This is a genomic window from Sphingopyxis sp., from assembly GCF_035686825.1.
Lineage (GTDB): Bacteria > Pseudomonadota > Alphaproteobacteria > Sphingomonadales > Sphingomonadaceae > Sphingopyxis.
Map to the genome: position 1 here is coordinate 566,183 of NZ_DASRYZ010000007.1, position 113,412 is coordinate 679,594.

Annotated in this window: 105 protein-coding genes, 4 tRNA genes and 1 pseudogene (2 of these 110 only partly in view); 47 read left to right on the forward strand and 63 right to left on the reverse strand. The window is 64.7% G+C overall.

Annotation, left to right across the window (positions count from 1 at the left end):
- From rpsA to aroA, 4 genes are all read right to left on the reverse strand, one after another.
- Positions 1-780, reverse strand: partial view of a 30S ribosomal protein S1 gene (gene rpsA / locus VFG17_RS20610; protein WP_325031239.1) — the start only. 933 nt of this gene lie to the left of the window's left edge; only the first 780 of its 1,713 coding nucleotides appear in the window; it begins with the start codon at positions 778-780; its stop codon lies beyond the left edge, outside the window.
- Between the two features lie 276 nt (positions 781-1,056).
- Positions 1,057-1,686, reverse strand: coding sequence for a d(CMP) kinase (locus VFG17_RS20615; RefSeq protein ID WP_325031240.1), 630 nt, complete (start codon positions 1,684-1,686; stop codon positions 1,057-1,059).
- Positions 1,686-2,216, reverse strand: coding sequence for a hypothetical protein (locus VFG17_RS20620; RefSeq protein ID WP_325031241.1), 531 nt, complete (start codon positions 2,214-2,216; stop codon positions 1,686-1,688). The genes VFG17_RS20615 and VFG17_RS20620 overlap by 1 nt, the downstream gene beginning before the upstream one ends.
- 77 nt (positions 2,217-2,293) lie before the next feature.
- Positions 2,294-3,628, reverse strand: a complete 1,335-nt coding sequence (aroA, locus tag VFG17_RS20625) for a 3-phosphoshikimate 1-carboxyvinyltransferase (protein ID WP_325031242.1) — start codon at positions 3,626-3,628, stop codon at positions 2,294-2,296.
- A 125-nt stretch (positions 3,629-3,753) separates the two neighbouring features.
- Here aroA and VFG17_RS20630 point away from each other — a divergent pair, with 125 nt between their 5' ends.
- A complete protein-coding gene (locus VFG17_RS20630) occupies positions 3,754-4,077 on the forward strand; it encodes a TIGR02300 family protein (RefSeq protein WP_325031243.1) in 324 nt (107 codons plus the stop codon).
- A 131-nt stretch (positions 4,078-4,208) separates the two neighbouring features.
- Positions 4,209-4,284, forward strand: a tRNA-Ala gene (locus VFG17_RS20635).
- A 54-nt stretch (positions 4,285-4,338) separates the two neighbouring features.
- Here the strand turns inward: VFG17_RS20635 and VFG17_RS20640 are convergent.
- Positions 4,339-4,785: an Rrf2 family transcriptional regulator gene (locus VFG17_RS20640; protein WP_325031244.1), complete on the reverse strand. Its 447-nt coding sequence runs from the start codon at positions 4,783-4,785 to the stop codon at positions 4,339-4,341.
- Between the two features lie 153 nt (positions 4,786-4,938).
- On the opposite strand from VFG17_RS20640, the gene VFG17_RS20645 reads away from it, so the two are divergent.
- Together VFG17_RS20645 and VFG17_RS20650 are read left to right on the forward strand one after the other, a co-directional pair.
- Positions 4,939-5,496: a hypothetical protein gene (locus VFG17_RS20645; RefSeq protein WP_325031245.1), complete on the forward strand. Its 558-nt coding sequence runs from the start codon at positions 4,939-4,941 to the stop codon at positions 5,494-5,496.
- Complete coding sequence (locus VFG17_RS20650; protein ID WP_325031246.1) at positions 5,493-6,200, forward strand: hypothetical protein; 708 nt, start codon at positions 5,493-5,495, stop codon at positions 6,198-6,200. Before VFG17_RS20645 ends, VFG17_RS20650 begins: the two co-directional genes overlap by 4 nt.
- 2 nt (positions 6,201-6,202) lie before the next feature.
- On the opposite strand, the gene VFG17_RS20655 is transcribed toward VFG17_RS20650, so the two are convergent.
- Entirely contained in the window at positions 6,203-6,523 is a 321-nt protein-coding gene (locus tag VFG17_RS20655) for a hypothetical protein (protein WP_325031247.1), read from the reverse strand.
- A 204-nt stretch (positions 6,524-6,727) separates the two neighbouring features.
- Here VFG17_RS20655 and VFG17_RS20660 point away from each other — a divergent pair, with 204 nt between their 5' ends.
- Positions 6,728-7,330, forward strand: coding sequence for an HD domain-containing protein (locus VFG17_RS20660; RefSeq protein WP_325031248.1), 603 nt, complete (start codon positions 6,728-6,730; stop codon positions 7,328-7,330).
- A gap of 89 nt (positions 7,331-7,419) precedes the next feature.
- Here VFG17_RS20660 and VFG17_RS20665 read toward each other — a convergent pair whose 3' ends face one another.
- Positions 7,420-8,223: an enoyl-CoA hydratase-related protein gene (locus VFG17_RS20665; protein ID WP_325031249.1), complete on the reverse strand. Its 804-nt coding sequence runs from the start codon at positions 8,221-8,223 to the stop codon at positions 7,420-7,422.
- Between the two features lie 258 nt (positions 8,224-8,481).
- On the reverse strand, positions 8,482-8,976 hold the full coding sequence (locus VFG17_RS20670) for a hypothetical protein (protein WP_325031250.1): 495 nt from the start codon (positions 8,974-8,976) through the stop codon (positions 8,482-8,484).
- Between the two features lie 220 nt (positions 8,977-9,196).
- Between VFG17_RS20670 and VFG17_RS20675 the strand changes: the two genes are divergently transcribed.
- The gene (locus tag VFG17_RS20675) at positions 9,197-10,789 is read left to right on the forward strand and encodes a peptide chain release factor 3 (protein WP_325031251.1); all 1,593 of its coding nucleotides are present in this window, start codon (positions 9,197-9,199) and stop codon (positions 10,787-10,789) included.
- On the opposite strand, the gene dinB is transcribed toward VFG17_RS20675, so the two are convergent.
- The 4 genes from dinB to VFG17_RS20695 form a co-directional block, all read right to left on the reverse strand.
- Positions 10,790-11,896, reverse strand: coding sequence for a DNA polymerase IV (gene dinB, locus VFG17_RS20680; RefSeq protein ID WP_325031252.1), 1,107 nt, complete (start codon positions 11,894-11,896; stop codon positions 10,790-10,792).
- 144 nt (positions 11,897-12,040) lie between these two features.
- On the reverse strand, positions 12,041-14,371 hold the full coding sequence (locus VFG17_RS20685) for a glycosyltransferase family 4 protein (RefSeq protein WP_325031253.1): 2,331 nt from the start codon (positions 14,369-14,371) through the stop codon (positions 12,041-12,043).
- Positions 14,372-14,562: 191 nt separating this feature from the next.
- The gene (locus VFG17_RS20690; RefSeq protein WP_325031254.1) at positions 14,563-15,633 is read right to left on the reverse strand and encodes a sensor histidine kinase; all 1,071 of its coding nucleotides are present in this window, start codon (positions 15,631-15,633) and stop codon (positions 14,563-14,565) included.
- 53 nt (positions 15,634-15,686) lie between these two features.
- Complete coding sequence (locus VFG17_RS20695) at positions 15,687-16,451, reverse strand: Crp/Fnr family transcriptional regulator (RefSeq protein WP_325031255.1); 765 nt, start codon at positions 16,449-16,451, stop codon at positions 15,687-15,689.
- Between the two features lie 315 nt (positions 16,452-16,766).
- Between VFG17_RS20695 and VFG17_RS20700 the strand changes: the two genes are divergently transcribed.
- Positions 16,767-17,003: a KTSC domain-containing protein gene (locus VFG17_RS20700; RefSeq protein ID WP_325031431.1), complete on the forward strand. Its 237-nt coding sequence runs from the start codon at positions 16,767-16,769 to the stop codon at positions 17,001-17,003.
- Here VFG17_RS20700 and VFG17_RS20705 read toward each other — a convergent pair.
- Entirely contained in the window at positions 17,000-17,881 is an 882-nt protein-coding gene (locus tag VFG17_RS20705) for an NAD(P)H-hydrate dehydratase (protein WP_325031256.1), read from the reverse strand. The genes VFG17_RS20700 and VFG17_RS20705 overlap by 4 nt on opposite strands.
- Complete coding sequence (locus tag VFG17_RS20710; protein ID WP_325031257.1) at positions 17,874-18,635, reverse strand: histidine phosphatase family protein; 762 nt, start codon at positions 18,633-18,635, stop codon at positions 17,874-17,876. Before VFG17_RS20710 ends, VFG17_RS20705 begins: the two co-directional genes overlap by 8 nt.
- A gap of 311 nt (positions 18,636-18,946) precedes the next feature.
- Here VFG17_RS20710 and VFG17_RS20715 point away from each other — a divergent pair, with 311 nt between their 5' ends.
- The 3 genes from VFG17_RS20715 to VFG17_RS20725 all read left to right on the forward strand — a co-directional run bounded on the left by VFG17_RS20715 (position 18,947) and on the right by VFG17_RS20725 (position 21,483).
- The gene (locus VFG17_RS20715; RefSeq protein WP_325031258.1) at positions 18,947-19,210 is read left to right on the forward strand and encodes a hypothetical protein; all 264 of its coding nucleotides are present in this window, start codon (positions 18,947-18,949) and stop codon (positions 19,208-19,210) included.
- Positions 19,211-19,446: 236 nt separating this feature from the next.
- Positions 19,447-20,031 carry a DUF4142 domain-containing protein gene (locus VFG17_RS20720; RefSeq protein WP_325031259.1) on the forward strand — a complete coding sequence of 195 codons (585 nt, stop codon included), beginning with the start codon at positions 19,447-19,449 and terminating at the stop codon, positions 20,029-20,031.
- Positions 20,032-20,175: 144 nt separating this feature from the next.
- Complete coding sequence (locus tag VFG17_RS20725) at positions 20,176-21,483, forward strand: glycoside hydrolase family 130 protein (protein WP_325031260.1); 1,308 nt, start codon at positions 20,176-20,178, stop codon at positions 21,481-21,483.
- Positions 21,484-21,683: 200 nt separating this feature from the next.
- On the opposite strand, the gene VFG17_RS20730 is transcribed toward VFG17_RS20725, so the two are convergent.
- Positions 21,684-22,385, reverse strand: a complete 702-nt coding sequence (locus VFG17_RS20730; RefSeq protein WP_325031261.1) for a BON domain-containing protein — start codon at positions 22,383-22,385, stop codon at positions 21,684-21,686.
- A 197-nt stretch (positions 22,386-22,582) separates the two neighbouring features.
- Here VFG17_RS20730 and VFG17_RS20735 point away from each other — a divergent pair.
- Positions 22,583-22,656: transfer RNA gene (locus VFG17_RS20735), tRNA-Gly, on the forward strand.
- Between the two features lie 16 nt (positions 22,657-22,672).
- Here VFG17_RS20735 and VFG17_RS20740 read toward each other — a convergent pair.
- On the reverse strand, positions 22,673-23,176 hold the full coding sequence (locus tag VFG17_RS20740; RefSeq protein WP_325031262.1) for an FKBP-type peptidyl-prolyl cis-trans isomerase: 504 nt from the start codon (positions 23,174-23,176) through the stop codon (positions 22,673-22,675).
- A 209-nt stretch (positions 23,177-23,385) separates the two neighbouring features.
- Between VFG17_RS20740 and VFG17_RS20745 the strand changes: the two genes are divergently transcribed.
- Complete coding sequence (locus VFG17_RS20745) at positions 23,386-23,559, forward strand: DUF1328 domain-containing protein (RefSeq protein ID WP_037557099.1); 174 nt, start codon at positions 23,386-23,388, stop codon at positions 23,557-23,559.
- 142 nt (positions 23,560-23,701) lie between these two features.
- On the opposite strand, the gene VFG17_RS20750 is transcribed toward VFG17_RS20745, so the two are convergent.
- A complete protein-coding gene (locus VFG17_RS20750) occupies positions 23,702-25,519 on the reverse strand; it encodes a DUF885 domain-containing protein (protein ID WP_325031263.1) in 1,818 nt (605 codons plus the stop codon).
- Positions 25,520-25,732: 213 nt separating this feature from the next.
- Here VFG17_RS20750 and VFG17_RS20755 point away from each other — a divergent pair, with 213 nt between their 5' ends.
- From VFG17_RS20755 to VFG17_RS20770, 4 genes are all read left to right on the forward strand, one after another.
- Positions 25,733-25,963, forward strand: a complete 231-nt coding sequence (locus tag VFG17_RS20755; protein ID WP_325031264.1) for a hypothetical protein — start codon at positions 25,733-25,735, stop codon at positions 25,961-25,963.
- A gap of 209 nt (positions 25,964-26,172) precedes the next feature.
- Positions 26,173-26,766 carry a hypothetical protein gene (locus tag VFG17_RS20760; RefSeq protein ID WP_325031265.1) on the forward strand — a complete coding sequence of 198 codons (594 nt, stop codon included), beginning with the start codon at positions 26,173-26,175 and terminating at the stop codon, positions 26,764-26,766.
- Positions 26,767-26,901: 135 nt separating this feature from the next.
- Positions 26,902-27,636, forward strand: a complete 735-nt coding sequence (locus VFG17_RS20765; RefSeq protein WP_325031266.1) for a response regulator — start codon at positions 26,902-26,904, stop codon at positions 27,634-27,636.
- On the forward strand, positions 27,633-28,997 hold the full coding sequence (locus VFG17_RS20770) for an ATP-binding protein (protein WP_325031267.1): 1,365 nt from the start codon (positions 27,633-27,635) through the stop codon (positions 28,995-28,997). The genes VFG17_RS20765 and VFG17_RS20770 overlap by 4 nt, the downstream gene beginning before the upstream one ends.
- On the opposite strand, the gene VFG17_RS20775 is transcribed toward VFG17_RS20770, so the two are convergent.
- The 8 genes from VFG17_RS20775 to VFG17_RS20810 all read right to left on the reverse strand — a co-directional run bounded on the left by VFG17_RS20775 (position 28,988) and on the right by VFG17_RS20810 (position 35,728).
- Entirely contained in the window at positions 28,988-29,788 is an 801-nt protein-coding gene (locus tag VFG17_RS20775; protein WP_325031268.1) for a thioesterase family protein, read from the reverse strand. The two genes, VFG17_RS20770 and VFG17_RS20775, sit on opposite strands and share 10 nt — an antisense overlap.
- A gap of 7 nt (positions 29,789-29,795) precedes the next feature.
- A complete protein-coding gene (locus tag VFG17_RS20780) occupies positions 29,796-30,965 on the reverse strand; it encodes a saccharopine dehydrogenase family protein (RefSeq protein ID WP_325031269.1) in 1,170 nt (389 codons plus the stop codon).
- Between the two features lie 72 nt (positions 30,966-31,037).
- Positions 31,038-31,553 (reverse strand): DoxX family protein, encoded by a 516-nt coding sequence (locus tag VFG17_RS20785; RefSeq protein WP_325031270.1) that lies wholly within the window; start codon positions 31,551-31,553, stop codon positions 31,038-31,040.
- Positions 31,554-31,621: 68 nt separating this feature from the next.
- Complete coding sequence (locus tag VFG17_RS20790; protein WP_325031271.1) at positions 31,622-33,343, reverse strand: cellulase family glycosylhydrolase; 1,722 nt, start codon at positions 33,341-33,343, stop codon at positions 31,622-31,624.
- 77 nt (positions 33,344-33,420) lie between these two features.
- Positions 33,421-33,975 (reverse strand): dCTP deaminase, encoded by a 555-nt coding sequence (dcd, locus tag VFG17_RS20795; RefSeq protein WP_137894259.1) that lies wholly within the window; start codon positions 33,973-33,975, stop codon positions 33,421-33,423.
- A gap of 39 nt (positions 33,976-34,014) precedes the next feature.
- Positions 34,015-34,476 carry a cytidine deaminase gene (locus VFG17_RS20800; RefSeq protein WP_325031272.1) on the reverse strand — a complete coding sequence of 154 codons (462 nt, stop codon included), beginning with the start codon at positions 34,474-34,476 and terminating at the stop codon, positions 34,015-34,017.
- Positions 34,473-35,228 (reverse strand): glycoside hydrolase family 25 protein, encoded by a 756-nt coding sequence (locus tag VFG17_RS20805; protein ID WP_325031273.1) that lies wholly within the window; start codon positions 35,226-35,228, stop codon positions 34,473-34,475. The genes VFG17_RS20800 and VFG17_RS20805 overlap by 4 nt, the downstream gene beginning before the upstream one ends.
- A 2-nt stretch (positions 35,229-35,230) precedes the next feature.
- Positions 35,231-35,728, reverse strand: a complete 498-nt coding sequence (locus VFG17_RS20810; RefSeq protein ID WP_313910932.1) for a UPF0262 family protein — start codon at positions 35,726-35,728, stop codon at positions 35,231-35,233.
- A 131-nt stretch (positions 35,729-35,859) separates the two neighbouring features.
- Here VFG17_RS20810 and VFG17_RS20815 point away from each other — a divergent pair, with 131 nt between their 5' ends.
- Complete coding sequence (locus VFG17_RS20815) at positions 35,860-37,371, forward strand: replicative DNA helicase (protein ID WP_325031274.1); 1,512 nt, start codon at positions 35,860-35,862, stop codon at positions 37,369-37,371.
- A 42-nt stretch (positions 37,372-37,413) separates the two neighbouring features.
- Here the strand turns inward: VFG17_RS20815 and VFG17_RS20820 are convergent, their stop codons facing one another.
- From VFG17_RS20820 to astD, 6 genes are all read right to left on the reverse strand, one after another.
- Positions 37,414-38,199, reverse strand: coding sequence for a phosphoadenylyl-sulfate reductase (locus tag VFG17_RS20820; RefSeq protein WP_325031275.1), 786 nt, complete (start codon positions 38,197-38,199; stop codon positions 37,414-37,416).
- Entirely contained in the window at positions 38,192-38,614 is a 423-nt protein-coding gene (locus VFG17_RS20825; protein WP_325031276.1) for a DUF934 domain-containing protein, read from the reverse strand. The genes VFG17_RS20820 and VFG17_RS20825 overlap by 8 nt, the downstream gene beginning before the upstream one ends.
- Entirely contained in the window at positions 38,607-40,241 is a 1,635-nt protein-coding gene (locus VFG17_RS20830; RefSeq protein ID WP_325031277.1) for a nitrite/sulfite reductase, read from the reverse strand. The genes VFG17_RS20825 and VFG17_RS20830 overlap by 8 nt, the downstream gene beginning before the upstream one ends.
- A 1-nt stretch (position 40,242) precedes the next feature.
- On the reverse strand, positions 40,243-40,539 hold the full coding sequence (locus VFG17_RS20835) for a DUF2849 domain-containing protein (protein WP_325031278.1): 297 nt from the start codon (positions 40,537-40,539) through the stop codon (positions 40,243-40,245).
- On the reverse strand, positions 40,527-41,324 hold the full coding sequence (gene cobA / locus VFG17_RS20840) for a uroporphyrinogen-III C-methyltransferase (RefSeq protein ID WP_325031279.1): 798 nt from the start codon (positions 41,322-41,324) through the stop codon (positions 40,527-40,529). The genes VFG17_RS20835 and cobA overlap by 13 nt, the downstream gene beginning before the upstream one ends.
- A 168-nt stretch (positions 41,325-41,492) precedes the next feature.
- Positions 41,493-42,938, reverse strand: coding sequence for a succinylglutamate-semialdehyde dehydrogenase (gene astD, locus VFG17_RS20845; RefSeq protein WP_325031280.1), 1,446 nt, complete (start codon positions 42,936-42,938; stop codon positions 41,493-41,495).
- A gap of 124 nt (positions 42,939-43,062) precedes the next feature.
- On the opposite strand from astD, the gene VFG17_RS20850 reads away from it, so the two are divergent.
- The 4 genes from VFG17_RS20850 (at position 43,063) to VFG17_RS20865 (ending at position 47,017) form a co-directional block, all read left to right on the forward strand.
- Positions 43,063-43,998, forward strand: coding sequence for an alpha/beta hydrolase (locus VFG17_RS20850; RefSeq protein ID WP_325031281.1), 936 nt, complete (start codon positions 43,063-43,065; stop codon positions 43,996-43,998).
- Positions 43,995-45,173, forward strand: a complete 1,179-nt coding sequence (locus VFG17_RS20855) for a glycosyltransferase family 4 protein (protein ID WP_325031282.1) — start codon at positions 43,995-43,997, stop codon at positions 45,171-45,173. The genes VFG17_RS20850 and VFG17_RS20855 overlap by 4 nt, the downstream gene beginning before the upstream one ends.
- A gap of 84 nt (positions 45,174-45,257) precedes the next feature.
- Positions 45,258-46,661 carry an NAD(P)H-dependent flavin oxidoreductase gene (locus tag VFG17_RS20860; protein ID WP_325031283.1) on the forward strand — a complete coding sequence of 468 codons (1,404 nt, stop codon included), beginning with the start codon at positions 45,258-45,260 and terminating at the stop codon, positions 46,659-46,661.
- Positions 46,662-46,702: 41 nt separating this feature from the next.
- Complete coding sequence (locus VFG17_RS20865) at positions 46,703-47,017, forward strand: hypothetical protein (RefSeq protein ID WP_325031284.1); 315 nt, start codon at positions 46,703-46,705, stop codon at positions 47,015-47,017.
- Between the two features lie 7 nt (positions 47,018-47,024).
- On the opposite strand, the gene VFG17_RS20870 is transcribed toward VFG17_RS20865, so the two are convergent.
- On the reverse strand, positions 47,025-48,023 hold the full coding sequence (locus VFG17_RS20870) for a D-glycerate dehydrogenase (protein ID WP_325031285.1): 999 nt from the start codon (positions 48,021-48,023) through the stop codon (positions 47,025-47,027).
- Positions 48,024-48,171: 148 nt separating this feature from the next.
- On the opposite strand from VFG17_RS20870, the gene VFG17_RS20875 reads away from it, so the two are divergent.
- On the forward strand, positions 48,172-48,636 hold the full coding sequence (locus VFG17_RS20875; protein ID WP_325031286.1) for an SH3 domain-containing protein: 465 nt from the start codon (positions 48,172-48,174) through the stop codon (positions 48,634-48,636).
- Positions 48,637-48,874: 238 nt separating this feature from the next.
- Here the strand turns inward: VFG17_RS20875 and VFG17_RS20880 are convergent, their stop codons facing one another.
- Together VFG17_RS20880 and VFG17_RS20885 are read right to left on the reverse strand one after the other, a co-directional pair.
- On the reverse strand, positions 48,875-49,342 hold the full coding sequence (locus VFG17_RS20880; protein ID WP_325031287.1) for a hypothetical protein: 468 nt from the start codon (positions 49,340-49,342) through the stop codon (positions 48,875-48,877).
- A gap of 195 nt (positions 49,343-49,537) precedes the next feature.
- Positions 49,538-50,725 (reverse strand): acetyl-CoA C-acyltransferase, encoded by a 1,188-nt coding sequence (locus VFG17_RS20885; protein ID WP_325031288.1) that lies wholly within the window; start codon positions 50,723-50,725, stop codon positions 49,538-49,540.
- A gap of 500 nt (positions 50,726-51,225) precedes the next feature.
- On the opposite strand from VFG17_RS20885, the gene VFG17_RS20890 reads away from it, so the two are divergent.
- The gene (locus tag VFG17_RS20890) at positions 51,226-52,668 is read left to right on the forward strand and encodes a coniferyl aldehyde dehydrogenase (RefSeq protein WP_325031289.1); all 1,443 of its coding nucleotides are present in this window, start codon (positions 51,226-51,228) and stop codon (positions 52,666-52,668) included.
- A 52-nt stretch (positions 52,669-52,720) separates the two neighbouring features.
- Positions 52,721-52,805 (forward strand) — tRNA-Leu (locus tag VFG17_RS20895).
- Positions 52,806-52,835: 30 nt separating this feature from the next.
- On the opposite strand, the gene copD is transcribed toward VFG17_RS20895, so the two are convergent.
- Together copD and copC are read right to left on the reverse strand one after the other, a co-directional pair.
- Positions 52,836-53,765 (reverse strand): copper homeostasis membrane protein CopD, encoded by a 930-nt coding sequence (gene copD, locus VFG17_RS20900; RefSeq protein WP_325031290.1) that lies wholly within the window; start codon positions 53,763-53,765, stop codon positions 52,836-52,838.
- A gap of 4 nt (positions 53,766-53,769) precedes the next feature.
- Entirely contained in the window at positions 53,770-54,153 is a 384-nt protein-coding gene (copC, locus tag VFG17_RS20905) for a copper homeostasis periplasmic binding protein CopC (RefSeq protein ID WP_325031291.1), read from the reverse strand.
- A 142-nt stretch (positions 54,154-54,295) separates the two neighbouring features.
- On the opposite strand from copC, the gene VFG17_RS20910 reads away from it, so the two are divergent.
- From VFG17_RS20910 to VFG17_RS20930, 5 genes are read left to right on the forward strand one after another with little or no spacing between them, the layout of a single operon-like run.
- A complete protein-coding gene (locus tag VFG17_RS20910; RefSeq protein WP_325031292.1) occupies positions 54,296-54,562 on the forward strand; it encodes a hypothetical protein in 267 nt (88 codons plus the stop codon).
- Positions 54,562-55,002 carry a periplasmic heavy metal sensor gene (locus VFG17_RS20915; RefSeq protein WP_325031293.1) on the forward strand — a complete coding sequence of 147 codons (441 nt, stop codon included), beginning with the start codon at positions 54,562-54,564 and terminating at the stop codon, positions 55,000-55,002. The genes VFG17_RS20910 and VFG17_RS20915 overlap by 1 nt, the downstream gene beginning before the upstream one ends.
- Positions 54,999-55,565: an RNA polymerase sigma factor gene (locus tag VFG17_RS20920; RefSeq protein WP_325031294.1), complete on the forward strand. Its 567-nt coding sequence runs from the start codon at positions 54,999-55,001 to the stop codon at positions 55,563-55,565. Before VFG17_RS20915 ends, VFG17_RS20920 begins: the two co-directional genes overlap by 4 nt.
- A gap of 57 nt (positions 55,566-55,622) precedes the next feature.
- Positions 55,623-57,431 carry a copper resistance system multicopper oxidase gene (locus tag VFG17_RS20925; RefSeq protein WP_325031432.1) on the forward strand — a complete coding sequence of 603 codons (1,809 nt, stop codon included), beginning with the start codon at positions 55,623-55,625 and terminating at the stop codon, positions 57,429-57,431.
- A complete protein-coding gene (locus VFG17_RS20930; protein WP_325031295.1) occupies positions 57,428-58,507 on the forward strand; it encodes a copper resistance protein B in 1,080 nt (359 codons plus the stop codon). The genes VFG17_RS20925 and VFG17_RS20930 overlap by 4 nt, the downstream gene beginning before the upstream one ends.
- A 31-nt stretch (positions 58,508-58,538) precedes the next feature.
- On the opposite strand, the gene VFG17_RS20935 is transcribed toward VFG17_RS20930, so the two are convergent.
- Positions 58,539-59,174 carry a DUF4198 domain-containing protein gene (locus VFG17_RS20935; protein ID WP_325031296.1) on the reverse strand — a complete coding sequence of 212 codons (636 nt, stop codon included), beginning with the start codon at positions 59,172-59,174 and terminating at the stop codon, positions 58,539-58,541.
- Between the two features lie 159 nt (positions 59,175-59,333).
- Between VFG17_RS20935 and VFG17_RS20940 the strand changes: the two genes are divergently transcribed.
- From VFG17_RS20940 to VFG17_RS20965, 6 genes are all read left to right on the forward strand, one after another.
- Positions 59,334-61,433 (forward strand): TonB-dependent siderophore receptor, encoded by a 2,100-nt coding sequence (locus VFG17_RS20940; RefSeq protein ID WP_325031297.1) that lies wholly within the window; start codon positions 59,334-59,336, stop codon positions 61,431-61,433.
- A gap of 43 nt (positions 61,434-61,476) precedes the next feature.
- Positions 61,477-63,648 (forward strand): TonB-dependent siderophore receptor, encoded by a 2,172-nt coding sequence (locus VFG17_RS20945; protein ID WP_325031298.1) that lies wholly within the window; start codon positions 61,477-61,479, stop codon positions 63,646-63,648.
- A 50-nt stretch (positions 63,649-63,698) separates the two neighbouring features.
- Positions 63,699-64,007, forward strand: a complete 309-nt coding sequence (locus VFG17_RS20950) for a hypothetical protein (protein WP_325031299.1) — start codon at positions 63,699-63,701, stop codon at positions 64,005-64,007.
- Positions 64,004-65,578, forward strand: coding sequence for a PepSY-associated TM helix domain-containing protein (locus tag VFG17_RS20955; RefSeq protein ID WP_325031300.1), 1,575 nt, complete (start codon positions 64,004-64,006; stop codon positions 65,576-65,578). The genes VFG17_RS20950 and VFG17_RS20955 overlap by 4 nt, the downstream gene beginning before the upstream one ends.
- The gene (locus VFG17_RS20960) at positions 65,575-65,862 is read left to right on the forward strand and encodes a DUF3325 domain-containing protein (RefSeq protein WP_325031301.1); all 288 of its coding nucleotides are present in this window, start codon (positions 65,575-65,577) and stop codon (positions 65,860-65,862) included. The genes VFG17_RS20955 and VFG17_RS20960 overlap by 4 nt, the downstream gene beginning before the upstream one ends.
- A 98-nt stretch (positions 65,863-65,960) precedes the next feature.
- Complete coding sequence (locus VFG17_RS20965; RefSeq protein ID WP_325031302.1) at positions 65,961-66,746, forward strand: AraC family transcriptional regulator; 786 nt, start codon at positions 65,961-65,963, stop codon at positions 66,744-66,746.
- A 527-nt stretch (positions 66,747-67,273) separates the two neighbouring features.
- On the opposite strand, the gene VFG17_RS20970 is transcribed toward VFG17_RS20965, so the two are convergent.
- The 5 genes from VFG17_RS20970 to VFG17_RS20990 all read right to left on the reverse strand — a co-directional run bounded on the left by VFG17_RS20970 (position 67,274) and on the right by VFG17_RS20990 (position 73,504).
- The gene (locus tag VFG17_RS20970) at positions 67,274-67,423 is read right to left on the reverse strand and encodes a hypothetical protein (RefSeq protein ID WP_325031303.1); all 150 of its coding nucleotides are present in this window, start codon (positions 67,421-67,423) and stop codon (positions 67,274-67,276) included.
- Between the two features lie 16 nt (positions 67,424-67,439).
- Positions 67,440-70,604 (reverse strand): CusA/CzcA family heavy metal efflux RND transporter, encoded by a 3,165-nt coding sequence (locus tag VFG17_RS20975; protein WP_325031304.1) that lies wholly within the window; start codon positions 70,602-70,604, stop codon positions 67,440-67,442.
- 17 nt (positions 70,605-70,621) lie between these two features.
- Positions 70,622-71,878 (reverse strand): efflux RND transporter periplasmic adaptor subunit, encoded by a 1,257-nt coding sequence (locus tag VFG17_RS20980; RefSeq protein WP_325031305.1) that lies wholly within the window; start codon positions 71,876-71,878, stop codon positions 70,622-70,624.
- Positions 71,875-73,101, reverse strand: a complete 1,227-nt coding sequence (locus VFG17_RS20985; RefSeq protein WP_325031306.1) for a TolC family protein — start codon at positions 73,099-73,101, stop codon at positions 71,875-71,877. The genes VFG17_RS20980 and VFG17_RS20985 overlap by 4 nt, the downstream gene beginning before the upstream one ends.
- 82 nt (positions 73,102-73,183) lie before the next feature.
- Complete coding sequence (locus VFG17_RS20990; protein WP_325031307.1) at positions 73,184-73,504, reverse strand: hypothetical protein; 321 nt, start codon at positions 73,502-73,504, stop codon at positions 73,184-73,186.
- Between the two features lie 305 nt (positions 73,505-73,809).
- Here VFG17_RS20990 and VFG17_RS20995 point away from each other — a divergent pair, with 305 nt between their 5' ends.
- Entirely contained in the window at positions 73,810-74,040 is a 231-nt protein-coding gene (locus VFG17_RS20995) for a hypothetical protein (protein ID WP_325031308.1), read from the forward strand.
- On the opposite strand, the gene VFG17_RS21000 is transcribed toward VFG17_RS20995, so the two are convergent.
- A complete protein-coding gene (locus tag VFG17_RS21000) occupies positions 74,037-75,197 on the reverse strand; it encodes a hypothetical protein (RefSeq protein WP_325031309.1) in 1,161 nt (386 codons plus the stop codon). The genes VFG17_RS20995 and VFG17_RS21000 overlap by 4 nt on opposite strands.
- Positions 75,198-75,442: 245 nt before the next feature.
- On the opposite strand from VFG17_RS21000, the gene VFG17_RS21005 reads away from it, so the two are divergent.
- Positions 75,443-78,109, forward strand: a complete 2,667-nt coding sequence (locus VFG17_RS21005; protein WP_325031310.1) for a TonB-dependent receptor — start codon at positions 75,443-75,445, stop codon at positions 78,107-78,109.
- A gap of 80 nt (positions 78,110-78,189) precedes the next feature.
- Here the strand turns inward: VFG17_RS21005 and VFG17_RS21010 are convergent, their stop codons facing one another.
- The 3 genes from VFG17_RS21010 to VFG17_RS21020 form a co-directional block, all read right to left on the reverse strand.
- Positions 78,190-79,377: an SGNH/GDSL hydrolase family protein gene (locus tag VFG17_RS21010; RefSeq protein ID WP_325031311.1), complete on the reverse strand. Its 1,188-nt coding sequence runs from the start codon at positions 79,375-79,377 to the stop codon at positions 78,190-78,192.
- Positions 79,378-80,133 (reverse strand): FadR/GntR family transcriptional regulator, encoded by a 756-nt coding sequence (locus tag VFG17_RS21015; RefSeq protein WP_325031312.1) that lies wholly within the window; start codon positions 80,131-80,133, stop codon positions 79,378-79,380. It lies immediately after the preceding gene.
- A 68-nt stretch (positions 80,134-80,201) separates the two neighbouring features.
- Positions 80,202-81,305 (reverse strand): family 43 glycosylhydrolase, encoded by a 1,104-nt coding sequence (locus VFG17_RS21020; protein WP_325031313.1) that lies wholly within the window; start codon positions 81,303-81,305, stop codon positions 80,202-80,204.
- 109 nt (positions 81,306-81,414) lie between these two features.
- Here VFG17_RS21020 and VFG17_RS21025 point away from each other — a divergent pair, with 109 nt between their 5' ends.
- Both VFG17_RS21025 and VFG17_RS21030 read left to right on the forward strand, forming a co-directional pair.
- Entirely contained in the window at positions 81,415-82,482 is a 1,068-nt protein-coding gene (locus VFG17_RS21025; RefSeq protein ID WP_325031314.1) for a family 43 glycosylhydrolase, read from the forward strand.
- 39 nt (positions 82,483-82,521) lie between these two features.
- Positions 82,522-85,428 (forward strand): glycosyl hydrolase 115 family protein, encoded by a 2,907-nt coding sequence (locus VFG17_RS21030; protein ID WP_325031315.1) that lies wholly within the window; start codon positions 82,522-82,524, stop codon positions 85,426-85,428.
- Positions 85,429-85,461: 33 nt separating this feature from the next.
- Here VFG17_RS21030 and VFG17_RS21035 read toward each other — a convergent pair whose 3' ends face one another.
- The 3 genes from VFG17_RS21035 to manD all read right to left on the reverse strand — a co-directional run bounded on the left by VFG17_RS21035 (position 85,462) and on the right by manD (position 88,555).
- Positions 85,462-86,211, reverse strand: coding sequence for a FadR/GntR family transcriptional regulator (locus VFG17_RS21035; RefSeq protein ID WP_325031316.1), 750 nt, complete (start codon positions 86,209-86,211; stop codon positions 85,462-85,464).
- 170 nt (positions 86,212-86,381) lie between these two features.
- Positions 86,382-87,341, reverse strand: coding sequence for an alpha/beta hydrolase (locus tag VFG17_RS21040; protein WP_325031433.1), 960 nt, complete (start codon positions 87,339-87,341; stop codon positions 86,382-86,384).
- Between the two features lie 5 nt (positions 87,342-87,346).
- Positions 87,347-88,555 carry a D-mannonate dehydratase ManD gene (manD, locus tag VFG17_RS21045; protein ID WP_325031317.1) on the reverse strand — a complete coding sequence of 403 codons (1,209 nt, stop codon included), beginning with the start codon at positions 88,553-88,555 and terminating at the stop codon, positions 87,347-87,349.
- Positions 88,556-88,688: 133 nt separating this feature from the next.
- Here manD and VFG17_RS21050 point away from each other — a divergent pair.
- The 4 genes and pseudogenes from VFG17_RS21050 to VFG17_RS21065 form a co-directional block, all read left to right on the forward strand.
- Positions 88,689-89,084 (forward strand): annotated as a pseudogene (locus tag VFG17_RS21050) (amino acid ABC transporter ATP-binding protein); the annotation flags it as partial.
- Between the two features lie 284 nt (positions 89,085-89,368).
- Entirely contained in the window at positions 89,369-92,074 is a 2,706-nt protein-coding gene (locus VFG17_RS21055) for a TonB-dependent receptor domain-containing protein (protein ID WP_325031319.1), read from the forward strand.
- A gap of 11 nt (positions 92,075-92,085) precedes the next feature.
- Complete coding sequence (locus VFG17_RS21060; protein WP_325031320.1) at positions 92,086-92,790, forward strand: hypothetical protein; 705 nt, start codon at positions 92,086-92,088, stop codon at positions 92,788-92,790.
- Positions 92,787-93,521, forward strand: coding sequence for a hypothetical protein (locus tag VFG17_RS21065; RefSeq protein ID WP_325031321.1), 735 nt, complete (start codon positions 92,787-92,789; stop codon positions 93,519-93,521). The genes VFG17_RS21060 and VFG17_RS21065 overlap by 4 nt, the downstream gene beginning before the upstream one ends.
- Before the next feature lie 4 nt (positions 93,522-93,525).
- Here the strand turns inward: VFG17_RS21065 and hutC are convergent, their stop codons facing one another.
- The 3 genes from hutC to VFG17_RS21080 all read right to left on the reverse strand — a co-directional run bounded on the left by hutC (position 93,526) and on the right by VFG17_RS21080 (position 97,079).
- On the reverse strand, positions 93,526-94,296 hold the full coding sequence (gene hutC, locus VFG17_RS21070) for a histidine utilization repressor (protein WP_325031322.1): 771 nt from the start codon (positions 94,294-94,296) through the stop codon (positions 93,526-93,528).
- Between the two features lie 313 nt (positions 94,297-94,609).
- The gene (locus tag VFG17_RS21075) at positions 94,610-94,816 is read right to left on the reverse strand and encodes a TOBE domain-containing protein (RefSeq protein WP_325031323.1); all 207 of its coding nucleotides are present in this window, start codon (positions 94,814-94,816) and stop codon (positions 94,610-94,612) included.
- 124 nt (positions 94,817-94,940) lie between these two features.
- The gene (locus VFG17_RS21080) at positions 94,941-97,079 is read right to left on the reverse strand and encodes a TonB-dependent receptor (RefSeq protein ID WP_325031324.1); all 2,139 of its coding nucleotides are present in this window, start codon (positions 97,077-97,079) and stop codon (positions 94,941-94,943) included.
- 107 nt (positions 97,080-97,186) lie between these two features.
- On the opposite strand from VFG17_RS21080, the gene VFG17_RS21085 reads away from it, so the two are divergent.
- Both VFG17_RS21085 and VFG17_RS21090 read left to right on the forward strand, forming a co-directional pair.
- Positions 97,187-97,678, forward strand: coding sequence for a hypothetical protein (locus VFG17_RS21085; RefSeq protein ID WP_325031325.1), 492 nt, complete (start codon positions 97,187-97,189; stop codon positions 97,676-97,678).
- A 110-nt stretch (positions 97,679-97,788) separates the two neighbouring features.
- Positions 97,789-98,655: a cytochrome-c peroxidase gene (locus VFG17_RS21090; protein ID WP_325031326.1), complete on the forward strand. Its 867-nt coding sequence runs from the start codon at positions 97,789-97,791 to the stop codon at positions 98,653-98,655.
- On the opposite strand, the gene VFG17_RS21095 is transcribed toward VFG17_RS21090, so the two are convergent.
- The 6 genes from VFG17_RS21095 to VFG17_RS21120 all read right to left on the reverse strand — a co-directional run bounded on the left by VFG17_RS21095 (position 98,650) and on the right by VFG17_RS21120 (position 106,565).
- Positions 98,650-99,039: a ModE family transcriptional regulator gene (locus tag VFG17_RS21095; protein ID WP_325031434.1), complete on the reverse strand. Its 390-nt coding sequence runs from the start codon at positions 99,037-99,039 to the stop codon at positions 98,650-98,652. The two genes, VFG17_RS21090 and VFG17_RS21095, sit on opposite strands and share 6 nt — an antisense overlap.
- A gap of 151 nt (positions 99,040-99,190) precedes the next feature.
- On the reverse strand, positions 99,191-100,765 hold the full coding sequence (locus tag VFG17_RS21100; RefSeq protein WP_325031327.1) for an alkaline phosphatase D family protein: 1,575 nt from the start codon (positions 100,763-100,765) through the stop codon (positions 99,191-99,193).
- A gap of 71 nt (positions 100,766-100,836) precedes the next feature.
- Positions 100,837-101,736 (reverse strand): glycerophosphodiester phosphodiesterase family protein, encoded by a 900-nt coding sequence (locus tag VFG17_RS21105; protein WP_325031328.1) that lies wholly within the window; start codon positions 101,734-101,736, stop codon positions 100,837-100,839.
- Between the two features lie 29 nt (positions 101,737-101,765).
- Positions 101,766-104,876, reverse strand: a complete 3,111-nt coding sequence (locus VFG17_RS21110; protein ID WP_325031329.1) for a TonB-dependent receptor — start codon at positions 104,874-104,876, stop codon at positions 101,766-101,768.
- A 95-nt stretch (positions 104,877-104,971) separates the two neighbouring features.
- Positions 104,972-105,997 (reverse strand): FecR family protein, encoded by a 1,026-nt coding sequence (locus VFG17_RS21115; RefSeq protein ID WP_325031330.1) that lies wholly within the window; start codon positions 105,995-105,997, stop codon positions 104,972-104,974.
- Entirely contained in the window at positions 105,975-106,565 is a 591-nt protein-coding gene (locus VFG17_RS21120; protein WP_325031331.1) for a sigma-70 family RNA polymerase sigma factor, read from the reverse strand. The genes VFG17_RS21115 and VFG17_RS21120 overlap by 23 nt, the downstream gene beginning before the upstream one ends.
- Positions 106,566-107,252: 687 nt before the next feature.
- Here VFG17_RS21120 and VFG17_RS21125 point away from each other — a divergent pair.
- Both VFG17_RS21125 and VFG17_RS21130 read left to right on the forward strand, forming a co-directional pair.
- The gene (locus tag VFG17_RS21125; protein ID WP_325031332.1) at positions 107,253-107,657 is read left to right on the forward strand and encodes a DUF1206 domain-containing protein; all 405 of its coding nucleotides are present in this window, start codon (positions 107,253-107,255) and stop codon (positions 107,655-107,657) included.
- Between the two features lie 77 nt (positions 107,658-107,734).
- Positions 107,735-108,376 (forward strand): glutathione S-transferase, encoded by a 642-nt coding sequence (locus tag VFG17_RS21130; RefSeq protein ID WP_325031333.1) that lies wholly within the window; start codon positions 107,735-107,737, stop codon positions 108,374-108,376.
- Here VFG17_RS21130 and VFG17_RS21135 read toward each other — a convergent pair.
- The 5 genes from VFG17_RS21135 to mrdA form a co-directional block, all read right to left on the reverse strand.
- Positions 108,357-109,043: an MgtC/SapB family protein gene (locus VFG17_RS21135; protein ID WP_325031334.1), complete on the reverse strand. Its 687-nt coding sequence runs from the start codon at positions 109,041-109,043 to the stop codon at positions 108,357-108,359. The genes VFG17_RS21130 and VFG17_RS21135 overlap by 20 nt on opposite strands.
- Before the next feature lie 363 nt (positions 109,044-109,406).
- Positions 109,407-110,342, reverse strand: coding sequence for an endonuclease NucS domain-containing protein (locus VFG17_RS21140; protein WP_325031335.1), 936 nt, complete (start codon positions 110,340-110,342; stop codon positions 109,407-109,409).
- Between the two features lie 230 nt (positions 110,343-110,572).
- A tRNA-Lys gene (locus VFG17_RS21145) sits at positions 110,573-110,648 on the reverse strand.
- A gap of 112 nt (positions 110,649-110,760) precedes the next feature.
- On the reverse strand, positions 110,761-111,867 hold the full coding sequence (gene rodA, locus VFG17_RS21150) for a rod shape-determining protein RodA (protein ID WP_325031336.1): 1,107 nt from the start codon (positions 111,865-111,867) through the stop codon (positions 110,761-110,763).
- A protein-coding gene (gene mrdA, locus VFG17_RS21155) for a penicillin-binding protein 2 (RefSeq protein ID WP_325031337.1) crosses the window boundary here: on the reverse strand, positions 111,864-113,412 show its 3' portion. It continues 359 nt past the right edge of the window; 1,549 of the gene's 1,908 nt are visible here — the last part of the coding sequence; its start codon lies beyond the right edge, outside the window; its stop codon occupies positions 111,864-111,866. Before mrdA ends, rodA begins: the two co-directional genes overlap by 4 nt.

Genomic DNA, 113,412 nt, shown 5'->3' on the forward strand with positions numbered 1-113,412 from the left:
CGTGTCGCGGTTGATGCGGATGATCTGGACGCGGACGGTGTCACCGATGTTGATGACTTCGCTCGGGTGGTTGACGCGCTTGTAGCTCATGTCGGTGACATGGAGCAGGCCATCGATGCCGCCGAGGTCGACGAACGCACCATAGTCGGTGATGTTCTTGACCGCGCCTTCGATGATCTGGCCTTCTTCGAGGTTCTGGATCAGGCCCGAACGCTGTTCGGCGCGCGTTTCCTCGAGGATGGCGCGGCGCGACACGACGATGTTGCCGCGGCGGCGATCCATCTTGAGGATCTGGAAGGGCTGCGGCAGGTCCATGAGCGGGCCGACGTCGCGCACGGGGCGGATATCGACCTGCGAACCCGGAAGGAACGCCACGGCGCCGCCGAGGTCGACGGTGAAGCCGCCCTTGACGCGGCCGAAGATGACGCCTTCGACGCGGGCTTCCTTGTTGAATTCTTCTTCGAGGCGGTCCCAGGCGGCTTCGCGGCGAGCACGGTCGCGCGACAGCATGGTTTCGCCATTGGCGTTTTCGACGCGGTCGACATAAACTTCGACTTCGTCGCCGACGTTGAGGTCGGCCTTCTGGCCCGGCATCGCGAATTCGCGAAGCGGTACGCGGCCTTCGCTCTTCAGGCCGATGTCGATCACTGCCAGGTCGTTTTCGATCGCAGTCACGGTGCCCTTGACGACGCGGCCTTCAAAGCCGCCATCAGCACCACCCAGCGATTCGTCGAGCATCGCGGCGAAATCGTCGCGCGACGGAAAAGCCGTAGAGGCCATAGAGTGTTTTCCTTACTTCATTGTTCCGGCCAAGCGGTTGGTTCCGCTGGTCTTAGTGGCCGATCCGTCCCGTCCGCCGAATGCGAGGCGGGACATCCTTCGAACCTTTCGCAGGACAAGGCAGGGCAAAGCAAAAGGGGCGCGATGGGTGAACCCCGTCGCGCCCGACGCTCGGATATGGAGCGGCGGTTTGTCCATGCCTCGACCGGCAAATAGCCCGTCGGACGGCGCGCATATAGTCCGCAGCCCTTGCAAAAGCAAGGCGGAAAGCCGGTTCTAGCCCCGCGCCCTGCGGCGCTCCTCGACGAAGGTGATCGCCGCCGCAATCGCGGCATCGCGGTCCATGTCGCTATTGTCGAGCAACATCGCGTCCTCGGCGCGGAGCAGCGGCGCGTCGGCGCGGCCGGTGTCGCGCGCGTCGCGCGCGTGAACGTCGGCGAGCACCGCGTCGAAGCTGACCTCGACGCCGCGCGCGACCATCTCGGCATGGCGGCGGCGCGCGCGTTCCTCGGGCGAGGCGGTGACGAACAATTTGGCGTCGGCGTGGGGGGCGATCACCGTGCCGATGTCGCGTCCATCGAGCACCGCGCCGCCGGGCTGGTTGGCGAAATCGACCTGGCGCTGGAGCAGCGCGGCGCGCACCGCGGGATGGACCGACGCGCGGCTCGCGAGGCTGCCCGTGCTTTCGAATCGCAGCGCCGGATCGTCCAGTAGGCGGTCCGGAAAATCGCAAGCGGCGAGCGCGTCGGCGGCATTGTCAGGGTCGCCGTGGTTGAGCTGGGTCTGATAACCGACCGCGCGATAGAGGAGCCCGGTATCGAGCACGGGCAGATCAAAATGCGCGGCGAGCGCCCGGGCGATCGTGCCCTTGCCCGAAGCGGTGGGACCGTCGACCGCGATGATCATCAGTTGATCTGGAACGCGTCGACGCGCGCGCTGGTCAGGCGGCCGGTGGGACCGAACAGCAATTTGATCCAGCCGCCATTGTCGAAGCTTCCGCCGCACGAGGCGACGCCCTTGCCTTCGCCCGCCTTGCCGGGTTCGAGGCAGTCGATCGCGATTTCGGGAAGGAAGGCGCGGACCTTCGCCAGCACGTCGGCGCGCTGGCGCGCCGTTCCGATGTTCAGCGCGGCGATATGGCGGTTGCCGAGCATCGCCACATCGACCGCCTTGATCGCCAGAACGTCATTGCCGACGACGACATGCCTCACGCCTGTTTCGTCTTCCCACTCGCAGTCGATGCCTTCCTCCTCGCCGCACACGTCGCCGTTGATGAGCCGCCCGATCGCCTGCGGCGTCGTCGGCAAATTGAGCGGATAGCGCGAGAAGCTCGCGTCGGCGCGGGCGAACGGGTCGGCGATGCGCTCGCCGGCATTCGCGGTTCCCCCCGAAAAGGCCAAGAGCAGGGCGGCGATGGCGGCGGTCTGGATCTTCATCGTGCGCAAATCCCTTAATATCCTGAAATCGAGCCGCAATCCTGCCACGAACCCGCGGCGGTGGTCGATGACGGCGATCACAGGTCCTGCTGCAATTGCCCCAGCAGCGTTTCGAAATTGGGGAAGCTGGTCGCCACGGGCGCGATGTCGTCGACCGCCACCGGGGCGCGGCTGACGAGACCCGCGACCGCGAAGCTCATGCAGATGCGGTGGTCGAGATGGCCGGCGATCGTCGCGCCGCCGGGCAGCGGGTCGCCGCCGGTGCCGTCGATGACGAGGCCGTCCTCGCTTTCTTGGGCGCGCGCGCCGATGGCTTTCAGGCCGGCGGCCATCACGGCGAGGCGGTCGCTTTCCTTGACGCGCAGCTCGTCGAGCCCGGTCGTCACCGTGCGGCCCTCGGCGAGCGCGGCGGCGACGAACAGGATCGGGAATTCGTCGATCATGCTCGGCGCGACGGCGGGATCGACCGCGATGCCCTTGAGGTTGCTGTGACGGACGCGAAGGTCGGCCACGGGCTCGCCGCCGACTTCGCGCGCATCGAGGAGGGCGATGTCGCCGCCCATCTGCTGCAGCACCTCGACGAGGCCGGCGCGCGTCGGGTTGAGGCCGACATTGGCGATGGTGACGTCCGATCCGGGCACGACCAGCGCCGCGACGATGAAGAAGGCCGCCGACGAGGGGTCGCCGGGGACGATGATCGTCTGCGGCCTCAATTCGGCTTCGCCGCGAATGCGGATATGGCGCGCGCCTTCGCCGTTGGTTTCAACGGTCAGCTCGGCGCCGAAGCCGCGGAGCATGCGCTCGCTATGGTCGCGGGTCGGGACGGGCTCGATCACCTCGGTGATGCCCGGCGTGTTGAGCCCCGCGAGCAGCACCGCGCTCTTCACCTGCGCCGACGCCATCGGCAGGCGGTAGGAAAGGGGGATGGCGGGGGCGAGGCCGCGGACCATCAGGGGGAGCCGGCCGCCCGGCGAGGCATTGATGTCCGCGCCCATCTGCGACAGCGGATCGATGACGCGGCCCATCGGGCGCCCCGAAAGGCTCGCGTCGCCGACGAAGGTGGCGGTGATCGGGTGGCTCGCGACGAGGCCCATCAGCAGGCGCGTCGAGGTGCCGCTGTTGCCCATGTCGAGCGCCTCGCGCGGCTGGAGCAGCCCGCCGACCCCGACGCCGTGGATGCGCCATTCGCCATCGTCCCGCCGCTCGATCGTCGCGCCCATCGCGCGCATCGCCGCTGCCGTCGCGAGCACGTCATGCCCTTCGAGCAGGCCCGTGACGCGGCTTTCGCCGACCGCAAGCGCCGACAGCATCAGCGAGCGATGCGAGATGCTCTTGTCCCCCGGGATCGCGATCCCGCCTTTGAGCGGAACGGAAGCGGAAAAGCTGCGTGGGCTAGCGGTTTGATCGGTCATGGCGTGCGGCTTTTGACAGCGGCCTTGCAATCTGGCAAGGCGCACGCCGATCTGACGGATAGCTATTCAAGTGCCGTCGTTTTTCCGATATTTCTATACTGTTTTCAAAACATTATGAGGCGTTTATGATCAAGGCTGAATGGGGCACGAAGCGCAGCTGCCCGAAATGCGCCACCCGATTCTATGATTTGACCAAGGATGATCCGATCAGCTGCATCAATTGCGGCTATAGCTGGATCCCGGAATCGGTGCTGAAATCGAAGCAGCCGATGCCGTTCGAGGAAGTCGAGAAGCCCGGCAAGGTCGCGAAGGAAGAAAGCACCGACGAGGATCTGGATCTGGACGTCGATGTCGACGAGGACAGCGATTCGCCGGACAATGACGTCGATCTGGGCGGCGACGACGATCTCGGCGTGGCCACGGGCGACGACGAGGACGACGAAAGCTGATAATAACCGCGAGGGGTCAAAAAAGCATCGAAAGATGATTTGGCCCCTTGCATCGCGTGGCGGCGCTGCTAAAGGCGGCGTCCCGGTCGCAGCAGCCAGATTGTTGGCGAAGGCGACACGCGAAATGGCACGGGGCCTTAGCTCAGCTGGGAGAGCGCCTGCATGGCATGCAGGAGGTCAGCGGTTCGATCCCGCTAGGCTCCACCATTACAAAAAGGCCCGCGAAAGCGGGCCTTTTTTGTTGCGCTGACGACGATGGCGCTATTCGGCGGCTTCTTCCTTGTCGAACAGCGGCGCGAGTTCGATCGGGTCGGCGAGGGTGATGCGGTCGAGGATCGAGGCGGTGTCGTCGCGGACGCGGAGCATCAAGCTGCGCAGGCGGCATTCGGATTCGGGCAGGCAATTCTTGCAATGTTCGTGCGCGTTGCGCGCCGCGCAGGGAACGAGCGCGAGCGAACCGCGCGTCAGGCGGACGAGGTCGCCATAGCTGATATCGATCGGGGGGAGGGCGAGCTGATAGCCGCCGTCGCGCCCGCGCTGCGAAATGAGCAGGCCCTCGCGCGCCATTTCGGACAGGATCACGGTCAGGAATTTGGGCGGGATATTCTGCGCATCCGCAATGTCCGCGAGCTGCACCTGCCCCTTGCCCCAATGGTCGGCAAGATGCTGGAACGCACGGATCGTGTAGCGGGTCTTCTGCGAGAGCATGGCGGCGTTACTGTGATATATTCGACCTTAATTCAACCTGTCTGGATGACAAATGTTGCACGGTTGATGAAAATCACAGCGGGTGGCATGAACCGTCCTTATAAAAGGTCGCATGGTGGCCCGGAACCGGGCGCGACAAGGGTGGATTCGATGATGCGTAAAATATTCGCGACTCCCGCAGTGCTGGCGGCCTGCCTGCTCGCGGTGGCGCCCGCGCAGGCGCAGTTCGGCAGCCTGCTTCGCAAGGTGACGACCCCGGCGCCCAAGCCGAGCGAAGAGGACAATGGCGGCTGTCCCAAGGGCAAGAAGGGCAGCAGCATCGGCCGCAACATATTGGGCAATGTCATCAACGACGCGGTCGGCGACGTGGCGAGTAAGGCCGGCGTCTATTCCTATGTGCCGATCGCGGAAGTGAGCGGGACGCTGACCGACGTGATCGCCTGCCGCCTCGACCCCGCCGAACAGGTGCAGGCGGCGGCAGCGACAGAGGAGGTCACGCGCGGCGAAGAGGTCGGCGCGACCGCCAACTGGACGAGCGAAACACGCCAGAATGTCAGCGGGTCGTCGACCGTCGCTTCGATCAACGAAGAAGGCGGCGGGCGGCGCTGTATGAATGTCACCGACTTCATCATCGTCGAGGGCGAGGAAACGCGCGTGACGAAGCGGATGTGCAAGGAGCCGGGGCAGGCGCGCTATGTGGTGGCGGCATGAGGCGGCTGGCCCGCCTTTCGATTGCCACCGCCGCGCTCCTCGCGCTTGGCGCCAAGCCGGCCATGGATCCGATCAATCCGACCTGCCCGCTCAATCCGGGCTGGTCGACTAACCCGCAGATGCAATTCACCTATTTCGAAAAGGACGGGTGGAAGATCATCAAGGGCGAGGGCCGCATCGACAAGGATGTCGTGCCGCGGCTGAAGGTCGCGCTCGCCAAGCATCCGGGTCTCGATGAAATCTGGCTCAGTTCTCCCGGCGGCGATGCGCGGGCTGGCAACGAGGCGGGCCGCTTGATCCGCGACACGCTAGACGTGATCACGCGCATCCCTTCGGGCTGGGCCTGTTACAGCGCGTGCAACTTCATGTTCATGGGCGGGCGATCGCGCACCATCGATCCAGGCGGACAATTCATCGTCCATATGTTTACGCGAACCGGCGATCGCAGCACGATCGATTATAGCGTCGCCATGGGAACCGACGCGACCACCGAACTGATCGGCGAGATCGAGCAAGATGCGGCGCAGCTCGCCAGCGAAGACAATGATTTCATGATCCGCATGTTCCTGTCGCGCGAACTGCTCACCGACATCATGTATAAGCAGAAAGCGGTGAAAGGCAGCGGCCCGGACAAGTCGACGCGCCGCTGCCTTACGATGGATGAGGCCGTCAAATATGGGGTCGTAAACGCCCAGTTTGAGTAGCCTTAATTGTTTTCAGCGGCTTCCGGCGGTGGATTGCCGCTTCCCATATCGAAACTTAGGCCTCCAACCCTGCTTTCCACATACCCCTCAAGCGACGATCCATCGGTTAGATAGCATCCCGAGAAAATCGTAATCTGCCGGTCATTGATCCAGCCAAATTGACCGCGAGTGTCGGGGCCGATGGTGCCGATTTTCTTGTGCCTGCCCAAGTTTCCATTCTCATCCTTTGATTTTCCTAGGATGTCATATGATCGATATTCGTCCCCCTGGATGATCTGGACGAACCCCGAAAAGATGATGGTTTCCTTTTCTATGCCTTGCATGATTTGCTCTCCTCTTATTGATTAACCTATTTTCGAGAGACGGCTATCAGGGGCAAAATCCCCGTGGATCGCACTTTCACTGTAGAACATATATGGAACATATGGAGTGATTTGTCAATCATTTTATCCAAATAGGTTCATAATATAGGGTCTTGAAGCTAAGGCATTGAGGTATAAACTGACAGAAAACGAGGAGAGGCTGCCATGAACGAGATGACGCACGATCACGCCAAATTCCGCTCGATGATCGACGGAACGCAGGAAGATTGGGACATCATCGCGCGCGAGCAGAAGGAGTTCGCGCCGAACAATGGCAAGCGCATCCTCGACCATCTGAAGCTGCTCGGCGGCGATTATGGCGGCTTTCCGGTCGACCGGCTCGAACATTGCCTGCAGACCGCGACGCGGGCGCACAGGGATGGCCGCGACGAGGAATATGTCGTGATGGCGCTACTCCACGACATCGGCGACACGCTCGGCGCGTTCAACCATCCCGATGTCGCGGCGGCGATCCTGAAGCCTTTCCTGTCAGAGGAAAATCTCTGGATCGTGCAGCATCATGGCGTGTTCCAGGGCCATTATTTCTTCCACTATCTCGGGCTCGACCGCGACATGCGCGACCAGTTCAAGGATAGCCCGCATTATGCGGCGTGCGCCGAATTCTGCGAGAAATATGACGCGCCGGCGTTCGATCCCGATTATGATAGCGAGCCGCTGGAATTCTTCGAGCCGATGGTGATGCGGCTCTGCTCCTATCCGCGCACGAGCATCTACAAGAAGGTAATGGTCGAGGAAGCGGCGGAGTAGGATAGCCCGTCGCCCCCGCGAAGGCGGGGGCCGCTGGCGACCTTACGCTATGCCGATAGCGGCCCCCGGCTCCGCGGGGGCGACGCTGTTTACTTCCCCTTGAATTCGGTCTTGCGCTTCTGCTGGAAGGCCATGATCCCTTCCATCGCGTCGGCGGTGCCGCCGGCGATGAACTGGCCCTTGGCTTCGGCGTCGAGCGTGGTCGAGAAATCTTGCGACAGTCCCTCGCGCAAGACCTTGCGCATCGTGCCGAGCGCGATTGTCGGCCCGTTGGCGAGCCGCGCCGCGAGCGCCTGTGCTTCGGTCATCAGCTCGGCATCGTCGACGCATTTATAGATCATGCCCCAGTCGGCGGCCTGTTCGCCGCCGATCTTTTCGCCGAGCATCATCATCTGCAGCGCGCGCGGCACGCCGACGAGGCGTGGCAGCAGCCACGACGAGCCGCCGTCGGGGACGAGGCCGATGTTGACGAAGGCCTGGAGGAAATAGGCGCTCTTGCCCGCGATGGTGAAATCGCCGGACAATGCAAAACTGCATCCGACGCCCGCCGCGGGGCCGTTGACCGCGACGACGACCGGGATGTCGAGGTTGGCGAGCGCGAGCAGCATCGGGTTGTAATGCCCGCGCAGCGCGTTGCGGCTCCGCGCCCCGCCGCTCACCGCACCGCCGCCCGACCGGTCGCCCGCGAGATCGGCGCCCGAGCAGAAGCCGCGCCCTTCGCCGGTGATCAGCAGCGCGCGCGCGCCGAGGCCGGGCAGATGGTCGAGCGCCTCGCGGATGTCGTCGGCCATCGCGGGCGGCATCGAATTGAGCCGGTCGGGGCGGTTGAGCGTGATCGTCGCGACATGGTCGGTGATGTCGAGCTTGATCGTGTCGAAAGTCGGAAGGGTCATGGGGAAGAATCCTCTCGCGGGTGCTTTACCTTTACGTTCACGTAAAGATGTGACGCATTTGCGAGAGGAGTGCAAGGGGGGAAGGGGAGCGGTGGGTTTTGATAGGGAGCGGAACCATCAATCCTCGTCACCCCGGACTTGATCCGGGGTCCCGCTTGCAGTCGAAGCCCGTGAGTGCATCAAAAGCGGGATCCCGGATCAAGTCCGGGATGACGAAGGAAATTTGGAGAACGGCCGCTCTCCAACCCAAGACCGCCGCTACTCCCCGCCCAACCGCACGAACCGCATATCGCCCTCGGCGCGGTGCAGCGTCAGCCCGCGCTCGGTCTTTTCGGCGCACGCGCCGTCGAAATCGACCACGCCGATGTCGTTGGGGACGATGATCACGCGGAGCTTGCCACCGTCGGCTTCGGTGAGATCATAGCGCGGCGCGGTGATGCCATAGATCGGCTCGCGCAGTTCGACCCAGCGCGGCACGCGCGCGTCGTCCTCGGGCATCGTCCAGCCATAATATTGGGTGTAATCCTCGGCCGGATCGCCGCTGTCGAAGCCGATGGTGAAATCGACGCCCGGAACGCCTTCACCGTTCGGCCAGGTGACGAGCAGCGTGGGGACGGTGCCCTCGACCTCGATCAGCGGGCCCTTTTCCATCGCTGGCGGCACCGGCTTGGGATCGGTGGTGAGGCAGATGCGCTCGCCGCGCATTTCCCAGCGGCCCTCGGCGCGCTCGTCGAGCGCACCCGCGGCGAGCATATATTGAAAGCGGCCGTCGTCCCGATCAGCAGCCCGCCGCCCACGTCGGGCCCTTCGGCGAGGCTATATTCGCCGACGAAGGGTGAATCCTGCGCCGCCGCGGGCGCGGCGAGCAAGACGGCGACGAGGAGCATGGTTCGCATAGGTCGATCATGCGTCCGCCGCCGCCCCGGCGCCAGCCCCTTTCCACTTGCCCTGCCACCTGCTAGGCGCCCGCGCCATGTCCAAGCACCCCGACCGCCGCACCTTCGCCATCATCTCGCACCCCGACGCGGGCAAGACGACGCTGACCGAGAAATTGCTCGTCGCGGGCGGCGCGATCCATATCGCGGGCGAGGTCAAGGCGCGCGGCGCCGCGCGGCGTGCGCGTTCGGACTGGATGAAGATCGAGCAACAGCGCGGGATTTCGGTGACCTCGTCGGTGATGACCTTCGAGCATGCGGGACTGATCTTCAACCTGCTCGACACCCCGGGACACGAGGATTTCAGCGAGGATACCTATCGCACGCTCACCGCCGTCGACAGCGCGGTGATGGTGATCGATGCCGCCAAAGGCATCGAGCCGCAGACGCTCAAGCTGTTCGAAGTGTGCCGCTTGCGTTCGGTGCCGATCATCACCTTCATCAACAAGGTCGACCGCGAAGGGCAGACGCCGTTCGAGCTGCTCGACGAGGTCGCCGACCGGCTCGCGCTCGACGTCTGCCCGATGAACTGGCCCGCGGGCATGGGCGGGCAGTTCGAGGGCATCTACGACCTCGTCGACCCCGCGCTGATGGTGCCCGGCGGCGACGCGTCGCGCATGTATGAGGGCGACCGGATCGCGGTCGAGGGGCTCGAAGACCCGCGGCTTGCCGCGAAGCTCAGCGCGCCGGCGCTCGCGCTGCTCAAGGAAGAGACCGAGCTGGCGTCGGCCTGCTATGCGCCCTTCGATGCCGCCGCCTACCGCAATGGCGATCTGACGCCGGTCTTCTTCGGTTCGGCGCTCAAGGAATTCGGCGTCGTCGACCTGCTCGCGGGGCTCGCGAGCCACGCGCCGGGGCCGCAGCCGCAGCCCGCCGAACCCGCGCCGGTCCGGCCCGATGACGATGCCGTCACCGGCTTCGTCTTCAAGGTGCAGGCAAACATGAACCCCGCGCACCGCGACCGCATCGCCTTCATGCGCCTTTGCTCGGGCAAGTTCGAGCGCGGCATGCGGCTGATGCAGGGCGGGACGGGCAAGGCGATCGCGATCAGCCGCCCGATGCTGTTCCTCGCACAGGATCGCGAGATGGCCGAAGAGGCTTTCCCGGGCGACATCATCGGCATTCCGAACCACGGCACGCTGCGCGTCGGCGACACGCTCTCCGAACGCAGCGACATCATGATCACCGGGCTGCCGAACTTCGCGCCCGAAATCCTGCGCCGCGTCGCGCTCGTCGACCCGACCAAGACCAAGCAGCTGAGGAAAGCGCTCGACGACATGGCCGAGGAGGGGATCATCCAAGTCTTCTACCCCGAAATCGGTGCGAACATGATCGTCGGCGTCGTCGGCCAGCTCCAGCTCGACGTGCTGATCAGCCGATTGGAGGCCGAATATAAGGTCGAGGCGAAGCTCGAGCAGTCGCCGTGGGACACTGCGCGCTGGATCGCGAGCGACGATGCCGCGGCCTTGAAGGCGTTCCAGGCCGACAACCGCGGTGCCGCGGCGACCGACCGCGACGGCGCGCCGGTGTTCATGGCGAAGGATGCGTGGGAGGTCGGCTATGTAACCCAGCGCAACCCGTCGATCCGCTTTACGGCGACCAAGGAGCGCGTGTTCGCCGACGCGGGGTGATCAGATCAGGCTCAGCAGATCGCTCGGCTCCGCCGCTTCCTCCTGATCCTCCTCGCCGTCGAACTTGCTCAGCGTCACGCCGAGCAGGCGGATGCCCTGTTCGGTGGGGAGCAGGGGCGCAAGGATCGCCTCGCCCGCGGCGAGCAGCGAATTGCCGTCGAGGATCGGGTGGGTAACCGATTTCGCGCGGGTGATCGTGCGGAAATCGGCGTAACGCAGCTTCAGTGTCACCGTCCGTCCGCGCGCGCCCTTTTTCGCCGCGCGGTCCCAGACGACGGTGCAGACATGCGCGAGCGCCTCGCGGATTTCGGTGTCGGTGACGAGGTCGTTGAAGAAGGTGCGCTCGCCGCCCAAGGACTTCAGCGGCCGGTTCGACTTGACGCGGCGATGGTCGATCCCGCGCGCCAGATTATAGAGCCATTCGGCGCTGTTGCCGAAATTCTCGGCCAACCACATCGGGTCTTTGGCGGCGAGGTCGGCGCCCGAAAATATGCCGAGCCCCTCCATCTTCGCCGCGGTCACCGGGCCGATGCCGTGGAAGCGTCGGATCGACAGCGTCTGGACGAAGGCGGCGCCCTTGCCCGGAGGGATCACGGTCAGGCCGTCGGGCTTGTTCTGGTCCGACGCGAGCTTGGCGATGAACTTGTTGTAGGAAACGCCGGCCGACGCGGTGAGGCCGGTTTCGGCGCGGATACGCTGGCGGATCAGCCTCGCCGCCGCCGTCGCGCTGCCCAGCCCGGCCTTGTCGGCGCTGACGTCGAGATAGGCCTCGTCGAGCGACAGCGGCTCGACCTCGTCGGCATAGTCGCGGAAAATCGCGCGAATCTGGTGCGAGATGTCGCGATAGACCTCGAAGCGCGGCGGCACGAAGATGATGCCGGGGCATTGGCGCTTCGCGGTGATGCTCGGCATCGCCGAGCGGACGCCGAACTTGCGCGCTTCATAAGAGGCGGCGGCGACGACGCCGCGCCGCGACGAGCCGCCGACCGCCACGGGTTTTCCGCGCAGGGCCGGATCGTCGCGCTGCTCGACCGAGGCATAGAAGGCATCCATGTCGACATGGATGATCTTGCGGCCCGCCGGCGTCGTGTCAGGATCGGCAAACACTCACATACCCCTTGGTCGACCCGGCACGAAGATGGGCGGTGCGCAGGAGGACGGCGTGGGGAGAACAAACCACGAATCCGCGCCACAATCAACCGGGGGCGTGCGTTCGGGACAGCCTTTCGAACGCGGGCACTCTCGCTTGTATCAGGCGGCGAAGGCCGGCGCTCCCGGCGCGTGCGTTTGAAGCGGCGCGGGCGCGGGCTCGATCGTCCAGAAGCTGTCGGCCATCGCGTGATGGGCCAGATGGAAGGCGAGGATCGATTCGGCGCCGCAATTATAGTTGACGCCGCGCGGCGTCATGCCGTCGCGGCAGCGTCCGCTCCGGATGTCGCCAATCGGAACGCCGCGGTCGTTGTCGCCGAGGAACCAGCGCCAAGCCGCCTCGGCGTGCGCGCGCCAGACCGGTTGACCGCTGACAGCAAAGGCGGTGGCGCAGGCCGCGATTGTCGCCCAAGCCTCGATTGGTTGCTGGTCGAAGGGGAACAGCTCGTCCGCACGTCCAAAACCTTCCGAACCCATCGGCCGGAAATGCCCTGCCGTCGCGGTCTGCTTGGCGCACAGCCAGTCGAGCGCCGAGAGGCCTGCCTCCTCGTAGGGCAGCGGCGGGAGGCGGCGGCCGGCGCGGATCAACGCTTCGGCGAGGCGGGCATTGTCATAGGCGAGCCCGGTTTCGAACCAGTCCCAGTCCGGCCGTCGCGCGCTTTTCCGGAGCGCGGAAAGAAATGCGCCGCCGCGATCGACGATCGCGCGCGCCGGTGCGTTGCCGGGATCGCTTTCGAGCAGATGGTCGGCGCCGAGCAGCGCGAAGGCGATCGCGCGCGGGCTCTGGAAATCCCCGACCATCGGCGCGGCGCGTTCGAACCATTCGGCGGCCCAGCGGCGAAAATCGGTGCTGGACGCCTTCGCCGCGCTATGCCCGAGCGCCCAAAGCGTGCGCCCGTTGCTGTCCTCCGAGCCGGCCTCTTCGAGCCAGCGGCGGTCATAGCCCATGAAATTGCGAAAGCAGCCGCGTTCGGGGTTCCACGCATGTTGGATGAAGCTCGCGAAGGTCAACATGCGCTGCCCGGCCTCGCCGCCGGCCGGGCGCAAACCATGCACGAACATCAGCGCGCGTGCATTGTCGTCGATGCAATAGCCGTGATTGCGATCGGGCACGATGTTCACGCCATGCTGGAGAATGCCGACGTCGTCGCACATCGCCCACAGCCCGGCGAGCGCCGGCGAACTGCGTGTTATGGGCGCGGCCGAGGCCGGGGTCGTCACCTTGGAAATGAGCGCGGCGAACCGGTCCGCGATGACGCTCCACGCGGTCTGCCGACCGCGCGCATAGGCCCGTTGTTGCAGCGCCCGCCGTTCTTCGGGAATGGCGAGCAGGGGCAGCGCCGCCTCCGCGATCGCGTCGCTGTCGCAGCCGGGCAAGATGATGCCGACGTTGCCGCGCAAAAGCTCGCGGGCATGGACGAACGGCGTCGAAACGACCGCGCGGCCAAGCGCCACCGCATAGGCGAGCGTGCCCGATGTGATCTGTTGAAGATTGGGGTAGGGGGCGAGGTAGATGTCGCAAAGCTCGATCTGGTCGAGCAGGTCGCGGCTGCCGAGGAAGCGGTTGTCCCATGCGATGTTTCCGGCGACGCCGAGCTCCTCGGCGAGCGCCTTCAGGCTTTCGCGATAGGCTTCGCCCTCCGCTGCGAGCAGGTTGGGATGCGTCGCGCCGACGATGCGATAGAGGATGTCGGGATATTGCGCCGCGATCGCGGGCAGCGCGCGGATCGCGGTTTCCAGACCCTTGCCCGGGCCGATCAGCCCGAACGTCGACAATATGGGGCGATCGCCGATGCCCAGCGTCTCGCGCAGCGGTGAGCGCGCCGCGAACGGGCGCTCGGGCGTCCCATGCTCGATGACTTCGATCTGGGCGGGATCGGCGCCGTAGACGTCGATCAGCGCGGCGCGGCCGAATTCGCTCATCACGACGAGCTTCGATGCGCGTGCGACCAGACGCGCCATGACGACTTGTTGGTCGGCGCTCGGTTTCGCCAGCACGGTGTGAAGCGTGACGATCAGCGGCGCCGCGACCCGGTCGACCAGTTCGAGGACCATCTTGCCCGCCGGACCGCCGAAAATGCCGAACTCATGCTGCAACCAGACCGCTTCCGCGCCGCTTGTGTTGATGGCCTCGGCCGCCGCGCGGTAGCTGGCGGCGTCGCGCTCGTCGATCGCCAGCCGCACCTCGGGGTCGTCGGCGTCGCCGGGGCGACCGCGCATCGCATAGATATTGATGTCGAGAGCGGGCGCCGCGACGCGAAGATGGTCGAAGCTGTCGGCGGTGAAGGTCGCGATACCGCATTGGCGGGGGCGAAAGCATCCGATCAGCGCCAGTCGCGGCCTTTCGCACCAGCTGAGGGGTTCGACCTGAGGGACAGGGATATCTTCGTCGGAAAGCGGGAAGAAAAGCCGGTCTTCGCCATCATATTTCATCGCCGATCCTCACGTCCATGACGCAATGTGCCCGCTCGCGCGTGGATATCGCGCAAGCCGCTTCGTCTCCGGTCGTCGTCTATCCACTGCCAACGCGGCTTGGCGGTGCGAGTTGCACGACGCGAGCGGCTGAAGGCGCAAAATCCGGCAAGGGATTAACCTGCGTTGCGAAAGTCGCGTTTTGCGCCTGCTTACGCCGCTGAAGCCGCTCCACCCTGCTCCGATAGCGGCAGGGAAATCGAGCAATGCACCCCGCCGCCCAGAAACTCGATATGGGTCTCGGCTCCCAGTCGATGCGGCAGCGCGTCCGTGATCAAGTCCATTCCGAACCCCCGATAGGCGGGGCGTACGGGAATGGCGGGAACGCCGTGCTCGGTCCATTTGAAGTCGAGCAGGGTATCTTCACGACCATCGGCATCGGCGTTCATGCTCCAGACGATCTCCAGACGCCCGCCCGGAGCGCGAAGCGCCCCATATTTGAGGGCGTTCGTGGTCAATTCGTGAAAGGCCAATGCCAGCAATTCGGTCTGTACCGGCGTGAGGCCGACGTCGGGGCCCCCGATCGAGAGCAGCGGGCCGTCCTGCACGCCCGCGCCGAGCAATTCGTCGCGGATCAGATTTTCAAGGTCGACGGGACCCTCCTGATGCTGCGCCAGCATCACCTGGGTGCGTGCGAGCGAGTCGAGCCGCCCCCTGAAATGTTCGGCAATATCCTCGATCGGGCGTTCGTCCCGGATGGTTCGGGAAAAAACCGACCGCACGACCATCGCCATGTTGCGTACGCGATGTTGAAGGTCGCTCACGAGCACCCGCAGACGCGCCTCGCTTTGACGCAATATCTGCTCGGCCTCCTTGCGCGCCATGATATCGATGCTCATGCCGACCCACTTGCCGATGCCGTCGTCCCCGGCCCGGAGCGGCACGATATACAAGCGGCTCCATCGATAGCCGCCTCCCTCCGTCTGCAGCCGCGCCTCGATGTCGAGCTTTCTTCCGCGCGCCACCGCAGTGCGCCACCGCCGCCGGACACCGCGGCGCTCGTCGGGGTGGAGGGCGGCGATCCACCCATGATCGAGAAGCTCGGCAAGCGATTGGCCCGTGTGGCGGCGCCACGCGGGACAGTCCGATACGACGATGCCGCGCGCGTCGGTCTCCCAAACCGCTTGCGCGAGCCCATCGACCAGCGCCTTCGCGCAGACCTCCGCCTTGCAAGGCATGCCTTGATCGGGAACATCTTTGGTTATGATCGCATCACGCATCATCGAAGATCAATATTTGCCAATACGGCTTTGGTGAGGCGCCCTCCGGACTTCGGCTAGCCACCCCTCCTGACGCTGCGGTCATCTGCCGCCTCATGGGCATGGAGATAGAGATCGCTGAAGTCCGCAAGATCGCAGAGACGATCGAGATCGCCGATACGAATGCGCCGCCCGTTGCGCACGATCGCTCCCGCGCGTTCCAGCTCTTTCAGCGTGCGATTGATATGCACCGGGGTGAGCCCGAGCAGATCGGCGAGTTGCTCCTGCGTTATCGGCAGGTCGCTCTCGACGAGGCTCGTGGCGCTGATCGCCAGGCGGTGATGAATTTCGCAGATCAGATGGGCGAGCCGCGCAAGCGCATTGCGCCGCCCGATGTTGAGCAGCCATTCGCGGCCGATCGACGCTTCGATCACGATGTCGACGACCACCGCGCGGGCAAGCGACGGGCGCGCCATGACCAGCCGCTCGAGTTCGCGGTTGGGAACGATCGCCAGTTCGACCGAAGTCAGCGTCTGAACCGTATGGTCGGCGCGGCCGAGATAGAGCGACTGGAAATCGAGCGGGTCGCCCGGAAGCTTGAGCGCGACGATCTGCCGCCCGCCATCGCCGGTCATTTTGTGCCGATAGGCAAAACCTGAAAGCAGGATCGGGCAAATGTCGCAGCGTTCGCCTTCGCGAATGATGATGCTGCCCGGGTCAAGACGGCGCCGCGTGAAGGGGAGGGCGGCGATCGCATCCTGGTCGTCGGTCGAGAGCAGGCTGTGGTACAAAAGCTTTCGTAGCAGAAGGTCGACGCCGCGGGGGGCAAGTTCAGGGGGCATGGCGATTTCTGCCGCTGTGCGGATCGCGGCTGGCAGGGCCGCTTTCGCGCCGCATCAAACTGGGTTCGGGCGGCTTGCGGCCGTCCATGGCCTTGCCTCCTGATCGATTGCTCCGCATCATCTGTCCTTTGCGTGTTGCAGATAGGACGCACGCGCTGCGCAAGGGTTGCTGCAAGTGGCGATGCGGCGCGGGCTTTTTACCGCCGCGCTTATCACAGATCATGTTCGGGAAGGCGAGATTCGGCCCGCCACATCCTCTTTGGCTCTCCCCGACGATGAGCCGGAACCTCCCGAAGTGCCGCGCGCTTGTCGGATATGCAGGTCTGCCGTTTCGACACCTCTTCGATCATCGACCGTGCGGGCTATGACGACGATGCGCAGCTTTTGTGCCTGCGTTTCCTCGATACCGGCTGCTATTTCTATTTCGGCGTCCCGCGCGACTTGTTCGACGCGATGTGCGTCGCGGATTCGGCAGGGCGGTTTTTCAACGAACATATCAAGGGGCATTTCCGCTTCGAGCGCGACCTGGACCAGCGGCGCTTCGGTCCCTAGACGCCGCGCATGAGGCCGGGCACCAGCGGCGGCAACTCATGCGCGAGAAAGCCGATCGGGCCCATCGTTTCGGACAGGCGGCGTCCCGCTTCGCCATGCAGCCAGATGCCCCAGGCGGCCGCCTGAAGCGGGGGGAGGCCCTGCGCCCCGAACGAGGCGATCAGCCCCGCGAGAATATCGCCCGAACCGCTGACCGCGAGCCCGAGCCCGCCGCCCGCATAGCTGAGATGCACGTCGCCCGCCATCAGGTGGCTGGTCGCGCCCTTGACCATCACCGTGCAGCCGAAGCGTTCCGCAGCAACGGCGAGGGCGCCCGAAGGGTCGCGTGCTATCGCGCCGCGGTCGAGGCCGAGCAGCCCCGCCAGTTCGCCTTCGTGCGGCGTGAGCACGATATGGTCGCCGCGCGCACGGATCGCCTCGGCATGATCGGCGATGGTGCGAAGCGCGAAGGCGTCGAGCAGCAGGAACATCTCAGGAGGCAGCGCGGGCAGCATCGCTGTGAGCAGCTTCCCGACGCCTTGCTCGTCGATCATCGCCGGACCGAAGACGATCGCGTCGTGGCCCGCCATTTCGGCGAGAAGCAGCTCGGCGCTTTCGGGCGAAATCTCGCCGTCCGGGGTTTCGGGAAGCGCGACGACCGCGCAGGCCGGAAAGGCGATGCCGATCGGGATCGCGGCGGACTCGATCGTCGCGATCGTCACCTTGCCCGCGCCGGCGCGGAACGCGGCCTCGGCGGTCAGCAGCATGCCGCCGGGAACGCGGCGGCACCCGCCGATCACCAGCACGCGGCCGCGGCCGTTCTTGTCGACATTGTCGTGATGATCGGGAAGCGGGTTCGCCTTGAGCCAGCCGCTGTCGAGCGGAACCGCGTCAACCACGCGCGGCGACCATTGCATCGGGTTCGCGCGTCACCGGAACCTCGTCCTTCATCGGCGCAGTGACATTATAGCGCGAGAGCACGAGATTGCCGTCGCGGCCGATGGCGGGATCGAAGCGATATTCGGTGATCGCGCAATTGGCGACGTCGCCTTTGCGGTCGATCGCCAATATCTCGGCTTCGCCCAGATTCTCGATGATCGTGCGCAGGCACAGCACGACGACCTGATGCGCGACGATCATCACGCGCCGCCCGCCATAGTGAAGCGACACGGTGTCGAGCAGCGAACGCAGACGCAGGATCACGTCGCACCAGCTCTCTCCGCCGGGCGGGCGGTGATAGAATTTTCCGAGCAGCTTGCGGAACTCGGCCTGCTCGGGATGCGCCGCCTCGATGCCGAAGCGGGTCAGCCCGTCGAGGATGCCGAACTCCTTTTCGCGCAGCCGCTCGTCGACGCAGATGCGCTCGTCGGCGTCGCAGCCGCCGGCGGCGCGAAAGATTTCGGCGGTCTGCACCGCGCGGACATAGGGCGATGCGAGCATAATCTCGGGCCGGCCATGCTCTTGTCCTTCGGCGAACCATTCGCCGAGCGCGCGGGCCTGCTCCCGCCCGAGCGGCGAGAGCGGGACGTCGACATCGCGGTGGTCGAGCAAGATACGCGGCGCGCGCGCGGCGTCGGCCGCGTCGCGCGCGACGTTGCCGGCGCTTTGTCCGTGACGGACGATCCAGAGTGTCGAGGGCCAGCGCGGGGTCATGATCGGCTAACGCAACGGGCGCACGGCGGGTTGCTTCGACAGCGCGATCGCCGGGATCGCCCATGTGAAAATATATATGGCGAAATAATCAGGCGCTTGAGCGCGGGTGCAGCCCTTCTTCGCCGATTCATGACTTAGGTTAGGGCTTATCGGCAGGGAGCCTGTATGATGGACGCCGATAGCTGCGGCCCCACCCAGATCGGCTTTTCGTGGTTTCGGCAATATCCGCAGTTTCCCGTCGTTGCGGCCAGTCGATCGATGCCATGCCGAGAGCCAGCTAGCACCTGCTCCCGATGGCGAGGAGAGGTGCCATGCGTCCTTTTCACATGATATTGCAGGATGCGCCCGGCGCGGAGCTGCGGCGCGTTGATTTCAACGCCGAAGGGCCCGATCACGCCTTCCAGATCGCGCGCAATGAGGGGGACGGCGTCCATGTCGAACTCTGGCAGGAGACCACGCTGCTCGCGCGCATGACCAAATCGGGCGCAAACATCTGGAAGCTTCTGCCGACCGCGGACCTGCTGGTCGGAGCCGACCGGCGCGCGTTGCCGCAGGACGCACGTATCGGCGTGTGAGGCCGGCGCCTTCGGTTCTGCCTCATAACATCTTCATCGGATCTATGTCGGTGGTGTCGCTGATTCGCGTCGAAACGCGGCTCGACCATTGCTGACCGCGGCGGCAAATCCGTACCCCGAAACCTGATCTATGTTGGTGCCGCCGCTATTTCGGCCTCGCGGCGGCGCAACCGCCGGAACTTTGGCAAAGACGCCTCGTTGCTGGACGAGCGGGCGGGGCCAATGGGAGACGTTCGTTGAAAAGATTCACACTGCTGGCGGCCACCGCCATGCTTTCCGCTTGCGGCACCGGCGACACTGACACGACGCCCGCCGCGGACACCACGACCGAGACCACCATGGAAACCCCCGCGCCAGCCGCCATGCCCGGCGCGCCGACCGACGCGGCCGGTTATATCGCCAAGGCGGGCGCCGGCGACATGTGGGAGATCGAATCCTCGAAGGCCTTGCGCGCCAAATCGCAGCGCGACGATGTGAAGGCCTTCGCGCAGATGATGATCGACAATCATGGCGAGTCGACGGCGAAGGTGAAGGCGGCGGCGGGCGCCGCCTCGCTCACCGTGCCGCAGCCCGCGCTCGATCCCGATCAGCAGAGGATGCTCGACGAGATCAAGGCGGCCGACGCCGCGAGCATCGATGCCGTCTACCTTCGCCACCAGCAGACCGCCCATGATGCCGCACTCGCACTGCACCGCGGCTATGCCACGGGCGGCGACACGCCGAGCCTGAAGGTGGCGGCGGGCGAGATCGTGCCGGTCGTCGAAAAACATATCGCCGAGCTTCGCAAGCTGACGCAGGCGGCGCCGGCCGACGCCGGATAAGGCGACGTTGCGCGGCGGTGTGCCAGGCGAAGTAGGAGGCTTCGGTTTCCGTGACGGCAATGAGTCGGGACGGTTTGGGCTTGCTTATCCGGTCGGGGCAAAACATTCTGGGTCGGGGGGCGCCAGAGAGGATTTTGCTCGCCCATGCTCGATTGCCGACCCGACCAGACGCCGCTTCGCATCCTGGGCGAGAAGCTGACAGCGGATCCGTCGCGCGTCGTGCTGCGGCCCTTTCACCTGGCGTGGCAGTCGAGCGTGTCGGAGCCGTCGCGCGCGGCGCAACTGATCGACGATATATTGCGGCTCGATGAGGAGCAGGCCGAGCTCGAACTCGGGCTGATCTGGAAGGATTTTTCGGAGCGGCACTGGCAGATCGGCCGTATCTTCGACGAACGGTTCGCCGAGATCGCCGAAGACCTGAAGCTCGATGCGGGCGCGATTTCGCCGGTCAAGCGCCGGCTGATCGGCGCCTATTTCTGCCACGAATATAGCTATGCCGCCGCTGCGCTGATGAACCCCAGCATCGTCCTGCATCCCGACCAGAGCGGGCTCGGTCGGGACGAGCTGCGCTTCGTCATGTCGATGCGCGCGGTGGGTGAGGGGCATATCAGCTCGATCGCGTTTCGCGAAGGCATCGTCGGCCCCGGTGGCGACTTCCGGCTGTGGCCGCAGTCAGGACCGGCGATGGCGGCGGTTGCCGACGACCGGCATCATCTCGAATCCGAACATGCGGTGGCCGTCCACCGGCAGCCCGACAGCCCGATCTCGAACAGCGTGCTGTTTCCGGTGACCGAGGAACAGCGCAACGGGCTCGAGGATTTGCGGCTCGTGCGGTTCGCGCATGAGGACGGGAGCACCGAATATCTCGGCACCTATACCGCCTATTCGGGCCATTCCATCCGCTCCGAACTGCTCCGCACCAATGATTTCGCAAGCTTCTGCCTCGAACCGCTTTCGGGCCGCGCCGCGCGCAACAAAGGCATGGCGCTGTTTCCGCGGAAGGTCGGCGGCCGCTATCTGATGATCGGGCGGCAGGACGGCAAGAATATCACCTTGCTCGCCTCCGACAGCCTGACCGAATGGGACGATGAGGGACAGCCGCTGTTGAGCCCGGCCTTTCCGTGGGAATTCGTCCAGATGGGCAATTGCGGCAGCCCGATCGAGTGCGACGAGGGGTGGATATTGCTGACCCACGGCGTCGGCGCGATGCGCAAATACAGCCTCGGCGCGGCACTGCTCGACAAGGAAGATCCTTCGAAAATCCTCGGGCGCACGGCCTGTCCGATTCTCTCGGCCGCCGAAAGCGATCGCGAAGGCTATGTGCCCAATGTAGTCTATACCTGCGGCGCGCTCGCGGTCGGAAGCGAGCTCTTCATTCCCTATGGCATATCGGACAGCGCGATCGGCTTCGCGACGACGACCGTCCCCGATCTGCTCCGGTCGATGGTTTAGGATCGCCGCGCACGGCTCCCGCGACCACCCCTCGCGGAGGGAGAAACAGTTATGAGTTTTCCGGTCGACCGTCCGCGGGCGAGGCCGATCTTGCCTGCCGTATCACCCATATCCCCAAGTCGCATTTCGGTCTTTGAGGCAATTTTGCGGCGCTTATCGAAGGTTTAGAGAATGGCGCCGCCCGAGGGCGGCGCCGCTCCTCAATCCAGTTTCGGGCTGACGACACCCGACGTATAGCGCAGATTATTCTGGACATGCTGCACGCCCGAGATCGCGTCGACGCAGTCTTCGGCGCGGCGCTTGGCGCGGCGATCCTCGACCGTTCCCGACAGCGTGACCTCGCCCTGCGCTACGACGACCCCGATTTCGGAGGCGTCGAGCCAAACGTCTTCGGTGAGCCGGTCGTTCACATCCTCGCGGATGCGCTCGTCCGACCGGACATAATTTTTGGGGCCGCGCCCACGATGATCCTGCTCGCGCCGCCGCCGCGCATCGCGGTCGCCGAACCACGACATGATTTCGTCGCCGGCGCGTTCGACAAAGCCGCGATCCCCGTCGCCATAGTCGGGCCGTTGCGACCCACGACCCTCGCCATAGGGCGAATAACCGCGCGCCGCCGGATAGCCGAACTCGCTCGGCCACCGCGACCCCGGGCGCCCGCCGCGCGCTTCACCGACCGCCTTGTAATAGCGCGAACGGCTATCGTCGCTTTCATAGGCGGGCCAGGCGCTCTCGTGGCCGTCATAGGAGCGGCGTTGCTCGCCGGCGTGCCGGTCGTCCCAATCGTCGCGTCGATATGCCTGCTCGCGGCTGCGCCCCCGACCCGCCGCGCCGCTCCGGTCGTCAGGAATGCCGTTGTCGCGATAATCCCAGAGGGGCGTGCAGTCGTCGAACCTGTCCATCTTCCATCTCCATTGTCGTTCGGGCAGGCTGCCGCAAAGGTCGACAACCCCCCGGCAATAGAGTGACGTCTCGAAGCGTGGGAAGTTCCGGCGAGGGTGCGGCCAAAGGGCGCGCGAGCGCGCTGTGCAGGTCGAACCGACAATGGTGCGCTTGACGGCGGCGGATCAAACTGGCAATCGCCGCCGACCTTGGAGATGCGGGTATAGCATAGTGGTAATGCTCTAGCCTTCCAAGCTAGCTAGGCGGGTTCGATTCCCGCTACCCGCTCCAAGTCTTTCCTCTACAATCACCCCGCAGGTTCGATGCCGAGCAGCTCGACCGTGAACAGCAGGGTCGCGCCGCCCGGGATCGGGCCTTTGCCGACCGGGCCATAGGCGAGTTTCCACGGGATGGCGAATTCGACCTTGTCGCCGACGCCCATCAGCTGGACGCCTTCCTGCCAGCCATCGATCACGCGGTTCAGCGGGAAGGTGGCGGGTTCGCCGCGCGCGACCGAGCTGTCGAACTCGCGGCCGTCGGCGAAGGTGCCGACATAATGGACGGTGACATTGTCGGTGGGGCCGGGATGGACACCGCTGCCGTCGCCGGCGATGCGGCGCCAGCGCAGCCCGCTCGGCGTCACGCGCCAGCCGTCGGCGCCGTGGCGCTCGGCAAGCGCCGTCATTTGTCGGTTGAGATAGGCGGTGCCTTGCGTGGCGGCCCCTTCGGCCGGCTGGGCGTGCGCCGCGGCGGAAAGGCACAGGCTGGCTGCTGCGACTGCGAACAGCCGGTCTAGCGATAGCATGGACATGAAAACTCCCTCGAACGATGCCAAGGATAAACCCATCGCGGACAGGATAGACAAGGGCCTATCTGCCTGAAGGCAGGAACTTTCGTGCGCCGCCGTCGTTGTGCCTTCGTATCGATTATCAAGAATTTGACGCGCTGTTCCCGGCCGCTTTTCCCTTGAAAGCTGTGCTTTCGAAGCCGATGACGCGCGCAGAAACAAGGAGACGTAAGATGTTCAAATGGGCTTTGATCTTCGCCGTGATCGCACTGATCGCCGCGGTGCTCGGCTTCGGCGGCGTCGCGGGTGCGGCGGCGGGTGTCGCCAAGATCCTGTTCTTCGTCGGCCTCGCGCTCGTCGTGCTGTTCCTGATCCTCGGGTCGGCGGCGGCGCGCAAGATAAGCTAAAAAATTCGCGCGGCGGGAACCATCCGCAATCCGCCGCGTTTCACTTACCTGCTTGATCGAAAGAGAGAGTAGAATTTGACTTCTGTCTTCGGACGAAGTCTAGGGAGCCCCGCCGCAGAAATGCGACGGGGCTTACTCTTTTCTAGGCCGGAAATGCCGCGAGAACGCGGCGCTCGAGCACCGCGAGCGGGATGCGCCCGGCGCCGAGCACGACGTCGTGGAACCTCTTGATGTCATAGCCGGGGCGCTTCGACACTGCATCGCGCGCGTTGCTGATCGCGATCTGTCCAACCTTGTACGAACAGGCTTGCCCCGGATAGACGATATACCGATCGATCTCGGTGCGCGATGCGCTCGGCGAATTCGACGAATTTTCGACCATATATTCGATCGCCTGCTCGCGGCTCCATCCCATCGAATGAAGGCCGGTGTCGACGACGAGGCGCGACGCACGAAAGGCATAGGAGGCGAGATAGCCGATCTTGCCGAGCGGATCGTCGTCATACATGCCAAGCTCGTCGGCGACCTGTTCGGCATAGAGGCCCCAGCCTTCGCCATAGGCGGTGACCGACGCCGCCTGGCGATAGAGCGGCAGTTCGCTGTCCTCGAATTTCAGCGCCCCTTCGAACAAATGCCCCGGCGCGCCTTCATGATAGGCGAGGGTGGGGAGGGTGTAGCGCGGCCATTCGGCGGTATCGCGCAGGTTGATGAAGAAAATGCCGGGGCGCGAGCCGTCGGGGGTTCCCGCCTGCGCCGATCCGCCAGGCGCGCCGATCTCGATCTCGGGCGGGACGCGGCGGATTTCATAAGGCGCCTTGGGCATGTGGGTGAAGACCTGCGGCAGACGATGGCGAACCTTGACGAGCAAGCCGTTGAGATAGGCGAGCATTTCGGCGCGGCCGACATCGTCGTTGGCGAACAGCTGCCCGTCGGCCTTGCCAAGCGCGTTCAGCCGGTCGCGAATGCTGCCCTTCGTGTAGCCCTGCGCCTTCAGCAGCCCATCGATCCGCGCGGTCAGGTCGGCGACCTGCTCGCGGCCGATGCGGTGAATTTCGGCGGCGCCGAGGCTGGTCGTCGTATGCTGCGCGAGCGTCGCGGCATAATAGGCCGCGCCATCGGGCAGGCGCGCGACGCCGGCGTCGGTGCCGGCACGGGGGAGCAGCGCGGTCAGCGCGTCGATCTGGCGGGTGAGCGCGGCGCGGATCGGCCCCGCGAAGACCGCTGCGGCGCGCTCGCCATAGCCCGACAGGCCGATCGCGGTGCTGCGCTTGGCGATCGAGGCGACGAGCGTCTTGCCCGCGACGTCGCCGTCGCGGAGGCGGGCGAGTTGCTGGAGTGCCTGATCGAGGATGAAGCGCGGCGCGACGACGCCCATCGCGGCGTTCGTCTCGACGATCGCGGTGTCGGCGTCGAACAGCGCCGGGATCGCCTGCAGCCGCACCATATAGGCGTCGGCGTCGGCCTTGGTCGCGACGGGGTGCTGGCTGTCGAGGAAGGTGCTGACCCCGGTGTAGAAGCCGCCGAGCTGGGTTACGCCATAGGGGCCGGGGCGATGTCCGAAACCGCCGGTGTGATAGGTGAAGCGCGCAAGCCGCTGGCGCGCCACGAGGTCGAATTCGGCGCTGTCGTGCGCGATCCGCGCCGCGTCGCCGAGCGTGTCGGGCTTGATCGCGCGAACCGCGGCGAGATCGCGGTCGATCTGGTGCGCGCGCTCTGCGCGTGCGGCGGCCGACCAGTCGGGGAATTGCGCCCGGAGTGCGGCGCGCGCGCCGGTGTCGATGCCGAGTGAAGTGGCGCGCGTCGGCTCGTCGCGCAGCCCCTGTTCGAACTGGGCCGAGAGCAGCGCGTCGAGGCGCGCGTCGGCGCTCGCTTCGGCCGCCGCGGGGCGGGCGATGCCAGCGACGGCAAGGCCGCCCATCGCGGCAAGGATGGTGCGTCGATCGGGCGCGGTGTCGGTCATGCGATTCTCCCTCCTGTCAGTTGGTCGGAGCGTAGAGATGCGATGTTGCCGCCGCAACATGCTGACGCGGTTGTGAAACTTTCCGCTGTTGTGAGCGGGCCGCGGCCGGTCGACCCGTCCGACTTCTGCGACGAATGGCCTCTGGAAGGGGATCAATGACGGGCGCCCGTTCGTTACTCGGGGGTAGGGACATGTCCAGCGACGGAGAATGAAATGAATATATTGAAGAAAACGGCGATATCTTTTGCGGCCCTGTCGGTCGTCGCAGCGCCGGTAGCGGCGTCGGCCGCATCGAGCGCCCCGCGCGCGGCTTCGGCTGTCGACGGTGCGAGCGAGCTCGAGGGCAATTCGAGCTGGATCATCGGCTTGGTCGGCTTGCTGGTCGGCGTCGGGGCGATCATCCTCGTCGCCGATAATGACGAGGATTCGCCCGTCAGTCCCTGACAAACTGTGAATTGAGCGATAGATAGGGGCCGGCCGCGCTTGGCGCGGCCGGCCCCTTCTGCTTGCACCTCCATGAACGGCGCGGTCTTTCTGCGACATTTTGCGACAATTTTTCGATCATCCGGCACCGGGCTGGGACAAATCGCGCCTAAAACGCCTTCATCGGGACGCGGCTCTCCCCGCAAAGGTCCCTCGAAGGAGTTCATTACATGAACAGGAAAATCACGCTTTTGACGCTGGGTGCGGCCTTGATCGCCGTGCCCGTCCTTGCCGCCCCCGGCGGCGGCGACCGGAACGCAACGCAGACCCGCGCCGAGGTGCAGACCAGGGCCGCGGAAATGTTCGCCAAGCTCGATGCCAACAAGGACGGCAAGCTCGACACCGCCGACCGCGCAGCCAAGCGTGCCGAGCGGCAGGCGAAGATGTTCGCCAAACTCGACGCCGACGGCAATGGCAGCATCAGCAAGGCCGAATGGGACCAGCATGGTGCCGACCGTGCGGCGAAGCGCGCCGAACGCGGCGAAAAGCGCGCCGTCACGGGTGAAGCCGGCCACGGCAAGCGTCACGCCATGCGCGGCCATCATGGTAAGCGCGGCGGCTATCATGGCATGATGATGGGTAAGGCCGACACCGACGGTGACAAGGCGATCAGCCAGGCCGAATTCCAGACCGCGGCGCTCGCCCGCTTCGATGCGGCCGACGCGAACAAGGACGGTCAGGTAACGCCTGAGGAACGCAAGGCGCAGCGCGGCGCATGGCGCGCCAAGCGCGGTGCGGCGCCGGCGGCCCCCACCGGCGAATAGGTGATTTGGCAGGGGCCTTTTTGGTAACGACAGGCCATCCCCCCTCCCGGCATTGCCTTTGCCGCCGGTCCCTGCCAGCTATCGCCCACCGGTCCTCGCGGACCGGTGGGCGAACTAGCATTTGACGGAAAAGAGATGACCGATAGCGATACGCCGCGCATCCTGCTGATCGACGACGAACCGTCGATCCGCGAGCCGCTCGCCGAATATCTGGCCGCGCAGGGCTTTACCGTCGTTGACGCGGCCAGCGCCGCCGAGGCGCGCTCGGTGCTACGCGCGCAGACCGTCGATCTCGTGGTGAGCGACATCATGATGCCCGGCGAGGACGGATTGTCGCTGACCCGCCATCTGCGCGAGACGAGCAGCATTCCCGTCATCCTGTTGACCGCACGCGCCGAGGACACCGAACGCATCATCGGGCTCGAGATCGGCGCCGACGATTATGTCGTCAAACCCTTCAACCCGCGCGAACTGGTCGCGCGCATCCGCACCGTGCTGCGCCGCACGCAAGCGGGCGGGCGGGCGCTCGACAGCAACGGCACCAGCTATGCCTTCGGGCCCTGGGTGCTGCGCGAGGTCGAACGCGTGCTCGTCGACGAAGCGGGTGAGGAAGTCGCGCTGTCGTCGGGCGAATATCACCTGCTGCACGCGCTGGTCCGGCATCCGCGGCAGGTCATGAGCCGCGACCGGCTGCTCGACCTCGTCCGGGGGCGCGAGGCCGACATCTTCGACCGCGCGATCGACAATTTGGTCAGCCGGCTGCGCAAGAAGATCGAAATCGACGCCGCGCATCCGCAGATCGTCAAGACCGTGTGGGGCGGCGGCTATACGCTCGCCTGCGAAGTCAAGCGCATGGGTCCCGCCACATGAAATTCCGCCTGTGGCCGAGAAGTCTTGTCGGCCAGCTCGTCTTTGCCGTCGCGGTGATGCTGTTCGTCGCGCAGGCGATCAACTTCGCGCTGCTCGTACGCGGACAGAAACAGCAATTTCTGGCGCATGGCGGCGGGATGGCGGTCGCGCGGATCATCGACGCTGTCGAGCGCGACCGGCGCGGCGATTTTCGGGCGGGCCGCGACGATGAGCGGCGCAGGCGCGGCGATCGCGGTGCCAAGCAGGTGATTTCCGACACGCCGATCCCGATGCCCGCCGGCGCGAAGCGGCTGCCCGACCTCGCCGACTATGTCTCGAGCCTGCTGCACGAGGCCGATGTCCGGGTCGAGGGGGTCGACGCCTGGGCCTTGCCCGTCCGGCCGCGCCCACAGCGCGCCAATTTCGGCGGCCGGCCCGGTTTTCCGAGTAGAATCGTCGTCGTGTCGGCAAAGATCGATGGCCGCTATGTCGCGGCCCGCAGCCGGATCCAGATCGGCGGCGACCGGTTGCAGGGCTTTCTCCTGTGGCAGACGCTGTCGCTTTACCTTCTCCTCCTCGTCCCGATCATGCTGATCGCGTGGCGCGCCGCGCGGCCCTTGCGCGACCTGACGCGCGCGGCGCGCGCCAATCCGGCGCTGCGCGACGCCCCCCCGCTTAAAGAGGAGGGGCCGTCGGACATGCGCGACCTCATCGCCGCCTTCAACGCCTATCGCGCGCGGATCGCGACGATGCTGTCCGACAAGGACCGGATGCTCGGCGCCGTCGGACACGACCTGCGCACCCCGCTCGCCAGCCTGCGCGTGCGTGTCGAGCAGATCGAGGACGAGGCGCTGAAGGGCAAGATGATCGCGAGCATCGAGGAAATGACCGCGATGCTGAGCGACATATTGGCGCTGGCGCGCTCGGGTGCGGGGACCGAGGCGCAGGAGCGCATTCCGCTTCGCGAAATGATCGGCGAACTGGCGGCGGACTATCAGGAGCGTGGTCAGGACGTCGCGATCGCCGACGTCGCCGATGTCGCCGTGCTGGCGCGGCCGATGCTGCTCAAGCGCGCCTTGCGCAATCTGGCCGACAATGCCGTGGCTTATGGCGTGCGGGCGCGCCTGTCGGTGCGCGTCGAAGGGGAGACGGCGCGGATCGCGGTATCCGATGACGGCCCCGGCCTGACCGACGAGCAGATCCGGACGCTGATCGAGCCCTTTGCCCGCGGCGAACAGTCGCGCAATCGCGCCACCGGCGGCGCGGGGCTGGGCCTGTCGATCGCGCGCGACATCGCGGAGGGCGAGGGCGGCTCGCTGACCCTGTCCAACCGCCCCGGCGGCGGGCTCGACGCGGTGATCGCGCTGCCCGTTCAGGCGTAGATCGCGATCGCCTGGCTGCCGCTGAGCACCGGTTCGCCGGCGCGATTCCATAGCATCATGTCCTGCACCGACAGGCCGTGGCGGGCATAACCGGTCTTGGCGGAGATCAGCCACCAGCCGTCGTCGGTTTTCGGCGCGCCGGTGAGCATGTTGACCGTCCAGTTCATCGAGCTGATCGGGCCGAACTGGCTGAACAGCGCCATCGCGGCGGGCGGCAGCGCATCGCCCATCGCGAGCAGCGCGACCGCGGGATGGCACGCGGGTTCCTCGACGAAGCGCACCCAGGTCAGATATTCGCCAACCTCGCTTTTCCAGGCAAAGCGCGGGCCGGTCGTGGGGCGCATGTCGAAATGGCGCGTGAAGGCCGGGCGCGCATGATGTTCGGGCACCGGCGCCAGCGTTTCGGGATCGGGCGCACCCGGCATCGCCAGCCGGTTGTGGTCGAGATGGCTTTGGCGATCGCCCGAAAAGGCGAAGACCGCCGCGGTGCCGAACCCCTGATCGCTCGACACGCCGGCGTCGATGAACAGCGAGGATTTCGACTGGCGCAGCACGCGCGTCTCGACGGTGCAGTCGCCGCCGACGGGGCCGACGAAGCTGATCTGCGCATAGCGCAGCGGCGTCCGGGTCGGATGCAGCGCCATCGTGCCGGCGAGCGCGACCGCCGAGCTGATCCCGCCATAGGCGGTGCGCCCCTGCATCCATCCTTCGTCGATATGCGCCTTCGCCACCCCGTCTTCGGTGCGCAGCGTTGCGAGCAGCGCGTCGAGCGCGCTGGGAGAGGTCGTCATCAGTCTTTTAGTCCTCTAGTCGAAAGGTCAGCCCGGCGTTCGCGGTCAGCCGCGCGATCAGCGAATCGCCAAGCAGCGCACCCGGCGTCCACACGCCGCCCGCACCCTTGTTTTCGAGCAGCGCCATGCCCGTTTCCGCGAGCATCTTCGATGTCGAGCCATAGCCGGGGTCGCGGTCGCCCTGAACGCTCGCGCGTACGGTCGTGCCGTCCGGATATTCGCCGATGAAGAGAATGTCATAGAAGCCCTTCTCGCGCTCTTCCTTGCTCGGGCCCTCGCCGGGCTGGAGCGTCGACTCGCCGAACGGATTCGCCTTCGCCATCGCTTCGGCCATCGCCTTTCCGGCGTCGCCGATCGTCGTCATCACCATCTCGTCGTAAACCAGATCCGCGCCCCATTTGTGGCCGAGCAGGAAATTGGTGCGGTGGACATTCTTGGTGTTGATCGGCGCCATCACGAAGGGCGCGGTCCAGGTGCCGGTTGCCGCGTCATATTCGGGGATCAGCCCGGTCGGCTGCGAGGGGCCCTCGAAGCCGGGCGTCAGCGCGAAGGAGGATTTGAGCAACAGCGCGAGCGACGGCTTTTTGGCGATCGCTTTCAACGTTTCGGTCAGGCTCGCGATCGTTCCGCCCGAGGCGCCGCCCGCCATCTTGCGGACGCGGCCTTTCACCCGAGGCGCGGGCTTGCCGTGGCGCTTCACGGCTTCGGCCTGCAGGAAGGATACGCCGAGGTCGAAGGGGATCGAGTCGAACCCGCAGCTGAAGGTGATGCGCGCGCCCGACGCCTTGGCCGCGGCTTCATGTTGGTCGATCATCTCGCGCATCCAGCCGGGTTCGCCGCAAAGATCGGCATAGGCGGTGCCCGCGCGGACGCAGGCGGCGACGAGTTCGCTGCCGTAAAGCTGGTAGGGACCGACGGTCGTGAGCACGACCTTCGTGCTCTGCGCCAACTTGTCGAGGCTCGCGGGATCGCTCGCGTCGGCGACGATCAGCGGCGTTTCGGGGCTCGCGCCGATAAGGCCGCGAACCTCGGCCAGCTTGTCGAGGCTGCGGCCCGCCATCGCCCATTTGGGCGCGTCCTTGCGGCCTTTGTACTGGTGCGCGAGATATTCGGCGACGAGGCGGCCGGTAAAGCCGGTCGCGCCGTAAACGACGATGTCGAAATCGCGGGACGCCATGGCAAACCCTCCCTTTACGTAAACGTTAAGTGGAGGCTAGCGCAGACGGCCCGCGATGCCAAGCGCGAAGGTCTAGCGGCGCCAGAAGGGGCGGCGCTTCTCGACCACCACCGGCGCCCCGGCCGCCTCGGCGCGGCCCTCGGCGCGCGCGGCGCGCAGTTCGGCGTCGGTCGCGTGCTGCTCCGCGCGCCGCGTCGCCAGCTCGTCGCGGCGGCGCTGGCGCAGCGCATCATAGCTCCAGCGCGTGTTGCCATAGCCGAAGAGGCAGAGCAGGCCGCCCGCGATCGCGAGATTCTTCATTGCTGCCGTCGCCTGCATCGGGTCGGTGAACTCGCGGTGGAAGAAGAGGATCGTCAGTAGCACGAACGCCGTGAGCAGGATCGACCACAGCCGCGTCGCGATGCCGAGCGCGAGGCATACGCCCGCCACAAGTTCGAAAAGGCCGGTCGGAATCGCGAGCCCGCCGGGCAGGCCTGCGGCGGATATCATCGCATTGGTATCGTTGACATGGATCAGCTTGTTGATCCCCGACACGATGAAAATCACCGCGATGAACAGGCGGCCGAAAAAGACGGCGATCATGGACATAAGACATCCTCCACTGCACGCCCCTCCGCTTGTGCAAAGAGGACGCACACAGGAGCATTGGGTTCCGGCTATCGCGGCGTGAAGACGATCTCGGCGACCTCGCAGTCGCTGCAATCAAACGCGCGCAGCGTTGCGGTGCCGGGCCCGGCGGGGAGCTCGACGTCGGCGAGCTTGACGATCTGCCACGCGGTACCGGCGGGAACGGCGACGCCGCGTTCGTCGATGCCGATGCGCCCGCCCTTGCCCGAGCGCACGCGTGCGCTGACGGTCCAGCGGCCCGCGCGGGCGATGTCAGCGCTGTAGCGCATATATTCGCCGGTGACGAAATCGGTGACAGAGGCCGTCCCATCGGGTTCACGCGCGATGTCGACGCCGTCGTTGCGATATGTCGTGCCATTGTTCCACGGCGTCCGCTCGCCGCCGGTCGCGACGTGATAATTGGCGTCGACCGTGTCGTGATAGGCGGTGCCTGGCGGGCCGAGGTCGTAATCGGCGGCGGCGATGGTGAGGGGGCTTGTGCCGAGCGTGCGCGCCTTGAAAGCGCGATAGGCCGGGTCGTGCGGCTGGCGAAACATCGCGTCGATGACGTCGGGCTTGGGGATGTTCTTGTCGAAGCGGGTGTTTTCGGCGAGCTGCATCATCGCCGCGAAGGCCTCGTCGGTGCCCGGCTTCGGGCCCTTGGCCGTCATCCATTGGACGATCTTCATCCAGCCCTCGCCGGGCGTGATCTCGAGCGGCTGGTTGAAGCCGATCTTTTTGAGCGGCCAGAAATTCCAGCCGATGCCGGCGCCTTCCACCAGCCCGATCGCGCCCTGATACCAGCCATTACTGTTCTCGCCCGACTCGCCGAGCCAGATCGGGCGGTTATAGCTGGTACGCAGCGCCTTGATTTCCGCGATGCTCGCCGCGTCGTTGCGGTTCCAATATTTGTGGAAGCTCAGCACCATATTGGCGTCCCACGCGGGCGGCAGGCCCTTGTAATTATTGCCCCAGCAATTGCCCTCGATGATCACGATATGCTTTGGGTCGACGTCGCGGATCGCCTTGGTGATGCGCTGTTGCAGCGCCCACACCGCCTCACTCTCGGTCTCGTCGCAGCCATTTCCCTTGCCGGGGGTCGCAAAGCTCCAGTTTGGCTCGTTGATCAGGTCGTAAGCGCCGATCCACGGTTCGTCCTTGTAGCGCGCCGCGAGCTTGGCCCACAGCGCGACGGTCTTGCGCTGATTCTCCGCGCTCTGCCACAGCGACGGTTTCGCCGGATCGCGGTCGGAAATCGCGAGATCATTGCCTTGGCCGCCCGGCGCGGCATGGAGGTCTAGGATCAGCCAGATGCGGTTCGCCTTGCTCCATTCGAGCAGGCGGTCGATCCGCCGGAAACCTTCCTCGTGCCACGTATCCTGACCGGCTTTGGGTTCCTTGTCGGCGGGCAGGGTGAGCTGGTCGAAATGGATCGGCAGGCGCACCGAGTTGAAACCCCACTTCGCCATCTGGTCGATGTCGGCTTTGGTCGTGTGATTGTCGAGCCACGCGCGATAGAAAGTCGCCGTTCGCTCCTCGCCGACGAGTTCGACGAGCTTGGCGCGAATCCTGTGCTGCTGTCCTATCTCGCCGAGCTTCAGCATATAGCCTTCCTGCAGCATCCAGCCGCCGAGTCCCATGCCGCGCAGGATCACCGGATTGCCCGATCCGTCGACGATCTCGGTCCCCGCGACCTTCAGAAAGCCCTCGGCGTGCGCGGCCGTGGACGAAAGCAGCGCGGCGAGAGCGAGCGTGCCCGTTCGGAGTTTCATGACCTCATCCCCATTTTATTTATGGGAACGTTATCAATTTTCGCCGCGAGAACAAGCGCGATAGCGAAATAGCTGTATCAAAGCTTGGGCAGCGTCACGCCCTTCTGCCCCATATATTTGCCCGCGCGGTCGGCATAGCTCGTCTCGCACGGCTCGTTGCCCTGCAGGAACAGGAACTGGCACGCGCCCTCGTTCGCGTAGATTTTGGCGGGCAGGGGGGTGGTGTTCGAAAATTCTAGCGTCACATGCCCTTCCCAGCCGGGTTCGAGCGGGGTGACGTTCACGATGATGCCGCAGCGCGCGTAGGTCGACTTGCCCAGACAGATGACGAGTATGTCGCGCGGGATGCGGAAATATTCGACCGTGCGGGCGAGCGCAAAACTGTTCGGCGGGATGATGCAGACGTCGGTTTCGCGGTCGACGAAATTCTTGGGGTCGAATTCCTTGGGGTCGACCGTGGTCGAATCGATGTTGGTGAAAATCTTGAATTCGGGCGCGACGCGCGCGTCATAGCCGTAGGAGGAGAGGCCGTAGCTGATGCAGCCGTCGCGGCGCTGCGCCTCGACGAACGGTTCGATCATGCCCTGCGTTCGGGCGGCTTCGCGAATCCAGCGATCGGAAAGAATGGCCATGCGTGTCTCTTGTAGGGGCTGCGCGCGTTGCGCAAGCGGTCAGTCGATGAGGCCGAGGTCCTTCGGCCCGAAAGCCGCGGGCAGCAGTTCGCTAAGCCTGTAGCTCTTCACCGCCTTGCCGTCGCCCGAGGCGCAATGGACGAGAATGTCGGTCTTCGACCGTTCGGCCGCCTCGTTGAGAATCTGGCGGCAGCGGCCGCACGGATTGACCGGATCGCTGCCACTCAGCGCATCGCCGTCGGGGCGTCCGCCGACGATCGCGACTTCGGCAAGCTCGCCGATCCAGCCTTCGTTAGCGATCTTTGCGACCGCCGCGGTTTCGGCACAGAGGGTGAGGCCGTAGCTGGCATTCTCGACATTGGCGCCCGTCACCACATCGCCATTCTTGAGCAGCAGCGCCGCACCGACGTGAAAACCCGAATAGGGGGCGTAGGCGCGGCTCGCGGCGTCGCGCGCGGCATCGATCAGCGCGTCGCGAGTGTCGGGGCGGGTCTCGGTCATCGCATCTCTCCTCGCGGGCGCAGCACGTTCCAGCCGACAGTGCCCTTGGCGCCCGACAGCCGGACATAGTCGTTCGCCTGCCACATCGCCCAGGGATGCGCGCCATAATCTGGTTCGAAGAAATCGCGGCGCAGCCAGGTCGTGCGCGCGATCCCCTGCGTCACCCTGTAATCGCTTTCGAACGCCGGGCCGGGCGCGATCAGGCTCTGCTTGCCCATATGCGCCTCGATCTGGGCGAGAAATGTCGCGAGTTCGGACAGCAGCAGCGCGCGTGTCGGCCGGTCGGGGCAGCGGTCGTCGTAATCGAGCCACACCACGGCGGGCAGCATATCGGCGCGGCGCGGCACATGGCGGATGAAATTTGCGGCCTGGTCGGTCGCGAGCTGGCAGAGGCTGTAGCGGTGGATCGCGCCCGCCTGCACCCCCGCCTCGCGCGCTTCGGCCATGTTGCGGGCGAATTTCGCGTCGATCCCGCCCAACCCGTCGGTCGCCATGATATAGGCGAACTCGGCGCCCGCGGCCTTGATCGAGCCCCAATGGACGTCGCCGTTGCCGGCGTCGATCGTCACGCCCTGCGTCGGATAGATGGCGCGATCGGGCGTCCAGCGCGCCGCCCACCAGAGCGCGAGGCCCGCGGCGAGGAGCAGCAGCACGATGGCGGCACCGATCCGGCGCAGCAGACGCGCGATCCTCGCGCGCCACGCCGCCGCGGCCTGCGCCGCCTTTCCGCCCCTGATTACCCCCGCCTTCATCGTCAGCCCTTGATGTGCAACACGCAGATCAGTGTGAATAATCGCCGTGCGGTGTCGAAATCGACCGCGATCTTGCCGTCGAGCCGGTCCATCAGCATCTCGGCCGCTTCATTGTGCAGCGCGCGGCGCGCCATGTCGACGGTCTCGATCTGCTGCGCGGTCGAGGTCTTGATCGCCTGATAATAGCTGTCGCAGATCGCGAAATAGTCGCGGATCGGGCGGCGAAAGCGCCCGAGGCCGAGGATGATCGCTTCCAATGGCGAGCCATCTTCGCGCGCGATTTCAAAGATCAACCGGCCATCTTCGACACGCAGCATCAAGCGGTAGGGGCCGGCATAGCCGTCGGGGTGGCCGCGCTGCGGTACGAACTTGTTATCCTCGATCAGGTCGAAGATCGCGACGCGGCGTTCCTGCTCGACGTCGGGATTGCGCCAGACGATCGACCCTTCGTCGAGCTCGACCGAAATGATCCGCTGTCGGGAGGGGTCTGCGTGGCTCATGCTGTCCGTGCTTCTACTTGGGCTGCGGCGAAGGGCAAGGGGGTGGACTTATTCACAGCAACCCACAGTTATGATAACCTGTGCGGCATCGCCTGTTGCGCCGCCTGAAGCGGCATCGCATGAAGGTCGCCATGCCTGAACTAGCCCTGATTCCGACCCCGGCCAACCCCGGGGATGAACGCCAATTACCCCGCAATATCGAGGCCGAGGCCGCATTTCTCGGCGCGATCCTGATCGACAACCGAGTCGTCGAGGATCTGCCGGTGGCGCTGACCCCCGACCACTTCTTCGAGCCGCTCCACGGCCGCATCTTTCAGCAGACGATGGCGCTGATCGAGCGCAACAGCATCGCGACGCCGGTGACGCTGAAGCCCTATTTCGAGGCCGACGAGGCGATGAAGGCGGTCGGCGGCGTCGGCTATCTTGCGCAATTGACCGGCAGCGGCGCGGGGCTGATCGGCGCGCGCGACTTCGCGCGGCAGATTTTCGACCTCGCATTGCTCCGCGAACTCGCCGGCGTCGGGCGCACGCTCGTCGACAATGCGCTCGACACCAGCGAGCGCGTCGACCCGCAGGCGCAGATCGAGGAGGCCGAAACCGCGCTTTACCGCGTCGCGGGCGGCGAGGCCGAGATGGGGTCGGTCAAGAATTTCAGCCAGGCGAGCCTCGTGGCACTTCAGGCGGCCGAGCGCGCGCTCAATTCGGGCGGCCATCTGTCGGGGATCACGACCGGGATCGCGAGCATGAACGCCAAGATCGGCGGCATGCACAATAGCGACTTGATGATCCTCGCAGGTCGTCCGGGCATGGGCAAGACCTCGCTCGCGACCAACATCGCCTATAATGCGGCCGAGCGCTTCCGCCGCGACGAGGATGACGGCATCCCGCCCGAAAAGAATATGGGCGCGAAGGTCGCCTTCTTCAGCCTCGAAATGTCGGCCGACCAGCTCGCGACGCGCGTGCTCGCCGAACAGTCGGGGGTGTCGGGCGAAGCGCTGCGCATGGGCAAGATCAGCAAGGAGCAGTTTCAGCAGCTCTCGCGCGCCGCGCAGGCGCTCCAGACGCTGCCTTTGTTCATCGACGATACGCCGGGGCTGACGATCGCGGGCCTGCGCACCCGCGCGCGGCGGCTGCAGCGGCGCCACGGCATCGGCTTCATCGTCGTCGACTATCTCCAACTATTGCAGGGCTCGTCGAAAAGCGGTGACAACCGCGTGCAGGAAATTTCGGAAATTTCGCGTGGATTAAAGACCTTGGCGAAGGAACTTAACGTCCCCGTGATGGCGCTGTCGCAGCTCAGCCGTCAGGTCGAAAGCCGTGAGGACAAGCGCCCGCAGCTCTCCGACCTTCGCGAATCGGGCTCGATCGAACAGGACGCCGACATGGTGCTCTTCGTGTTCCGCGAGGATTATTATGTCGCGGCGCGCGAGCCCAAGCGCCCGGTCGAGGGCGACGATGTGAAAATCCACGCGCAGCACGAGGAATGGGCCGCCGAAATGGAGCGCGTCTTCGGCCTTGCCGAAGTCATCGTCGCCAAATCGCGTCACGGCTCGACCGGCAAGGTTCGCCTGCACTTCGAGGCGAAGACGACCAAGTTCAGCGACCTCGCCGACGACAGCATGGCGTATGAGGATTATGAGTAATCAGCTGTGCCCCTGCGAAGGCAGGGGCACAGCCTCTGAATGTCAGAACGCCGGGTCGTTCGCCGGGTCGTCGTCCAACGGCGTCACTTCGCTGTGGATGCCGCATTCGGTCTTGTCCCAGCCGCGCCAGCGGCCCGAGCGCGGGTCTTCGCCCGGCTTGACCTTCGACGTGCAGGGCGAGCAGCCGATCGACGGATAGCCCTCGGCTTCGAGGGGGTGGCGTGGCAGCTCATGCGTCGCGAAATAATCGTCGAGCATCTCGCGCGTCCAGTTGGCGAGCGGATTGAATTTCAGCCGGCCGGTGGTGCCGTCGAGCTCGAAGCGCGCGAGGCCCTGCCGCGTCGCCGACTGGAAACCCTTGCGCCCGGTGATCGAGGTGTCGAAATCGGTCAGCGTCTTTTCGAGCGGCTTGACCTTGCGGATCTCGCAGCAGCCGTCGGGGTCGTAGGACCAGCGCAGTTCGGTCGCATCTTTCGCCGCCAGTTCCTCGGCGTCGGGGGTCAGGTTGACGATGTTGAGCTTCAGCTTCGCCGCGAGGGTGTCGCGATACGCCAAGGTTTCGGGGAAATGCTTGCCGGTGTCGAGGAACAGCACGGGCATGTCGGGCGCGGCTTGGGCCACGAGGTGCAGCAGCACCGCGCTCTCGGCGCCGAAGCTCGATACGATCGCACTTTCGCCGAGCAGCCCGGCGCCGATCACGCTCGCGACGACTTCGGCGGCGTCCTGACCGCGGAACAGGTTGTTGAGGCGGATGACGTCTGCCTGCGTGAAGCGCGGCGCCACGTCGATCCGGTCGCGGGTGCGGGGTTCGGCCTTCACGTCAGCCATGCCTCAGCTTCCAGATCGGCACCGCCTCGTCGGTCGCATCCTGATAGACATGCGAATAGCGGTTTAGCGCCGCCTCGACGTCGGCGGGGTTGAGCGAATGCTGCGACGAGAAACTGTCGAAGCCGCAGCGCCGCATGAAGAAGAGGAGGTCGATGAGCACATCGCCCTCGGCGCGCAATTCCCCCTCATATCCAGCCTCGCGCAGGATGCGCGCGCTCGAAAAGCCGCGCCCGTCGCGAAAGCGCGGGAAGGAGATTTCGATGAGCTGCAGCCGGCCCAGAAAGGGAATCAGCCGCCGCGCATCCTCGCCCGCCTCGAGCCGCACCGCGGTCGCGTCGGTCTGTTCGAGGAAAGCGTCAAGCGTGACCGCCGGCTCTTCGTGCGGCTGGTCGTCGCGGTAACGGAAATTAGCCATAGATGGCCTCCTTGAAAGGGTCGAGGCCGACGCGGCGATAGGTGTCGAGGAAACGTTCGCCGGGCTCGCGCAGTTCGCGATAGCGTTCGACGGTGCGCTCGACCGCATCGACGATCCCGGCTTCGTCGAAGCCGGGGCCGGTGATCTTGGCCTGCGACGTGTCTTCGGCACCCGAACCGCCGAGCAGCAGCTGATAATTTTCGGTGCCTTTGCGGTCGACGCCGAGGATGCCGATCTGGCCGGCGTGATGATGACCGCAAGCGTTGATGCAGCCCGAGATTTTGATCTTGAGCTCGCCGATGTCGAGCTGGCGTTCCATGTTGGCGAAACGCTCCGAAATCTTCTGCGCCAGCGGGATCGAGCGCGCGTTGGCGAGGGTGCAATAATCGAGCCCGGGGCAGGCGATGATGTCGGTGACGAGGTCGAGATTGACGTTCGCAAGGCCCGCGGCGTCGAGCGCCTGCCAAACCGCATAGAGATCGGCCTTGCGGACGTGCGGCAGCACGAGGTTCTGCGCGTGCGTCGCGCGAATCTCGTCGAAGCTGTAGCGTTCGGCGAGGTCGGCGACGAGGTCCATCTGCTCGGCCGAAATGTCGCCGGGGATGCCGCCGATGGGTTTCAGGCTGATATTGGCGATCGCATAGCCGGGCGCCTTGTGTTCGACGACCTGGCGGTCGACCCACAAGGCGAAGTCGGGGTCGCTGCGGTCGATTTCGTCCGAGAGACCGGTCTCGAACGGCGGCGGCGTGAAATATTCCGCGATGCGGTCATATTCCGCCTGCGGGAAATCGGTGCCGAGCGCGAGAAAGGTCTGAAACTCCTCCTCGACCTGGCGGCGGAATTCCTCTTCGCCGAGTTCGTGGACGAGGATCTTCATCCGCTGCTTGTGGATATTGTCGCGCCGCGCGTGGAGGTTCCACACGCGCAGGATCGCCTGCAAATAGGAGAAGATTTGCTGCGCCGGCAGGAAGTCGCGGATCTTGTACGCGATGAACGGTGTGCGCCCCATGCCGCCGCCGGCATAGACTTCAAAGCCTTCCTCGCCCGCCGCGTTGCGGACGATACGGAGCGCGCAGTCATGCCAGCGCAGCGCGGCGCGATCCTCGGCAGCCGAAATCACCGCGATCTTGAACTTGCGCGGCAAATAGCTGAATTCGGGGTGGAAGGTCGTCGCCTGGCGGATCAGCTCGGCCCAAGGGCGCGCGTCGCAGATCTCGTCGGCGGCGGCGCCGGCATATTGGTCGGCCGAAATGTTGCGGATGCTTTCGCCGCTGGTCTGGATCGCGTGCATTTCGACCGTCGCCAGCTCGGCGAGGATGTCGGGCGCTTCTTCCAGCTTGATCCAGTTATACTGGATATTCTGACGCGTGGTGAAATGGCCGTAACCGCGGTCATATTTGCGCGCGATGTCGGCGAGCTTGCGCATCTGTAGCGAATTGAACGTGCCATAGGGGATGGCGACGCGCAGCATATAGGCGTGAAGTTGGAGATAGAGGCCGTTCTTCAGCCGCAGCGGCTTGAACTGGTCGTCGTTGATGTCGCCCGCGATGCGGCGGCGCACCTGGTCGCGGAATTCCTCGACGCGCGCATCGACCATGCCCTGGTCGTACTTGTCATATTGGTACATGTCAGATCACCCAGTCGCCGGCCGTCGGATCGGCGGGTTTCAATGTGAGGTCGGGGCGCACGGTGGGGCCGAGCGCGCGGATGCGGTCCTTGATATGCGCGGGACGCGGACCGTCGGGGGTCGCCTCGGCATCGACGATATAGCCGCCGTTGACCCGCCGCGCGCCGTCCTCGGCGGCCAGCACCGCCTCGCCATGTTCGCCGACGTCGACGGCATCCTCGACATGGAGCGACCACTCGCGCCCGGCCCACCAGATGACAGCTCCCGATTTCAGGTCGTTGCCGGTCAAGATTCGCATGCAATATCCTTCAGATTATTGGCGACGCCGGGCGCGCCGAGGCAGTCGAGCGCGTCGGCGCGCGCCGCGACCTTGCCGACGATGATCAGCGCCGGGCTCGCGACCTTTTCGCGCGCGACGAGGTCGCCGAGATCGGTGAGCAGCGTGCGGAGGACGCGGGCATCCTTGGTCGTGCCGCGCTCGACGACCGCGACGGGCAGGCCCGGCGACACCCCATCCGCGATCAGCTTGTCGGTGATCGCGTGCGCGGTCGCGAGGCCCATATAGATGACGAGCGTGCGGCCATGGCCCGCGAGCCCCGACCAGTCCTGATCGGTCAGATCCTTGCACTGGCCGGCGACGAAGCTGACCGCGCTCGCATCCTCGCGGTGGGTGAGGGGAAGGCCGGCCTGCGCGGCACAGCCCGCGGCGGCGGTGATGCCGGGAACGACCTCGCAGGCGATGCCGGCTTCGCGCGCCGCATCGAGTTCCTCGCCGCCACGCCCGAAGATAAAGGGGTCGCCGCCTTTCAGCCGCACGACTTGCTTGCCGGCGAGCGTCTCGCGCACCAGCAGTTCGTTGATCAGTTCCTGCTTCATCGTGTGGCGGCTGCGCTGCTTCGCAACGCTGATCCGCTCGATATGCGCAGGGATCAGCGCGAGCACGCCTTCGCCGACGAGCCCGTCATGCACGACGAGGTCGGCGCTTTCGAGCAGCCGCGCGGCGCGCAGCGTCAAGAGGTCGGGATCGCCGGGACCGGCGCCGACGAGCCAGAGCTTGCCCGACGGAGAGGGAGACTTTTCCATGCTTGCGAACATGGTTCGCGCGCCCGGAAAGCGCAAAGCAGGCTTTATTGACGGTGGTGAAGGTAAAATTGCCGCTCCACCACCCTCGTCACCCCGGACTTGATCCGGGGTCCATGACTTCGTCGCCGGAATGGATGCCGGATCAAGTCCGGCATGACGAAAATGGGGTTACAGATATTTCTTCGTCACCAACTGCGATCCCTCGGGATCGCGCAAGCCCACGCCGATCGAGGCGCGCATCGCATCGCTTTCCGAGCTGGCGACCGGATAGGCGCAATAGTCGGCGGCATAAAAGGCGCTTGGCCGGTGATTGCCCGACAGGCCGATGCCGCCGAAGGGCGCCGCCGACGAGGCGCCGTTGGTCGGGCGATTCCAGTTGATCACCCCGGCGCGGGCGTTGGCCCAGAACTGGTCGTAAAGTTGCGGCGTGCCGCCGATCAGCGACGCCGACAGGCCGAATGCGGTGTTGTTCGCCTCGGCGATCGCGGCCTCGAAGCTGTCGACGCGGACGACCTGGAGCAGCGGACCGAACAGTTCGATATCGGGGCGCTCGGGCATCGCGGTCACGTCGATAATCCCGGGGGTCAGGAACGGGCGGCCCGCGACCGGGCGCGTCATGTGGCGGATCACCTGCCCGCCGTTCGACATCAGGACCAGAAAGCTTTCGGTGAGGCCGTCGGCCGCCTCATTGTCGATCACGGGTCCCATATAGGGGGCGGGGTCGGCGTGCGGGTGATCGACGATCAGCCGGTTCGCGAGGCTACACACTTCGTCGATCAGCGCGTCGGCGAGACCGTCCTTCACGATCAGCCGCCGCGCGTTGCTGCACCGCTGCCCGGCGCTCAGGAAAGCCGACTGGACGACAAGGATCGCCGCGGTGCGGATGTCGGCGGTGTCCCACACGACGATCGGGTTGTTGCCGCCCATTTCGAGCGCGAGCATCTTGCCCGGCTGGCCCGCGAACTGGCGGTTGAGGGCGAGCCCGGTGCGCGCCGAGCCGGTGAAGAGCAGCCCGTCGATGCTCTCATGGCCCGCGAGCGCCCTGCCTGTATCGGGGCCGCCGATGACGAGGCGTAGCACTTCCTGCGGCACACCCGCGCTGTGAAAGAGCTCGACGAGCTTCGCGCCGACCGCCGGGGTCTTTTCGGATGGTTTGAAGACCACCGAATTGCCCGCGATCAGCGCGGGGACGATATGGCCGTTCGGCAGGTGTGCCGGGAAATTATAGGGGCCGAGCACCGCGACCGCGCCGTGCGGTTTGTGGCGCACTGCATTGCGCAGACCCATTGCGCCCTCGATACGGCGGTTCGGCGTGCGTTCGGCATAGGCTTTGACCGAAATATCGACCTTGTTCGCAACCGATTCGACCTCGGTGCGCGCTTCCCACAGCGGTTTTCCGGTTTCGCGCGCGATCAGGTCGGCGAGCGCCTCGCCCTCGGCCTTTACCCGGTCGACGAAGCGGCGCAGCGTTTCGGTGCGAAAGGTGACGGGTTTGGATGCCCATTCGGGCCAGGCGCGGCGCGCGATTTCGACTTCGGCATCAACGTTGCTGACCGGCCCGCGCCAGAGCTCTTCGCCGGTTGCGGGTTCGAAGGAAATCAAGGACTCGCTCATGGTCGCCCGCGTCTTATCGGCGAAAGCGGGCTGCGGCAACCTGTGCGGCACCGGCGCCGCGCATTGCTTGCGCCGCACGGCGTGGTAGACGGGGCCGAGTCCCGGACACGGGATGCACGAGACAATGCCGAGGCGAACAAGGGGAAGAGCCATATTGGCCCAGCAGGATGCAAAACAGGATGGGCGCCGCGACTGGTCGGACCAATATTGGTGGTCGCCCGACGGCGTCCGGCTGCACGCGCGCGTCTATGCCGGACCCGAAGGCAGCGAGGATCTGCCGCCGGTTCTGTGCATGCCCGGCTTGGCCCGCAACGCCCGCGACTTCGAGGCGCTGGCGCCGCATGTAGCGCAATATCGCAAGGTGATCGTCATCGAATTCCGCGGGCGCGGCGACAGCGCCTATGCCAAGGACCCGATGACCTATGTCCCGCTGACCTATGTGCAGGATGTCGTCGCGCTGCTCGACGAGATGAAGATCGATCGTTTCGCGACGATCGGCACTTCGCTTGGCGGGCTCGTCGCGATGCTGATGGCGGCGACGCTGCCCGGCCGGATCGTCGGCGCGGTGCTCAACGATGTCGGCCCCGAACTCGAAACCGCGGGGCTCGAGCGGATCCGCGACTATATCGGCGCGGGCGGCAGCCAGCCGACTTGGATTCACGCGGCGCGCGCCTTTGCCGAACTCAACGGTGCGGTCTATCCCACCTATGATATCCGCGACTGGCTGCGGCTGACCAAGCGCACGCACAAGCTGACCCCCGAGGGGCGCATCGTCACCGATTACGACAAACAGATCGCGGCGCCGCTGCGGGTTCCGAACGGCGGCGATGCGGGTGTCGACCTGTGGCCGGCCTATCGCGCGCTCGCGGGCATTCCGCTCCTGATCCTGCGCGGCGAACTGTCGGACATATTGGCGCGGCCGGCGGGCGCGAAGATGGCGGACGAACTGCCGGGGGCGCGGCTGGTCGAGGTTCCGGGGGTCGGCCATGCGCCGACGATGGACGAGCCCGAGGCGCGTGCGGCGATCGACGCCTGGGCCACGGAGCTTCCGCAAGCGTGAGCGCCGACGAGCCCGAGACGCCCTGGCCGATCCGTATCCTGCACCTTCATTCGAGCTTTTCGCTCGGCGGCAAGGAGGCGCGCGCGGTCCGGCTGATGAACCTGATGGGTGACCGCGCACATCATACGATCCTGTCGGCGATGCCCGACGCGCTCGGCGCGCGCGACGCGATCGATCCGGGGATTGTCGCCCATTTTCCAAAGGATGCGCCGCCGCTGCACGGGAAACCGTCGCTCGCGCGCTACCGCGATCTCGCGGACTATATGACCCGGTTCGAGCTGGTGCTGAGCTATAATTGGGGTGCGATGGACGGGGTGATGGCGCGCCGGGTCCATGTATCGCGCCTGTGGCACAGCATGCCCGAACTGATCCATCACGAGGACGGGTTCAACGAGGATGAAAGCGTCCGGCGCAACTGGAAACGCAATCTGTTCCGCCGCGTGGCGCTGCGCACCGCCCAATCGGTCGTCGTTCCGTCGACCTTGCTGCAACGGATCGCGGCCGAAGAGTGGAAGGCGGGGGCGCGCACCCATCTGATCCGCAACGGCATCGACGTCGCGGCCTACGCCGATGGACCATCGCTGCCGATCCCGGGCTTCGAGCGGCGCGACGGCGAGGTCGTGATCGGTACTGTCGCGGGGCTGCGCAAGGTCAAGGACCTGCCGCGCCTCGTGCGCGCTGTGGCGACGCTGCCGGCGAACGTGCGTCTGGTGATCGTCGGCGAGGGGCCTGAGCGCGCGGCGATCGCGGCCGAGGCGGCGGCGTGCGGCATGGCGGACCGGCTGATCATGCCCGGTTTCATGGCCGAGCCCGCGCGCTGGATCGGCCATTTCGATCTGCTCGCGCTCTCGTCGCTCAGCGAACAGGCGCCGATCGCAGTGATCGAGGCGATGGCGGCGGGGCTGCCCGTGATCAGTCCGGCGGTCGGCGATGTCGCGGCGATGGTCGCGGACGCGAACCGATCCTTCATCGCTTCCGATGAGGCCGGCTTTCGTCGCGCCCTGGCGCAAATGAGCGGGAATGCGGCGCTGCGGGCCGAGGTCGGCGCCGCCAACCGGCGGATCGCCGCGGAACGGTTCGACGAATCAACGATGGTCGGCGCTTATGAAAAGCTCTATGCTCGCGCGCTTGAAGGCTATGGGTCGTTCAGCGGTGGCTGGGTCGGCTTCGATTGACAACGGGGTCCAATTTCCGCTTACGCAAGCGGCAACGGGGGCTGGTTCGCGGGCGCGGATCGGCGGAGAAAGAGAAGGTTTAGAGTGTTCAAAGGTTTGAAGCCCATCCTTTACGGCGGGCGTGAAGTCTGGCCGCTGGTCGAAGGCGGCAAGGGTGTGTCGGCGACCAATCATATGTCTAGCGGCGCATGGGCCGCGGCGGGCGGCATCGGCACTGTTTCGGCGGTCAACGCCGACAGCTATGACGCCGAAGGCAAGATCATTCCGCAAATCTACCGCGCGCTGACGCGCAAGGAACGCCACGAGGAACTGATCCAATACGGTATCGAGGGTGCGGTCGCGCAGGTCGAGCGCGCCTATGACGTGTCGGGCGGCAAGGGCGCGATCAACATCAACGTGCTCTGGGAAATGGGCGGCGCGCAGCAGATCCTCGAAGGCGTGCTGGAACGGACCAAAGGCCTTGTCGCGGGCGTGACCTGCGGCGCGGGCATGCCGTACAAGCTCAGCGAAATCGCCGCGCGCCACAATGTCCTCTACCTGCCGATCATCAGCTCGGCGCGCGCCTTTCGCGCGCTGTGGAAGCGCGCTTACAGCAAGGTCCCGCATCTGCTGGGCGCCGTTGTCTATGAGGATCCTTGGCTGGCCGGCGGCCATAATGGCCTGTCGAACGCCGAAGATCCGCTGGTCCCGCAGGACCCCTATCCGCGCGTCGCCGCGGTGCGCGAAACGATGCGCGCCGAGGGGATCGCGGACGATGTGCCGATCGTGATGGCGGGCGGCGTCTGGTATCTGCGCGACTGGGAAAACTGGATCGACAATCCCGAACTCGGCCAGATTGTCTTCCAGTACGGCACGCGGCCGCTGCTGACCGAGGAAAGCCCGATCCCGCAGCAGTGGAAGGATCGTCTGCGCACGCTCGACGACGGCGACGTGCTGCTGCATCGTTTCTCGCCGACCGGTTTTTATTCGAGCGCGGTGCGCAACCCGTTCCTCCGCGACCTCGAAGCGCGCTCGGAACGCCAGATTCCCTATTCGAAGCAGGAAGCGGGCGACCATATCGTCCAGCTCGACGTGGGGGTGAAGGGCAAGAATTTCTGGGTCACCCCGCACGATCGCGCCCGCGCGCGCGACTGGTTCGCCGAAGGCTATACCGAGGCACTGAAGACCCCCGACAATACGGTCGTCTTCGTGACCGATCCCGACAAGGCGATGATCCGCAAGGATCAGGCCGACTGCATGGGCTGCCTGTCGCATTGCGGCTTTTCGTCGTGGAAGGACCATGACGATTATTCGACCGGCTACCTCGCCGACCCGCGCAGCTTCTGCATTCAGAAGACGCTGCAGGACATCGCGCACGGCGGCGACGTCGAGCAGAATCTGATGTTCGCGGGCCACGCCGCGTTCAACTTCAAGACCGATCCCTTTTATTCGAACAATTTCACCCCGACGGTGAAGCAGCTTGTCGACCGGATTTTGACGGGGGACTGACGAGGGTTTCCCATTAGCGAGAAGAGACGGGACGCGGTGGCATGAAGCGCATCTGGCGAATGGCGGCGGTCGCCGCGGCGCTGGCGCTCGGCGCGGGCGCCGCGCAGGCGGAAACGCCCGCCGAACGGGCGTGGCGCAATTATGAGCTGCTCCACAGCGGCGCCAAAAAGCCCAGCGACCTGAGCGACGTCGAGCGGCGCGAACTGGCGGCGCTTTTGGAAATGATGCGTGAAGATCAGAGCGCCGACCGGCGCACGCCGCGGCAGCGCTGCATCGATGAAGAGGTCGAGCGCGAAGGCGGAAATCCGAGCGATCTGGCGATGCGGGTGATCGACCTCAAATGTAGCCAGCGCTGACGAGGGGTCAGGCCCACCCCTCGAGAACCTGATCCGGCGGGCGATGCCCGTCGCACCAGGCGCGGATATTGGCGATGACCTTTTCGCCCGACGCTTCGCGCCCCTCGATCGTCGCCGAGCCGAGGTGCGGGAGCAGCACCACATTGTCGAGCGCGAGCAGCGCGGGGTCGACCGCGGGCTCGTGCGTATAGACGTCGAGCCCGGCGCCCGCGATGCGGCCGGTCTGCAGCGCCGCGATCAGCGCCTTTTCGTCGACGATCTCGCCGCGCGCGGTGTTGATGAGGTAGGCGGTCGGCTTCATCGCGCCGATGCGCGCCGCGCTCACCATCTCGTGCGTTTCGCTCGTGTGCGGGCAGTGGATCGTGACGACGTCGCTGATACGAAGCAGCGTGTCGACGCTCGCATGATAGCTCGCGCCGAGTTCCTCCTCGATCGCTTCGGGCAGCCGCTTGCGATTGTGATAATGGATCGATAGGCCGAAGGCGCGGGCGCGCCGCGCAACCGAAAGCCCGATGCGCCCCATGCCGATGATCCCGAGCAATTTGCCGCCGACGCGGTGGCCGAGCATCGTGCTCGGCGCCCAGCCTTGCCACTGTCCCGACCGCATCAATTTCTCGCCTTCGGCGAGGCGGCGCGGGACGCTGAGGATCAGCGCCATCGTCATGTCGGCGGTGTCTTCGGTAAAGACGCCCGGCGTGTTCGACACCATGATGCCCTTGGCGCGCGCGGCGGCGAGGTCGATATGATCGACGCCCGCACCGAAATTGGCGATCAGCTTCAGCCGTTCGCCCGCCGCGGCGACGACCTCGGCGTCGATCTCGTCGGTCACGGTCGGCACGAACACGTCGCAATCGGCGACCGCGGCCTTCAATTCGTCGCGGGTGAACGCGTGATCATGCGCCGACAGCCGGGCATCGAACAATTCGGCCATCCGCGCCTCGACATGCGGCATCAACTGGCGGGTGACGATGACGCGCGGGCGCTTGGGACGAGAGGAATCGGGCATGGCCGCCGATAGAGCGCGGCGCGGCGCGGCGGTCAAGAGCCTGTCCCGACGGGATCGAGAGCGGGGGAAGTGAAAAGGCTGGGGATGAACGCAGCCTTTTGCGCGGTGAGCGGTTGAAATGCGGATATGAGTTTGACAAGGCAAAGCCATGACCAGCCGCCATATATTCGCCGCCGCCGTGCTGATGGCCAGTGTGGGACCGGCCGCCGCGCAATCGCAACCCGATGTCGAACTGCCTTATTGGGCGTCGATCAGCGTCGACCAGGCGCGGATGCGCAAGGGGCCGTCGCCCCACGTGCCCGTGATGTGGGAGTATCGGCGAAAGGATTTGCCGGTAAAGGTCGTCGCCCGCCACGAAAACTGGCGCAAGGTCGAGGATCCCGACGGCACGCAAGGCTGGATGGCGGCGCGTCTCCTCAGCCGCACGCGTACCGCGATCGTCACCGGCGAGATCCGTCCGATGCGCGAGGATGCCGGCGTCTCGGCCGCGGTCGCCTACCGCGCGCAGCCCGGCGTCGTCGGCCGGATCAGCGATTGCAAGAACGGCTGGTGCCTGTTCGACGTCCAGGGCCGCAAGGGCTGGATCCAGACCGATCATATCTGGGGCGATTGAGCAACCCGGGACCGACGACCGGATTCGATCGGAAGCGGACATCGCATTACTCGTCACCCCGGGCTTGACCCGGGGCCTGCCTTATCCTTTTCGACGTCGGGCAGGACGAAGGCGGGTCCCGGGTCAAGCCCGGGATGACGAACAGAGAGCGTCCCCTCCTCACCCCAAAGCCGCCATCCAACGTCGTAAAAAAAAGGGCCGGACGATCGCTCGTCCGGCCCTTTTCCGTCTTTAGCGGTCAGCGCCACCGGAAATGGTTGCGATAGACCCGCACGACCTTGCCGTTCCGCGCATTGACGAGCAGCAAGTCGTTATAGTGGCGGACGTAGGTCAGGTTACGACCCGCCCGCGGCACGCCCCAGCGGCTGTCCCACGCGGGGCGATAGGCCGGTCCGTAATAGCTCGAACGCAGCGTCGAGCCGACGCGGAACTGCTGATAACGAAAGGGCGCGCGATAATTCTGGTAGCGCGTGTCGCGACGCCAGTCGCGTCGGCTGTCGCGAAGGTCGCGCTGCGCATCGCGCAATTCGCGGCGTTCCTCGCGGACGTCGCCGCGGTCACCATGACGTATGGCGTCGCGATACTCGCGGCGCTCTTCGCGAACGTCGCGGCGGTCTTCGCGGATATCGCGGGTCTGCGCGTGCGCTGCGGCCGGAACCATCATCGCGGCGATCAGACCGGCGGTGAGAAATTTCATCTTCTTCATTGTGCCATTCCTTTTCAATCCGTCAGGGGGAGGGGATATCTGCCCGATGACAGGAAAAGGATTAGGCGAGTCGGTTTGAACCGATCCGGAATGCGGCGTTTATTTTCAGGTCATTAGTGTCGCAATTTGTCGCGAGAGGGCGACGAAACGGCGCCGTCGTGCGACGGCGCCGTGCAACCTTCGCCGATTATGATTTCAGACCAGTTCGACGGCCACCGCGGTCGCTTCGCCGCCGCCGATGCACAGGCTCGCGATGCCGCGGGTCTTGCCGTGGCGCTGAAGCGCCGCGATCAGCGTCGTGATGATGCGGGTGCCGCTGGCGCCGATCGGGTGGCCGAGCGCGGTCGCGCCGCCGTGGACGTTGATCTTGTCGTGCGGGATGCCGAGGTCGTGCATCGCGAACATCGCCACACAAGCGAACGCTTCATTGACTTCGAACAGGTCGACGTCGCCGATCGACCAGCCGGCTTTCGCCAGCACCTTGTTGATCGCGCCGACCGGGGCGACGGTGAAATCCTTGGGCTCCTGCGCGTGCGCGGCGTGCGCGACGAGCCGCGCGACGGGCTTCGCGCCCTTGGCGTCGGCAACCGACTGGCGCGTCAGCACGACCGCGGCGGCGCCGTCCGAAATCGACGAGCTGGTCGCCGCGGTGATCGTGCCGTCCTTGGCAAAGGCGGGCTTCAGCGTCGGGATCTTGTCGGGCATCCCCTTGCCCGGCGCTTCGTCGGTGTCGACGACCACATCGCCCTTGCGGCCGGAGATGGTGACCGGCGCGATTTCACTGGCGAAGGCGCCGTCGGCGATCGCGGCCTTGGCGCGGCTCAGCGATTCGATCGAATAATCGTCCTGCGCCTGACGGCTCAGCTGATAGGCGTCGGCGGTATCCTGCGCGAAGGTGCCCATCGCGCGGCCGGCGTCATAGGCATCCTCCAGCCCGTCGAGGAACATATGGTCATAGGCGGTGTCGTGGCCGATGCGCGCGCCGCCGCGGTGCTTCTTGAGCAGATAGGGCGCGTTGGTCATCGATTCCATGCCGCCCGCGACGACAAGGTCGATGCTGCCCGCGGCGAGCGCCTCGGCGCCCATGATCACGGTCTGCATGCCCGAACCGCACACCTTGTTCACGGTCGTCGCCTGCACCGACTTGGGCAGGCCGGCCTTGATCGCGGCCTGGCGCGCCGGCGCCTGGCCGAGCCCGGCGGGCAGCACGCAGCCCATATAGATGCGCTCGATGTCGTCGCCCGAAACGCCCGCGCGCTCGACAGCCGCCTTCACCGCGGTCGCGCCGAGGTCGGTTGCGCTCGCGTCCGACAAGCTGCCCTGCATGCTGCCCATCGGGGTGCGCGCATAGGAGAGGAAGACGACGGGATCGGTGGCGGTCATATCGAGAGACTCCGGTGGGGAAAGAAGGTTCGGCGAATGGACTAGCCGAAATGCTGCACGTGCGAAAGAGGGCGGAGCATGGGCGGTTTCGGGCGGGAGCTGCCGTCTCTTATATCGTCACCCCGGACTTGATCCGGGGTCCCGCTTGAGATCGAAACCTGCTCTGTCCATCAAAAGCGGGATCCCGGGTCAAGCCCGGGATGACGAAAGGGGGATGACGGCTCCCCACCCCAAAGCCGCTATCCTTCAACCCGACTGGCTGGCAGAAAATCGCTTTCCTACAATATCGCGGCGGATTAGCGTGGTTCCTGGATGACGAACTCGAACCACTCCGCCGCTTGCAATCTACGCCGCCGCTCGCCAGTCATCGGGGCGCATTTCCGGCGACGGGTATTATTTTACCCGAGGGGAATGACAAGTTTGACAAGTTAGGCTTGCAAGTTTCATCTTGCAACTCGATCTCCGGCATGATCTGACGGACGAAAATGGAGGGGAAGGCTATGGCGACGGGAATCGACGGCGAAACGGCGCGGATGCACGAGGTGCTCGCGGCGCAGAAGGCGAGCTTCACCGCCGCCATGCCCGAAAGCCTCGCGGTGCGGACCGACCGCATCGACCGCGCGATCGCGCTGCTTGTCGACCATGCCGAGGATTTCGCCAAGGCGGTGAGCGAGGATTTCGGCCATCGCAGCCGAGACCAGACGCTGATGACCGACATCATGCCCTCGGTCAGCGCGCTCAAGCATGCCAAGAAGCATATGGCCGCCTGGTCGAAGGGCGAGAAGCGCAAGCCCACCTTTCCGCTCGGCCTGCTCGGCGCCAAGGCCGAGGTCGTCTATCAGCCGAAGGGCGTCGTCGGCGTCGTCGCGCCGTGGAACTTCCCCGTCGGCATGGTCTTCGTTCCGATGGCGGGCATTCTCGCCGCGGGCAACCGCGCGATGATCAAGCCCAGCGAGTTTACGGAAAATGTCTCGGCCTTGATGGCGCGGCTGGTGCCCGACTATTTCGACGAAAGCGAGATGGCGGTGTTCACCGGCGACGCCGAAGTCGGGATCGCCTTCTCGAAGCTCGCCTTCGACCATATGATCTTTACCGGCGCGACGAGCGTCGGCCGCCATATCATGCGCGCCGCAGCCGATAATCTCGTCCCCGTGACGCTCGAACTCGGCGGCAAGTCGCCGACCTTCATCGGGCGCAGCGCGAACAAGGATCTCGTCGGTCAGCGGGTCGCGCTCGGCAAGATGATGAACGCGGGACAGATCTGTCTCGCGCCCGACTATCTGCTCGTCGCCGAGGATCAGGAAGACGCGGTGATCGACAGCGTGACGAAGGGCGCTGCCGCGCTCTATCCGACCCTGCTGGCGAACGACGATTATACGTCGGTCGTCAACGGCCGGAACTACGACCGGCTGCAATCCTACCTTGCCGATGCGCGCGACAAGGGCGCCGAGGTGATCGAGGTCAACCCGGGGAACGAGGATTTCGCGAGCGCCAACGGGCACAAGATGCCGCTCCACATCGTTCGCAATCCGACCGACGATATGAAGGTGATGCGGGAGGAAATCTTCGGACCCGTGCTGCCGGTCAAGACGTACAAGAATATCGACGAAGCGATCGACTATGTGAACGCCAACGACCGTCCGCTCGGCCTCTATTATTTCGGGCAGGACAAGAGCGAGGAGGACCGCGTGCTGACGCGGACGATCTCGGGCGGGGTCACGGTCAACGATGTGCTCTTTCACAATGCGATGGAGGATCTGCCCTTCGGCGGGGTCGGGCCGTCGGGCATGGGCAATTATCACGGGGTCGACGGTTTCCGCACCTTCAGCCACGCGCGCGCCGTCTATCGCCAGCCGAAGCTCGACGTCGCGGGGCTCGCGGGTTTCAAGCCGCCCTATGGCAAGACGACCGCGAAGACGCTGGCGAAAGAGCTCAAGAAATAGCTTGGCAAAATATGGCGCTTCGCCTTAGGGGAGGCGCCGCGCTTTGGTGCATGCCCCTGTGGTGAAATTGGTAGACGCGCCGCACTCAAAATGCGGTTCCGCAAGGAGTGCTGGTTCGAGTCCGGCCAGGGGCACCAACGCCGATCGTTCGCGGCTTTCGCCGGCTCTCATACCGGCAATGGTTCGAGCATGCCGAGCCACGCCACCAACGCCAGTATCGCGGTGGCGGCCAATATCTCGATCGCGAGGCTGCGCCGCATGGCGCGGAGAGCCGCGGCGGGATCGCCTTCGACGCGGGCGGAGGACAGCGCCGGCGTCAGCCGCCAGCGGTTTGCGGCGGCAAGGGCCAGCATCAGGGCGAAGAACAGCAGCTTGACGCCGAGAAGCTGCCCATAGGACGACGCGACGGCGCGGCCGATATTGTTCGCGCCGACAATGATCTGCGCATTGACCAGCCCGGTCGCCGCGATGACCAGCACGCAGACCGTGCCGGTGCTTGCGAAGCGGTCGAGGCTGCGCGCCGTCAAGGCAAGCCGCTCTTCAGCGATGCCGTCGCCGGGCCGCAGCAGGATCAGAATAGCGGCGATGGCGCCGAACCATATGGCGGCGGCGATCATGTGGGCCGCATCGGCGAGGCGGTGGATTGCTCCGGTCAGTCCTTCGCTCGCGCCGGCGTGCCCGGCCCAGACCAGCGTCGCGAGCGCCGCCGATCCGGCAATCACGATCGTCGCGGCGGCGGCGGCCGGTCGCCGGCCGAGTTGCGACGCGGCCGCGAGCGCGGTCCCGAGCGCCGCGAGGCGGACGATCCACGCCGCGCCGACGTCGGTTTCCCCGATCAGCATCACCAGCATCGCGGGATCGACCGCGAAGACGGTGACCCCCTGCATGCTCGCGGTAAGCGCCACCATACCGATGAGCGATGCGATCAATCCGAGCGACGCGAGCCAGAACTGGGGCGCGAACAAGACCTCCACGACCTGAGGATCCCGCCGCTCCTCCCGGCGGAGGGCATGGAAGGGAAAGGCCGCCAGTCCGACGAGAAGCATCAGGTCGGCGTAAAGGGCGAAGCGAACGCCGATCAGGACGGAGTCGGTCACGGACCTATTTGACGGTGAAGCCGAATTCGCTGCCCATGCGGTGGGTGTCGGCGCCCGCGGCCGACCATTTTACCTTGTACGTACCGGGGACGAGCGCGCGCTTGAGTTTCAGCGTCATCGAAGCGCCGTCCTTGCCCATTGCGGGGGTGAAGGCGATCGGCATCGGCGGATGGTCCTTCATCCCCGGCATGCCGGTCATCACCAGTTCGGCCTTCACGGTGGAGGCGATCAGCCTTTCGTTGAATTTCAGGCTGACGGCGGTCACCTTCGACACGGTGGCGTTCGCCGCCGGGGTGGATCCGACCAGCTTGGCGTGCGCGAGGGCCGGGGCGGGCAGCGAGGCCAGCGCGAGCAGGGCCGCGGCGGCAGGCAAAAGCGTATATTTCATATTGAACTCCCGATATATGCTGTCCCGGCTATTACGCACGGGGCGGAGACAACCCTTGGAAAAATCATCTCCCGATCGGCGGCCGTTGAGGGGCGGCGTGCCAGCGCGCGTATAGGTTTTTGAAAGGACGAGCAGGACAGGCATGGACGACGAACTTCGGATCCTGAACGCGGCGGCGACGCCGGCCGCGCTCGACGGCCTCGACGCGCGCGTTCTCGGAGCGCTCGCGGCGCGGCGGCGGGAAGCGGTCGCCATGCGCCGCACGATCGCGCTCGCCGCGCTGGTGTCGCTGGGCGGCGGAATTATCGCCGGCAGCGCCTTTGCGCCGGCGGCCGTGGCGGCAAGCCCGCTAACACCGCTCGTCCCCGCGAGCCCGCTCGCGCCGTCGACGCTGCTGGATTCGCGCTGATGACGCCGCTGCGCCGCATCCTGATCGTTGGCTTTATCGCCTTTCTGGCCGCGCTGGCGGGCGTGTTCATCGGCCGCATGCTCGTCGATACACCGCGGGCCAGCGAAACCGAACTCCACGCGCTGCTGCACCGTGAGGCGAAGCTGTCGGCCGAACAGGAGCGCAAGCTCGATGCGATCGAGGCGCGATTCGCCGCGCGGCGCGAGGCGCTCGAGCTTGAAATGCGCGCGGCGAACATCCGGCTGGCGCAGGCGATCGAGGCCGAGCATGGCTATGGCCCGCGCGTCACCGCAGCGATCGACGAAACCCACAAGGTGATGGGGCAGCTGCAGAAGGAGACGCTCCAGCATCTGTTCGCCATGCGCGCCGTGCTCGATGACGATCAGGCCGCCATGTTCGACAGGACCGTGGTCAAGGCCCTGACCGCCGATGCGAGGTGAGCGTCGAGCTAGCGCAATGTAGCGACCGCGAGCTCGCCGCGCTCGCGCACACCCGCCGGGATGATATCTATCGCGAGCTGCTGGCGCGCTACAAGGCGCCGGTCTTCCGCCTCATCCGTCACCATGTCGGCGATGCCGACGAGGCGATGGACCTGTCGCAGGAAACCTTCGTTTCGGCTTTCGCCGCGATCGAGCGTTACGACGGCGACCGGCCGTTCCGGATATGGATCTCGCGCATCGCGCTCAACAAATGCCGCGACTGGGCGCGGCGGCGTGCGGTGCGATCTTTTTTCACGCGTGCGCTGCCGCTCGAGAAAGCGCATGACGTGGCGGTGGACGGACCCGCGCCCGACGTCCACGCCGCCGACCGCGAAGAGCTTGCGCGGGTGCGAAAGGCGATATCCGGATTGCCGCACAATTTGCGCGAGGTTCTGATCCTGCGCGGCGTCGAGGAACTCAGCCAGTCGGAAGCCGCCGAATTGTTGCAGGTCAGCGAAAAGACCGTCGAAACGCGCCTGTACCGGGCCCGGACCAAGCTGCGGGCGATGCTCGGCGAAAATTGATGTGAGGGGTGCGCGTCCACTTCGCGTATGACCTTGGAGAGAAACAGGATTACCGGGATTCTTATGCAGATCGACAGGCGCGGGTTCGTGAACGGGGCATTGGGCGGAGGTGCGCTCGCCGCGCTGGCGGCATGGTATCCGGCCTGGGCGCAGCCGGTATCGCCCGGGATCGCCTCGACGCTGCCGACGGTTGCGGGGAACGACATCCGGCTGCGCATCGCACGGCAGACGATGCGCATCGACGGCAAGGTCAGCCGGGCGATCGGGATCAACGGCACCATCCCGGGGCCGCTGGTGCGGCTGCGCGAAGGGCAGACGGCCCGCCTCACCGTCGTCAACGATCTCGACGAGGACAGCTCGATCCACTGGCACGGGTTGATCCTGCCGTTCCAGATGGACGGCGTGCCGGGGGTCAGCTTTCCCGGCATCAAGCCCAGATCGACCTTCGTCTATGAATTTCCCGTCGTCCAGTCGGGCACCTATTGGTATCACAGCCACTCGGGCCTGCAGGAACAGCTCGGCCATTACGGCCCGATCGTGATCGATCCCGCGGGCGCCGACCCGATCGGATATGACCGCGAGCATGTGATCGTCCTGTCGGACCACAGCCGGCTGTCGCCCGAGGCGATCTTTCGCAAGCTCAAGGTCAATCCGGGGCATTTCAACATGCAGCGCCAGACGCTGTCGGGCCTGCTCGCGGGCAAGGACCAGCCGCTCAAGGAGCGCATCGAATGGGGCGCGATGCGGATGGACCCGACCGACGTCGCCGACGTCAGCGGTTCGACCTATCAATTCCTCGTCAATGGCTATGGTCCGCGCGACAATTGGACCGCGCTGTTCGCGCCGGGTGAACACGTCCGGCTGCGCATCGTCAACGCGTCGGCGATGTCGATCTTCAACGTCCGTATCCCCGGGCTCCGCATGACCGTGGTGCAGGCCGACGGCCTCAATGTCGTTCCGACCGAGATCGACGAGTTCCAGATCGGGGTCGCCGAAACCTATGACGTTATCGTCACCCCCGCCGGCGACCGCGCCTATACGATCGTGGCCGAGGTCAACGACCGGTCGGGCATGGCGCGCGCGACGCTGGCGCCGCGCGCCGGCATGGCGGCCGAGGTGCCGCCGCTGCGTGAGCGCCCGCTCGCGACGATGAAGGACATGGGGATGGGAGCGATGGCGCACGGCGCGTCCGCCGGCGATGCGTCCTGCGCGCCCGAACATGCGGCGATGGGCCATTGCACGCCCGCACCGGCCGATGCAGCGGCCGGTGATCATGGCGCGCACGGCGCGGCGGGCGGAACCGCAATGCAGCACAGCATGCGCGACTTCAGCGTCGCGCCGCAGGTCAAACGCGACCCGAGCGTCCAGTCGATCTCCCCCATGCCCGTCGACCGGATGGGCGAGCCGGGGCAGGGGCTCGAGGATGTCGGGCACAAGGTGCTCACCTATCACGACCTCGTCGCGCTCGATCCCAATCCCGACACCCGCGCGCCCGGCCGTTCGCTCGACATCCATCTCACGGGCAATATGGAACGCTTCATGTGGTCGTTCGACGGGGTGAAGATGTCCGACCATCACGAGCCCATCCCCTTCATCGAGGGCGAACGGGTGCGCGTGAACCTGATCAACGATTCGATGATGAGCCACCCGATCCACCTCCACGGCCATTTCTTCGAACTGGTGACGGGGAAGGGCGATCGGGCACCGCGCAAGCACACCGTGATCGTCCAGCCGGGCGGGATCGCGACCTTCGACTTCACTGCCGACGCGCTCGGCGACTGGGCCTTTCACTGTCACCTTCTCTATCACATGCACGCGGGGATGATGCGCGTCGTCAGCGTCCGTCCGCGGGGAGACGGCGAATGACCCGGATCGCGCTCCTCCTCTCGGGCATCGCGCCGTTCCTTTTCGCGGTGCCGGCTGCCGCGCAGTCGATGGATCATTCGATGCACGGCTCGCAGCCCGCGGCGAAACCCGCACCCGAAGCGCCGGCCTGCACGCCCGAGCATGCCGCCATGGGGCATTGCACGCTCGAAAGCGCGCCGGCCGAAAAAACATCAGACCCGGACATGAAAGCGATGGATCATGGCGCGCCGGCGTCCGATCCCGCCTGTCCGCCCGAACATGCGGCGATGGGGCATTGCACGCCAAAGTCGGCCGGGAAGACCGGGCAGACGGATGCTACCGGCACCGACCTGCCCGCGGGCGACGCGCCCGCGCCGCCGCCCCCCGGCGACTGGTATGCCGACCGCTATTTCCCCGCGGGCGAGATGGAGCATGCGCGCCATGCGATGATGGCCGAAAATGGCGCGCAGACGATCGGCTTCGTCAGCCTCAACCTCGCCGAATATCAGGCGCGCAAGGGGCGCGACGGTTTCCGCTGGGAAGGCGAGGCATGGTACGGCGGCGACATCAATCGGCTGACGATCAAGAGCGAGGGCGAGACGGTGTTCGGCGAAGGCGTCGAGAGCGCCGAGATGCAACTCCTCTACAGCCGCGCGATCGGCCCCTATTTCAACGCGCAGGCGGGTGTCCGGCAGGATCTGGGCCCCGGGCCCGACCGCACCTATGCGGCGATCGGTTTTGAGGGGCTCGCGCCTTACTGGTTCGAGGTCGAGGGCGCATTGTTCCTGTCGGACAAGGGCGACCTGCTTGCCCGGATCGGGGGCTATTATGATCAGCGCATCACGCAGCGGCTGATCCTGCAGCCAATGGCCGAATTGAATTTCGCGGCGCAGGACGTCCCCGAAAGCGGGATCGGCTCGGGCCTGTCCGATGTCGAACTCGGCCTCCGGCTGCGCTACGAGATCGTGCGCGAATTCGCGCCCTATGTTGGCGTCGAATGGGCGCGGAAAGTCGGCGACACCGCGCGTTTCGCGCGCGCCGACGGCGACGATGCCGACAGCGTCAGCTTCGTCGCCGGGGTGAAATTCTGGTTCTAGGGCGGGTCCTGCGAACGCCTTTCCCGCGCCGCTATGGCGTGCGGAAGGTCAGCGTCGAGATATGGTGGGTCTTCGCGACGCTCTTGCCGCCGAGCGTGCGGGCGCCCTCGACCTCGTGCGAGGTCGACAGCAGATAACGGCCGGTGCCCGTCACCGGGACGTCGATGCGGCCCTGGTCGTCGGCGGCAAAGCTTTTTTGCCAGCGGTCGGCGTTGATCACCGTGACCTTCGCACCGGGCAGCGGCTTGCCGAGCCAATGGACGGCGAAGCTGTTTGCTCCGGCAGCGGTCGGAACGATCTCGAGGTCGAGCGCCGACCGGGTTTCGGCGCGGCCGGCGCGGGCGTAATAGATCACACCTTCCCATTTGCCGCCTTCGGCCTCCCACGGCGCGAACACATTGTCGTCGGTCAGGCGGACGTCGCCGGTGCCGGTTACCGCTGCTTCGATATGGTTCGCGCGGCGGACCAGCGCCGCGTCGGCTCCGATCAGGCGCGGCGCGGTCAGCTTCGAAAATTCGGGATCGCCGGCTTCGGGAACCGGATCGGCGGGTTCGCCCAGATAGATGCGCGCCGGGCCGGCGGCGTCGCGTTCGACCCAGACCTCGTGAGCCGTTGCGGGTGACGCAAGGAAGCCGAAGGCGATCAGCGCGGCGAAAGTCTTTTTCATGGGGGGTCTCCCTGTTTCCGGACAATCCGGACGGTGTGCTGACCGCTGTGTGGCCGCAGGCGTGCCCTATTGCAAACGATTATTACTAGCTTGCTATTGCGACCTATTCGCTCTAGCTGCCGCCGCTAATTGAGATTGAGTCGCAAAAAGGGAAATGCCATGACCTTCCGAATGATCGCGCTCTGCGGAGCTGCCACGCTGGCTTTTGCCGCCAATCCGGCCTGGGCGGGCGAGGGAGCGGCGGATGCCGCCGCCTCCGCCGAAGCCGATGCGGGCTCCGGCGAGGACGCGATCGTCGTCACCGGCTATGCGGGAACCAAGACCGACACCGCGCTGACGGAGCTGCCGCAGCCGGTCAAGGTCATCACCGCCGAGCAGTATCAGGCCCAAGGCGCGATCAGCATCAGCGATACGGTGAAATATGCCGCCGGCGTCCTCGCCAACCCCTATGGCCGCGACACCCGCGTCGACGGCTTCAACGTCCGCGGACTCGATGCGCTGCAGTTCCGCGACGGCATGCGCGACATCTTCTCCTATTATGCCTCGATCACCTCGGACCCGTATAATTTCTCGCGCGTCGAGATCGTGCGCGGCCCCGCCTCGGTGCTATTCGGGCAGGGCTCGATTGGCGGCATCGTCAACCTCGTCAGCAAGACGCCCGATTTCGACACGCGCGGCGAACTCAACCTCGTCTATGGCAGCTTTGACCGCAAGGAAGTGCTCGGCGACGTCAACCTCGCGCTCGCCGACAATCTCGCCGTTCGCTTCGCCGGCCGCGCGCGCGACGCCGACACCTATGTCGACCATGTCCCTGACGACCGCGTCATGTTCGCGCCCTCGATCCGCTGGCAACCGACCCCCGACACCGACATCGTGCTGACCGGCCTCTATCAGGAGGACGATACTGGCTCGACCTCGCAATTCCTGCCGATCGTCGGCACCTTCCGCCCCAACACCGCCTATCCGCAGGGCAAGCTCGACCGCTACACCTTCGTCGGCAAACCCGGAGAGGACCGCTATGCCGGTCGCTCGCTCCAGGGCGGCGGATCGATTACCCACAGTTTCTCGGACAATATCCGCGTCAGCCTGAAGGCGCGCTATATCGACAGTGACCTCGAATATAACACCCGCTACACCGACAGCTATACCAACCCGACCGACCCGTTCCTGCCCTATGCTGCCCAAGGCACCTATGGCCGCACCATCGGCCTGTATGTCGGCGCCAACGACGCGCGGATGAACGTCTTTTCGACCGACAACAACGTCCAGTTCAACTTCAACACCGGCGCGAATATCGAACATAAGCTGCTGGTCGGCCTCGACTATAGCTGGAACAAGGTGGCCAAGCGCAGCGCCAGCGGGTTCGAACTGATCGACCTCTACGACATCGATTACGACGCGATGGGCACATACGATCCCACCGGCCCGTTCTTCGTCGAAAGCCAGAAGCAGCTTGGCATCTATGTGCAGGACCAGATCCGCTTCTACGACCGGGTCTCCGTCGTGCTGGGCGCCCGCCGCGACCGCGTCACCGGCTCTTCGGGGCAGAAGGACAATGCCACCACCTTCCGCGCCGGGATCATCGGAGAGATCGGCGCGGGCTTCTCGCCCTTCTTCAGCTATACCGAAAGCTTCCTGCCGGTCGCGGGTTCGATTCAGGACATCAACGGCGATCCCATCTCGCCCTACCGGCCGCAGACCGGCACGCAATATGAAGCCGGCGTGAAGTGGCAGCCGAACATCAACACGCTGGTCACCGCCACCGTCTTCAAGATCAGGGAGCGAAATCGCGTCCTCTATGGCGCCGGCAACTCGACCAGCCAGTCGGGCGTTCTCAACACCAAGGGTTTCGAGATCGAGGCCAGTCACACGCTGCCGGGCGATTTCGAACTGCTCGCCAACTATGGTTATGCGAAGCTAAAGTCGGAAACCAACACCAGCCTCGACTATATGCCCCGCCACACCGCATCGCTCTGGTCGACGAAGACCTTCGGCCTTCCGGACGAAGCGCAGCTGCGCCTCGGTGGGGGCGTCGTCTATAGCGGCAAGAGCATCTCGACCAGCAACGTCTGGTCGATCGTCACGCCGTCGCGCACGACGGTCGACGCGCTGGCCGAGATCAACTGGAACAACTGGCGCTTCGCGGTCAACGCCACGAACCTGCTCAACAACAAATATTTCGCCTCCTGCCTCGCGCGCGGCGACTGTTTCGTCGGCGCCCCGCGCAATGTGATGGGAACGGTCGGCTATCGCTTCTGATTGCAGGCAATCGCTGTTCCGGCCGCGGGGGAAGGGGTTCATCATGCGGAAATTCATGGCTTGTCTCGTGCTTTCGGCGGCGTTCGTGCCCGCGCTAGCCGTTGCCGAAACGGCGGGCGAGACGGACGCTTCGAAGGGCAATGAAAACACGATCGTTGTGACCGGCGAGCGATTTGCCGGCGAGGTGAATTCGGGCAAGGCCGACATCCCGCTCGCCGAACTGCCGCAGGCGATCTCGGTCATCAGCGCCGAGCAGCTCCGCGAACGCGGCGTGACCCGCCTCGCCGATGCGCTTTTCTCGGTCGCCGGCGCGGCGCGCAGCAGCACCTACGGCTTTTACGACGCCTACTCGCTCCGCGGCTTCGACGCGGCTTATGGCAGCGTCTATCTCGACGGATTGCTGAACGAGTCCGGCGGGGGCGGCAGCAACAACGAACTCGTAGGGCTGCAATCGATCGAGGTGGTCAAAGGCCCGGCGTCGTCGCTGTTCGGCGGCGGCCCGCTCGGCGGCATCGTCAATTTGGTAAGCAAGCGGCCCGACGACACCCAGGATTTTCTGGACGTCCAGTTCTCGACCGGATCCTACAATCTGGTCGAGGGGGCGATCGACGCCAATATGCGGCTCGATCGGGACGGCGCGGTCACGGCGCGTTTCGTTGCGCTTTATCGCGATTCCGACAGCTTCGTGAACAATGCCGGTTACAACCGCCTCTATCTCCAGCCGTCGCTAAGCTGGCGGCCGGGCCCCGACACGCGGCTTACGCTGATCGGCACGCTGAAGCGCGATCGCGACAATCCCTGGGCGCCGCTCAACGCCTATGGCACCGTCTTCCCGCTCGAAGGCGGCTACCGCCTCCCGCTCGATTTCGCGGTCGGCGAGGACGGCGACGAGAAGGCGGTGCAGAACGAGAACCGCAAGACGATCAGCGCGATCTTCGAGCATGGCTTCACCGACCGGTTGAAGCTGAACGCGACCGCGCGCTACATGCACCGCACGACCTTTTGGGATCGCTGGATGTTCGCCGGCGATTTTCTCGACGAAGAACTCGACGGCGACGGCAATCCGATCGCGGGCACCGGGACGACGATCGGGCGCTTCTATTATGGTCCGTACGACGAGACCTTCAAATCCTTCCTCGCCGACAGCCGGCTGAGCTGGAAGGTCGACACCGGGCCGCTCCGGCACAATCTGCTCGGCGGCATCGACTATCGCCGGACCGATTCGCGCTATGAGGGCGACGGCGATTTCGACCAGACGCATTTCGCGCTCAACGTCTATGATCCCGACTATTCGGCGCCGCTCGTCCCGACGCCGGCACCTTATTCGGGGCATGACACGGGCCGCCAGCTGGGCTTTTACGTCCAGGACCATATCGAAATCGGCGACCGTCTGACGCTCACGCTCAACGGGCGGTGGGACAGGGCGAAGTTCAACGGCGAACCGCAAACCGCCTTCTCGCCGCGCGTTGGCGCGACCTGGGAGGCGGTGCCCGGCGTTTCGCTCTACGCCAATTACGCCAAATCCTTCACGCCGCAATTCGGCTCGCAGATCGTGCTGGAGGTCGGCGACGACGGCAATCCGTCGGTGATCGGGCAGGCGCCGCCCGAGCGCGGCCGCAATATCGAGGCGGGTGCGAAGTTCGACCTCGCCGAAGCGCGCCTCGCCGGGACGGTCGCGCTCTATCAGCTGACGCGAACCAATGTGTTGATGACCGACCCGCAGTTCCCGCTTTTCTCGATCGTCTCGGGCAAGCAACGCGCCAAAGGTGCCGAGCTTGAACTACACTGGCGCCCCGGTGCCGGCTTCGGCGTCGATCTCGCCTACACCTATATCCGCGGCCGCTACATCGAGGATGAGTTTTCGCCGCCCGGAACGCCGCTGCCCAATATCCCGAAACATAATGCGACGCTGTTCGGTCATTATACGGTGCCGTCGGGGCCGCTCGCCGGGCTCGGCGCGAACCTCGGGCTGCTCTACAACAGCAATCGCTACACATATGACAGCTTCGCCTATCCCTGGCAGGACCCGATGATGGTCCTCAAGAACTATGTCCTCGTCAACGGTGGGCTCTCCTATGCCTTCGAAGGATGGGAAGCGCGGATCAACGTCAACAACATCTTCGACAAGCGTTACTATCCCGACGCCTGCTGCATCACGCGCGTGACGCCCGGCGAGCCGCGCAATTGGCGCCTGACGATCAGCCGGCGCTTCTGACGATGGAGCGGGCTATTGCGAGTCAGTCGCAATGTTGCGATAGGGGCGCCATGAGCAAGGTGAACCGGATTTGGCGCGGCGCAAGGTGGCGCGACATCGCGGCGCGTACGCTGGCCGCGGTGCCGCTCAACTATGCGGTCACGAGCGCGCTGACCATGCTGATCGCGCGGCTGTTGCCGGGCGGCGGGGCGCAGGCCTCTATCGCTGCGACGATGCTCTCTTTCGCGATCTTCGCGGGCCTGGCCATGACCGCCTTCGCGGTCCGCTCGGTCGCGCGGCTGTGGATCGGCCTGGTCGCCGCCGGGCTGGTCGCGGGCGGCGCCGACTGGCTGCTGATCTCCACGGGAGGCCGGCTGTGAAGGGCGGCTTCCGGCAATCGATGGCGTGGCTGCACACTTGGACTGGGCTGCTGCTCGGCTGGTTGCTGTTCGCCATCTTCGTGACCGGGACCTCGGCCTATTTTCAGGAAGAGATCACGCGCTGGATGACGCCCGAGGTGCACAGCGTCCCCGCCGATCCGGCGAGCGGCTTTGTCGCGGCGACCGAATGGCTCCAGCGTGAGGCGCCCGGCGGCAGCGAATGGTCGATCTATTCGACGGGGAAGCGCGCCGCCGGCCTGCAACTCTATTGGGCGAACGGACCCGACGCCCCCGCCGACGCGCCGACCAGCGCGCGCCTCGACGGCACCGGAAGCGAGGTTTTCGCGCGCGAGACGCTGGGCGGCTGGTTCCTCTACCGCTTTCACTACGATCTTCATTATATCAACTGGTATTGGGCGCGCTGGCTGGTCGGCATCGCCGCGATGGCGATGCTCGTTGCGATCCTCAGCGGCATCGTCACGCACAAGAAGATTCTGGCGGATTTCTTCCTGCTCCGGTTCGGCAAGGGCCAGCGGAGCTGGCTCGATGCGCATAATGCGTCGAGCGTGCTGTTTCTGCCCTTCATCCTGATGATCACCTATACTGGCCTTGTCAGCCTCGCGACGCACTATATGCCGTGGGGAATCGCCGCCAATTACACCGATGAGGGTAAATTCTTCGAGGAGACCGCGCCCTGGCCCGTGCCCGCGGAAAAGGCTGGACCGGCGCCGCTTGCTCCCATCGGGCCGATGGTCGAGCAGGCCGAGCGGCGCTGGGGAACCGCAGTGGGCAGCGTACGCATCCTCAACCCGGGCGATCGTTCGGCGCAGGTCATCGTGTCGAGCGCGCCCGATGCGGGCATGTCGATCGCCCTGCGTTCGCTGACCTTCGACGGGGTGACGGGCCGGCCGGTCCGCGCGCAAGACCCGTCGGGCGCCGCGACGGTGACCGAAGACACGATGATCGGCATCCACGCCGGCCGCTTCGCCTCGCCGCTGCTGCGCGTGCTCTATTTCCTGTCGGGACTGGCGGGCTGCGTGATGGTCGCCTCGGGTCTGGTCCTGTGGACGGTGAAGCGCCGCGCGAAGCTTCCCGATCCCGAACGGCCGCATTTCGGTTTCCGGCTCGTCGAAAAGCTGAACATCGCGGCGATCGCAGGCCTGTCGTTCGGCATCGCGGTCTACTTCCTCGCCAACCGTCTGCTGCCGCTCGGCATCGCCGGTCGCAGCGACCAAGAGATCGACAGCATGTTCATCGCCTGGGGGGCGGTGGCGATATGGGCGATGGCGCGGCCCGTCCGGCGCGCCTGGCTCGAAGCCTTGTCGGCGACGGCGCTCGCTTTTGCATTGGTGCCCGTCGTCAACGCTCTGACCACCGACCGGTCGCTCTTTGCCAGCCTTGCCGCCGGCGACAGCGTTTTTGCCGCGTTCGACGGCGCGATGCTCCTCATCGCCGCCGGCTTTGGCTGGGCAGCGCTCAAGGTCGCGCGCCGGCCAAGCGGACAGGGGCGGCGTAAGACCGCGGCGCGCGGATCGTCCGCGCGCGGCGTGCCGGGTACGGAGGCGGTATGATCCATCTCCTGCTCTTCCTGCTCGCCTTCGCGGGTTTCATGATGCTTTGCGCCGCGCGCGACCGGCACCAGCGCGACCTTCTCGGCCGCAAGCTTCCCGCGAAAACCGCTGTCGGCTTGCGCCGCACCGGCCTGTTCCTCCTGCTGCTCGCTTATCCGGTCGCCGGCGTCGCGCTCGGATGGGGTTATGGCGCGGTGGAATGGCTCGGCCACCTCAGCGGCGGCGCGCTGCTCACCGTCCTGCTTCTCACGCGCCTATCGGCGCGCGGCGCCCCCGGCCGCTGATCCCGCTGTCGGCGGCATCGCCGACCGAACTGGACGCGTTTCCTGCCGGACTCTAAGGGAGCCTGACCCACGCTGTTCGGGAGAGGCTGGCAGGTTCGATGACAAGCAAGCGCGCCATCACCATATCGGCGGAATTCGCCAGCTTCGTCGGGCACGGGCCCGTCGATCCGGCGTGGTTGCCGCCCGAGCCGATCGTCATCGGCTTCGGCGATATCGGCGAACCGGCGGTCAGCATATTGGCGAGCGAGGATATCGATAGCGAAGCGGGCGACCATATCCTGCTGTTCGCGATCGGCCGATCCGCGTGCCTTCGCATGTTCGGTCTGCTGCCAAGCGTGAAGGGGAGCTGGTATCTTGCCGCCGATCTGCGCGAGCTTGGCCGCGCGCTCGTCGCGGTCGAGGGGGAAAGCGAAGTGGCGGGCATGCTCCGCGTCGCGCGCAGCCTCGAACTGCTCTGCCGGCTGTTCGGCGCGCTGGAAGAGCATCGGATGGTCGAGTATCATGGCAATACGACGCTCAGCGAACTTGACGCCAAGCGCGTCGCGGCCGCGCACCAACTGGTCAGCGAAGGCTGGCAGCAGCCGTTGACCGTGGCCGAGGTCGCGCGGCGGTCAGGGCTCGGCAAGGCCAAGCTGACGCAGGGCTTTCGCGAAATGTATAAATGCACCGTCGCCGAGGCGGTGAGCGAACGGCGGCTGTCGCACGCGCGCACCTTGCTGTCGCTGAGCGATCTTCCGATTTCCAGCATCGGCTATCGCTGCGGCTATCAAAGCAACGCCAGCTTCACGCGCGCCTTCGCGCGTCGATTCGGTATGACGCCGACCGATATGCGGCGGCGCGAGAAGGCGCCAGATGGATCGGCTTGCGGGGAAATGCCGGCCTGATAGATTCCGGCATATTCGCGTCGGGCTTGCTGCAATCTGTGAATGGCGGGCCCGCAAACAGCCTATGGGTCTGGCTGGATGGGCCCTGACCCCAGGCTGAGCCTACGTAATGCATGCTGAAGAAATGCGGCGCGGCTCAATGTCAGCTTCTTGCCCTTCGCGCCTAGGAGCGGACAGTCTCGAAGTCGGCTGATTGAGTCGGGCGGGCCCATGTCTAGCTGACAGCACGGATGTTCCCAGGAACGAAAGACCGGAGCCGCGGGCTGGTAGCGTCGGTGAGGTGTTCGCGGCCGAAACTCGGTCTGACATTCGTTGGCGGTCCGATCGCGCATCTGGGCTATTTTCACGAGGAACGGATCGACCCAGCTCCACCCTGTGAAATAGATCAGCACCGCAGCACCGATGACGCCGAGCAAGTCGGCCTACACTTTGCGCGGCCGATGCGGATCGCCGCGAGGGCGATCGCGAGCCCCTACGTCGGTGAACATGTGCGCGGCATCGGAGAGGAGGGCGAGGCTGTTGCATAGTCACGCCTCCACCAGTTCGGCAATCAGGAGGGTGCCGGCCGGCGCCAATGCGATCGTCAGGCTGAGGGCGTTGGTCCCCGCGGTGTGATCCTGTCCGCTGCCGCCATGCCTGTGATCGTGGCCCTGATCGTTGTCGTGACCGGCACCCATCGTTCGTCCTTTCGTGTCAGGCTACGGCCGGAGCCATCCCGCCTTCGCTTTGCCGCGCTGGCGGCTTGTCCGCGGCTTCCTCGCGCCGATGCACCAGCGCATAGAGCGCCGGCAGGACGAGCAGGGTGAGGATGGTCGACGAGACGATCCCTCCGATAACGACCGACGCGAGCGGGCGTTGCACCTCCGACCCAGTGCCGACGTTGAGCGCCATCGGCACGAAACCGAGCGATGCAACTAGCGCAGTCATCATAACCGGTCTGAGCCGCGTCAGGGCTCCTTCGCCGATCGCCGCCATCAGCGGCTGGCCGCGTTCGCGCAGGTCGCGGATGAAGGAAAGCATCACCACGCCGTTGAGCACGGCGACCCCCGATAGCGCGATGAAGCCGACACCGGCCGAGATCGACATCGGGATGCCCCTCAGCGCCAGCGCGGCGACCCCGCCGGTCAGCGCCAGTGGCACGCCCGAGAAGACGATCGCCGCGTCCTTAACGCTGCCGAAGAGGGTGAAGAGCAGCCCGAAGATCAGGAACAGCACCAGCGGCACCACGATCTGAAGCCGCGTCGCCGCCGACTGGAGCTGCTCGAACGTCCCGCCATATTCGACATAATAGCCGTCGGGCAGTTCGACATCGGCATCGACCTTTGCCCGCAGCTGATCGATGAAGGAGCCGAGGTCGCGGTTTCTCACGTTGGCGGTGATGACCGCGCGGCGCTTGCCATTCTCGCGGCTGATCTGGTTCGGCCCTGCCGCGAGCGATATGTCGGCCACCTCGGCGAGCGGCACCGAGCCGCCTCCCGGAAGCGCGACGGGCAGATTGCCGAGCGCGGTCAGGTCGGTGCGAAGTGCCTCGGGCAGCCGGACGACCACCGCGAAACGCCGGTCGCCGTCGAACAGTTCGCCCGCCTGCCGCCTGCCGGTCGCGGTCGCGACTGCATCCTGCACGTCGGACATGCTGACACCGTACCGTGCCAGCATCTCGCGCCGGGGCGTGACCGATAGCATGGGCAGGCCGGTGACCTGTTCCATCTTCACATCCTCGGCGCCGGGGATCGACCCCACGACGTCTTCGATCGCGCCGCCCGATTTGATGAGCTGATCGAGATCGTCGCCGAACAATTTGATCGCGACATCGGCACGCACACCGGCGATCAGTTCGTTCATCCGCATCTTCACCGGCTGGGTGAACTCGTAATTATTGCCGGGAAGCTCGTTCGCAGCCTTGCTGAACTGTTCGACCAGCTCGTTCGTCGGCTTCCTCGGATCGGGCCAGTCCTTGCGGTCCTTGAGCATGATATAGGTGTCGGCGACCGAAGGCGGCATCGGATCGTTAGCGATCTCCGCCGTTCCCAATTTCGAGAAGACGCGCTCTACTTCGGGGAAGCGTTGCAGCCGTTTCTCGATCTGCAATTGCATGTCGACCGCCTGGGTCAGGCTGGTCCCCGGAATGCGCATCGCGTGCATCGTGATGTCGCCTTCGTCGAGATCGGGGATGAACTCGCTGCCGAGCCTTGTCGCCCCGACGCCGGCGATGGCGACGAGCAGCACGGCGATCGCAACCGCCGCCTTCGGCCACGCCAGAGCGCGGTCGAGCAGCGGGCGATAGCCGCTGCCGAGCCGCCGCATCAGCCAATTCTCCTTTTCATCGACCTTGCCCGTCACGAACAGCGCGACCGCTGCGGGAACGAGCGTGAGCGAGAGAATGAGCGCGGCGGTGAGCGCGAGCACCACCGTGATCGCCATCGGATGGAAGGTCTTTCCTTCGATCCCCTCGAGCGCGAAGATCGGCAGATAGACGGCGGTGATGATGATGATGCCAAAGATGCTCGGCTTGATCACCTCGGCGCTGGCTGACGCGACGAGGCCGAAGCGCTCGTCGCGATCAAGCAGGCGGCCGAGACGATGCTGTTGTTCGCCAAGCCTGCGCAGGCAATTCTCGACGATGATCACCGCGCCGTCGACGATCAGGCCGAAATCGAGGGCGCCGAGGCTCATCAGGTTTGCCGAGGTGCGCGTCTGGAGCATGCCCGTCAGCGTCATCAACATCGCAACAGGAATGACGGCCGCCGTGATCAGCGCCGCGCGGAAATTGCCGAGCAACAGGAACAGGATCGCGACGACGAGCAACGCGCCCTCGGCAAGGTTCTTCTCGACCGTCACGATCGTCCGATCGACGAGCACGGTGCGATCGTAGAGCGGATGCGCCGATATGCCGGCGGGCAGCGATGCCGTCGCCTGCTTGAGCTTCTCGGCGGCCGCCTGCGCGACGATACGCGGATTCTCGCCCGTGCGCATGAAGATGGTGCCGAGCACGATCTCCTTGCCGCTTTCGGTCGCGGCTCCCGTGCGCAATTCGGACCCGATGACGACGTCGGCGACGTCGCCGATGCGGATCGGTACGCCCCCGCGGGTCGCGATGACGATCTGTGACAGATCCTCCTCGTTCGCGGCTTGGCCCGGAACACGGATCAGTATCTGCTCGCCGCCGCGCTCGACATAGCCGGCACCCCGACTGGCGTTGTTCTTCTCCAGGGCCTCGACGATATCGTTCAGCGACAGCCCTAACGAGGCGAGATAAGTTGGGTTCGGGGTCACATGATATTGGCGCTCATAGCCGCCGATCGTGTTGACCTCGGCCACGCCGGGGATGGTGCGCATTTGCGGCCGGACGACCCAGTCGGACAGGGTACGGAGGTCCTCCGCGGTCCATTCGGTGCCGTCATGCTTTTTCGCGCCCGGCTTGGGCTCGATCGCGAACATGAAGATTTCGCCTAGGCCGGTCGAGATCGGCCCCATCTGCGGCTCCAGTCCGGGCGGCAGCTGCGATTTCACCGATTGAATGCGTTCGGCGACCTGCTGGCGCGCGAAATAGATGTCGGTGCCGTCCTCGAACACCACCGTCACCTGGCTGAGGCCGTAACGCGAGATCGAGCGCGAGTAGGACAAGCCGGGCATGCCGGCGACGGCGGTTTCGATCGGATAGGTGACGCGCTGTTCGGATTCGAGCGGCGAATAGCCCTCGGCCTGCGTACTGATCTGGACCTGCACATTGGTGATGTCGGGAACGGCATCGATCGGCAGGCGAAGCGCACTCCACACCCCAACGGCGCACAGAAGCGCGACCGCCGCGAGCACGAACCAGCGCTGTCGAATGGAAAAGCCTATGATACGGGCCAGCATGATTCAGCTCCTCCCGATCAATGGTCGTGGCTCGCGCCCGACTTTTCGATGTCGGAGCGAATGAGGAAGCTGCCCTTGGTGACATAGGGCGTGCCGGGTTTGAGTCCCGAGAGGACTTCGGTCCATTCGCTCGAAGAGCGGCCGAGCTCGAGCATCCGGACCTCATAATCCTCACCGTAATTGGCGAAGACGACCTTGAAGTTGCGGAAGGGCTGGATTGCCTCGGTGCGCACCGCGAGCGGAACGGTAATGGCGTTGACCGTCAACCGCCCGCGCAGCGCCATGCCGGGGCGCAGCGCGCCGCTACGGTTCGGCACCGACGCCCGGACGAGCGCCGTTCCGGCTTCCTTGTTTCCCTCGGGCAGATAGTCGCCGAGCACCGCCTGTGCGACGGCCTTGCCGTCCTGCGTCTGGACGTCGACCTTCATGCCGGGGCGAACGACGCCCAGATCCTTGGGGAAGATGTTGAAGACGACCGTCGTCGCGCTGGGGTTGGTCAGCACATAGAGCGCGCGGTCGCCGGTGACGTCGCCGGGGTTGGCGTTGCGCTCGGCGACGACCCCGCTGACGCTCGCATAGACCGGATAGACCTGCAGACTCTCGCTCGACTCGATGCGTGCGAGAAGCTGGCCGCGCGTAACATAATCGCCGACCTTCTTGGTCACGCTGACGACGCGACCGGGGAACTGGCCGCGGATTTCGGAGCGCGCCGACGGGTCGAGCTCGACGGTGCCGAACAGCTCGCGCGTCTCGCCGATGCTCGCCGGACCCGCGACTGCGGTTTCGATGCCGCCCGCGCGTGCCGCCTCGCCGTTGATGCGGGTGCGGCCTTCGGGGCTCGCATATTTCCAGACATGCCGTCTGGTGCCTTCGGCGGCGACCACTTCGACGTCGAAGCTGTGCGGCTCTTCGATCACGCTCTGGCTCGCGAGAAACTTGCCCTGTGGAACGAATACGATGCGGTTCACCTCGCCGCCGAGGCGCGTGAGGGTGATCGCGAGCTTCACCGATTTCGGATCGACCGGCTTGCCGTCGCGCGTCGGATAGACGCGGAAACGCGGCTCCTCGCCATTTTCGAAGATAGCCACTTCGACGGCAAAATCTCCGTCCTTGAGAAGGCGGCCGCCATTGGGCCCCTCTGCGGCTTCTTCGTCAGCATGATCGTCGCCGTCTCCTTCCTCATGTGCTTCTTCGGCGCCGCCGAGGCATGCGACGAGGGGAATGGACATAATCAGCGCAGCCACGGCCGCACGAACGGGAAAATTCTTCTTCATTTGAGTGTCTCCGCAGAGGGTGCCGCATCGAAGCGGCCAGTCAGGCGGTCGATTTCGGATTGAGCGTCGCGATAGCGCGTCATCGCCTCGGCCCATTGGCCCTGAATGGTGATGATGACGTCGGCGGCATCCTGTACGTCGCTGAAACGAAAGCCACCACGATTATAGCCTTCACGGACCTGCGACAGCGCCTTCACCGCTTTTGGATACACGTCCTGCATGATGCCTTCTGCGCGGGCGCGCGCCGCCTCGGCATCGGCACGCAGCGATGCAAGGCGACGCAGTCGTTCGAGCCGATTGGCCTCGGACTGATATTCGATCTGCCGCCGCTCGGCCTTTGCGCGCTCGATACTGCCGAGATTGCGGTCGAAGCGTCCAAGCGGGATCGAGACGCCCGCGACCACCGCAACATCGTTGGTCTCCCGGAGGAAGCGCGCGCCACCGGAAACCGTATAGTCCTGAACGCCCCGCGTTTGCTCGACGACAACCTGCGCCTTCGCGCGTTCGACCGCGGCGTCATAGACCGCCGCATCCGCCTCCGCGAGCGCGGGTTCGTCAACCGGCGGCTTTTCAATTCCTTCCTCGATGACCAGGTCGGCCACTCTGCCGCCCCAGAAGGACGCGAGAAGCGTTCTCGATGACTCGCGTTTCGTCTTGGCTTCCTTGACCGCGAGTTCGGCCTCGATAATCCGAGCATCGGCGCGTGTCTCGACGAAGAGCGGGTCTTTGTAACCGCGAACCCGGCGCACCGCCTCCTTCTGCATCTCGCGTTCGAGTTTCAGCCGATCCTCGGCGATCCACACCAGCTGCTCGGCGATCTGGACGTCGATGAAGGCGCGCTGCACCCGCTCGGCCAAGTCGAGACGGGTGACCCGCGCTTGCGCCTCGGCAAGTTCGATCCCGCGCCCGGCATGGGCGATCCGGGCATCTCGCTTGCCGCCGCGTTCGATAGGCTGCGAATAGGTGACGGTCACCTCGGACTGGCCGAAGGGGCCGTAGAAGCCTGTGCCGGCGAAATTCTCTGCCTCCACCGACAGGGTGGGATTGGGACGCACGCGCGCCTGCGTCTGTTCGGCGCGAGCAGCGTCGATGCCGGCGTCGCTTGCCTGCAGGTCGGGCGAGGACGCTGTTGCACGATCGACGGCCTGTTTGAGCGTCAATGGTTCAGCCCCGGCGGGCTGTGCCATCGACAGCGCGGCCCCGGCCAACAGGGCGGCGCGCATTCGGAATGTCATGGAAAAAGTCTCCTGAACCAGTCACGTAGCGAGCGGACGCAAAAGCGCCCACGCGGCAAGCGTCGGTGGTTCAGGCGAGTGGCGGGTCGAGAAGCGGCGGTGGAGTGCGCGAGGTCAGCCGCGATGCGAGTGCCGCGAAAAGGGGATCGCGCACCGCGACGGCTCCTTGGGCACCCCCTGTCTGCCGCAAGTCGGGGGCGACGGGGCAATGATGGTGGCCGCCATGGGCAACTTTCGATCCCTGCTCGCCGCTGTCCTCATGACTGTGATCACCAACCAGATGAACCGCATTCTCATCGCCTGCAGCATGGGCTGATGCGGGCTCAGCAATATGCATGCTGCAAATCAGCACGCTCACGACCATCAGGAATCGCAGTATCGCCCCGCTCATGATCTTTCCTCTATCAGCGCGCTGCCGGTTTGTCGCGCTGCGAAATCAGCGCTTTCAGATCGGGCGCGATCGGCATCTGCCAATGCGCGACGACGTGCGGAGCAGGTAAAGGCTGGGCGGCGACATGGATGCGCTCGAGCGCGGTCTAGGCCGCTTGCACCTCGCCGCCCCGCTCGCACGGCGCGGTAACGCCGTAATTCAGCACTGGTCAGCTCATCGGCATAGTTTGGATCGATGGCGGCCATGAACCCCCTGAACTTCTGATTCGTCCCTTTATGCACCCTGTAGCAACTACAGGGTCAAGCATGACTTTCGTCGAGTTCGACAGCTTGCGGATGTACCGAGCGAAATTGCGGCCAAGCCTCGCGCAGAACTTTGATCGCCAAACGGAAGAACAGCGCCGCAATGATGCTGCCGACGATGATATCGGGCTAGCCCGGCTGGAGACCCAGGCGCCCGCGGCTGCTATCAGAACGCCGGCGTTGGCGATCACGTCGTTGTGTGAGCATTCGAAGTATCAAGGATCGTCGCGCTAGGGCGACGCTTTCCCCGGCCATGAAGGCGGCGGTGCTGGCTCCGGTTCCTGAAGAGCGCGGAAATCGTCGATCCAGGCATAGTTGAACGCGGCGCTCCCGTCGGGATTGGGACGTACCGTGCGCGCGGCGACGACGCTGTTGAGCAGCCACGGCGTGGTCTTCGGGCCGAAATTGCGTCCCATCGAACTGCCTTGCTTGAATCCATAGGTCGCCACGGCCAGGCGGCCCGTATCGCGGAAGATTTTCATCTGGTGGCGTAGATAGTGCTTGCGGCTTTCGAACCATGGGCTGCTTGCGAGAAACGCATCCCATTGCGCCTTGGGGAAGGGCGATTCGAGCGCGGTGCGAATGACCTGCCAATTTCGTGTGTCGGCGGAAAGGTCGTAGGCGGCGGCGTAGGAAGCCGGAACGGCCGCCTTCATATGCTGTTCCCACCAACGCACGATCGAGAATTCGAGCGCCAGAAACTTCTGGTCGGGCCGCATTCGGGGGATGATGTAATCGACGAATTTCCGCGTCCCTTCCATCTCGGGCAGGTGCGCGTGGATATCGACCCCGGCAATTTCGGGGGTGCTTCGTACGAACTCCATCCACCGCTCAGCCGACGGGGTGCGATTCTCGGCAAGATCGAGGCGATTGAGCGCACCCATGTAAAGCGCGGTCTGGCAGTTCGCGCCGCATCGGGTTTTGCGGAACGCGATCGCGCGCTTCGCCATCGCCTCATAATAGGCATTGAGGTCGAGATCGCGATCGGCGCGCCGGCTCTCGATATAGGGTTCGTTCCCGATGACGAGGATATCGATCTTGCCCATCACTTGCGGCAGGACGGCGTCGAGCCAAGCCGTCTCGCGCGCCATTTCCGCGCTTCCGGGTGCGGGAAAGTCGCGCCGGTTGCGCGGAAACTTCAGCGACAGGATCGTCTTATAGCCGCGGCGGCTCGTCTCGAGGATCGTCTTGACCGCGCCATGGTCCGCCGCGGCGGTTGATTCGAGCTCGGGCATGGTCAGGAACAGCCGAACCCAGTGGGCGTCCGCCTTGTCCAGATCGCGATAGTCGATATCCTCATAATGCTCGTTGAAATTCGCGCCGAGCGCCTGCTGGGCCGATGCAGGCGCCGCCATGCCGAGCGCCATGCAAATGGCCAGACAGTTCCGCATTCCTCTCTCCTTCATCGTCGCTATCCCTCTAAAAGTAGATCGTTAAGGCGCGCTTTCCAGCTAATTGGCCTGACAAATTCAGGCCTCAGTTGGCGAATTTTGGTGCTGATGGCTCGCCTGACCCTCTGGGAGGTTAACAGGCGGCCCGTCAAAATTCGGTCGGGCCAGTTTGAATGTATTGTCATACCAATCATTGTCTGATAATTCAGATATGTCATCTAGAAAATTATGTTTGGGAGGGAAAAATGGCTTCGGGCAATATCAATCTCTTGATCGGGGCTTCGGCGTTCGCGCTCATGGCCGTGCCGGGAGTGGCGGGTGCGCAAGAGACGCAGGAGGCTGAGGGCGCGGCGGAAGCGATCGTCGTGACGGGTTTTCGTCAGAGTCTCGAGAGCGCCCAGGCGGTTAAGCAGGAATCGGATCAGATCGTCGACTCGGTCTTGGCCGAGGATATCGGCAAGCTTCCCGATCAGACCGTCGCCGAGACGGCGGCGCGGATCACGGGTGTATCGGTCGAACGCTCCAACGGCGAGGCATCGGCGGTTCGCGTGCGCGGGCTACCCGATCTCACCACCACATATAACGGCCGGGAGGTGTTCACCGCGCAGGGCCGTTACGTTCAGCTACAGGATTTTCCGTCGGGCACGATCGGCCGGATCGACGTCTACAAGACGAGCGCGGCCAATCTTCCCGAAGCCGGGATCGCGGGCGAGATCGACCTCAAGGCGCAAAAGCCGTTCAACTTCAGAGGGATGCGTATCGCCGGTGGTGTCGCCGGCGTTCACTGGCGACAGTCGCAACAGCTGGGGTTCGACGCCAATCTGTTGCTGAGCAACCGCTGGGAAACCGGCATCGGCGAAATCGGTCTCCTCGTAGGCGGTTCCTATGCCCAGAACAAAGCCGGAGATTCGCTGCGCCAGACATCGCTCGCGATCCAGGAGCGCGGCGCGACGAGCACCTTCGCGCGCGGGCGCTACCCGGCCGATATTAATTTCGACACGGTGGCTTCCGATCGTGTCCGTTCTTCGGTCAGCACCGTCCTGCAATGGCGGCCGAACCCGGATCTCGAATTCTACGGCGACTTCCTGTATCAGGGTTTCCACAGCGAAGGCGGCGCGCGGGCGGTGCGCGTTCAGGCGGGGTCGGGCGCGACGATCTCCGACGTTACCTATTGCCCCGGCAGCACGTTGCTGATTTGTCAGATGACGGCAACGGGCGGCAATCCGGTCACCAGCTATGCGTCGGCGCAGGGATCGGACACCGATACCTATCACGGCGGCGGCGGCTTCATCTGGAAGACGGGCGGCGCACGGATTACCGGCGACGTCGGATATACCGATTCGACCTTCACGACCGCGAACTTCCAGCTCAATTCGCGCCTGAACGCGGTTCCGACCCGAACGTTCAACTTTGCGGAGCCCGGCGGCGGCGGGTCGGCGCAGATCCTTGGCGTCAATCTGGCCGATCCGGCGAACTGGCGCATTCTGAATTATAATGAAGGCGGGTCGCAGGCCGCTGGCCGGGGTTGGCAGGGCCGACTCGATGCCGATATTCCGATCGAGGTGTCGATCTTCGACAGGCTTCAAGTGGGCGTGCGTTATACCGACCGCGATGCCCGCTCCGAATCCTATAATGTGCCGCAAAGCAGGGGGACGTTTCCCACCGCCGACGGGGGACTCGCCGATTTGCAGTTCACGGCGCTGCCGATCGACTTCTACAATGTGTCGCCCGCGTTCAAGGGCGACCCCACCGATCACCCGCGCACCTGGATCGCGCCGGTACGGGACAGCATCTACGACTATCGTGATTTCTTTCGCACGCTGGCGGGCGAGCCGGCCGGCACGCCGGAGCGGGTGCCGCAATATTGGGCGAACGAGCGGACCTATGCCGCTTATGCGCAGACGCATTACGAATTCGAAATCGGCACGGTGCGAGTTGACGGCCAGATCGGCGTTCGGGCGGTCCGCACGGAAAACGACATCAGGACCGCCGAAAACCCGACCACGGGCAAGAGCAGCTACGAAGATTATCTGCCCAATGTCAGCGCGCGCGTCCGTTTGACGCCCAATCTGCAGGCGCGCTTCGCTTTCACGAAGACATCGTCGCGCCCCGGCTTCAGTCAGTTCAATCCCGTCGTAACGGTCGCCGGCGGCTGTGCGGCGGCACCCACTTGCGCCAGCAGCGGGAACCCCGACCTGCAGCCGATCAAATCGACCAACTATGATGCGTCGCTGGAATATTATTTCTCGCGGTCGGGATCGGCGACGGTGCAAATCTTCCGCCGCGATGTGAAGGGGTTCATCAACAACACGACGACGATCATCACCGACCCCGACATCGCGCCCGGAGAAATCGCGCTCACGCGGCCGGAGAACGGGCAGAAGGGCTATATACAGGGCGTCGAGGTCGGTTTCCGGAGCTTCCTGAAGATCGCTTCGCTGCCGGAATGGATGCAGAATTTCGGCGTTCTGGCCAACTACACCTATCTCGATCACAAGACCGAGCTCGCGCAAAGCTCGGCCGCGACCCTGCCGGGTCTTCAGCCGATCGCCAACACTTCGTCGCATCTGGCCAATGCCCAGATCTTCTACGAAACGAAGAAGCTCTCGCTCCGGGCGTCGTACAACTACCGCTCGAAATTCTATGAATATGGCATCACCAACGACCCGGAAGTGGCGCGGCTCGGCGGCACACAGCTGACCTTGCCGACCACCGAAAAAGGGCGCGGGATCCTCGATCTTTCGGCCTCGATCAACCCGACCGACTTCATGAGCATCAATTTCAGCGCATCGAACGTGCTGGGCACGCCGGTACGGACGTCGCGCGTCTTCAACGCCCGCGGCGAGAGCTACGACTTCCAGGTCGGCTATCGCGAGACGGTCTATCGTCTGGGTGTACGCTTCCGCATCTGATCCGGCCGACGCCAAACGAAACCATGAATGGCGCCGCACGAAACCTCGTGCGGCGCCATTATTTTCGATCGGAGAAGAGCTTAGTCGAAAAGGTTCAGCGGGATGGCTTCGCCCATCGCGAATTCGCCCTCACCATTGGGGTGGAGAAAATCGCCGCGATGGAGCGCCGGAGCCAGCCGCCGCGGATTGGCGGGGTCGGCGACCACCCTCTCCATGTCGACCACCGCATCGAATGTCCCCGACGACCGGATCCACGCGTTGATCCGCGTCCGCATCGCCTCGCCAGCTTCGCTGTGATAGCCCGCACCTTCAAACGGCAGGATCGTCATGGCGATGACCTTGATCCCGCGCTGATGCGCGCGCGACACGAGATCGCGATATCCCGCCATCAGTTCGGCGTCGGTGATAGTCGGCGCGGCGGTCCCGTCGGGCCGCGCGCGCCCCGATCCGCCGATGTCGTTGATCCCTTCGAGCAGCACGACATGGGTGACGCCCGGCAGGGCCAGAACGTCGCGGTCGAACCGCTCGACCGCGCTCGGGCCGGTCCCCCGGCTGATCACCCGGTTGCCCGAGATCGCCTGCGTCACCACGACATGCGGCTTGCCGGCCTTGGCCAGTCGGCGGCCGAGGACGTCGCTCCAGCGGCAGATCGGGGTCGCGTCGATCGCGCAGCCCGGATTGTCGGTGATCGAATCGCCAAAGGCGACGACCACCGGACGCGCCGCATCGCCCAGCACGTCCACGCTGGCGAGCAGCGGCCGGTTGTCCGTCCGGCGCGCCGCGACGAAGGGCGCGCGGCTATGGTCGCCCTGCGCGGAGATCTGCGTCTTCGCACCGCCCGCGGCATGGACCGTGTTGAACCGCACGGATCCCGGCAGATAAAGTGACACGTCGACGACGTCGAAAGACTTGACGGTCAGCCGGACGGGGTCGCTGACGATGCTCGCATTCGCCGAGACCTCGGTCGCGGATTTCCCTCCGAAGGTGACCGGAACGGTCTGGCCGTCGCGCAGCCGGACACTCGCCGCTCCGATCCGGAAGGCGGCGCCATATTCGTTCGAAAGGCGGATCCGAATGGCCTTGCCGTCTGCCCCGACGCGTACTGCGAAGCTGATCGTTGCATTGTCGACTGCGACCTCCTGCCGCGGATTGGCCGATTGCCACATGCTCGCGGTCCAGGCCGGAGTCCATGCCCCATCCGGCGCGCCCGCCCCGACGAGGAGCAGCGCCATCGCCGGCGCGGTCAGAGCTTTCAAAAACCGTGTCATTCAATCTCCCTTCGCTTGCGATGCCGGCGGTCCGTATCGCTCATGTCCGTGGCTTATGGCGCGGTCAATGCAGTCGAGGACCCGACCGATCAGCCGTCGCATCGCCCCGCGCGCGCCATCGGAATCGGCGGCGCGGATCGCGTCATACACCGCATGATAGTCGGCAATTTTCATCGCTTTGCCATGGAAACCGGCGCCGAACCGGATGGAGGTTTGCAGCGCGGAGCCGACAACGTCACGAAACTGCGCATAAAAGGGGTTTTGCGTCGCGTAGAGGATGGAAACATGGAAGGCGATGCCCGCCGCGACGGGATCGTCCCATCCAGCTTTCGCAGCCTCGATCCTCGCCAGCCCCTCCGCAATCGCCGCCAAATCCCCGGCGGACGCGCAGCGGGCTGCCAGCGCCGCACCCTCGGGCTCGATCGCGGCGCGCAACTGGTTGAACTGGCGCAAAAGGTCGATTTCGAGCTTGCGTTCGACCAGCCAGCGCAGCACGTCGGGATCGAAGAGATGCCAGCAGGACGTTGGAAGAACTTGGGTTCCCTGGCGCGGCCGCGACGTGAGCAGGCCTTTGGCGCACAGCATTTTGACGGCCTCACGCGTCACCGTCAGGCTGATCCCGTATCGCCGGACGAGTTCCGCTTCGATCGGGAAAGGGGCATCGTCGAACTGGCCGGTGACGATGGCCTTGCCCAGGAATTCCAGCAGGCCGTAGGTCAGATTGCGGCCTAGTTCCGGCCTTTCCTGCACATCCATCGCCGATTGCCCCGGGAGTCGCCATCCTTTGGATTCAGGCTGCGCAGGCGGGGGCATCGGCGCCAACCTCATGGTACGACACCCGCCTTGTCGGGAAAGGCCGCGACGATTGCGTCATATTGCCCGCGGTCGAGCTCGATCATCGAGCCGTGCCGGGTGCCGGCGGGCATCTCGAAGCGGTTCCAGCGCGGCACGCCGCTATTGCCCTGGACCTGAACCCAGGGACCTTCCAGCCGGGGCGCTTTGGACAGGCCGTAGCTTACTCCGGCATATTGCTCGTAATAGAGCAGCCAATCGCGATTGTTCGGTGCGCGGACGATCGTCGGAGCCTCGCGAAAATTCGGGCTGATCGGCGCGCCCGGCATCGGATAGGGGCCGAGAAGCGTGGCGGCGCAGCTTATCCGCACGGTCTTTCCCGTCGGCCAGTTGTACGACGGATAACGCTCGTCCTTGACCAGCGCGCAATAGCCCCGTCCGTCGTCGCCCGGCACGATGACCGTGTCGATCGTCGCGATATCCCAATCGAACAGCAGCTTGGGCGGACCGTCGAACGTCTTGAGATCGCTCGACAGGACATAGAGGGTGCGCTGGCTGGCCCAATAGCGTTCCGGATCGGCGGGGGTGTGGGGGACATTGGGCGTATGCCAGGTCAGCAGATATTTCGCCGAGGCCTTGTCATAGAATAGTTTTGGCGCGCCGAGCCGCTGGAGCGGATTGGAGAGGCCCCGCACCTGCGAAAGGTCGGGCTTATAGGTGCCGTGCGGGCGCCAGTGGATCAGGTCGGACGAAACCCAGAAGCGGACGAACGGATCGCTGTCGCTCTTGTTGCCGACCAGGATGTAGCGCCCGTCGGACATACGGGTGATCGAGGCATGGCCATGATATTCCTCCGAGACCGGGCTGCCGCCGTTGAGGCGGCGCCAGTTCAGCCCGTCGAGACTGACCGAATAATAGAGGACGCCATAATGTTCCTTGGTCATGTGCGCGAAGAGATAGGCCTTGGCCGGATCGACATAGGGTGTCTCGGGCGCGCCGGGCGGCACTTCGGGAGGCAAAGCCCCCGGGGCCTGCGCCAGAGCGGGCAAAGGGGCGGTTGAAAGCGCAAGCCAGATCAAGAGTGCGCGCAGGCGGAGAGAGCCTCGCAAGATCGGTACTGGCGTGTGGAAATTCATGTGTGTCTCCCCGGTTTCGATGCGCAGCGAAAAGGGTATTGCATCGGCTCACTTAAGATTGGTAAGATAAATTCTATTATAGATACCTGACAGAAACAAGGAGGATTGCATGGCCACTCGACGGACCAAGGGGCTAGCGATGGGTTCGGTACTGGCCATGGCGGTCGCGGCGGCGGCGTGCCCCCCGATGGCGCGCGCCGAACGCGCGGCTCCCGCGGCTGCGCCCGAAGTGAAGCTGTTCACGCGCTATTCGGACACCAGCCGAATCGGGCAGCCCTATGCCAAGGATCCGTCGGTCATCCGGTTCGAGGGCCGCTATCTTATGTATTATTCGATCCCGCCCGCGAAGGATAACCGCCAGGGTGGCGACGGTTTCCCGACCGGATGGGCGATCGGGATCGCCGAAAGCTCCGATCTCAAGAGCTGGCGCAAGGTTGGCGAGGTGCTGCCGGTCCAGCAGGTGGAAAAGAACGGCATCGCCGCGCCCGGCGCGATCGTGATCCGGGGCAAGGTCCATCTGTTCTACCAGACCTATGGCAACGGCCGCCGCGACGCGATCAACCACGCCTGGTCGACCGACGGGGTCAACTTCGAACGCGATCCGGGCAATCCCGTGTTCCGTCCCGACCCGGCCGAGGCGCCATGGAGCGCGGGCCGCGCGATCGACGCGGAGCCGTTCGTCCATGGCGACAAGCTGCTGCTCTATTACGCGACGCGCGATCCGGAGATGAAAGTGCAAAAGATCGGCGTCGCCTCGGCGCCGCTCGATTCCGCCTATGGCAAGAGCGATTGGACCAATTTGAGCAAGGACGGCCCCGCATTGGAGCCCGAACTCGCCTGGGAGCGCAATTGCGTGGAAGGGGCGAGCATCATCCGCCGCAATGGCAAGCTCTACATGTTCTATGCCGGCGGTTACAACAACGAGCCGCAGCAGATCGGCGTCGCGGTGAGTAGCGACGGGGTGAATTGGAGGCGCGTTTCCGACAAGCCGCTGCTCACCGACGGTCCGCCGGGAAGCTGGAACGATTCGGAATCGGGACACCCCGCCGTGTTCCGGGACGGCGCGCGCACCCTGCTGTTCTTCCAGGGCAATCCCGATCGCGGCAAGACCTGGACGCTCGCGGCCACCGAACTCGGCTGGGGCAGGAACGGCCCATATCTCAAATCCGTCAAATAACATCGCCGTCCGGCGCATAAGAAGACCCAGGAGAGAAGTTTGGCACTCGTTCGCATAATGGCTGCACTCAGCGTTGCAGCCGCCATTCCCGGCCTGACTCCGGTCCAGGCGCTGGCACAGCAGCGCACCGTCGCCGCCTCTGCGGCCTTTCCGCTTGTCGAAGCCGGCGTCGCGCCGACGATCTTCGTTAGCGCGGGCGATGCGCCGGTCGTCGAAATCGCCGCGCGCGCCTTTGCAGGCGATGTCGAGCGCGTCTCCGGCGTGCGTCCCGACGTGTCGCAGGCGGCGCCCGAAGGGCGGCTCGCGATCCTCGCCGGGACAATCGGCGGGTCGCCGCTGATCGACCGGCTGATTGCCGAAGGGCGGCTGACCGTGGATGCTGTCAAAGGGCAGAGCGAGGCTTATACGATCGCGGTCGTCGACAAGCCGTCGCCGGGCGTTGCGCGCGCGCTGGTCGTCGCCGGCGCCGACCGGCGCGGCACCGCCTATGGCATCTTCCGCCTGTCGGAACAGATCGGCGTATCGCCATGGATATGGTGGGCGGAGGTCGCGCCCGACCGCCGCGCGACGCTGATGCTCGATGCCGGAACGATCGTCCAGGGGTCGCCCTCGGTCCGCTATCGCGGAATCTTCCTGAACGACGAGGATTGGTCGCTGCGGCCCTGGGCAACCGCGAACGACCCGAGCGGCGATATCGGTCCCGCGACGCACGCGCGTATCTTCGAGCTGTTGCTGCGCCTGCGTGCCAACTTCCTCTGGCCCGCGATGCACAAGGTCACCTCGGCGTTCAATCAGGTGCAGGGCAATGCCGAAATGGCGGACCGCTATGCGATCGTGATGGGCGCGAGCCATGCCGAGCCGATGCTGCGGAACAATGTCGCCGAGTGGAATTTCGAACAGCGCGGCGAGTTCAACTATGCGAAGAACCGGCTCAATATCGTGCAATATTGGCGCGATCGGGTGCGCGCCAATCATCAGTATGAGAATGTCTACACCGTAGGCATGCGAGGCATCCATGACAGCCCGGCGGAAATGAACCGCGGCAGCGACGGCGTGCGGCTGCTCGAGCAGGTGGTCACCGATCAGCGCGAGCTGCTCAAGGAAGTCGGCAAGGATCCGGCCGCCGTTCCGCAGGTCTTCGTGCCCTACAAGGAGGTGCTCGATATCTATCGCAAGGGCATGACGGTGCCTGACGATGTGACGCTGGGCTGGGTCGACGACAATTATGGTTATATCCGCCAACTCTCGACCAAAGCCGAGCAGAAGCGGTCGGGCGGTGCGGGTGTCTATTATCACATCTCCTATTGGGGCGTGCCGAACGACTATCTGTGGCTCGACAGCACGCCGCCCGCGCTGATCGGCGAGGAAATGGGCAAGGCGTTCGCGACCAACGCGCGTCGGCTGTGGGTGCTCAATGTCGGGGACCTCAAGCCGGGTGAAAAAGGTCTGAACTACTTCATGGACCTCGCCTATGATTTCGAAGGCACGTCGAAACTGGGGCAGCGCGGGTGGCTGAGAGGGTGGGCCGAGACGACGTTCGGCCCCGAACAGGCCGACGCCATCGCGGCCTTGCTGGGAGACTATTACCGGCTCAATTTCGCGCGCAAGCCCGAGCATATGGGCTGGAACACCGCCGAAACCGCACCGCGCCCGACCGAGTTCTCGCCCGTCGCCTATGGCGACGAAGCGGGCATCCGTGCGGCCGAGTTCCGGGCGCTCGACCAGCGCGCCGAGGCGATCAGCGCGAAACTGCCCGCCGAAAAGCGGGAGGGCTTCTATCATCTGATACTTTACCCGGTGCGCGGGAGCGCGCTGATGAACGCCAAGATGCTGAGCGCCGACCGCAGTTTCCTCTATGCGCATCAGGGCCGCGCGAGCGCCAATCTCTATGCCGATGCCGCCGCCGAGGCCTATCGCGGGATCAAGAAGGCGACCGCCGTCTATAACGCGACGGGCGACGGAAAATGGGCGCAGTTCATGCATGATGAGCCCCGCTACCAGTCGGTGTTCAACATGCCGCCGGTCGGCCGGGTTACACCGCTGACCCAGCCCGGACTCGGCGTTGCCGTCGAAGGCGCGATTGACGCATGGACGCAGCAGCCGGCGCGAACATTCGAAGCTGCCGACACCGCGCTGCGGGTCGAACGCTGGCGCAACCAGAGTGTGTCGAACGAGCGGCTGCCGCTGTTCGAGCGCGCGACCGACCGCCGCTATTTCATCGACGCGTTCAATACCGGTAGCGGTGCGCTCGACATCCGTGCTGCGGGATCCGCGCCGTGGATCGAGATCGAGCGCGAGGCGAAGCCGGGCGGCGATCAGCGGCTGTGGGTCTCGATCGACTGGAGCAAGCTGAAGGCGGGTGCGAGTGCCGCCGGCACGGTCACGGTCTCCGCTGCAGGCGCGAGCCGCAGCATCGCGGTCGAGGCGCGCAATGTCGCTGCGCCAAAAGGGATGCTGGTCGAAGACAATCGCATCATCGCCTTCAACGCCGGCCGCTATGCCGTCGCCCAGCCGGGCTGGCAGCGCATGCCCGATCTGGGCCGTTCGGGCCATGCGATCGCGACCAGCCTCGAATTGCCGAGCGCGGCTGATCCGGCAAGGACACCCTATGTCGAATACCGCTTCCGCACGACCAGCCGCGGCGCTGCGAAACTGCGTGCAACGCTGCTCCCCAGCTTCGCGCTCAGCGCGGAAAACAAGCTGCGTTACGGCGTCTCGATCGATGGCGGCCCGATCACGGTCGTCGATGCCGACAAGCGCGACTGGGGCGATGGGGTCGAACGCAATGCGATGACCTCGGTCACCGACTGGACGATTGCCAGCGCGGGCGAGCACCGCCTCCGCGTCTATGCCCTCGATCCCGGGGTGGTGTTGGACTCGTTCGTGATCGATTTCGGCGGACTCGCCCGGTCCTATCAGGCGCCCCCGGAAACGATCGCGAACTGAGGGATCGGCGTCCCGCGCCGGCTCGGCGCGGGACTAAACCGCCTTGCGCGCGGAGACGCGGCGAAGCTGCTCGGCAAAATCCGCCTCGGCCTTTTCCATCAGCTCGAGCTTGGTGGCGTCGAGCAGGTCGTCGGTTACCCGGCGCAAATGCGCCCGCATCGCATCGCGCGCGCGCTGCGGGTCATGCTGCGCGAGCGCGTCGACGATCAGTTCATGCTCGTTGGCTCGCGGGGTGACGCCTTTGCGCCGGGCCCGGGCGAACATATGGACGCAGAGCGGCGATTGTTCTCGCACCGCCCACAGCATCTCGATCACCGATATGATCAGGCTGTTGCCGGTGGCCGCCGCGATCGCGATGTGAAAGCGCTTGTCGGCGTCGAACGCCGCATCGGTGTCGCGCTCCTGCTTCATCTCCCCGAGGAGCGCGCGAAGCTCGGCAAGCTGCGGCTCGTCGATCGCGGCCGCGGCGAGCGCCGCCGCCTCGCTCTCGAACAAGATGCGCGCTTCGATCAGTTCGAAGGCGCCGACATCCAGTTCCGGAGCGATCAGCGCCGTCTCGGGTGGGGTGGTGCTGACATAGATGCCAGACCCTTTTTTCGCACCAACCAGACCACGGATTTCGAGTGCGATCATCGCTTCGCGGATCGTCGGCCGGCTCACCTCGAACTGTTCGGCGAGGTCGCGTTCGGCGGGCAGCCGGGCCCCGGGTTCATAGGCGCCGCTGGCGATTTCGGCAGCGATTGAATCGGCGATGCGCTGATAAAGCTTTTGATTGGGTGCCATGTTGTGATGCCTGATGAATGTCGCATCTGATTGACGGATAGATGGCTTGGCGTCAATCACCCTCGAAAATTGGCCGGACCAATGATTGCGTTTGCTCCGATGAATGGTAAGGCCGGAAGATTGCCGCAACTCCGGTCGCGCGGTCGCCGCGCCGACTCATGAAGCGCGCGTTACAGCCCGTGGCGGCCGGCGAAGCGCTCGAACAGCGCCGGCCAGGGATGCTCCTCTCCCTTCTCGCGGAGCGGCAGGCCGTGGCCGCCGGTCTCGAAGATATGCAGCTCGGACGGGATTCGCGCGGCCTGGAGCGCGGCGAACATCGTCAGGCTGTTGGCGGGGCTCACGACCTTGTCGTTCGCGGCGTGGGCGACGAAGGTCGGCGGCATGTCGGGGGGCAGATGGCGTTCGGCGGAAAAGCGCGCGACGCGTTCGGGGCGGGCATCCGTCCCCAGCAACTCGCGCTTCGAATGCGCGTGCGCGGCGGGCTCCGCCATGGTGATGACCGGGAAGAACAGCCCCGCCACCGCCGGACGCGCCGAGTGCGCATCGGCGGCGTCGACCGGATCATAGGTGCGCAGCGCCGACCGGCTGGCCAGCCGTGCGGTGAGGTGGCCGCCGGCTGAGAAGCCGATCGCCGCGATCCGGGCGGGGTCGATGCCCCAGGTCCCGGCGCTGGCGCGGATCAATCGCATCGCGCGCTGCGCATCCTGCAGCGGTGCATCGGGACCCGCAGCCCAGCCGTCATGGGGCAAGCGATAGAGAAGCTCGAACACCATATATCCGCGCGCGGCGAAAGCGCGGGCGATCCCCGATCCCTCGCGCCCCACCGCGACGCGGGCATAGCCGCCTCCGGGCACATAGAGGATCGCCCCGCCGTTGGGCGTGGCGGCGCGCACGACGTTCAGCATCGGCGTCGCGACATGCGGCCAGGCGATATCGTCGGCGGGGCCGCCGGGCGATCGCTTGACCACCTCGTCGCGTACGCGCAGCCCCGCGCCGCCGGGCGGCGGGCCCGGCCAGATCGGAAGCCGCTCGACCGGCGGCGCCGCAGCAGCGGCCGCCATGGCGGACACGGGCAGGGCGGCCGCCGCGACGGCCGACCCCTTGAGCAGGCTCCTGCGCGTGATCGCCATATCGCTCACCAATTCCACATCGTCCCGTCTTCAAGACGGGCAACGGGAAGATAGGCGGGCTTGTAGGGGTATCGCGCGGCCAGTTCCTCGTCGATGTCGACGCCGTGGCCCGGCGTCTCGCCGCAATAGAGGAAGCCGTCCGCAAAATGATAATCGTGCGGGAAGACCGCGTCGGTCTCCGCGCTGTGCCGCATATATTCCTGAATACCGAAATTGGGGACCCAGGTGTCGAAATGCAGCGCGGTGCCCATCGTCACCGGTGACAGGTCGGTCGCGCCGTGGCAACCGGTGCGGATCTGATAGAGGCTCGCGAGGTCGGCGATCCGCCGCAGATGGGTGACCCCGCCCGCGCCGACGATGGTCGTGCGGATATAGTCGATCAGCTGGTTCTCGATCAGCTCCTTGGCGTCCCAGATCGAGTTGAAGATTTCGCCCACCGCCAGCGGGGTCACCGTGTGCTGGCGGACCAGCTTGAACGCCTCCTGATTCTCCGCCGGGGTGACGTCCTCCAGCCAGAACAGCTGGTAGGGCTCGAGCATCTTGCCGAGATTGGCGGCTTCCTGCGGCGTATAGCGGTGATGGCCGTCGTGCAGCAGATGATGGTCAAAGCCATAGGTGGCGCGCAGCGTCTCGAACAGCTTGGGGACATGGTTGAGCGCTTTCCGCGTGTCCCAGCCGGTTATGCTGGGCAGCGCCGCGTCGGCGGGTTCGTAATAGAGCTTGCCGCGCCCGACACCATAAGCGTCCTTGATCCCCGGAATCCCGGTCTGGGCGCGGATCGCCTTGTAGCCGAGGTCGATATATTGGCCGACCGCGTCGACGGTTTCCGCGATGTCCGCGCCATTGGCATGACCATAAACCATCACGCCATCGCGGCTGCGCCCGCCGAGCAACTGATAGAGCGGCATCCCCGCCACCTTGGCCTTGATATCCCACAGCGCCACGTCGACCGCGGCAATCGCGCGCATCGTCACCGGGCCGCGCCGCCAATAGGCGCCGCGATAGAGATATTGCCAGATATCCTCGATCCGGCGCGGATCCATGCCGATCAGGCACGGCGCGACATGATCCTGGAGATAGGACACGACCGACAGCTCGCGCCCGTTCAGCGTCGCATCGCCGATGCCGTGGACGCCTTGGTCGGTTTCGATTTTGAGCGTGACGAAGTTTCGCCCGGGGCAGGTGACGATGACGCGGGCGGCAGTTATTTTCATGACAGAGTTCCAAATGGTCGGGACGCGATCATTAGCATCACCCTTGCCAATATCAACAATATTGGTAAGGCCACTATGAAAAGAGGAATTTGGTGCGATCGCAACCGTCCTTGTAGGCGGCTCCACTCTTCCGGAGGCCAAGGCGCCGGCCATGTCCTATCTGGAAAAGGTACGCATCGCCGATCAGGCAAACAAATATCCTGGAGAGCTTTCGGGCGGACCGCAGCAGCGGGCGGCGATAGCGCGCGCGCTGGCGATGGAGCCCCGGATTCTCCTTTTCGACGAGCCGACATCGGCGATCGATCCCGAGATGATCAAGGAAGTGCTCGATGTGATGATGGCCCTTGCCGGCGAAGGGCGGACGATGGTGTGCGTGACGCACGAGATGGGATTTGCCCGCGAGGCGGCCGATTGCATTCTTTTCATGGACCAGGGGCAGATCATCGAAGCCGCAAGACCGGCCGATATTTTCGCCGCGCCGAAAAGCGAACGAGCACGGACTTTTATCGAACAGATCCTTGCTCACTGAGCGGTCTCACGCAGGTCGCACAAGTTGCGCCGACCCGCTTATCCTGTCATTTCATGAGCAAGCCGGGGGAGCGCGCAGTCGGCTCCTTGCGCCAAACGGCTCGGGCCAGCAAAAAAATTTCAAAATTGATGAGGGATAGGGGCTCGGCGTGCGTATCTAATATGTGTCCTGCACTCAGAATTTCTCGTATAACTAATTGATATATTTCAATAAATTCATGTTGACCTGTATATACATTTAATGCTCTCTGAGGGGAATCAGCTAACCATCAGGGGGTTTTCGCTATGATGACCAGGACAGTTTTGCTCGCCAGCGCCGCGGCGGTCGCCACCTTTGCAACTCCGGCGTTCGCCCAGAGCGATGTCGCGGCACAGTCGCCCGCCGCCGAAGATGCGCCGAACGGATCGGACATCGTCGTGACGGGCTCGCGCATTCGCCGCCAGGATCTGGCAGGCGTCGGCCCCGCAACGGTGGTCTCGGCGGAGCAGATCGAAAATACCGGTGTCGTCAACATCGAGACCGTGCTCCAGCGTCTGCCGGCGAATGCCGGCTTCGCGGGCAACCAGACCTCGGCCTATTGGGCGAACAACGGTTACGGCACCGCGCAGGTCAACCTTCGCGGCCTTGGTATCAAGCGTACGCTGGTGCTTCTCAATGGCCGCCGCCTTGTCGCGGGCGGCACCGGTGCCAACTCATCGCCCGACCTCAACATGATCCCGGTCGCCGCGCTCGCGCGCACTGACGTTCTGAAGGATGGCGCATCGGCGATTTATGGCGCCGATGCGATGGCGGGCGTGGTCAACCTCGTGACGCGCACCGACTATGAGGGCCTCGGTCTCAGCGTGCGTCAGGGAATCACCGAAAAGGGGGACGGGTCGGACTTCACCGCCGATCTTCTCTGGGGCATCCGCAACGACCGCGGCGGTTTCATGGCGGCGGTCACCTATCAGAAGACCAAGGCTGTCAATATGGCGTCGCGCGCGCCCTGCTCGCTGGCCGAAACGACGCCGGGCCAGCTGTCGTGCGTCAACAGCGCGTCGACGATCGGCGGCCGCGCGGTGCTTCCGAACGGGCAGCAGATCAACTTCAACCAGGTTCTCGGCGGCGACGGCGACTTCTTCGAACCCTACAGTGCCGCAAAACACAACTTCAATTCGAACCCGTTCCTCAACGCGGTGAGCCCGGTGGAGCGGGTGAGCACCGCCTTTTTCGCGGATTATGACCTCACCGACAATATCGAGGCGTTCGGCGAATTCCTCTACACCTACCGCAAGTCGAACCAGATCGCGACGCCGGGTACGCTGCGCAATCTCTCGATCGCGGCGAGCAACCCGACCAACCCGACGGGGCAGAATATTGTCCTCATCCAGCGCCGCCTCGCCGAACCCGGTCCGCGGCAATTCTTCCAGGAAACCGACACCTGGCAGGGGACCTTCGGGCTCCGCGGCAAGCTGTCCAACGACTGGGCGTGGGAAGTGGCGGGCGCGTTCGGCCGCAACACCGCGGTCGATGGTTCGACCAACATCGCCAATCTGGAGCGCGTCGCGAATACGCTCGACACGACGAAATGCAGCCTCGCGGCGGGCGCGTCGATCCCGTGCGCCGATTATCTGGGCTTCGGCGACCTGACGCCCGAGGTGCTCGACTATATCCTCTTCACTTCGCGCGACCGCGGCGGCAACGAGCTGGCGACGGTCACGGCCGACCTCAACGGCAGCCTGTTCAACCTTCCCGCAGGGCCGGTCTCCTTTGCCGCTGGCGTCGTCTATCGCAAGGAAAAGGGTTGGCGCGATCCCGATCCGCTGACCGTGCTTGGTATCGCAAACACTAATCAGCAGGATCCGATCTCCGGAACCAGCACAGCGAAGGAAGCCTATCTCGAACTGTCGGTGCCGATCCTTGCAGACAAGCCCTTTTTTGAAGCACTGACGCTCGATGGCGCGGTGCGCTATTCGAATTACGACCTGTTCGGCAGCGACTGGAACTACAAGGCGAGCCTCGACTGGATGATCAGCGACAGCTTCCGTCTGCGCGGCACCTATGGCACAGGCTTTCGTATTCCCAACGTCCCCGAATTGTTCGGTGGCGTATCCGAAGGCAATCTCACCACGACCGATCCTTGCTCGCGCTATGCGACGAGCGGCAATGCGACGCTGATCGCCAATTGCCAGGCGTCGGGCGTACCCGCCAACTATGTCCAACTCGGCACGACGATCCTCACTACCGTTGGCGGAAATGAAAATCTGAAACCCGAAAGCTCGACGACCTGGACCGTCGGGACGGTGATCTCGCCGAAGGGGCTGATGCCCGGCCTGTCGCTCACCGCCGACTGGTTCGACATCAAGATCAAGGATGCGATCCGCGCCATCCCAGGTTCGACCAAATTGGCCGTCTGCTATGCGAGCGCCAATCTCTCGCATCCCTTTTGTGACGATTTCACGCGCAGCCCGCTCACCGGCGAAGTGACCTTCCTCGGCGCGCAACCGATCAATACGGGGCGCGAGGAAATGAACGGGCTCGACCTCGGGCTAGTCTATGCAGGCGGCATTGGCAGCGTAAACATCTCGCTCGACGTCAACGTCACTTACCTCAACAAATATGTCGTCCTGCCTTTCCCCGGCGGCGCACCGATCGACTTCGATGGCTTCATCGGCGGTGGCAACGGCGGCTATCCGAAGTGGCGCGGCTATGGCGTGCTGACGGCCGAGAAGGACGGAATCAGCGCGACCTGGTCCGCCCAGTGGATCGGCAAGGCGACCGACTTCAACGCGGCGCCCGGCGACATCGGTTACAGCACGCCGAACGTCTTCTATCACAACGCACAGTTGGCCTTCGAGATCGATGAGAAAACGCGTTTCCAGGTCGGCGTCGACAACGTCTTCGATCGCAAGGCGCCCTATATCCAGTCCTTCACCGATGCGAACACCGACACGATGACCTATGACCTCCTCGGCCGGCGCTTTTATGTCGGTTTTCGCACCGCCTTCTGAGGGTTTTGGACATGGCAATCCGTTGGCCGCTGGTCGTGCGCCGGACGCATAAATGGCTGGCACTGGTCGTCGGGGTCCAGGCCTTGTTGTGGACGCTGACCGGCTTTTACATGGTGGCGGTGCATATCGACATCATCCACGGCGACGATCTGGTGCGGTCCCCGGCCGCCCGGCCCTTCGACCTCGGCCGCCTTGCGGCGCCGTCAGAGGTCGTCGCGGCCGCGCCGGGGGTGTCGGAAATCCGGCTTCAGCACTTCCTCGATCGCCCGGTCTGGCGCGGGGAGACGCCCGCAGGACCAAGGCTGTTCGATGCCCGCTCGGGTGCGCTGCTGCCTGTACTCACCGAGTCCCAGGTGCGGGACCAAGCGCGGCGCATCTATACCGGCGACGGCCGGATCGTTTCGGCGCGGCTGCTCACCAACGCGCCGCAGGAGATGCAGGCGCGCAAGCCGCCCTATTGGCAGGTCGAGTTCGAAGGCTGGAACCGGCCGACGCTCTATCTGTCGCCGCAGACGGGGGAGCTGATTTCGCGGCGGCATGCCCTGTGGCGGGTCTTCGACTTCGCGTGGATGCTGCACATCATGGATTATGACGAGCGCACCGACGTCAACAACCCGCTGCTACGCGTTGCGACCTGGAGTGCTTTCGCCATGGCGCTGAGCGGTGCGTGGCTACTGATCTGGTCTTTCAAGCGACGCAAGGGAAAGAAGGCATGAAACGCATCCGGCTGACGCCGCTCTTCTTCCGGCGCATCCACAAATGGGTCGGCCTTATTCTCGGGCTGCAGTTCCTGCTCTGGGCCTTAAGCGGTTCGGTGATGGCGCTGCTCGATAAGGACAAGGTTGGCGGGCACGGCGGCGGCATGTCTCATGCGCACCCGTTGCCGCCGGGTGAATATTTCGACGTTGCGGCGCTGCCGCGCGGTGAGCCGGTGACGGGGGTCGTGCTGCGCGATCTCGGCGCGCGGCCCGTCTATGAGGTGCGGAGTGCGAAGGGCACGCGCCTCGTCGATGCGACGACGGGCGAGGATATTCGTGTCGATGGGGCTGTGGCCCGCGACGTCGCGGCGATGATGAACGATGCTCCGATCCGCAAGGTCAGCATGCTCGCCAAGGCGAATCTCGAGGCGCGCGATTTTGAAGGCGGCATGTGGCGTGTCGATTTTGCCGACGCCGAAAACAGCAGCGCCTATGTTTCGCTCGATACCGCGCGCTTCCTCGTTATGCGCGGCGATACCTGGCGCACCTGGGATTTTTTCTGGATGCTCCACAATATGGATTATGTGAACCGCAAGAGCTTCAACCACCCGCTGATCATCTTCGTCGCCTTCGGCGCGCTATGGCTCTCGGGGACAGGTTTCTATCTACTCTTCAAGAGCTTCAGTCGGGCCGATTTCCGCTGGCTGCGACGTCGCCGTAAGCCCGTTGTCTCGCGAAGCGCCGTCTGAAGCGTCAATCGTCGACCGAGAAAGCGGCTGACAGCTCGAAGCGCGTGCCGGGATGGGAAAGCCAGGCATGCGACACCAGCCGCCCGCGGCTCCAGGTGCGGCGCGTCATGCGCAGCACCGGTTCCCCCTCATCGAGGCCGAGCATGCCGCGCGTGCGCGCGTCGGGCATCGTCGCGCAGACACGGTGCTCGACCCGTTCGAGCGGCGCCGTGCGTGTCAAATATTCGTTGGGCGTCAACTGCGTGAAATCGAGTGTGCCATAGTCCGGCGCGACGGACGCAAGCACGAACCGCTCCTCGAGCTGGATCGGGAACTCGGCCTCGTGGTGGACGATGATCGAATGGAAGATTTTCGTGCCCACCGGCACCTCCAGCAGCGCAGCGGTTTCGGCGCTGGCCTTCTCCTCGAAATTCTGAATGACTCTCGCCCGGTAGTCGTGACCGCGTCCGCGAATTTCCTCGGCGATGTTTCGAATCTCGATCATATGTCCGATCGGTTTCGGCTCGGCGATAAACGAGCCGCTGCCTGCGCGGCGGACGATGATACCTGCGGATTGCAGCTCGCGCAGTGCCCGGTTCGCCGTCATGCGCGAGACATCGAACTGGCCAACCAGATCGGCTTCCGATGGCACCCTGTCGCCCGGTTTCAGACGGCCATCGCGGATGGCATCATGGATGCTTTGCTTGATCGCTGCGTAACGCGGTGGGGTATCCGGGGAAGCGCCGTCGGCAGACCGCCGGGCGCGATTCGAGTTCGATCGAGGCACAAGATCCATTACCCGTCTATACAGGTGAAACCATTCAGATTCCAAGCGTTCCGATGTGTTTTGCCGCGAAGATCAGAAAACGCAATCGCGAACTCTTCCTACCTTCCTGACCGAAGGGGCTTGGTATCAAGTCGGATTTCGCAGCACTCACGGTGACAAAAAAAATTGACAAGAAGACTTCTCCGTAACTCCTGCAAATACTGGCTGATGGCGTAACGTCCGCTAACTTTAACCTCCTTCCCAAAAGCTGTCCGTCCGCAAACGGCCGCGACCGGCTGATCGGCAATAAATAGCCTGCGGATCGCTCGCAGAGCGTTTTTGGCTACTTTCCGATGATAACGTCTGTCGATTTGATGATCACTGTTACGGCATCGCCATCTGAAAGGTCCAGGTCGGTAACCGCCTCGTTGGTAATGCCCGAGGTTATGACATGGCCGCCGCCGATATCGATCTTGACGGTTGCGTTGACTGCGCCCTGCGTCACCGAAACGACGGTTCCGCGCATCCGATTGCGTGCACTGAGTTCCATGGCAACCTCCATTAGCCGATTATAGCACCTCGCCGGCCGGCGCTCCACGCGGAGCAATGAAGAGTGCGCCCGACGGCTGCAGGGCAGCAGCCACACGATGCCCGTCGCCGATTGCAGTAAGCGGCTAGTATCGGGCCCGGAGCGTGACGTACAGCGACCGGCCCGGCTCGGGGAAGCCGTCGGTCAGGCTATAGCCCTCGTCGAACAGATTGCGGGCGCCGACGCCGAACTCGATTTCGTCGGTGACCGCATAGCTGATCCGCAGTGACGCATTGGTGTATGAACCTGTGCGATAGTAGCGCGCGGGCTGGCCCGCAGGCGTTGCCGTGAACAATGTCCATCGGCTCGATGCAAGTTCGAGGCTCGGCTGGATGTGCAGACCTTCAAACGGCGCCCAGTCCGCATGGATCAGTCCTTTGTGCGTCGGCACGCCCGTTGGGCGGAACCCGGGGTTGGCGGCGTAGGTCAGGTCGCGCTTGATGATCGTGTAGTTCGCGCCGAGGTCGAGGTCCGGCGCGAGCGTCACCGTAAGCGATGCTTCGGCGCCGTAATAGTCGCCGCTTCCGACATTCTGGCTCTGGGTGAGGTTCCTGAGGGCGCAGCCCGGCGTCGGCGTTGCAGGCGGCGTTGTCGACGCCGTGCAGGGATAGGCGGGCGTCGGCACACCGAAGATGGCATCTTCGATCCAGCTATGGAAGAGCGCGCCATCGAGCCGGATCGCGCCGGTCGCGAAGCTGCCGCCGATCTCGGCATTGGTCGCGCGCTCGGGTGCGAGCGCGGGGTTGGGGATCGCGGTGTTGAAGCGCTGGCTGAAGCGTTCGAAAATCGTCGGGAAACGCGCCCGCGACGACAGGCTGGCGTGTAGCGTAAGCGCGTCGCTTGCCGTCCAGTCGAAGCGCCCCTGCACGTTCCAGGTGTCGGCATCGCGGCGCGGATATTGATAGAGGATGGCCGGCGCGGTGGTTCCGAGCGGCGATCTGAACTCTTCGGCGCGCTTGAGGTCGCGCCAGTCGAAGCTCCCGCCCAGCGTGAAGCGCAGCGTGGGCGACAGGGCGAGCTCATTCTCGAGCGCGATCGAGAAAGTGTTTTCGGTCTGTGTCTGCGGCGGCTCGGTCGAAGGAACGCCGGCTGCCGAGAAGCTCGTTTGCGCCTCGACATGCTTGTCGTGACGATAGTGGAAAGCGAGGCGGAGCGTGTGGGCATCGCTCATCCGGAAATCGAGCTGCGCCGACCCGCCCCACGCCTTGTCGAAATAGGGGCTGTCGAAAGCGAAGGGGCGGCTTTGCGTCGTCTGCGTGCGGTCGTTGAACGAGCGCAGCATCGAGTCGAACTGGTTGTAATAGGCGCGCGTCTTCAGCGTCGCGCGGTCGCCAAGCGCGGTGGTCGAGAGGAAATAGACGCTGTCGATGTCCCACTTCGGCCAGTTCCAGAAACGCCGCGCCGATACCGTATCGCTGACATGCAGCGGCGCATTCTTCGCGCCGGCCTGCTTGGTGTAGCTGATCGCATATTCGTCGGTGTCATTGGGCGCGTAGCCGAGCTTGAGGTTTACCCGCCAGTCGCGCGTGCGGGAAAAATCGCGTTCGCCGCCATCCTCGAGGGCGGGAACTATAGCCGTGAAACTGTCCGGGAGGTCCCAATGGTCGGTGAAACTGCGGGCATAGCTTGCCTGCGCATACCATCTGTCCTGCCGCGTGCCGATCAGGGCCGAGGTCGAATAGCCTGCGTAGCCCGCGTCGCGGTCGAAATTGACCGTGCCGCGGACGTCGATGTCGAGCGCCTTCGTCGGGCGGCGGGTGACGAGGTTGATCGCGCCGCCCATTGCGCCGGGGCCGTCGAGCACCGACGCATAGCCCTTCGCGACCTGCACCTCGGCGATGTCGGTGGTGAGGAAGCGGCCATAGTCGAGCCGGTTGTCGGCGGGCAGATAGACGCGGATACCGTCGATCGAGAGCGGCACCTGGAAACGGTCGAAACCGCGGACGAAGACGATGCGCTCGTTGCGTGTGCCGCCGCTGTTGCCGGCGACCACGCCCGGCATCAAATTGACGGCATCGTCGAGCGCGGTGCGGTTGAACTTGTAGATCGCGTCGGCCGACAATGTTTCGCCATCGATCCCGATCCCCTCGCTGCGCGGGGCGGTCACGACGATCTGGCCCAGCGCGAAACGATCGTCGTCGGCCTGCGGCGCCGCGTCCTGCGCCTGGACCGCAGGCGCGGCGAAAGAGCCTGCAGCGAGCAGGAGAGCGATGACGGTGCGCATGGGTTTCCCTCTTTTTTGTCTGAGCGATTCGCTATATCTCGCCGTATATAGTTGTTTCGATCAAAGGAAAGCCGGAGTTGCTCAGAATCTTGCTAGGGGTTGCGGCTTTGCCGCTGTTTGTTACCGCAGATGTGTCGACGGCGCAGACCGATACGCCTGAGTGCGAAACGCCCGGAGAGCTTCCGGCACCGTTGGCGGGCTGGTCTGATCCCGGGGCGCTCAAGGCGGCCGGGAACTTCGGCGCGGCGCGCCGTGCGGAGCTGACGCCCGGTGGTTCGGCGGTGTTGACTTTGCTGCCGACGCCGCAGGTTCGTTATCCCGTTCGCCCGGAGAAGCCGGGCGGCACGGTGAGCTACGGCGGCGTCCTGCGCTTCTCGGTCGCCGAGGAGGGTCTGTGGCGCGTCGCGCTGAGCACCGGCGCTTGGGTCGATGTCGTCAAGGACGGAAAGGCGTCGACCTCGGTTGCGCATGGGCGCGGCCCTCCATGCACGGGCATTCGCAAGATGGTCGACTATCGTCTCGCACCCGGCACCTACGCCTTGCAGGTCGCGGCGAACGGCTCGGAAACAATGACGTTGATGGTCGCTCGCCTGCCGTGAGGCTGCTGCAAATCGCGGCCACCCTGTTGCTGCTGGCGGCGACCGGGCCATCCTGGACATGGCGTTTGCCCGAGGGCGTTCCACCGCCTGCCGTTCCGTCGGACAACCCGATGAGCGCGGCCAAGGTCGAACTCGGGCGGCGGCTTTTTTATGATGCCGATCTCTCGGCGGACGGGACGCTGGCATGCGCCGGCTGCCATGAGCAGAAGCGCGCCTTCGCCGATGGCAATGCGACGCGGCCCGGGGTCCATGGCGGTGCCGGTCGGCGGAACGTTCCCGGTCTTGCCAATATAGGCTGGTTCGGTCGGCTGACCTTCGCCGACCCCGCCGCAACCTCGCTCGAGGCTCAGGCGCTCATTCCTCTGATGGGAGAGCATCCCGTCGAAATGGGAATGAAGGGCAGGGAGGCCGAGTTCGAACGGCGTCTCGGAGCCGAGGCCTGCTACCGGAGGATGTTCGCCAAGGCTTTTCCCGAACGCGGCGGACGGATCGACGTTGCGAGCGTGACGGCCGCACTCGGCGCCTTTCAGCGCACGATCATATCCTATCGCAGCCCGTACGACCGGTTTCGCCGAGGCGAGACGAAGGCCTTGTCCGCGCTTGGCCGCGAAGGCGCGCGCGTCTTTCGGACAAGGGGATGCGTTTCCTGCCACAGTGGTCCGAACCTGACCGACCTCGATTATCACCGACTTGAAGCCGCGACGGGTGCCGACGTCGGACTTGGCGAGCACACACGTCTGCCCGAGGATGAAGGGCGGTTCCGGACGCCATCGCTCCGCAACGTGGAATTGACCGGGCCCTGGTGGCACGATGGTAGCGCGCGAACGCTGGAGGATGCGATTGGCCGCCATCCGGTCACCCTGTCGCAAACCGACATGAAGGCGCTTATTGCCTTCCTTGGCGCGCAGACCGATCCGCATTTCATAGCGGATCCGACGCTCGCAAGGCCTGATCGGGCTTGCGGCAAACGCCTATGAAAGCGCGCCGGCCTCGCTTGGGCGCGGGGCCGGCAACAATAGCCTCTCAATATCTCTTGCCATGATGGGCGACGCCGCTTCGTCTGCCGCGGCTTGCATCGCGCGGTAGGCCGATAATATCGTTTCGCCGGTGCGGGTCACCGTCGCGCCGCGGGCCTGGCCGCCGCCCGGAACGGTATCGACGAGCCTCTCGGTCCAGCAGCGATTCATCGCATCGACGAGCAGCCAGGTTCGCCGATAGCTCATCCCGAGCGCGCGGCCCGCGGCCGAAATCGAGCCATGGTCTCTGATGGCGTCCAGCAGGTCGGCCTTTCCTGGCCCCATCGCGATCTCGTCGCCGCATAATATCTGGATCTTTATTTTAAGCGGGCGGTCGGACAACATGCGATCACGATAGCCGATCGCGAGGCCTGGTAAATGGGCATTCGATACCGCGGTCGCAGCGGGGCTAGAAAGAACGGCGGCTTTCGCCAAATTATCTGCCTAAAGCTGGCCGTCCGCTATCGGTCCAACAGAGACGAAGCAGTTCATTTCTCTATTCTCGGTTCAGGATTGGAGCGCCTGGCGCAACCGCATATCGGGCAAGCGTGCTGATCCTGCCGTCCGGCCTTTCCACCTGATCCATGACCCTGACGTCGGTTCGCCATTCCTTGGGCGTTATCTCGAACAACTGATAGCCGCGGCGGTCGGTGTAGAGGTCGAAGTGCGGATTGTTTCGCATCATCTGCTCAAGCCCGGCTTCGCCTTTCCCGTTGCCGTTCGAGCTGATCGAGGCCGCCTGGAATTCGACCGCGACTTTCGGGCCGTCGGGTCGATCGTCGTCTTCGGGCACCGAGCCGACGAGATGCTTGTGATGATCGCCCGTTGCGATCACGACATTGGTCAGCCCATGCCGACGGATGGACTCGATCAGGCGCTCGCGGGCCGGACGATAGCCATCCCAAAGGTCGGTCGCGAAGCGCGCTTCGGCGGCGTCGTCGGCGCGGAAATCGACCGGCATGACGATAATCTGCTGCGCGATCAGGTTCCAGATGGCCTCGTTTCCGAGCCCTTCGTCGAGCCAGGCTTCCTGTGTGCGTCCGAGGACTTCGGGCGACTGGAGAAGCTCGGGCGGGCAAGGCCGGATCTTTCCGTCGTTGCAAACCTGGTCGGAGCGGTTGGTGCGCGTATCGAGCACATGCGTGCGCAGCAATCGGCCATAATCGAGCCGGCGATACGCAGTGAGCCCGCCGTGAGCAGGGAACAGGGCCTTGCGAACGGGCATATTCTCGTACCACGCCTGCAGCGCCGCGTAGCGCCGCAAGGCGAATATCTCCGGGCTGGTGCCATCCTGATCGAAGTCGCCCGCCCAATTATTGTCGACCTCGTGATCGTCGAACGAGCAGGCGAAGGCGCAAGCCGCGTGCGCCGCCTGCAAAGCCGGGTCGCTCTTATATTGGGCGTAGCGGCGCCGATAATCCTCGATGCTGTAGATTTCGCCGCCGATATGCTGGCGGATGATCGGCACGCCGCTGGCCTGCGGCCCCAGCGGCGTCGTTCCGCCTTCGTAGATATAGTCGCCATAGTGGAAAATGAGATCGAGATCGGGTTCGTTCGCGAGATGGGCCCAGGCGTCATAATGGCCCACCTCGTAATGCTGGCATCCTGCCACGCCGATCCGGACGCGGTCGACGATCGCATCGCTTGCCGGGGCGGTGCGCGCGGTGCCGATCGGACTGACATCCGAGCCGGCGACCGCGAAGCGATACCAATAAGGACGATGCGGCTGGAGCCCCGCGACCTCGACGTGGACCGAGTGTCCGAGTTCGGGCATCGCGAGCGTTTCGCCGCTCTGCACGATGCGGGTGCAGGCCGCATCTTCGGCGACCTCCCAGCGCACCGGTACGCGTGCCGCGGGCATGCCGGCATGTTCGTCGAACGGCCTCGGCGCAAGGCGCGTCCAGATCACGAAGCCATCGGGCCACGGATCGCCCGACGCGACCCCGAGGGTGAAGGGATTGGCGCCGAGCGGCCGGGCGAACAGCGGCGCGCGGGAGAAGCCCGCCAGCACGGCAAGGCTCCCTGCAGCCTTGATAAGATTGCGGCGATCGAGGGTCTTTGCGAAGGCCATGTTTGCGGTGCCTTTCGTGGTGGAAGGAAAGGAGCGGCGCCGCAGCATGACAGCGGCGTCGCCGGGGAAGCTTAGTTGCGCAATCCGGATCGCTCCAAATATGCGATCGCGCCTTCGGGATCGTTGGTGAAGAGCGCATCGACGCCGAGCTCGGCATATCGGTGCCACTCCTCTTCGCGGTCGGCGACGCCCGAGAAGACCAGAATGCCGGCGTCTTGCAACCGTGCTGTTTCGGCCCGATCGACTTCGTCGAGGCCGAGCACGATGCACGTCGACTTATGCCGGCGAAGCGTCGCGAGATAGTCGCGCGTCTGCCGCGGCACGCCGAGCAGGCAGGTGCGGATGCGCGGATTGATCTCGTGCAAGGCGTCGATCGTGCGGAAATCGAAGGATTGCAGGATAAGCCGGTCCTCGAGCCCGTTCTCGCGTACCGCCGTTTCGACGAGCCGCGCGAATTCGACCGGGTCGATATCGGCATCCTTGGGTATCTTCGTCTCGGCAAAAAAGAGCGCTTCGCTGCCTTTGAAGGCATGCAGCACCTCGCCGAGCTCGGGCACGCGGGCGCCCGGCACGGCGACATGGCGGCGGCCGGCATATTGCGGCCGTACGCCCGCACCGCAATCGAGCTTTTGTATCGCCGCGAGGTCGAGCTTGCGTACCGGTTGGGCCGGCGCGGGTGACCCGTCGTCTTGATTGCAAAAGTCGGGATTGATCAACGCGTCATGGTAGACGGCGATCCGGTCATCGGCCGTCATCTCCATGTCGAATTCCAGATATTCGGTGCCGATTTCGGCTGCGTGGCGGAAGGCCGGCATGGTGTTTTCCGGGCGAAGCAGAGCCCCGCCGCGGTGAGCGATCACGGCAATGGGCCGTCGCATCGAAGTGCTTTCAGCAGTTGGCGGGTCCTTCGCGAAAGAGAATGAGGATGGAAGCAACATGGCCGCTACGAAGAGTAGGGCGCCGCGCCGCAAATGGAGAGATTTGATCATCGCCTCGCTCCTCAGAATGTGAAGTTGACGCTGCTGAAGAAGTAGCGGCCATAGACGTCGTAAACGCCGCCGCCGCCCTGATAATAGGTGCGCGGGCGATAGGATGGCCGGACATCGAACAGATTGTTGATGCCGACGCGCAGCGTCGCATTTTCGTTGAGGTTCCAGCCGACGTTCAAGTCATTGTAGACCTTCGCGGGCAGCTTGTTCCGCTCATAGGCTTCGTCCGAGACATTGGTGTAGTTGACCGCGCTGCCCCAGAGCCGCGTGTTGAGCCCGATCTCCCAGTCGCCGATGCTATAGCTTGCGAACATGTTGGCGCGCACACGCGGATTTTGATAGCCGCCGTCGTAGATGATCCGGCTTGTTTCGACGCCGGGCAGGGTCGTCGTCTCGAACTTGATGAGATAGCTGGCGCGCACCGCGACCGCGAGGCGGCCCGGGCCAACATCGGTCCGATAATTCGCGCCGACATCGATGCCCTCCGCCTCGGATTCGGACACGTTCATGTAGCTTGTGTCGACGCCCTCGGCATAGCCGCGGGAATCGCGCGTGATGCGATCGCAGAACTGATTGTCGATCGAGGGCAGGTCCATACACAGGTTGAGGACGTCCTGCCGGCCGATCGCGGCGATCATGTTGCCGATCTTGATGTTCCAGTAATCGACCGTCAGGTCGAACCCTGAAAGGAAACCCGGCTGCCAGACGAGCCCCGCGGTGAGGCTGTTCGAGGTTTCCGGTGTCACGTCCATGCTGCCGCCGGTAATCACATAGCCAGTACCGATTTCGCTGGGCAGATAGGGGGTCGGAATGCCGAGTTGTTGCATCAGCGCGGCGCAATTCGCCTTGCGCGTCGGATTCGCCTGATAGCTTGTCTCGAGACAGGCATCGCGCACGCCGATTTCCTGGACGGCGCGCGCCGAATAACGCTCTCCGAAGTTGGGCACGCGAACGCTTCGCGAGCGGACCGCGCGGAGCGTCAGTTCGGAGAAGGGCATCCATGTTGCGCCGGCTTTCCAGGTCGTGGTCGATTCAAAGTCGCTATAGTCCGAATAACGGACGGCGCCCTCGACCGTCAGCTTGTGGATGAAGGGAAGGTCGCGCAGAACGGGGATCACCAGTTCGCCGTAAACTTCCGACACATGGTTCGAGGCGCGAAGTTCCGGCTCATACGGCGCCCAGGCTCCAAGGTGCGACAGCTCTCTTTCGGGCGGCGCGGCGCCATTGTCGTCGACATTGTGGATGGCTTCCCGGCGATGTTCGACGCCGAGCACGGCCTGCACCTCGCCGGCGGGCAGCGCAAGGGGGCTGCCGGTGATGCTCGCGCCGAAGATCTTTTGTGTCTGTTCGCGGTGCTTGCGGCGCGTCGCCATCATCCACCCGCGCTGCTCGGCGGTCAGCGGTGCCTCGCTGAAGATATTGAACGGAACGCAGCCGTTGGCCCGCGCGGTCGCATCGCGGCAGACCGGTGCGCCGGAAACGGGGTCCGAAATCACGTCGCGCGCGGCGATCAGCCGCGACGCGATCGGCACGTTGTCGGCGTGGATGTCGTTGGTGCTGCGGCCATATTGGCCGAAAACCTCCCATTTGAACCGGTCCGCCAGTTCACCGTTGAAACCGGTGCTGACGGTCAGGCTCTGACGATCGCTATAGTCGGTCATCTGACCGAAATTTTCATAGCTCCGGCGGACGGCGGTCGATGTCAGATCGTTGGCGAGCATGATCTGACGGAAGGAATCGGGCAGATAGGGATTGTCGAGCCGCGCGGTCGCGCCGCCAGCGCCGTTGAGCCAGGTCAGGCGATCGTCATCGCGATAGGGGCGGCGATAGGCATCGTAGCGCGACCGGCCATAATCGACGCGGAACTCATAGTTCACCCCGTCGGTCAGCGCATAGTCGAACCGTCCGATGAAGGCGTAATTTTCGATCGGCGCGATCAGGAAGTCGCTCCAATATTGGCTCTGCGGAAACCCGCCGTCGCCGCCGTCGCGCGAAGTGCCGCAGCCCGAGATGCAGCCGTTGGCATATTGGCCGACATAGGCCGAGCCATCGGGCGCCAGCAAATAGGTGTCGCCGCCCACATAGATGTTCGCGTTGGGCTGCAGATACATGTTCGTCATATTGTAGCGGATGACGCGGTCCGGAATGCCGTCGTCGGGGCCCGTATTTTCCGGATTCGCCTGGTAGCTGATATTCGTGTTTCTGGAGTAACGCTGGTGGAAATAGATCGGGTTGTTCTTCATCCAGGTCCCGCCGATCATGATCGACCCGCGGTCGTCTGAAAATCGGGTTCCGGCGACGAACGACAGCTGCGATTTGCTTCCGCCGCCGTCCTGGGTGAACCCCGTCGTTGCCGACATCTCCAGCCCGTCGATGTTTTTCCGGGTGATGATATTGGCGGCGCCCGTCACGGCGTCGGCGCCATAGATGGCGGCGGCGCCGCCCGTGACGATCTCGATGCGTTCCACCATGCCCGACGGGATCATGTTGATATCGACCGCCGACGAAGAGGCGGCGCCCGAGACGCGGCGGCGGCCGTCGATCAGCGTCAACGACCGGCTGACTCCCATATTGCGGAGCTCGATGGTCGCCATGCCGCCGTCATATTGTCCCTCGGGTGCGCTGTTGTAGGGCCCGTTACCGGGGCCGACCGCGACGTCGCGCAGGACGGTTTCATAAACGGTGGTGTTGCCGGCCTTCCGGCCCGCTTCCATGCTGACGATGCCGATGGGCATCGCCGATTCCAGTTCGGGGCGGGCGATGCGCGACCCGGTTACCGTGATGGTTTCGTCCGCATCCGCGACATCGGCCGCACTCGCTGCAAGAATGGCGACCTTCCCGTCGAAGGACCGGACTGTCAGGCCGGTGTCGGCCAGAAGCCGCGCCAGCCCGTCGCGTATTTCAAAGCTGCCGCGGACCGCGTTGGTCGTACGGCCGTCGCCATCGCGGCCGGCCAGCGTGACCTGAATACCGGCCTGACGCGCGAACTCGCGAATTCCATTTGATGCGGATTGGGTCGGGACGTCAAAGCTGCGGACCTGTGCCTGAGCGGCCGCGGGAAGGATCATCGCGGTCGCGACCGCCGTCGCCGAGGCGGCCGAACGAATGTAATAAGAACGCATTTCAGAAAACCCCTTGTTCGATGCTCTCGAACCTATCGACGGGGGAAATTCATATTTGGATCAGAATGGATTTATATTAATATTGGGAGGAAATTTTACTTCATTTTTATTACGATATTTGATCCAGACCGTTCGATATGGGCGCCTGATATTGCCGCAACGGCTTCCGCGAAATGCTCGGGATCGTTGGCGCGATAGAGTCCGATGATCTCGATGTCCCCGATCGCCGGGTCGGCCAAGATGATCTTGGTCGAGTTGACCCGGTTGAAGCGCGCCACGGCGGAGCGGACCGGTACATTGTCGAGCGAAATCTGCGCGAGTTCGGGAGGTGGCAAGCGGTGCGACGCTGATCGTGGTGCCTCGGTCGTCGTTGTCATCGGGCCCGGGTCAAGCGTCACCGTGCCGCCCGCGTGGAGGAGGACGGCCTGATCACGCTCATCGCGCGGCCATACGAGCACGCTCCCTTCGCTGACCCGCACGCCGCCGCCGGTGAGGCCGATCCGGCGCACCGAATAGACGGTCCCCGTCGCCTGCGCATAGACGTCGCCTGAACGCACGACAAAGGGACGGCTCTTGTCCTTCGCCACCTCGAAGGTCGCTTCGCCGCTCAGCAAGGTAATCTTCCGGATACCCTCGGACAGCGACACCTGGATCTGCGCGTCGCGGCCGAGCGTCGCCACCGACCCGTCCTTGAGGGTGACGACCTTGACGCTCGCGATCGTTTCGGTGGGGGTGACGAGCCCCGGCACCGGCACGCCGACCGCGACGAGCAATGCCAGCGACATCGCAACAGCGGCGCCGCCGGCCACCGCGCGCCCGCTCCAGCGCGAGGCGAGCCTGTGCAATGCACCGGGCGCGATCCCGTCATTGTCATTGTCGGAGGCGCGCAAGCTGGCGGTCGCGACGGAGGCAGCGGGCGCCCGATGCGTCGCGATCACGGCATCCTCGGCGGCACGCAACCAGGCGCGGGCGCGGATATAGGCGCCGCGATGCCGCGTATCGGCCGAAAGCCAGGCCTCGAGATCCGCCCGGCTTTGGGGTGTCATCTCGCCATGCGCCGTCTCGACCGCCCACACCGCCGCCTGCTCGTCGATCGCGCTAATAGGGTCGGCGCTTGCCAATCGCTTCGTCCTTCGTTTCGACGGTCGCCGGCGCATCGCCGCTCGATCGCGCATCCTGTTCGGCCATCGCCCCCGTGATTTTCTGCAGCCCGCGAACGAGATGGTTCTTCACGTCATTCTCGCTCACCCCGAGGCGCTCGGCGGTCTCCTTTCGCGATAATCCCTCGATACGCCGCAATTCGATCACCTTCCTGCAGGTGTCGGACAGCATCGCAAGCAGTCCGGTCACTCGCTCAAATTCCTGCCGCGTTTCCAGATTGCGATCGGGCAAGGGTTCACCATCGATGACGTTCGACCATTCGATTTGGGTCATCGAAGTGAAATTAATTATCCCCGCACGTCGCATGTGGTCCGTGACGACTGCGCTTGCGGTTCGATGGAAATAGCCCCCCGGATTATCGATATGGTCGACGGAGGCGAGGTTGGCGATGCGGCAATAGGCGTCCTGGATCACGTCTTCGACGTCGATGACATGGCTCCAGCGGCGTGCCAGCCATTTGCGGATAGCACCCTCGTGCGGGATAATTTCCCGGGCAATCCAGCCTATGATATCGCCATTCTCGCGCATTTCGAAGCGGCCATGCTCCTTGGTGGCCGCGCGCCGAATCGGGCACGGTCGACCGCGCCTCCAGAGATTGCCGCAATGACAGATTGATGACGACCGGCCGTTAACCTGCATCCGCCAACGAGAGTCTAGCCACTATTGTTCGAAATAGCGCGAGGCCCGCCTCACACGATTTTTCCCCATGACCATACGTTCCGTAACCGGCCATTTCCCATGGGCGGGGGCCTCGGGTTCAGGTCGCTTGGAGCATAGATCGGAAAAAGTTTTTCGTGACTCGTTGGAAAAAATGCTCGCCGATCGTCTTACTGTCCCAGCGAGTTTTTTTGGAGCATCGGGGCCCGACACGTTGAGGCAGAGCCGCCGCGAGATCGTTACCTGGGTGGGGAGCAATATCGTTCCGCACGAAGTCGACCCGTCGCGCGCTTGCGGCGTGGCGGTCGCGGAAGATGAAATCAGCGACATCGTGCAGGACGCCTACGTCAAAATCGCGAAGCTCGATTCGGTCGCGCATATCCGGAGTGGGCGAAGCTATTTCTTCACCACCGCGCGGACGATGCTGCTCGACCGCATCCGCCGTGAACGGATCGTGCGGATCGACAGCATGACCGAGATGGAAGTGCTGTGGCTGGCCGCCGACGACCCCGGCCCCGAACGCCGGGTGAGCGCGCGGATGGAACTGGATCGCGTTCGATGCTGCTCGACATGCCGCTCGGCGATGTGCTGCTCGGGCTCATCGGCGCCAGCTTTCTGGCGGCTGCGCAACAGGCGATCAAGGCCTGGGCGACCGAATTCGCCAGGGATCTCGACCCGGCGGCACCCGCATGGGCGGTCCCCGTAGGCCGCGCCGGGCTTACGGCGCGCGCCGTCGTGTTCGCTGTGATCGGCGTCTCGCTTGTGCGGGCGGGCTGGTTCGGCGCCGCCGGCGAAGTCAAGGGGCTCGGCGATGCCCTCTCGGCGCTCACCGAAAACCCGGCCCTTTATCTGCTCGTTGCCGCCGGCCTGTTCTTGTTTGGGGTCCACAGCTTCGTCGAAGCGCGCTGGCGGTGGCTTCGCGACGAGGACGTGATCGTGCGGATCATGTCGGCCAGGCGCTGACCGTTCGCGGCGGCTCATTTGGCAGAATTGCGAGCGCCTTTTTGGCTGAGCGGGCTTGATAGGCTACATGCCCTGCGATGTTGGAAATTCCTGTCCTGTACAGCTTTCGTCGCTGTCCTTACGCGATGCGCGCGCGGATGGCCTTGCTGGTGAGCGGGATGGCTTATGCACATCGCGAAGTGGTGCTGCGAGACAAACCGGCCGCGATGCTCGCGGCGTCCCCGAAGGGCACGGTGCCGGTGCTCGTGCTCGCCGACGGGGTCGTGATCGATGAGAGCCTCGATATCATGCGCTGGGCCTTGATGCATAACGACCCCGAGCAGTGGCTGCCCGGCGCCGACGCATCCTTGCTGGCGACGTTCGACACTGCGTTCAAACATCATCTCGACCGCTATAAATATGCGGTGCGATATGACACCGATCCGCTGGTTCATCGGGCTGAGGGACTGGCGATACTTGCCGAGCTCGATCGCCGGCTGGCGGAACAGGACTATATTGACGGCGCGGGCCGGGGATTTGACGACATAGCCCTGTTCCCGTTTGTTCGGCAGTTCGCCGGGGTCGATGCCGAATGGTTCGATGCGAACGCGCCGCAGCCTGTACGCAAATGGCTGGCTACCTTGATAGCGTCGGACCTGTTTGAGCTGGCCATGGTCAGGTTCACGCCATGGACCGATGCGCAGGATGGCGAACGGCGCTCTAGGCCTGCTGCGGCCTGATCTCGAACCCCGCGATATCTTCGTCGGCGGTCCAGACGCTCGCAAGAGCTTCCGCGCGGGTTTCGTTATAGCCCCCGACGATGGCGTTGAAGCTGCGTTTGTCGCCATCGAGGACTTGGTCGATCGTAATATATTTCAGGCCCTTGCTTGCGAGCAGCGCGCCGAATGCGCTGAGGCTTATGGCCGCGTCGCGCCGGTAGGTGGCGCGCACATGGGCAATTCGACGTTGCGGCGCATAGCGTTCGGTAAGCGACACCGCGGCAAGAACGGTCAGTGTGGCGCCGGCACCGAAGATCGCGAGTTCGTAGAAGCCGATCCCGAACAGCATGCCGAGTGTCGATGTCGTCCAGAGCGAGGCGGCGGTCGTCAGCCCGCGAACATTGAACCCCTCCCGGAAAATGACGCCGCCGCACAGGAAGCCGATACCGGTCAGGATGCCGTGAGCCATGCGAACGGGATCGATACGGATCACTTCGACCGGCGCGTCGTTGAGCCATGCCATCTGGTGAACCGCCGACAGCATCAACAGGCAGCACGACAGCGCGACAAGAATATGGGTGCGAAATCCGGCCGGGCTTGCGCGATATTCGCGTTCGGCGCCTATGACAGCACCGGCCAGCGTCGCCCCGAGGATCGGCCAGAGGAGGTCGGGAGAAAGAAAGCCCATGCATTGTTACCGCGTGACGCTCAGGATAGTTCCGCGCATGGACATTCGACGATATGGAAAAGGTAAAGCTCCGCAGCATAAAGCGGCGGGGCTTTCCTGAAGGCCGATCCGAGATCGGGACGTGCGATTTAAGAGCGTGCCGGCAGGGCCTGTGGCCAATCCGCAAAAAGTCGTCGACGATGGACGAAATTCCTGGTGGCTGCTCAAGCCTTGGCGCTACGCGCTCATACCGCATGATCAGATTGCAGATAATATGGGACTGGACTTCCTTCTGAAATCTTACGCTTGCAGTTGAGCGTCCGCGACCGTGAGGCAAGGCGCGGCTAATTTTTTGAGGGATAGTTGGTGGCAGACGCGAACTAATCACGCTCGCAATAGCTGGAAAGACACTTTGTAGCGGAAGAAACTGACGCTCGGCACCATCGCCAGTGCTCGGCGGATTCGGTGATCGTCATCCAGCGCGATGACCGCACCTTCGACGGTTTGCCCATCTTCCGCTAGTTCATCCTGCACATAGCCCATGTAGCGGAGGATTTGACCCACGACGGCATCGCTTGCGCGGCCCTTCTTCAGTTCCACGACGAGCAGGCGCTTGCGATCTTTGCTTATCGCCAGAATGTCCAGCGCGCCCGTATCTGTCGGATATTGCTGACCGACAATCTCACCCTCATCGGTGAAAATGTCGAAGTCGCGGCCCAGCTCGGTTTGAGTCCAGTTGGCGACGAGGAAATCCTCCAGATGTTTTTCCATGCCGAAAGCCACAGGGTCCTCGACAAGCCCCTCGCTCGTCATGACCGGCGCTATGGCGGGTGCAGGCAATCCGCCAATCAAAGCCTCAATCTCCTGCGCGTGTCCGGAGATGTTCGAGACAGTCCCGATCGAACCGGTAGAGTTCTTCAGCGAACCGCTCATCGCCGACCGGTCGATGTAGATGTCGTGCCAGCGGACATTGCGGCGATGAGGCAGGATTTGGCCTTCCGCGTACCAATATTCCCCTTCAATCTCGCCCACACGATAGCGGCCGGCCCCATCGGGGGAGAGGATGACATCGCCCGGTCGCAACCCCTTCGATACGGTCCAGATAGCTCCGCACGCCAAACCAGCGGCTACCTTGCTCTTATCGGGGTGGATTTCGAGATAAATAGGCACATAGGCCGCGTTGAAGGGGCGCCACGTGTCGGGCAGCTTGCCGGACAGGTCTTCATGAATGTCGAAATGCGTTCCTGTGAAGCCGCCTTCAAAGCACGCCTGCGCGTGAACGCTCTTTTTCCCAAGCATGACCCGATAGTAATTTTTCAATGCCGCCCCCTCCGCTAGTGACTGCGACCATAGCCACATCGTTGGCAAGGGTGTCAAAATCTTCGGTCCTGCAGCACCCCTGACTACCGCCATTCCTCACGGGGCGATGAGTGCTTTTCAAGCGATCATGCCCGGTTGCGACAGTGAATGCCCTTAATAGGGTCTGATACCCCAATGGGACCCCGCGCATTGGCGGCGGTCCAATTTTATCTCTAAGTCACTGAAAGAAATGGTGGACGCACTAGGGCTCGAACCTAGGACCCGCTGATTAAGAGTCAGCTGCTCTACCAACTGAGCTATGCGTCCACTGCCGGTTTCCGGCGTTCACGAAGCGGAGGAAAAGCCCTCTGCGTCGTGAAGAGAGCGGCCCGCTATCATGGTGCCGGACCCTTGGCAATGCCCATGCCGAAATTTTTTATCAATGAAGGCGGCGGCTGCCTTTCTTGCTGTCGTTTTCGATCGCGAGGATGATGCCGACGCAGGTCATGATCGTCAGCATCGACGAGCCGCCATAGGAAAAGAGCGGCAACGGAATGCCGACGACGGGCGCGAGCCCCATCACCATCATCAGGTTGATCGCGATATAGAAGAAGATCGTCATCGTCAGGCCCGCGGCGGTCAGCTGGCCGAAGCGCGTCCGCGCCCTCAGCGCCACGCGTGTCGACCAGCGCAGCAGCAGGAAAAAGCCGAACAGGAGCGCCAGCCCGCCGATCAGCCCCCATTCCTCCGCCATGGTGGCGAAGATGAAGTCGGTGTGCCCCTCGGGCAGATAGTCGAGGTGGCTTTGCGATCCGTTGAGGAAACCCTTGCCGCCGATGCCGCCCGACCCGATCGCGATCTTCGACTGGCTGATGTGATAGCCGGCGCCCAAGGGATCGCTTTCGGGGTCGAGGAAGATCAACACGCGTTTCTGCTGATAATCGTGGAGGAAGGAGAAGAGGATGGGCAGCGCGGCGACGCCCGCGGCAGCGGTGCTGCCGAACCACCAGAAGGGGAGGCCCGCGACGAACATCACCACCACTCCGCCGATCGAGATGGCGAGCGCGGTGCCGAGATCGGGTTGCAGCATGACGAGCGCGGCGGGCAGCCCGATCATCACTAGCGCGGGCCAGAGCGCGGTGATGGTGCGCGTGTTTCCGGGCGGCAACTGGGCGTAGAAACGAGCGAGGGCGACGACGATCGCGACCTTCATCAATTCGGATGGCTGTAGGTTGATGATGCCAAGGTTGAGCCATCGCTGGCTACCCCCGCCGACGAAGCCCAACAGCTCGACCGCGATGAGCAGGACGAGCACGCCGATATAGGCGAGATAGGAGAAATCCTCGAAGATGCGGATCGGGAAGCGTCCGATCACCAGCGCGATTCCGAGGCAGGCGAGGAAGCGCACGCCCTGTTGCCACGCCCAGGGCGACCAGTTGCCCCCCGCCGCCGAATAAAGGACGAGCAGACCGAAACCGGTGATCCCGCCGAGGATGGCGATCAGTTTCCACGGGATGCGCTGGATCGCGGGCGGGACGGGGATCATTGTGGCACTCCGGGCTCGGGATCGCTCGACGCGCCCGATTTCCACGCGGCATAGTCGCGGTCCATGCGATCCTTGATCGGCCCGCCCCAGCCGGCCTCAAGCGTTTCGAGCGCCTCCATTCCCTTTTCGCGGTCGAACAGATAGGTCATGAAATCCCGGGCGACGGGCGCCGCGGCGCGGCTGCCGCCCATGCCATGCTCGATGACGATCCCGGTGGCGTAGCGCGGATTGTCGACCGGCGCGAAGCCGACGAACAGCCCATGATCGCGAAATTTCCAGGTTCCGCTTTGACCGTTGCCGGTGCGGAGCCCGCGCACCTGCGCCGTGCCCGTCTTGCCCGCCATGGTGATGCCGTCGAGCGGCAGGCGGCTGCGCACCGCGGTGCCCGCGCCATTGACGACGAGGTCCATGCCCTGCCGCGCGACGGCAAGGGCTTCGGGCGAGAAGGGCAGCGGTTCGTTTCCGAAGTCGCGGTTGATGAGTCGCGGATAGAGGCTGCGTCCCGATGCGATCCGCGCCGCCATCACCGCGAGCTGGAGCGGATTGACGCTGACATAGCCCTGCCCGATGACCGCGTTGAGCGAGTCCGACGCCGACCATTGCTGGTCGTATTTCCGCATCTTCCACGCGCTGTCGGGGATGGTGCCATAACGCTGGTTGCTGCCCGCGAGCCGGAACTCCTCGCCGAGCCCGAGCAGCCGGGCGGTGGGCGCCATGGCATCATAGCCGAGCCGGTGCGCGAGCCAGTAGAAATAGCTGTTGCAGCTTTTCATGATCGCCGACGGCATGTCGAGGCTGCCATGGGTGCCGAGGCAGCGGAAGAAGCGGTTGCCGAGGCGATAACCGCCGATGCAGGTGTGACGCTCGCTCGGGTCGACACCATGTTCGACCGCGGCGATCGCGGCCATCGGTTTCAGCGTTGATCCGGGCGGATAGAGGCCGCGGGTCGCCTTGTTGATCAGCGGCTGGTGATCGTCGGCGCGCAGCCACGCATATTCGCTGGTACTGATGCCGTCGGAAAAGCTGTTCGGGTCGAAGCTCGGCATCGACACAAAGGCGAGGATGTCGCCGTTGTGACAGTCGATGACGACCGCCGCGCCCGATTCGCGCCCCATGCGCCGCGCGACATATTCCTGCAGGCCGGCGTCGATCGTCAGGTGGACGGTCTTGCCCTGCACGTCGGGCTGGGTGGAAAGGTCGCGGACAACCTTGCCGCGCGCCGTCACCTCGACGCGCCGCGCGCCGGGTTTGCCTTTCAGCATCTCCTGGAAATATTTCTCCAGCCCGTCCTTCCCGATCTTGTAGCCGGGCGTGATGTACAGCGGATCCTTGGCCTTCTGATATTCCTCGGCGTTCGGGGCGCCGACATAGCCGATCAGGTGGCCGACCGCGGCGCCGGTCGGATAATTGCGCGCAAAGCCGCGCTGGGGCGCGATGCCGGGCAGTTCGGGCAGGCGGACGAGGATCGAGCTATATTCGGCCTCGGTCATGTCCTCCTTGACCGCGACCGGCTGGAACCCCGATGCCGCCTTCAGGTCGCGATTG

Coding starts and splice junctions, on each gene's coding strand:
- VFG17_RS20615 (WP_325031240.1), bottom strand. CDS start 1,686: ATGATCATCGCGGTCGACGGTCCCACCGCTTCGGGCAAGGGCACGATC.
- VFG17_RS20620 (WP_325031241.1), bottom strand. CDS start 2,216: ATGAAGATCCAGACCGCCGCCATCGCCGCCCTGCTCTTGGCCTTTTCG.
- aroA (WP_325031242.1), bottom strand. CDS start 3,628: ATGACCGATCAAACCGCTAGCCCACGCAGCTTTTCCGCTTCCGTTCCG.
- VFG17_RS20630 (WP_325031243.1), top strand. CDS start 3,754: ATGATCAAGGCTGAATGGGGCACGAAGCGCAGCTGCCCGAAATGCGCC.
- VFG17_RS20640 (WP_325031244.1), bottom strand. CDS start 4,785: ATGCTCTCGCAGAAGACCCGCTACACGATCCGTGCGTTCCAGCATCTT.
- VFG17_RS20645 (WP_325031245.1), top strand. CDS start 4,939: ATGCGTAAAATATTCGCGACTCCCGCAGTGCTGGCGGCCTGCCTGCTC.
- VFG17_RS20650 (WP_325031246.1), top strand. CDS start 5,493: ATGAGGCGGCTGGCCCGCCTTTCGATTGCCACCGCCGCGCTCCTCGCG.
- VFG17_RS20655 (WP_325031247.1), bottom strand. CDS start 6,523: ATGCAAGGCATAGAAAAGGAAACCATCATCTTTTCGGGGTTCGTCCAG.
- VFG17_RS20660 (WP_325031248.1), top strand. CDS start 6,728: ATGAACGAGATGACGCACGATCACGCCAAATTCCGCTCGATGATCGAC.
- VFG17_RS20665 (WP_325031249.1), bottom strand. CDS start 8,223: ATGACCCTTCCGACTTTCGACACGATCAAGCTCGACATCACCGACCAT.
- VFG17_RS20670 (WP_325031250.1), bottom strand. CDS start 8,976: ATGCTCGCCGCGGGTGCGCTCGACGAGCGCGCCGAGGGCCGCTGGGAA.
- VFG17_RS20675 (WP_325031251.1), top strand. CDS start 9,197: ATGTCCAAGCACCCCGACCGCCGCACCTTCGCCATCATCTCGCACCCC.
- VFG17_RS20685 (WP_325031253.1), bottom strand. CDS start 14,371: ATGAAATATGATGGCGAAGACCGGCTTTTCTTCCCGCTTTCCGACGAA.
- VFG17_RS20690 (WP_325031254.1), bottom strand. CDS start 15,633: ATGATGCGTGATGCGATCATAACCAAAGATGTTCCCGATCAAGGCATG.
- VFG17_RS20695 (WP_325031255.1), bottom strand. CDS start 16,451: ATGCCCCCTGAACTTGCCCCCCGCGGCGTCGACCTTCTGCTACGAAAG.
- VFG17_RS20700 (WP_325031431.1), top strand. CDS start 16,767: ATGCAGGTCTGCCGTTTCGACACCTCTTCGATCATCGACCGTGCGGGC.
- VFG17_RS20710 (WP_325031257.1), bottom strand. CDS start 18,635: ATGACCCCGCGCTGGCCCTCGACACTCTGGATCGTCCGTCACGGACAA.
- VFG17_RS20715 (WP_325031258.1), top strand. CDS start 18,947: ATGCGTCCTTTTCACATGATATTGCAGGATGCGCCCGGCGCGGAGCTG.
- VFG17_RS20725 (WP_325031260.1), top strand. CDS start 20,176: ATGCTCGATTGCCGACCCGACCAGACGCCGCTTCGCATCCTGGGCGAG.
- VFG17_RS20730 (WP_325031261.1), bottom strand. CDS start 22,385: ATGGACAGGTTCGACGACTGCACGCCCCTCTGGGATTATCGCGACAAC.
- VFG17_RS20740 (WP_325031262.1), bottom strand. CDS start 23,176: ATGTCCATGCTATCGCTAGACCGGCTGTTCGCAGTCGCAGCAGCCAGC.
- VFG17_RS20745 (WP_037557099.1), top strand. CDS start 23,386: ATGTTCAAATGGGCTTTGATCTTCGCCGTGATCGCACTGATCGCCGCG.
- VFG17_RS20750 (WP_325031263.1), bottom strand. CDS start 25,519: ATGACCGACACCGCGCCCGATCGACGCACCATCCTTGCCGCGATGGGC.
- VFG17_RS20755 (WP_325031264.1), top strand. CDS start 25,733: ATGAATATATTGAAGAAAACGGCGATATCTTTTGCGGCCCTGTCGGTC.
- VFG17_RS20760 (WP_325031265.1), top strand. CDS start 26,173: ATGAACAGGAAAATCACGCTTTTGACGCTGGGTGCGGCCTTGATCGCC.
- VFG17_RS20765 (WP_325031266.1), top strand. CDS start 26,902: ATGACCGATAGCGATACGCCGCGCATCCTGCTGATCGACGACGAACCG.
- VFG17_RS20770 (WP_325031267.1), top strand. CDS start 27,633: ATGAAATTCCGCCTGTGGCCGAGAAGTCTTGTCGGCCAGCTCGTCTTT.
- VFG17_RS20775 (WP_325031268.1), bottom strand. CDS start 29,788: ATGACGACCTCTCCCAGCGCGCTCGACGCGCTGCTCGCAACGCTGCGC.
- VFG17_RS20780 (WP_325031269.1), bottom strand. CDS start 30,965: ATGGCGTCCCGCGATTTCGACATCGTCGTTTACGGCGCGACCGGCTTT.
- VFG17_RS20785 (WP_325031270.1), bottom strand. CDS start 31,553: ATGTCCATGATCGCCGTCTTTTTCGGCCGCCTGTTCATCGCGGTGATT.
- VFG17_RS20790 (WP_325031271.1), bottom strand. CDS start 33,343: ATGAAACTCCGAACGGGCACGCTCGCTCTCGCCGCGCTGCTTTCGTCC.
- dcd (WP_137894259.1), bottom strand. CDS start 33,975: ATGGCCATTCTTTCCGATCGCTGGATTCGCGAAGCCGCCCGAACGCAG.
- VFG17_RS20800 (WP_325031272.1), bottom strand. CDS start 34,476: ATGACCGAGACCCGCCCCGACACTCGCGACGCGCTGATCGATGCCGCG.
- VFG17_RS20805 (WP_325031273.1), bottom strand. CDS start 35,228: ATGAAGGCGGGGGTAATCAGGGGCGGAAAGGCGGCGCAGGCCGCGGCG.
- VFG17_RS20810 (WP_313910932.1), bottom strand. CDS start 35,728: ATGAGCCACGCAGACCCCTCCCGACAGCGGATCATTTCGGTCGAGCTC.
- VFG17_RS20815 (WP_325031274.1), top strand. CDS start 35,860: ATGCCTGAACTAGCCCTGATTCCGACCCCGGCCAACCCCGGGGATGAA.
- VFG17_RS20820 (WP_325031275.1), bottom strand. CDS start 38,199: ATGGCTGACGTGAAGGCCGAACCCCGCACCCGCGACCGGATCGACGTG.
- VFG17_RS20825 (WP_325031276.1), bottom strand. CDS start 38,614: ATGGCTAATTTCCGTTACCGCGACGACCAGCCGCACGAAGAGCCGGCG.
- VFG17_RS20830 (WP_325031277.1), bottom strand. CDS start 40,241: ATGTACCAATATGACAAGTACGACCAGGGCATGGTCGATGCGCGCGTC.
- VFG17_RS20835 (WP_325031278.1), bottom strand. CDS start 40,539: ATGCGAATCTTGACCGGCAACGACCTGAAATCGGGAGCTGTCATCTGG.
- cobA (WP_325031279.1), bottom strand. CDS start 41,324: ATGGAAAAGTCTCCCTCTCCGTCGGGCAAGCTCTGGCTCGTCGGCGCC.
- astD (WP_325031280.1), bottom strand. CDS start 42,938: ATGAGCGAGTCCTTGATTTCCTTCGAACCCGCAACCGGCGAAGAGCTC.
- VFG17_RS20850 (WP_325031281.1), top strand. CDS start 43,063: ATGCCGAGGCGAACAAGGGGAAGAGCCATATTGGCCCAGCAGGATGCA.
- VFG17_RS20865 (WP_325031284.1), top strand. CDS start 46,703: ATGAAGCGCATCTGGCGAATGGCGGCGGTCGCCGCGGCGCTGGCGCTC.
- VFG17_RS20870 (WP_325031285.1), bottom strand. CDS start 48,023: ATGCCCGATTCCTCTCGTCCCAAGCGCCCGCGCGTCATCGTCACCCGC.
- VFG17_RS20875 (WP_325031286.1), top strand. CDS start 48,172: ATGACCAGCCGCCATATATTCGCCGCCGCCGTGCTGATGGCCAGTGTG.
- VFG17_RS20880 (WP_325031287.1), bottom strand. CDS start 49,342: ATGAAGAAGATGAAATTTCTCACCGCCGGTCTGATCGCCGCGATGATG.
- VFG17_RS20885 (WP_325031288.1), bottom strand. CDS start 50,725: ATGACCGCCACCGATCCCGTCGTCTTCCTCTCCTATGCGCGCACCCCG.
- VFG17_RS20890 (WP_325031289.1), top strand. CDS start 51,226: ATGGCGACGGGAATCGACGGCGAAACGGCGCGGATGCACGAGGTGCTC.
- copC (WP_325031291.1), bottom strand. CDS start 54,153: ATGAAATATACGCTTTTGCCTGCCGCCGCGGCCCTGCTCGCGCTGGCC.
- VFG17_RS20910 (WP_325031292.1), top strand. CDS start 54,296: ATGGACGACGAACTTCGGATCCTGAACGCGGCGGCGACGCCGGCCGCG.
- VFG17_RS20915 (WP_325031293.1), top strand. CDS start 54,562: ATGACGCCGCTGCGCCGCATCCTGATCGTTGGCTTTATCGCCTTTCTG.
- VFG17_RS20930 (WP_325031295.1), top strand. CDS start 57,428: ATGACCCGGATCGCGCTCCTCCTCTCGGGCATCGCGCCGTTCCTTTTC.
- VFG17_RS20935 (WP_325031296.1), bottom strand. CDS start 59,174: ATGAAAAAGACTTTCGCCGCGCTGATCGCCTTCGGCTTCCTTGCGTCA.
- VFG17_RS20940 (WP_325031297.1), top strand. CDS start 59,334: ATGACCTTCCGAATGATCGCGCTCTGCGGAGCTGCCACGCTGGCTTTT.
- VFG17_RS20945 (WP_325031298.1), top strand. CDS start 61,477: ATGCGGAAATTCATGGCTTGTCTCGTGCTTTCGGCGGCGTTCGTGCCC.
- VFG17_RS20950 (WP_325031299.1), top strand. CDS start 63,699: ATGAGCAAGGTGAACCGGATTTGGCGCGGCGCAAGGTGGCGCGACATC.
- VFG17_RS20960 (WP_325031301.1), top strand. CDS start 65,575: ATGATCCATCTCCTGCTCTTCCTGCTCGCCTTCGCGGGTTTCATGATG.
- VFG17_RS20965 (WP_325031302.1), top strand. CDS start 65,961: ATGACAAGCAAGCGCGCCATCACCATATCGGCGGAATTCGCCAGCTTC.
- VFG17_RS20970 (WP_325031303.1), bottom strand. CDS start 67,423: ATGGGTGCCGGTCACGACAACGATCAGGGCCACGATCACAGGCATGGC.
- VFG17_RS20975 (WP_325031304.1), bottom strand. CDS start 70,604: ATGCTGGCCCGTATCATAGGCTTTTCCATTCGACAGCGCTGGTTCGTG.
- VFG17_RS20980 (WP_325031305.1), bottom strand. CDS start 71,878: ATGAAGAAGAATTTTCCCGTTCGTGCGGCCGTGGCTGCGCTGATTATG.
- VFG17_RS20985 (WP_325031306.1), bottom strand. CDS start 73,101: ATGCGCGCCGCCCTGTTGGCCGGGGCCGCGCTGTCGATGGCACAGCCC.
- VFG17_RS20990 (WP_325031307.1), bottom strand. CDS start 73,504: ATGAGCGGGGCGATACTGCGATTCCTGATGGTCGTGAGCGTGCTGATT.
- VFG17_RS20995 (WP_325031308.1), top strand. CDS start 73,810: ATGACTTTCGTCGAGTTCGACAGCTTGCGGATGTACCGAGCGAAATTG.
- VFG17_RS21000 (WP_325031309.1), bottom strand. CDS start 75,197: ATGCGGAACTGTCTGGCCATTTGCATGGCGCTCGGCATGGCGGCGCCT.
- VFG17_RS21005 (WP_325031310.1), top strand. CDS start 75,443: ATGGCTTCGGGCAATATCAATCTCTTGATCGGGGCTTCGGCGTTCGCG.
- VFG17_RS21010 (WP_325031311.1), bottom strand. CDS start 79,377: ATGACACGGTTTTTGAAAGCTCTGACCGCGCCGGCGATGGCGCTGCTC.
- VFG17_RS21015 (WP_325031312.1), bottom strand. CDS start 80,133: ATGGATGTGCAGGAAAGGCCGGAACTAGGCCGCAATCTGACCTACGGC.
- VFG17_RS21020 (WP_325031313.1), bottom strand. CDS start 81,305: ATGAATTTCCACACGCCAGTACCGATCTTGCGAGGCTCTCTCCGCCTG.
- VFG17_RS21025 (WP_325031314.1), top strand. CDS start 81,415: ATGGCCACTCGACGGACCAAGGGGCTAGCGATGGGTTCGGTACTGGCC.
- VFG17_RS21035 (WP_325031316.1), bottom strand. CDS start 86,211: ATGGCACCCAATCAAAAGCTTTATCAGCGCATCGCCGATTCAATCGCT.
- VFG17_RS21040 (WP_325031433.1), bottom strand. CDS start 87,341: ATGGCGATCACGCGCAGGAGCCTGCTCAAGGGGTCGGCCGTCGCGGCG.
- manD (WP_325031317.1), bottom strand. CDS start 88,555: ATGAAAATAACTGCCGCCCGCGTCATCGTCACCTGCCCCGGGCGAAAC.
- VFG17_RS21055 (WP_325031319.1), top strand. CDS start 89,369: ATGATGACCAGGACAGTTTTGCTCGCCAGCGCCGCGGCGGTCGCCACC.
- VFG17_RS21060 (WP_325031320.1), top strand. CDS start 92,086: ATGGCAATCCGTTGGCCGCTGGTCGTGCGCCGGACGCATAAATGGCTG.
- VFG17_RS21065 (WP_325031321.1), top strand. CDS start 92,787: ATGAAACGCATCCGGCTGACGCCGCTCTTCTTCCGGCGCATCCACAAA.
- hutC (WP_325031322.1), bottom strand. CDS start 94,296: ATGGATCTTGTGCCTCGATCGAACTCGAATCGCGCCCGGCGGTCTGCC.
- VFG17_RS21075 (WP_325031323.1), bottom strand. CDS start 94,816: ATGGAACTCAGTGCACGCAATCGGATGCGCGGAACCGTCGTTTCGGTG.
- VFG17_RS21080 (WP_325031324.1), bottom strand. CDS start 97,079: ATGCGCACCGTCATCGCTCTCCTGCTCGCTGCAGGCTCTTTCGCCGCG.
- VFG17_RS21090 (WP_325031326.1), top strand. CDS start 97,789: ATGAGCGCGGCCAAGGTCGAACTCGGGCGGCGGCTTTTTTATGATGCC.
- VFG17_RS21095 (WP_325031434.1), bottom strand. CDS start 99,039: ATGTTGTCCGACCGCCCGCTTAAAATAAAGATCCAGATATTATGCGGC.
- VFG17_RS21100 (WP_325031327.1), bottom strand. CDS start 100,765: ATGGCCTTCGCAAAGACCCTCGATCGCCGCAATCTTATCAAGGCTGCA.
- VFG17_RS21110 (WP_325031329.1), bottom strand. CDS start 104,876: ATGCGTTCTTATTACATTCGTTCGGCCGCCTCGGCGACGGCGGTCGCG.
- VFG17_RS21120 (WP_325031331.1), bottom strand. CDS start 106,565: ATGCGCGAGAATGGCGATATCATAGGCTGGATTGCCCGGGAAATTATC.
- VFG17_RS21125 (WP_325031332.1), top strand. CDS start 107,253: ATGCTGCTCGACATGCCGCTCGGCGATGTGCTGCTCGGGCTCATCGGC.
- VFG17_RS21130 (WP_325031333.1), top strand. CDS start 107,735: ATGTTGGAAATTCCTGTCCTGTACAGCTTTCGTCGCTGTCCTTACGCG.
- VFG17_RS21135 (WP_325031334.1), bottom strand. CDS start 109,043: ATGGGCTTTCTTTCTCCCGACCTCCTCTGGCCGATCCTCGGGGCGACG.
- rodA (WP_325031336.1), bottom strand. CDS start 111,867: ATGATCCCCGTCCCGCCCGCGATCCAGCGCATCCCGTGGAAACTGATC.